Source organism: Microbacterium sp. Cr-K20 (genome assembly GCF_000708325.1).
Taxonomy (GTDB): domain Bacteria; phylum Actinomycetota; class Actinomycetes; order Actinomycetales; family Microbacteriaceae; genus Microbacterium.
This window is the reverse complement of sequence record NZ_JARE01000075.1, coordinates 1-86,458: the sequence shown is the minus strand read 5'-3', so window position 1 is coordinate 86,458 and position 86,458 is coordinate 1. Positions and strand designations below refer to the sequence as shown.

At 69.2% G+C, this 86,458-nt stretch carries 75 protein-coding genes; 40 read left to right on the top strand and 35 right to left on the bottom strand.

Annotated elements, in window-relative coordinates:
• A partial coding sequence (locus GZ67_RS0118025; RefSeq protein ID WP_231481864.1) for a MarR family winged helix-turn-helix transcriptional regulator occupies positions 1–428 on the top strand: 428 nt, incomplete at its 5' end.
• Positions 429–440: 12 nt separating this feature from the next.
• On the opposite strand, the gene GZ67_RS0118020 is transcribed toward GZ67_RS0118025, so the two are convergent.
• From GZ67_RS0118020 to GZ67_RS0118010, 3 genes are all read right to left on the bottom strand, one after another.
• On the bottom strand, positions 441–1,358 hold the full coding sequence (locus GZ67_RS0118020) for a cation diffusion facilitator family transporter (protein ID WP_029261318.1): 918 nt from the start codon (positions 1,356–1,358) through the stop codon (positions 441–443).
• Positions 1,359–1,393: 35 nt separating this feature from the next.
• Positions 1,394–2,800, bottom strand: a complete 1,407-nt coding sequence (locus GZ67_RS0118015) for an MFS transporter (protein WP_029261319.1) — start codon at positions 2,798–2,800, stop codon at positions 1,394–1,396.
• 80 nt (positions 2,801–2,880) lie between these two features.
• Positions 2,881–3,777 carry an Lrp/AsnC family transcriptional regulator gene (locus GZ67_RS0118010; protein WP_029261320.1) on the bottom strand — a complete coding sequence of 299 codons (897 nt, stop codon included), beginning with the start codon at positions 3,775–3,777 and terminating at the stop codon, positions 2,881–2,883.
• 221 nt (positions 3,778–3,998) lie between these two features.
• Between GZ67_RS0118010 and GZ67_RS0118005 the strand changes: the two genes are divergently transcribed.
• From GZ67_RS0118005 to speB, 4 genes are read left to right on the top strand one after another with little or no spacing between them, the layout of a single operon-like run.
• Positions 3,999–5,336, top strand: coding sequence for an MFS transporter (locus GZ67_RS0118005; RefSeq protein WP_029261321.1), 1,338 nt, complete (start codon positions 3,999–4,001; stop codon positions 5,334–5,336).
• Positions 5,333–7,000 carry an amidohydrolase gene (locus GZ67_RS0118000; protein WP_029261322.1) on the top strand — a complete coding sequence of 556 codons (1,668 nt, stop codon included), beginning with the start codon at positions 5,333–5,335 and terminating at the stop codon, positions 6,998–7,000. Before GZ67_RS0118005 ends, GZ67_RS0118000 begins: the two co-directional genes overlap by 4 nt.
• 10 nt (positions 7,001–7,010) lie before the next feature.
• A complete protein-coding gene (locus GZ67_RS0117995) occupies positions 7,011–8,627 on the top strand; it encodes a thiamine pyrophosphate-binding protein (RefSeq protein WP_029261323.1) in 1,617 nt (538 codons plus the stop codon).
• Positions 8,628–8,676: 49 nt separating this feature from the next.
• Positions 8,677–9,624 carry an agmatinase gene (speB, locus tag GZ67_RS0117990; RefSeq protein ID WP_029261324.1) on the top strand — a complete coding sequence of 316 codons (948 nt, stop codon included), beginning with the start codon at positions 8,677–8,679 and terminating at the stop codon, positions 9,622–9,624.
• A 50-nt stretch (positions 9,625–9,674) separates the two neighbouring features.
• Here speB and GZ67_RS0117985 read toward each other — a convergent pair whose 3' ends face one another.
• Positions 9,675–10,763, bottom strand: a complete 1,089-nt coding sequence (locus tag GZ67_RS0117985; protein ID WP_029261325.1) for a hypothetical protein — start codon at positions 10,761–10,763, stop codon at positions 9,675–9,677.
• Positions 10,764–10,880: 117 nt separating this feature from the next.
• Here GZ67_RS0117985 and GZ67_RS0117980 point away from each other — a divergent pair, with 117 nt between their 5' ends.
• Positions 10,881–12,077, top strand: a complete 1,197-nt coding sequence (locus GZ67_RS0117980) for an MFS transporter (protein ID WP_029261326.1) — start codon at positions 10,881–10,883, stop codon at positions 12,075–12,077.
• 12 nt (positions 12,078–12,089) lie between these two features.
• On the opposite strand, the gene GZ67_RS20490 is transcribed toward GZ67_RS0117980, so the two are convergent.
• Positions 12,090–13,007: a helix-turn-helix domain-containing protein gene (locus GZ67_RS20490; RefSeq protein WP_029261327.1), complete on the bottom strand. Its 918-nt coding sequence runs from the start codon at positions 13,005–13,007 to the stop codon at positions 12,090–12,092.
• Between the two features lie 169 nt (positions 13,008–13,176).
• On the opposite strand from GZ67_RS20490, the gene GZ67_RS0117970 reads away from it, so the two are divergent.
• Positions 13,177–13,638, top strand: a complete 462-nt coding sequence (locus tag GZ67_RS0117970) for a DUF3817 domain-containing protein (RefSeq protein WP_029261328.1) — start codon at positions 13,177–13,179, stop codon at positions 13,636–13,638.
• Between the two features lie 33 nt (positions 13,639–13,671).
• Here the strand turns inward: GZ67_RS0117970 and GZ67_RS20285 are convergent, their stop codons facing one another.
• The gene (locus GZ67_RS20285; protein ID WP_029261329.1) at positions 13,672–14,343 is read right to left on the bottom strand and encodes a hypothetical protein; all 672 of its coding nucleotides are present in this window, start codon (positions 14,341–14,343) and stop codon (positions 13,672–13,674) included.
• Positions 14,344–14,362: 19 nt separating this feature from the next.
• Positions 14,363–15,163 carry a MerR family transcriptional regulator gene (locus GZ67_RS0117960; RefSeq protein WP_029261330.1) on the bottom strand — a complete coding sequence of 267 codons (801 nt, stop codon included), beginning with the start codon at positions 15,161–15,163 and terminating at the stop codon, positions 14,363–14,365.
• Between the two features lie 167 nt (positions 15,164–15,330).
• Here GZ67_RS0117960 and GZ67_RS0117955 point away from each other — a divergent pair, with 167 nt between their 5' ends.
• The 5 genes from GZ67_RS0117955 (at position 15,331) to GZ67_RS0117935 (ending at position 20,829) form a co-directional block, all read left to right on the top strand.
• Positions 15,331–16,629, top strand: a complete 1,299-nt coding sequence (locus tag GZ67_RS0117955) for an HNH endonuclease signature motif containing protein (protein ID WP_029261331.1) — start codon at positions 15,331–15,333, stop codon at positions 16,627–16,629.
• 215 nt (positions 16,630–16,844) lie between these two features.
• Positions 16,845–18,710 carry a molecular chaperone DnaK gene (gene dnaK / locus GZ67_RS0117950; RefSeq protein WP_029261332.1) on the top strand — a complete coding sequence of 622 codons (1,866 nt, stop codon included), beginning with the start codon at positions 16,845–16,847 and terminating at the stop codon, positions 18,708–18,710.
• Positions 18,711–18,712: 2 nt separating this feature from the next.
• Positions 18,713–19,384 (top strand): nucleotide exchange factor GrpE, encoded by a 672-nt coding sequence (locus GZ67_RS0117945; RefSeq protein WP_029261333.1) that lies wholly within the window; start codon positions 18,713–18,715, stop codon positions 19,382–19,384.
• Between the two features lie 7 nt (positions 19,385–19,391).
• A complete protein-coding gene (locus tag GZ67_RS0117940) occupies positions 19,392–20,375 on the top strand; it encodes a DnaJ C-terminal domain-containing protein (protein ID WP_029261334.1) in 984 nt (327 codons plus the stop codon).
• 40 nt (positions 20,376–20,415) lie between these two features.
• A complete protein-coding gene (locus GZ67_RS0117935) occupies positions 20,416–20,829 on the top strand; it encodes a heat shock protein transcriptional repressor HspR (protein WP_029261335.1) in 414 nt (137 codons plus the stop codon).
• A gap of 39 nt (positions 20,830–20,868) precedes the next feature.
• Here GZ67_RS0117935 and GZ67_RS0117930 read toward each other — a convergent pair whose 3' ends face one another.
• From GZ67_RS0117930 to GZ67_RS0117915, 4 genes are read right to left on the bottom strand one after another with little or no spacing between them, the layout of a single operon-like run.
• The gene (locus GZ67_RS0117930; protein WP_168380819.1) at positions 20,869–21,264 is read right to left on the bottom strand and encodes an ATP-binding protein; all 396 of its coding nucleotides are present in this window, start codon (positions 21,262–21,264) and stop codon (positions 20,869–20,871) included.
• 13 nt (positions 21,265–21,277) lie between these two features.
• Positions 21,278–21,610 (bottom strand): STAS domain-containing protein, encoded by a 333-nt coding sequence (locus tag GZ67_RS0117925; protein ID WP_029261337.1) that lies wholly within the window; start codon positions 21,608–21,610, stop codon positions 21,278–21,280.
• Positions 21,594–23,558, bottom strand: a complete 1,965-nt coding sequence (locus GZ67_RS0117920; RefSeq protein ID WP_029261338.1) for a glycosyltransferase family 2 protein — start codon at positions 23,556–23,558, stop codon at positions 21,594–21,596. The genes GZ67_RS0117925 and GZ67_RS0117920 overlap by 17 nt, the downstream gene beginning before the upstream one ends.
• Entirely contained in the window at positions 23,555–24,715 is a 1,161-nt protein-coding gene (locus tag GZ67_RS0117915; protein ID WP_029261339.1) for a PP2C family protein-serine/threonine phosphatase, read from the bottom strand. The genes GZ67_RS0117920 and GZ67_RS0117915 overlap by 4 nt, the downstream gene beginning before the upstream one ends.
• A 103-nt stretch (positions 24,716–24,818) precedes the next feature.
• Here GZ67_RS0117915 and GZ67_RS0117910 point away from each other — a divergent pair, with 103 nt between their 5' ends.
• From GZ67_RS0117910 to GZ67_RS0117845, 14 genes are all read left to right on the top strand, one after another.
• Entirely contained in the window at positions 24,819–25,481 is a 663-nt protein-coding gene (locus GZ67_RS0117910; RefSeq protein WP_029261340.1) for a GntR family transcriptional regulator, read from the top strand.
• Between the two features lie 109 nt (positions 25,482–25,590).
• Positions 25,591–26,559: a tripartite tricarboxylate transporter substrate binding protein gene (locus GZ67_RS0117905; protein ID WP_029261341.1), complete on the top strand. Its 969-nt coding sequence runs from the start codon at positions 25,591–25,593 to the stop codon at positions 26,557–26,559.
• A gap of 76 nt (positions 26,560–26,635) precedes the next feature.
• Positions 26,636–27,154: a tripartite tricarboxylate transporter TctB family protein gene (locus tag GZ67_RS0117900; protein WP_029261342.1), complete on the top strand. Its 519-nt coding sequence runs from the start codon at positions 26,636–26,638 to the stop codon at positions 27,152–27,154.
• Positions 27,151–28,806, top strand: coding sequence for a tripartite tricarboxylate transporter permease (locus GZ67_RS0117895; protein WP_029261343.1), 1,656 nt, complete (start codon positions 27,151–27,153; stop codon positions 28,804–28,806). The genes GZ67_RS0117900 and GZ67_RS0117895 overlap by 4 nt, the downstream gene beginning before the upstream one ends.
• Positions 28,803–29,672: a dihydrodipicolinate synthase family protein gene (locus GZ67_RS0117890; protein WP_029261344.1), complete on the top strand. Its 870-nt coding sequence runs from the start codon at positions 28,803–28,805 to the stop codon at positions 29,670–29,672. The genes GZ67_RS0117895 and GZ67_RS0117890 overlap by 4 nt, the downstream gene beginning before the upstream one ends.
• A gap of 123 nt (positions 29,673–29,795) precedes the next feature.
• Positions 29,796–30,236 (top strand): DoxX family protein, encoded by a 441-nt coding sequence (locus tag GZ67_RS0117885; RefSeq protein ID WP_029261345.1) that lies wholly within the window; start codon positions 29,796–29,798, stop codon positions 30,234–30,236.
• A 227-nt stretch (positions 30,237–30,463) separates the two neighbouring features.
• Positions 30,464–31,756, top strand: coding sequence for an ABC transporter substrate-binding protein (locus tag GZ67_RS0117880; RefSeq protein WP_029261346.1), 1,293 nt, complete (start codon positions 30,464–30,466; stop codon positions 31,754–31,756).
• Positions 31,757–31,832: 76 nt separating this feature from the next.
• Complete coding sequence (locus GZ67_RS0117875; RefSeq protein WP_051662627.1) at positions 31,833–32,801, top strand: carbohydrate ABC transporter permease; 969 nt, start codon at positions 31,833–31,835, stop codon at positions 32,799–32,801.
• The gene (locus tag GZ67_RS0117870; RefSeq protein ID WP_081860046.1) at positions 32,798–33,670 is read left to right on the top strand and encodes a carbohydrate ABC transporter permease; all 873 of its coding nucleotides are present in this window, start codon (positions 32,798–32,800) and stop codon (positions 33,668–33,670) included. The genes GZ67_RS0117875 and GZ67_RS0117870 overlap by 4 nt, the downstream gene beginning before the upstream one ends.
• Positions 33,671–33,697: 27 nt before the next feature.
• Positions 33,698–34,531 (top strand): SDR family oxidoreductase, encoded by an 834-nt coding sequence (locus tag GZ67_RS0117865; protein ID WP_029261349.1) that lies wholly within the window; start codon positions 33,698–33,700, stop codon positions 34,529–34,531.
• Complete coding sequence (locus GZ67_RS0117860; protein WP_136025580.1) at positions 34,525–35,451, top strand: dihydrodipicolinate synthase family protein; 927 nt, start codon at positions 34,525–34,527, stop codon at positions 35,449–35,451. Before GZ67_RS0117865 ends, GZ67_RS0117860 begins: the two co-directional genes overlap by 7 nt.
• 67 nt (positions 35,452–35,518) lie before the next feature.
• Positions 35,519–36,508 carry a LacI family DNA-binding transcriptional regulator gene (locus GZ67_RS0117855; RefSeq protein ID WP_029261351.1) on the top strand — a complete coding sequence of 330 codons (990 nt, stop codon included), beginning with the start codon at positions 35,519–35,521 and terminating at the stop codon, positions 36,506–36,508.
• Between the two features lie 116 nt (positions 36,509–36,624).
• Positions 36,625–38,154 carry an FGGY-family carbohydrate kinase gene (locus GZ67_RS0117850; RefSeq protein WP_029261352.1) on the top strand — a complete coding sequence of 510 codons (1,530 nt, stop codon included), beginning with the start codon at positions 36,625–36,627 and terminating at the stop codon, positions 38,152–38,154.
• Entirely contained in the window at positions 38,151–39,785 is a 1,635-nt protein-coding gene (locus tag GZ67_RS0117845) for a fucose isomerase (protein WP_029261353.1), read from the top strand. Before GZ67_RS0117850 ends, GZ67_RS0117845 begins: the two co-directional genes overlap by 4 nt.
• Positions 39,786–39,809: 24 nt before the next feature.
• On the opposite strand, the gene GZ67_RS0117840 is transcribed toward GZ67_RS0117845, so the two are convergent.
• From GZ67_RS0117840 to GZ67_RS0117820, 5 genes are all read right to left on the bottom strand, one after another.
• Positions 39,810–40,088, bottom strand: a complete 279-nt coding sequence (locus tag GZ67_RS0117840) for a hypothetical protein (protein WP_029273969.1) — start codon at positions 40,086–40,088, stop codon at positions 39,810–39,812.
• A gap of 128 nt (positions 40,089–40,216) precedes the next feature.
• A complete protein-coding gene (locus tag GZ67_RS0117835) occupies positions 40,217–43,465 on the bottom strand; it encodes a GH92 family glycosyl hydrolase (RefSeq protein WP_029261127.1) in 3,249 nt (1,082 codons plus the stop codon).
• Positions 43,462–44,397 carry a carbohydrate ABC transporter permease gene (locus GZ67_RS0117830; protein ID WP_136025566.1) on the bottom strand — a complete coding sequence of 312 codons (936 nt, stop codon included), beginning with the start codon at positions 44,395–44,397 and terminating at the stop codon, positions 43,462–43,464. The genes GZ67_RS0117835 and GZ67_RS0117830 overlap by 4 nt, the downstream gene beginning before the upstream one ends.
• Positions 44,394–45,320: a carbohydrate ABC transporter permease gene (locus tag GZ67_RS0117825; RefSeq protein ID WP_105711556.1), complete on the bottom strand. Its 927-nt coding sequence runs from the start codon at positions 45,318–45,320 to the stop codon at positions 44,394–44,396. Before GZ67_RS0117825 ends, GZ67_RS0117830 begins: the two co-directional genes overlap by 4 nt.
• A gap of 3 nt (positions 45,321–45,323) precedes the next feature.
• Positions 45,324–46,625 carry an ABC transporter substrate-binding protein gene (locus GZ67_RS0117820; protein ID WP_029261124.1) on the bottom strand — a complete coding sequence of 434 codons (1,302 nt, stop codon included), beginning with the start codon at positions 46,623–46,625 and terminating at the stop codon, positions 45,324–45,326.
• A 216-nt stretch (positions 46,626–46,841) separates the two neighbouring features.
• Between GZ67_RS0117820 and GZ67_RS0117815 the strand changes: the two genes are divergently transcribed.
• Entirely contained in the window at positions 46,842–48,152 is a 1,311-nt protein-coding gene (locus GZ67_RS0117815) for a glycoside hydrolase 5 family protein (protein WP_029261123.1), read from the top strand.
• Positions 48,153–48,184: 32 nt separating this feature from the next.
• Here the strand turns inward: GZ67_RS0117815 and GZ67_RS0117810 are convergent, their stop codons facing one another.
• A complete protein-coding gene (locus tag GZ67_RS0117810; RefSeq protein WP_029261122.1) occupies positions 48,185–49,216 on the bottom strand; it encodes a LacI family DNA-binding transcriptional regulator in 1,032 nt (343 codons plus the stop codon).
• 312 nt (positions 49,217–49,528) lie between these two features.
• Between GZ67_RS0117810 and GZ67_RS0117800 the strand changes: the two genes are divergently transcribed.
• The 3 genes from GZ67_RS0117800 (at position 49,529) to GZ67_RS0117790 (ending at position 54,301) form a co-directional block, all read left to right on the top strand.
• The gene (locus GZ67_RS0117800) at positions 49,529–50,659 is read left to right on the top strand and encodes an MFS transporter (RefSeq protein WP_029261121.1); all 1,131 of its coding nucleotides are present in this window, start codon (positions 49,529–49,531) and stop codon (positions 50,657–50,659) included.
• 156 nt (positions 50,660–50,815) lie between these two features.
• Positions 50,816–53,824, top strand: coding sequence for an alpha-mannosidase (locus GZ67_RS0117795; protein ID WP_029261120.1), 3,009 nt, complete (start codon positions 50,816–50,818; stop codon positions 53,822–53,824).
• 66 nt (positions 53,825–53,890) lie between these two features.
• A complete protein-coding gene (locus GZ67_RS0117790; protein WP_029261119.1) occupies positions 53,891–54,301 on the top strand; it encodes an MmcQ/YjbR family DNA-binding protein in 411 nt (136 codons plus the stop codon).
• Between the two features lie 24 nt (positions 54,302–54,325).
• Here GZ67_RS0117790 and GZ67_RS0117785 read toward each other — a convergent pair whose 3' ends face one another.
• Positions 54,326–54,913, bottom strand: coding sequence for a hypothetical protein (locus GZ67_RS0117785; protein WP_029261118.1), 588 nt, complete (start codon positions 54,911–54,913; stop codon positions 54,326–54,328).
• Positions 54,914–55,038: 125 nt separating this feature from the next.
• Between GZ67_RS0117785 and GZ67_RS0117780 the strand changes: the two genes are divergently transcribed.
• Complete coding sequence (locus tag GZ67_RS0117780) at positions 55,039–56,271, top strand: glycosyltransferase (RefSeq protein ID WP_029261117.1); 1,233 nt, start codon at positions 55,039–55,041, stop codon at positions 56,269–56,271.
• A 73-nt stretch (positions 56,272–56,344) separates the two neighbouring features.
• Positions 56,345–57,574: a glycosyltransferase gene (locus GZ67_RS0117775; protein WP_029261116.1), complete on the top strand. Its 1,230-nt coding sequence runs from the start codon at positions 56,345–56,347 to the stop codon at positions 57,572–57,574.
• 24 nt (positions 57,575–57,598) lie between these two features.
• Here GZ67_RS0117775 and GZ67_RS20280 read toward each other — a convergent pair whose 3' ends face one another.
• From GZ67_RS20280 to GZ67_RS20920, 3 genes are read right to left on the bottom strand one after another with little or no spacing between them, the layout of a single operon-like run.
• Entirely contained in the window at positions 57,599–58,153 is a 555-nt protein-coding gene (locus GZ67_RS20280; protein ID WP_136025671.1) for a hypothetical protein, read from the bottom strand.
• A gap of 47 nt (positions 58,154–58,200) precedes the next feature.
• Positions 58,201–58,833: a LysE family translocator gene (locus GZ67_RS0117765; protein ID WP_029262802.1), complete on the bottom strand. Its 633-nt coding sequence runs from the start codon at positions 58,831–58,833 to the stop codon at positions 58,201–58,203.
• Positions 58,834–58,865: 32 nt separating this feature from the next.
• Positions 58,866–59,027, bottom strand: coding sequence for a hypothetical protein (locus GZ67_RS20920; RefSeq protein WP_168380810.1), 162 nt, complete (start codon positions 59,025–59,027; stop codon positions 58,866–58,868).
• An 85-nt stretch (positions 59,028–59,112) separates the two neighbouring features.
• Here GZ67_RS20920 and GZ67_RS0117755 point away from each other — a divergent pair, with 85 nt between their 5' ends.
• Positions 59,113–60,084: a GlxA family transcriptional regulator gene (locus tag GZ67_RS0117755; RefSeq protein WP_029262803.1), complete on the top strand. Its 972-nt coding sequence runs from the start codon at positions 59,113–59,115 to the stop codon at positions 60,082–60,084.
• Positions 60,085–60,097: 13 nt separating this feature from the next.
• On the opposite strand, the gene GZ67_RS0117750 is transcribed toward GZ67_RS0117755, so the two are convergent.
• A complete protein-coding gene (locus GZ67_RS0117750) occupies positions 60,098–61,105 on the bottom strand; it encodes a LacI family DNA-binding transcriptional regulator (protein ID WP_029262804.1) in 1,008 nt (335 codons plus the stop codon).
• Between the two features lie 119 nt (positions 61,106–61,224).
• Positions 61,225–61,926 carry an NRDE family protein gene (locus GZ67_RS0117745; RefSeq protein WP_029262805.1) on the bottom strand — a complete coding sequence of 234 codons (702 nt, stop codon included), beginning with the start codon at positions 61,924–61,926 and terminating at the stop codon, positions 61,225–61,227.
• Between the two features lie 69 nt (positions 61,927–61,995).
• On the opposite strand from GZ67_RS0117745, the gene coaBC reads away from it, so the two are divergent.
• Both coaBC and GZ67_RS0117735 read left to right on the top strand, forming a co-directional pair.
• Complete coding sequence (coaBC, locus tag GZ67_RS0117740; protein WP_029262806.1) at positions 61,996–63,195, top strand: bifunctional phosphopantothenoylcysteine decarboxylase/phosphopantothenate--cysteine ligase CoaBC; 1,200 nt, start codon at positions 61,996–61,998, stop codon at positions 63,193–63,195.
• A gap of 127 nt (positions 63,196–63,322) precedes the next feature.
• A complete protein-coding gene (locus GZ67_RS0117735; RefSeq protein WP_081860045.1) occupies positions 63,323–65,542 on the top strand; it encodes an ATP-dependent Clp protease ATP-binding subunit in 2,220 nt (739 codons plus the stop codon).
• Positions 65,543–65,645: 103 nt separating this feature from the next.
• On the opposite strand, the gene GZ67_RS0117730 is transcribed toward GZ67_RS0117735, so the two are convergent.
• From GZ67_RS0117730 to GZ67_RS0117715, 4 genes are all read right to left on the bottom strand, one after another.
• On the bottom strand, positions 65,646–66,941 hold the full coding sequence (locus GZ67_RS0117730) for a hypothetical protein (protein WP_029262808.1): 1,296 nt from the start codon (positions 66,939–66,941) through the stop codon (positions 65,646–65,648).
• 273 nt (positions 66,942–67,214) lie between these two features.
• On the bottom strand, positions 67,215–69,485 hold the full coding sequence (locus GZ67_RS0117725; RefSeq protein WP_197021059.1) for an ATP-binding cassette domain-containing protein: 2,271 nt from the start codon (positions 69,483–69,485) through the stop codon (positions 67,215–67,217).
• Between the two features lie 59 nt (positions 69,486–69,544).
• On the bottom strand, positions 69,545–70,132 hold the full coding sequence (locus tag GZ67_RS0117720) for a nitroreductase family protein (protein ID WP_029262810.1): 588 nt from the start codon (positions 70,130–70,132) through the stop codon (positions 69,545–69,547).
• Between the two features lie 108 nt (positions 70,133–70,240).
• Entirely contained in the window at positions 70,241–71,149 is a 909-nt protein-coding gene (locus GZ67_RS0117715) for a LysR substrate-binding domain-containing protein (protein WP_029262811.1), read from the bottom strand.
• Between the two features lie 133 nt (positions 71,150–71,282).
• On the opposite strand from GZ67_RS0117715, the gene GZ67_RS0117710 reads away from it, so the two are divergent.
• Positions 71,283–74,777, top strand: a complete 3,495-nt coding sequence (locus tag GZ67_RS0117710) for a proline dehydrogenase family protein (protein WP_029262812.1) — start codon at positions 71,283–71,285, stop codon at positions 74,775–74,777.
• Between the two features lie 93 nt (positions 74,778–74,870).
• Here GZ67_RS0117710 and GZ67_RS0117705 read toward each other — a convergent pair whose 3' ends face one another.
• The 5 genes from GZ67_RS0117705 to GZ67_RS0117685 all read right to left on the bottom strand — a co-directional run bounded on the left by GZ67_RS0117705 (position 74,871) and on the right by GZ67_RS0117685 (position 80,249).
• On the bottom strand, positions 74,871–75,959 hold the full coding sequence (locus GZ67_RS0117705) for an ABC transporter permease (RefSeq protein ID WP_029262813.1): 1,089 nt from the start codon (positions 75,957–75,959) through the stop codon (positions 74,871–74,873).
• On the bottom strand, positions 75,956–76,840 hold the full coding sequence (locus GZ67_RS0117700; protein WP_029262814.1) for an ABC transporter ATP-binding protein: 885 nt from the start codon (positions 76,838–76,840) through the stop codon (positions 75,956–75,958). Before GZ67_RS0117700 ends, GZ67_RS0117705 begins: the two co-directional genes overlap by 4 nt.
• A 236-nt stretch (positions 76,841–77,076) precedes the next feature.
• Positions 77,077–78,264, bottom strand: a complete 1,188-nt coding sequence (locus GZ67_RS0117695) for a benzoate/H(+) symporter BenE family transporter (protein WP_029262815.1) — start codon at positions 78,262–78,264, stop codon at positions 77,077–77,079.
• 39 nt (positions 78,265–78,303) lie between these two features.
• Positions 78,304–78,990 carry a response regulator gene (locus GZ67_RS0117690; protein ID WP_029262816.1) on the bottom strand — a complete coding sequence of 229 codons (687 nt, stop codon included), beginning with the start codon at positions 78,988–78,990 and terminating at the stop codon, positions 78,304–78,306.
• Positions 78,987–80,249: a sensor histidine kinase gene (locus GZ67_RS0117685; protein ID WP_029262817.1), complete on the bottom strand. Its 1,263-nt coding sequence runs from the start codon at positions 80,247–80,249 to the stop codon at positions 78,987–78,989. The genes GZ67_RS0117690 and GZ67_RS0117685 overlap by 4 nt, the downstream gene beginning before the upstream one ends.
• 98 nt (positions 80,250–80,347) lie before the next feature.
• On the opposite strand from GZ67_RS0117685, the gene GZ67_RS0117680 reads away from it, so the two are divergent.
• Together GZ67_RS0117680 and GZ67_RS0117675 are read left to right on the top strand one after the other, a co-directional pair.
• Positions 80,348–80,995, top strand: a complete 648-nt coding sequence (locus GZ67_RS0117680) for a dihydrofolate reductase family protein (protein ID WP_029262818.1) — start codon at positions 80,348–80,350, stop codon at positions 80,993–80,995.
• A gap of 306 nt (positions 80,996–81,301) precedes the next feature.
• A complete protein-coding gene (locus GZ67_RS0117675; protein ID WP_136025570.1) occupies positions 81,302–83,071 on the top strand; it encodes a carboxypeptidase regulatory-like domain-containing protein in 1,770 nt (589 codons plus the stop codon).
• A gap of 2 nt (positions 83,072–83,073) precedes the next feature.
• Here the strand turns inward: GZ67_RS0117675 and GZ67_RS0117670 are convergent, their stop codons facing one another.
• Together GZ67_RS0117670 and GZ67_RS0117665 are read right to left on the bottom strand one after the other, a co-directional pair.
• Complete coding sequence (locus tag GZ67_RS0117670) at positions 83,074–83,883, bottom strand: Cof-type HAD-IIB family hydrolase (RefSeq protein ID WP_029262820.1); 810 nt, start codon at positions 83,881–83,883, stop codon at positions 83,074–83,076.
• Positions 83,884–83,894: 11 nt separating this feature from the next.
• Positions 83,895–84,740, bottom strand: coding sequence for an exodeoxyribonuclease III (locus tag GZ67_RS0117665; protein ID WP_029262821.1), 846 nt, complete (start codon positions 84,738–84,740; stop codon positions 83,895–83,897).
• 37 nt (positions 84,741–84,777) lie between these two features.
• On the opposite strand from GZ67_RS0117665, the gene pyrE reads away from it, so the two are divergent.
• Together pyrE and GZ67_RS0117655 are read left to right on the top strand one after the other, a co-directional pair.
• A complete protein-coding gene (gene pyrE / locus GZ67_RS0117660; protein ID WP_029262822.1) occupies positions 84,778–85,338 on the top strand; it encodes an orotate phosphoribosyltransferase in 561 nt (186 codons plus the stop codon).
• Positions 85,335–86,237, top strand: a complete 903-nt coding sequence (locus GZ67_RS0117655) for an ROK family protein (protein WP_029262823.1) — start codon at positions 85,335–85,337, stop codon at positions 86,235–86,237. Before pyrE ends, GZ67_RS0117655 begins: the two co-directional genes overlap by 4 nt.
• An 18-nt stretch (positions 86,238–86,255) precedes the next feature.
• Here the strand turns inward: GZ67_RS0117655 and GZ67_RS20915 are convergent.
• A partial coding sequence (locus GZ67_RS20915) for a hypothetical protein (protein ID WP_029273966.1) occupies positions 86,256–86,458 on the bottom strand: 203 nt, incomplete at its 5' end.

The following is an 86,458-nucleotide window of genomic DNA, read 5'->3' as shown; positions in this document are numbered from 1 at the left end:
GTCCGCATGACGACGACGCCCGCGACCACTTCGACCACCACCGCGGACACCCCGGCATGCCGCCCTGGATGGCCGACCCGTCGGGACGTCTCGGCGGACCCGCTCGCATGCGCCTGCTCGAGGCGCTGGCGGCGGCATCCGCTCCACTCAGCGTGAGCGATCTCGGCATCGCGATCGGCGTCGATCAGCCGCGCGCCTCACGGCTCGTGCAACAGGCCGTCGATCACGGCTTCGTGCGCCGTGAGGCCGACCCCGACGACGCGCGACGCACCCGTATCGCTCTCACCGACGAGGGTCGCAGGCTCGCCCGCGGCATGCGCGGGGAGCGTCGCGAGATGCTCACGACCGCGCTCGCTTCCTTCACCGACGACGAGCGGGTCGAGCTCGCCCGGCTGCTGAACAAGCTCGCCGACAACTGGCAGCGCTGAACCGGCTGCGCCCTAGCCGCGCGCGAACTCGAGCGACGGCTCGTCGTCGACCGAGAGCGACAGCACGACGGTCTCGACGGCTTCGTGCGCCTCGATCCGCCGTTCGACGTCGCGCAGCCGGCGGGCCACATCGTGCTCGCGGGCATCGCCGGCCAGATCGATCTCGGCCACGATGAACAGCCGGTTCGGGCCCACATACTCGATGTGCAGGTAGGTGACGCGCTCGATGTCGTCCAGCCCCAGCAGGGCGGTGCCGACGCGGGCCCGCAGCTTCGGCGCCGCCGTGGCCCCGACCAGGAAGGCGATGTTCCGCCGGATCAGGATGATCGCGACCACGCCGAGCAGCACTCCGACCAGGATCGAGCCGATCGCGTCCCAGGCCGCGACGCCGGTGATCTGATGCATCGCGATGGCGCCGGCCGCGATCGCCAGGCCGATGAGCGCAGCGGAGTCCTCGAAGAACACGGCCCGCAGCGTCGTGTCGCTCGTCTCCAGCACGAAGTCCCAGGTCGACGATCCGCGCTCCTTGGCCAGGCGCCGCGACTTCACCATCGCCTGCGTGAACGACGCACCTTCCAGCACGAACGAGACCCCCAGCACGATGTAGGCCACCATCGGGCTCTCCACAGGGCCGGTGTCAGACAGCTCCTGGATGCCGTGCATGATCGACACGATGGATCCGGCCGTGAAGATCCCGAACGCGGCGATGAGCGACCACACGAAGGCGTTGCGTCCGTAGCCGAGGGGGTGCCGCGCATCCTTGGTCTTCGCGCCGCGGCGGTCGGCGATGAGGAGGAACACCTCGTTGCCGGCATCCGCCCACGAGTGCGCCGCCTCGGCGACCATCGATGCCGAGGAGGTGATGATCGCGGCGATCGTCTTCGCCACCGCGACGAGGATGTTGGCGAGGAAGGCGAGGATCACGGTCACGCGGTCAGGCTACTCCCGCCGCGGGTGTGCAGGAGTCAGCGCGGCGCCTTCACCGGAAGCAGCAGCAGGAAGCCGGCGATCAGGACGACCACGATGCCCAGGATGCCGTAGGCGGTCTGACTCGTCAGCACGATCAGGAGCGTCCAGGCGCCGGAGGCCATCCAGCTCGCGGCGCGACCGGTCGTGGCGTAGAGACCGAAGATCTCGCCCTCGCGGTCGGCGGGGGTGACCCGGGCGAGGAACGAGCGTGCCGCCGCCTGCGCCGGTCCGACGAACGCGCACAGGACGAGGCCGCCGATCCAGAAGACCATCGACCCGGCGTCCCGCAGGAAGAAGACCGCGAGACCGGCGACGATCATCGAGCCGATCGAGGCGAGGATGATCCGCTTCGGGCCGAGGCGGTCGTCGAGCCGGCCGGCGGCGATCGTGGAGACGCCGGCGATCAGGTTCGCGACGATGCCGAAGATGATGATGTCCTGCGCCTCGAAGTGGAACACGGCCGTGCCGATGATCGCTCCGAAGGCGAACACGCCGCCCAGCCCGTCGCGGAAGACGGCGCTCGCCAGCAGGTACCAGAAGGTGGGCCGGGTCTCCTCGTTGCGGTACAGCCCGGCGACGTCCTTCACCAGCAGCGGGTAGGAGGCGAAGAAACCGACCTTGCGCTCCGGGCGGCCGAGCGACGGCTCCGGCACGTTGAGGAAGATCGGGATGCTGAAGATGATCGCCCATACGGCGCATCCCACGGCGATCAGTCGATAGGCGAGGCCGTTGTCGGTCGACATGCCGAACCAGTCGAAGGTGTCGAGCACGACCACGATCACGAGGGCGATGATGCCGCCGAGGTAGCCGAAGCCCCACCCGAGGCCCGAGATGCGTCCGACGTTCTTCGGGTTCGCGATGCCGATGAGCATCGCGTTGGAGTTCACCGCGGCGATCTCCTGGAACACGGTCGCGGCCGAGATCAAGGCGACGCCCAGCCAGAACAGGCTCGGCGTCGGTTCGACGAACCACAGGCCCAGCATGCACAGGATCAGGGCTCCGGTGCCGATCCCGAGCCAGAGCTTCTGACGCCCGGCGGCATCCGCCCGCTGGCCGAGCACCGGAGCGAGCAGCAGGATGCCGAAGGCGGCGATGGTCGAGCCCAGCCCCAGCCCGGAGGCGAGGTCCGCCTCGGCGGCCAGTCGCACCTGGTCGTCCTTGTCGAGGGCTGCGACGTCCGCGGGGAGGAATCCCTCCCCGACGAGGTACAGCGCCGTGAACACGAACGTGAGGATGACGGTGTTGAAGGGCTGCGTCGCCCAGTCCCACAGCGCCCAGGAGTACACCTGCTTCTTGGGGGCCGGCGTCTCGCCGCGCAGGTCGAGTCCGACGACGGCCACGGCGCCGCTGTTGGCGGTCGCCACGGGCTCGGGGACGCCCTGGCGAGATTCGGGTTCGCTCATGGGGGAAGTCTGGCGGCCCCCGGTGAACGCCCGGTGACGGCGCGCCGTACCGATATGTCGGCGGCGCGGGGCGGGGCGGCTCAGTCCGTGCGCAGCGGCCGGAGCGTGCGGGCGTAGTCCTCTTTGAGTACGGCGAGGTGCAGCCAGGCCTCGATGCGGGTCACTCCGGGCAGCGCGCGCAGGCGCTCGAGGCTCGCATACAGCGCGCCGGCCGAGGGCTCGACCAGCGTGGCGACGGCGTCGAACCGACCGAGGGTGCGGGCCGCGAAGTCCACGCCGCGCCCCCGCCGCAGCTCATCGATCACGGCCTCGTCGTCGTCGCCGAGGGTCATGCCGACACCCATCGACAGCTGCCGGTGCGCGAGCCCACGCGCCTCGACCGCGCTGATCTTGATCACTCCGGCGTCGATCAGCCGCTGCACCCTGGTCGCGACGGCCGAGGGGGAGAGGCGCACCTCCTCGCCCAGCGCGCGGAAGCTCTTGCGCCCGTCGGTCTGCAGCTGCTCGATCAGAGCTTCGTCGATCGCGTCGAGAGTGACGCCGCCGTGGTACTCCGAAACGAAGAACCCCTTGATCACGGTCGAGTAGATGATCGTGCTGATGTCGAGCACGCCGTCGATCGCGCGGATCAGGGCGAGCAGGTCGTGCAGCTCCGACATCGAGCCGACACGCACCTCGGTGACCACGTCGTGCGCCCCGCCGACCGCGGACACCAGCACGGTCTCGCTCATGTCGCGCAGGTGCTCGGCGACGAGCTCGACCGAGCCGTCGGTGCGGATGGAGACGTGGGCGAGCACGTGCTGGCCGAGGAACACGGGGTCGACGGCAGCCACGACCCGCACCGTCCTGTCGGCGAGCATCGTGCGCAGCCGTGCCGCGACGGCGGCCCGCGACTGCCCGAGTCGCTGGGCGAGGGAGAGGATGCTGGCGCGGCCGTCTTCCTGCAGCGCACGGATCAGTTCGGCGTCGAAATCCATGGTTCCGCTCGATTCCTCAGTTTCCCGCGATCGCACGCTTCGCCGCGCACATGTTCAGTGTATGAGGGGCTTGAGCCGTCGGGAAGGGGAGAAGTGCACGGATCTGGAATCAGATACCTGGTGAATCGCTGCTATCGCTGGAGTTCTGCCCTTGCCGACGGCCCCCCGCAGCCGTAGCATCCTTCGCTATCCGACATCTTCCGCAAAGGAGCGGGCACCCCATGACCACTACCCCCACGAGCGGCACCCACAGCCGGGCGCGACGCGCCGGCATCGCCGCCTTCGTCGGCACCACCATCGAGTGGTACGACTTCTACGTCTACGCGACCGCCGCGGCGCTCGTCTTCGGTCCGCTGTTCTTCCCGAGCGGCGACCGGCTGGCCGAGACCGCAGCGGCCTTCGCGACCTTCGCGGTCGCCTTCCTCGTCCGTCCGCTGGGTGGCATCATCTTCGGCCACATCGGCGACAAGCTCGGTCGGCGCACGTCGCTGGTCATCACGCTGGTGATGATGGGCGCGGCCACGGTTCTCGTCGGCTGCCTGCCGACCTACGAGAACATCGGCATCCTCGCCCCGATCCTGCTGATCCTGCTCCGTGCGGTGCAGGGGCTCGCGGTCGGCGGCGAGTGGGGCGGCGCGGTGCTCATGAGCGTCGAGCACGCTCCTGAGAAGTCGAAGACCTTCTACGGCGGCTTCACGCAGCTCGGCAACCCGGCCGGCGCCCTGCTGGCCTCCGGCATCTTCGCGATCATGACCCGCATGGGCGACGACTTCATCATCAACGGCGGCTGGCGCATCCCGTTCCTGCTGTCGATCGTGCTGGTCGGTGTCGGCTTCTGGGTCCGCTACCGCGTCGAGGAGACGCCCGTCTTCGAGGCGAAGGTCGAGGGTCGTAAGCAGTCGATGCCGCTGGCCTTCGCGCTGCGCACCAACTGGCGTCCGATCCTGCTCGGCATCGGCATCCTGCCGATCTCGACCGGCGGCTACTACCTGGCCACCACCTTCGCCACGGCCTACGCCACCGGCGACACGGTCGCGATCAGCGAGCAGCTCATCCTCGACGCCATGACGATCGCCTCGTTCGTCGAGTTCGTGGTGACGCTCCCTGTCGCCTGGCTGGGCGACAAGTGGGGCCGCAAGAACGTCATGTACTTCGGCCTGATCACCTCGGTGCTCACGTTCGTGCCGTTCCTGCTGATACTGCCGGGACGTGTCGAACCGCTCATCTTCCTGTTCGCCTCGCTGGTGCGCATCGCGATGAGTGCGACGTATGCCCCGATCGCCGCGCTGCTCTCGCAGATGTTCCGCCCGCAGGCCCGCTACACCTCGATCGCCCTGTCCTACGGCGTGGGTGCGGCTGTCTGGGCCGGGTTCTCGCCCTGGTTCGCGACGCAGCTCATCGCCTGGACCGGCAGCATCTGGTCGGTCATCGCGATGTTCATCGGCATGGCGGTCATCGCCGGTATCTGCACGCGTCTCGCACCGCAGCACTCCGACGAGGCCCCCGTCACCGCGTCCTTCACCGCCCGCACCGACACGACCGCGAACAGGCTGCCATGAGAAAGCTCACCCCCTTCGACCGCTCGGCCCAGACGGCACCCGTCCTGCTGACCGCGCACGCGATCCACACGGCGGATGCCGCGGCCACCACGGCCACGGCGATGCTGACCGATCGTGGGCGGATCCTCGCGATCGGCACCCTCGCCGACTGCGAGGCGGCGGCCGAACGGGGTGGGATCTCTCCGGAGCGCATCGACCTCGGCGACGCGGTCATCGTCCCCGGCTTCGTCGACGCCCACGCGCATCCGCTCATGTTCGGGCAGATGATGAGCTGGGTCGACTGCGGGCCGGAGAAGGCCGGCAGCATCCCCGAGATCGTGGCGCTGCTGAAGGCCGCGGCCGCCGAGCTGCCCGAGGGGCGGCCGGTGCGCGGATACGGCTACGAGCAGCGCAACCTCGCCGAGAAGCGGCATCCCACCCGCTTCGAGCTCGACGAGGTCGTGGCCGACCGCGAGGTGTATCTCATGAACGCCTCGGGTCATGGCGGCGTCGTGAACTCGCACACCCTCACCGTCAACGGCGTCGACCGCGACACCCCGAACCCCGAGGGTGGTGAGTTCTTCCGCGACGCCGACGGCGAGCTGACCGGTGAGCTGTCGGATGCCGCGTGCAACATCCTCACCGGCGTGCACGGCGTGAAGATCGGCCATCACGGTCCGAACTTCCACCTGGCCGACGAGCCCGAGGAGCACCTGCGCCAGCTGGACGCCGCGACCCAGCGGTTCCTCGCCGGCGGGGTCACCTCGATCGGCGACGCCCAGGTCACACGGCGCGAGTTCGACATGTACCTGCGCCTGGCCGAGGCCGGACGCCTCGAGCTGCGCGTATCGATGTACCTGCTCTCGCACCTGCTCGACGAGGCGCTCGAGATGGGCCTCGTCGGACAGTTCGGCAACGCGCACCTGAGCTTCGCCGGCATCAAGTTCTACGCCGACGGTACGCTCGGCGGCTGGACCGCGTACTTCCCCGACGGCTACGTCGGCGACCCCTGCCGCACCGGTCAGCTCTACCACGAGCCCGCCGAGTACGTAGGGCTCATCCGCAAGGCGCACGCCGCCGGCCTCCAGACGGCCACGCACGCCCAGTCGCCCACCGCGATCGAGATGGTCGTGTCGGCGATCGAGGCGGCGCTCGCCGAGCATCCGGATGCCGACGCCCGCCACCGCATCGAGCACTGCGGACTGCCGACGCCCGAGCAGATCGAGCGGATGGCCGTCTCCGGCATCCGTCCGGTCAACCAGACCCAGCACTACTTCAACTGGGGCGAGGGCGTGGAGGAGGCCATCGGCACCCCAGGCGAGCGCTTCAATCCGCTGGGCGAGTTCGAGCGAGCGGGCGTCCCGTTCACGATCTCGTCGGATGCTCCGGTCGCCGAGCCCATCCCGCTCGAGGCCATCCAGACCGCCGTCACCCGCGTCACCCGCCGCGGCCACAAGCTCGGCCCCGACGACCTGCGGGTCTCGGCGCTCGCCGCCCTGCGCGCGCACACGATCGAGGGCGCTGTGTCGATCGGCCGCGAAGACGACCTGGGCTCGCTCGAGGTCGGCAAGTACGCCGACTTCGCGGTGCTCTCCGGCGACCCGCTGGCTGTTCCCGCCGAGGAGATCTCGGCGATCACCGTGCGCGAGACCTGGGTCGACGGTGTTCGTCGTCACCGGGTGTGAGGATGATCCGATGAGCACCGACACCACGCCGGCCGAGCAGTACGCAGACACCGCCGGACGCGCGGTGCTGGAGACGATCCGCGCCTACGGCGTGACCGCGATCTTCGGCATCCCCGGCACCCACAATCTGGAGCTGTACCGGCCTCTCGCCGACCTCGGCATCCGTGCGGTGACGAACCGTCACGAGCAGGGCTCCGGCTACGGGGCCGACGGTTGGGCGCAGCAGACCGGGCTCCCGGGCGTCGTCATCACGACCTCGGGCCCCGGGCTGCAGAACGCCATGAGTGCGATCGGCACGGCGTTCTGCGAGTCGCGGCCGCTCCTCGTGCTCTCTCCCGGAGTGCCGCTCGGGGCGGAGTTCGCCGACGTCGGCACCCTGCACGAGACGAAGGATGCCACGGCCATGGTCGGCGCGATCGCCGAGTGGTCGCGCCGGGTGACCAGCGCGGCCGAGGCGGTCGAGGCCGTGCACGATGCGTTCGAGTTCTTCCGCACCGGGCGCCCGCGTCCGGTGCACATCGAGATCCCGCTCGACGTGCTGGAGGCGGCGGCCGACGTCCCCGCCGAAGCGCGGCAGCCGCGCCCGGTCCCAGTGCGCGTCTCCGGCGAGCCGGCGGCGCTCGCCGAGGCCGCACGCCTGCTGGCCGCCGCGAAGACCCCGGTGATCGTCGCGGGTGGCGGAGCGGTGGATGCCGCCCACGAGGTCACCACTCTCGCCGAGCGCCTCGGCGCCCCGGTGCTGACGACCCTGAACGGCAAGGGCGTGGTGGATGAGCGGCATCCGCTCGCCCTCGGCTCGAACCTGCGCCTGGCCGCGGCGCGCGCGGTCGCGGAGGACGCGGACGTGCTGCTCGTGGTCGGCTCGAAGCTCGGTGAGGCCGAGCTCTGGGCACCGCGACTCGAGGCGCGAGGATCCGTGATCCGCATCGACATCTCGCCGGCGCAGCGCGACAAGAACCTCGCAGCGACAGTCGGGATCACCGGCGACGCGGCCGCAGTTCTGGAAGCGCTGCTCGCGGTCCTCCCCGCCGAGACCCGCCTACCGCGTGAGCTGACCGCCGAACGCACCGCGATCGCCGCCGAGGCGCGCGAGACCGCACCCGAGACGGTCGCCCTGGCCGAGATCATCGCGGATGCTCTGCCCGACGACGCGATCGTCGCGGGCGACTCCTCCCAGATCGTCTACATGGCGCTGGGCAGTGTGCTGCAGTCGCCGCATCCGCACTCCCTGCTGTACACGCCCACCTACGCGACCCTCGGCTACGGCCTCCCCGCCGCGATCGGCGCCCGGGTCGCGCAGACCGAGCACCCGGTCGTGACCGTGATCGGCGACGGCGCCCTGATGTTCTGCGTGAACGAGCTGGTGACCGCGGTCGAGCAGCGCCTCGACGTCACGGTCGTGTGCGTCGACAACGGCGGCTACGCCGAGATCCGGCAGAACGAGGTCGACCGCGGCATGACCCCGGTCGGCGTCGATCTGGTGCAGCCCGACTGGGCCGCGCTCGCCACGGCGTTCGGTGCGACCGGGCGTCGCGTCGAACGGCGTGACGACATCGCGTCGAGCATCCGCGCGGCGATCGCCGAGGGCGGCGTGCAGCTGGTGCACATCCCGCAGCACGCGCTCTGAGAACCCCCCCCGCATCCGACGAATCCGCCCCGACGAACAGGAACGAGCAATGACCGAGAACGTGGGCCCCATCGACGCGTCCGTGAACCCCCGCTACTCCGGCATCGCGACCTTCGCGCGGCTGCCGCGGATCGAAGACGTGCCGCGCGCCGACATCGCCGTGGTCGGCATCCCTTTCGACTCGGGCGTGAGCTACCGGCCGGGCACGCGCTTCGGTCCGTCGCACGTGCGCGAGTCGTCGCGACTGCTGCGGCCGTACAACCCCGCGCAGGACGTGTCGCCGTTCGCGATCGCGCAGGTGGTGGATGCCGGTGACATCCCGGTCAACCCGTTCGACCTGACCGAGGCCGTGACCGAGGTGGAGCGGGCGGCGCTGGCCCTCGGCGAGCAGGTGCAGCGCATCGTCACGATCGGCGGCGACCACACGGTCGCCCTGCCCCTGCTGCGGGCGGTCGCCGCGAAGCATGGTCCCGTCGCGGTGCTGCACTTCGACGCGCACCTCGACACGTGGGACACCTACTTCGGGGCACCCATCACGCACGGCACCCCCTTCCGGCGCGCGAGCGAGGAGGGGCTGATCGACCTCACCGCCAGCTGCCACGTCGGCACCCGCGGACCCCTGTACTCGAAGCAGGACCTCGAGGACGACGAGCGCCTGGGCTTCTCCATCGTGTCGAGCGAGTACATCGAGGAGCACGGGGTCGAAGCCGGCATCGCCCGCATCCTGCAGCGCATCGGCGACAAGCCGCTGTACGTCTCGATCGACATCGACGTGCTCGACCCCGCCCACGCGCCCGGAACGGGAACTCCCGAAGCCGGCGGGCTGACGAGCCGCGAGCTGCTGCGCATCCTGCGGGCACTGAAGGAGCAGAACATCGTCGGCGCGGATGTGGTCGAGGTGTCGCCCGCCTACGACCACGCGCAGATGACCGGCATCGCCGCGAGCCACGTCGTCTACGAGCTCGTGACGCTGCTGGCCGCCCGTCTCGCCGCCTGATCCACCCGGCGTCCGAGGGAGCCGAGTAGTCAGGAGCGGGTGACCTGCGCTCAGCCGAAGGACTTCGGCGGCGTGACCCGCACGAGGACGCCGTCGGCTTCGCCTCCGGCTGCGACGATCCACGTCGAGCCGGTCCAGATCGCGTCGTTCGCGCCGCACAGGAACGGCAGCGGATACTCCGTACCGTCGACGCTCGCGCGCAGCGCGTCGGAGCGGGTGAGGCCGCTGCACGAGGAACGGCTCTCGATCGCCTCTCGCGCGTCGGCGGATCCGCCGACGATGGCGGAGCTGGCGCTCGTCCGCGCGGCGTCTCCGCCCCACCACAGGGCGGTCCCGTCGGGGCGCACGGCCACCTGGGGGAAGTTCGCGGTCTGCGGCGTGCGCGTGCGCTCCGTGCCGTCGGGGTTCAGCACGACGCGCGCCGTCGGCGCGGCGAGATGGATGGCGCCCTCCGCATCGATATCGAGGCGGACGGGTGGTACGTCGGGGAAGGACTTCGGGGCTTCGTCGAGCGCGATGGGCTCCGTGTGCAGGACCTCCCGCTGCCCGTCCTCCAGGTCGATGCGCAGGATCTCCAGCGTCAGATAGCCGACTCGTTCGGGGCGGACGTGCGCGACGATCGCGTCGCCGTCCCGGGTGGCGACGTCGACGAACTGGAACAGCGACGACTCCCCGCCGCCCGCCGCGGTGCCCGGCACATCGCGCATGGTCAACGTGGTGGTGTCGAGCACGGCGATCGCCGGTGCCGTGCCCGCGCGGGCGACGACCAGCTCGTCCGGGGTCGATGACGCCATCGCGATGACCTGCGAGAGCTGCTCGTCGTGGAAACGGGCGAGCGTCTCCCCATCGGCGCCGACGTGCAGGAACGAGCCGGCCGACTTCGCCCAGAACCCACCGGTGCCGTCAGGGGCGAGCTGGGACATGCTGAACGAGACGTCGACCAGGTCGCCCGCGCCCTCTCGGGGGGCGTCGGCTGCCGGCGAGCCCGGTCGCCACTCGACCCGCGTGTCGATCGCGATGGGTTCGAGTGTCCAGTCATCCGGTCCCGGTGGCACGGGTGCCGGTGTGCACCCGGCGAGGAGAGCGACCGCAGCGGCCAGCGCGAGAAGGGAGGCCTCGGCTCGGCGGGTGAGACGCATCACCCCAGCCTGGTCGAGCCGGCTGGGAGATCGGTGTGCCGATGTCGTCGGACGATCGGTCGGTTGCGGCGGACGCCTGATCGGGCGATGGCCTCCGGATGCTGCGAGCGTGGAACCATGACCATCACAGCGCCCGTCCCCACCGTGCCGGCCTCGGCCGTCACCCGCATCCGCTACGGCGGACTGATCGTGCTGATGCTGATGGGCTTCCTGCTGGTCACGGCGGAGTTCCTCCCCAACGGCGTGCTGACCGAGATGGCCGACGGTCTCGGTGTCACTCCCGGTCAGGCCGGGCAGACCGTGACGGTCACGGCACTCGTCGGCCTCGTCGTCGCGCCGACGATCGGGCTCATCTTCCCGCGCCTCGACCGGCGGTCGCTGCTGGTGTGGATGGCGCTCGCCGCGGCCGTCTCGAACCTCATCGTGGCGATCTCGCCGAATCTGATCATCGTGCTGCTGGCGCGCTTCCTTCTGGGCGCCGCGATCAGCGCGTTCTGGGCGATGTCGATCACGGTCGCCGCCCGCCTCGCGGGGCCTGCGAACCTCGGTCGCGGCGTCATGTTCACCTCCGCCGGTGTCTCGCTGGCGACCGTGGCCGGCGTGCCGCTGGGCGTGATGCTGAGTGAGCTCGTCGACTGGCGGATGGTCTTCGCCATCGCCGGAGGGCTGATGGTGGTGCTCGCGGTCGTCCTGCGATTCACACTGCCGTCGGTTCCGGCCGAGCGCGCGTCGAGCCTGCGCCTGCTCGTCGACACGCTGCGCCGGCCGGGCATCGGACTCGGCATGGTCGGGCACGTGCTCGTGGTTCTCGGGCACTTCCTCGCCTACACGTACGTGCGTCTCGCGCTGGAGCGCATCCCCGACGTCGACGCCTCGACGATCGTGGTGCTGCTCGCGCTGTTCGGCGTCGGCGGCCTCCTCGGCAACATCACGATCGGGCTCGTCATCGACCGCACGTTCGCCTTCTTCGCGGTGTTCGCGCCGCTGGTGATCGCCGTGTCCGTGATCTCGATGATCCTGTTCTCCGGGTCGATCCTGGGTGTGGGCATCGTGGTGGTGGTGTGGGGCTTCTTCTTCTCTTCCTGGCTGATCGTCGCGAACACCTGGGTCGGACACCGGATGCCGGATCGGCTCGAAGCCGGCGGCAGCCTCGTGGTCGTGGGCTTCCAGGGGGCGATCACCCTCGCGGCCGGCGTCGGCGGGCTGCTCGTCGACACCCTGAACGTCGAGCTGGTCTACGTGCTCGGTGCGGCCGCGCTGCTCGCCGGTGCCGTGCTCTTCGGGGTGTCGAACCGGGTCAGCAGCCGCGCCTGACGTGGCGCGGCGTCAGGCGGAGACGGGGATCCGGTTGGCCATCCGCCACGACGTGGGGGTCAGTCCGGTGCGGCGCCGGAACGCCCGGCTGAACCCCTCGTCCGAGGCGTAGCCCAGCTCGCGGGAGATCTCCGAGGCACTGCGTCCGGCCTCGAGCATCCGCTTGGCCGCGTCCACGCGCACCTCGGTGACGTAGTCCGCGGGGGAGCGGCCGACCGCGTTGCGGAACCGCTCGGCGAAGGTCGAGCGTGACATGGCGCCGATGCTCGCGAGGCGTTCGACCGTCCAGTCGCGGCCGGGCTCCTCATGGATGGCGTCGACGACGCGGTCGAGGAACGGGTCGTTCGACACCGACGGCCAGCCCGCCGGTGCGCAGCCGTTCGCCGCCCAGGCGCGGATGACCGACAGCAGCACCGTCGTCGCCATCATGCGGCAGATGACCGGGTCGCCCTGACGGGCCGGCAGCACGGTGTGATCGACGAGGCCCATGTTCAGGGCGAGGGCCGCGGCGGCCGGCTCGATGTCGTCGAAACCGGTGACGGTGAGGAAGGGCGGAAGCAGGGCGGGCAGCGGCGAAGCCGCATCCGCGAGCACGATCTCGGCGATCATGAGGCTCGTGTCGCCCTGGGCCTCGAGCGCGAACGGGGTGCGGCCGAGTGTGAGGAAGGCGTCGCCCGCGACGAGCGCGTCGCGGCGGCTGCTCGGGTCGACCATGAGGCGGTGCGAGTCCCGGTCGACGTCGAGGCGGCAGCCGTCGCCGAGCGGCGGATGCCCGTGCACGCCGCCTTCGACGATGTACACGAGGGTGATGGCGCCGGTCGGGATCGGCAGCAGTGTGCCGGAGGCGAGCGACATCCGACGGCCGACGCCGACGCGGAGGTCGACGGCGCCGAGCACCTGCGAGATCGCGTCTGCGTCCACTGTCACCATGCCTTCGGCAACGCCTCCGTCGCGTCCGCTATTCCGCATCCGACTCCTTCGCATCCGACTCCTTCGAGGCGCGAAACAGGTCGCATCGCTCCGGCGTTCTCAACCATTCGGTTGATTCGACGGCGATGACGGCCGGATACGGTGGGAGGACCCCCACCCGAGGAGTTCCGTGTTCCGCACCCCCGACCGCCTGTTCCGAGTTCTCGCGATCGCGGAGGCGATCACCTGGACGATCCTGATCGCCGCGATCATCGCCCGTGCCGTCGGCGCGCCCGGGGTCGTGGTGACGGTGGGTGGCGGCATCCACGGATTCGTGTTCCTCGCCTATGCGGCGACGGCGATCCTGGTCGCGCTGAACCAGCGCTGGCACCCCGGCGTCGGTGTGCTCGCGGTGGTCAGCGCCGTGATCCCGTACGCGACGATCCCGATGGAGATCTGGTTGCACCGCACCGGTCGCCTCGACGGTGCCTGGCGCCTCGAGGCCACGGACGACTCGCGGGATCGTCGCTGGTACGACCGCCTGATGCGGTGGTTCCTGCGGCGGCCGTGGGTGCTGGCGCTGCTGCTGGCCGTCGGCATCGTGGCGCTGTACGTCATCCTGCTGCTGGTCGGCCCTCCCGGCGGCAAGTGAGCCGCCCCGGAGTGAGCCCGGTCGGCGTGGCGATCAGGGCGTGACGACGACCGCGTTCGCGTCGGTGACGGCGTCCATGATCTTCTCCGCGTCGTTGGCCATGCAGTCCACGATCGTGTAGAGACCGACTCCGGTCTGCGTGAACGCGCGGGCGGCCATGAGCCACGACCGAGAACCCTCCACCGCGCTGACCTGACGCATCTCGACGCCGCCGTTGCCGCCCGCCATGTAGCTGAACTCGCCGGTGGTGGCGACGGGGGTGATGTCGGCCGTCGGGGTCTCCAGCAGCACGCCGAGGATCGCATCGGACGACGCGCTGTCATCGCCGTCGACGACGGGCACATCGGTCATGTGGCCCTGCCAGAAGCGCACCGTGCAGGTGCCGTCTGCCGTGCCGTACGTCCAGCCGCCGTTGCCGTCGTCGGGCGAGATCGTCTCCCACTGCTCGTCGGCGATGAATCCGTCGCCCCACTCGATGTAGGTGTCGGGATCGAGGTCGAGGCCCTCCTCGAAGGTCAGCGTCGTGCCGGGGGTGCCGCCTTCCGGGGCGTCCGTCCCGTCGGTCTCCGTGCCGGGCGACGGCGCCGCAGAGGGATCTGCTGCGGGGATCTGCGCGTACAGGCATCCGCTCAGGGGCAGGATCGCGAGCGTCACGATGGCGGCGGCGGTGCCGAGGCGGCGGGTGGCGGAGGCGGTCCACATCATGCCCGTCAGCCTAGCCACTTTAGGCGCGTCGGACGGGCTGCTGCAGCTCGGTGACCCAGTCCGACTGGTCGTCCGACACGGCGCGGACGTAGAGCTCTCGGCACGGCCCGTCGTGCACCAGACCGCGGGCGAAGATCTCGGTGTGGATGCCGTGCCAGCTCTCGGCGATGCGGTCCATCGACCCGAGGTGGATGCCGCACACCGCTTCGTTCGCGGCCGGGAGTTCGATGATCTCGAACCCGTCGCGGGCGGGGCCGGAGTACGTGTACCCGACGATGACCTGCAGGCCGTCGTCGAGCGTCTCGTACTGGGCGATCGGAGTGGAGAGCGAGTGCTCGTCGCCGATGATCGCCGCCACGGCGTCGAACGACGGGCCCACGACGGCGGCGACGGACGACTGATCGGCGACGACGGTGCGGATGGCGGCGAGGCGGACGGCCGGGAGGGGCTTGTCGACGATCTCGATCGGGGACATGTGGTTCTCTTTCTCGATGAGGTGGAGGCGCCGCTCCACGTCGACGAGTCTCTCTGCGGCGACCCGGTGCTCCAGCTCGACCTCCGCGCGGCGGATCCGCAGCAGGGAGGCGATGCGGTCGGCGTCGACACCTCGGTCGAGGATCGACGAGATGTCATCGAGCCCGAAGCCCAGCTGACGCAGGGCGACGATCCGATGCAGACGATCCAGTTGCGAGGGGTCGTAGGAGCGGTAGCCGCTGAACTCGTCCACGTGGGCGGGGACGAGCAGGCCGGCCGTGTCCCAATGCCGCAGCATGCGGTGGGTCACCTGGCCGATCTGCGCGAACGCTCCGATGGACAACATGTCTCTGTTCTCCCGTCTGCCACAGTGTCAGGGTCAAGTATCGCGTCCGGGATGTGTCGATCGATTTCGCGGCGGTGTGCGGGACCCCCGTGACCGCATATCGGTATTTCGTTTTGTGGGCCTGATCTGGCACTTTGAATGTCGGTGGCCCCTGATTGACTCGAGATATGGCAGCACTGGTGGATGCGACGGTCGAGCAGATGGCGACGCTCGCCGAGCTCACCGACATGCTCGTCGGGTTGGAGTGCACGATCAGCAGTCTGCAGGCCGCGCGTGATGGCGTGCTCGCGGTCGGTTCCCGGCTGGCGCTGCAGGTGGCTGACGAGGCGGAGCATCCGGATTTCGGCGATCTGACCACCCGCACGGTCGCGGCAGAGATGGCGGCGGCGCTCCGGGTGAGCGACCGCACGGTGCAGGCGCGGATGTCGGAGGCGGTGTGGCGGGTGGAGCGCTTCCCGCTGGTGTGGGCGGCTCAGGGGGCCGGGCGCATCAGTGCCGCACATGCGCGGGCGATCTGCGATGCGGCAGAGCATCTGGAAGACGCGGCCGATCGCGACGCATACTCCGCCGAGATGGTGCCGTTCGCCGAATCGGAATCGCCGAACCGGGTGTCGCGGCATGGGCGGCGAGTCGCGGAGCGGTTCCAGTCCCGGTCGGTCGACGAGCGGCACAAGGATGCGCGAGAGAAGAGGTCGGTGTGGGTGAAAGACGTCGGCGACGGCATGTCCCGGCTCGGGCTGCTCGGCCCCGCCGCGCTCGTGCACGGCGCATTCGAGCGACTGACGCAGATGGCGCAGGGCGTGCAGGAGTCGGAATCTCCGGAGCAGCGGCCTGCGTCTTCGGAGCGGGAGGACGTCGATCAGCGCACCATCGCGCAACTCCGCGCCGATCTCGCACTCGACCTGCTGCTCACCGGCGCTCCGGCGGGGCACGACACCCCCGATGGCCTCCTTGCCGCGATCCGCGGTTCGGTCTCGGTCACCGTTCCGGTCACGACCCTGATGGGGCACGGTACGACTCCGGCCGAACTCGACGGGCGTACCCCGATCGACACCGGCACGGCGAAAGCTCTTGCGGGTGCCGCGTCCGGGTGGGATCGGATCCTCACCCACCCGATCACGGGGGCGCTCCTCGCCGTCGATCGCTATCGGCCCGGCTCCGAACTGAAACGGCTTCTGCGCGCACGGGATCAACGTTGCCGATTCCCCACCTGCGGGTATGCGGCTCGCGACTGCGACATCGACCATCATCACGATGCCGCCCGCGGCGGGCCGACCGCCGTGAGAAATCTGGGCCACCTCTGCCGCCGCCATCACGTGCTCAAACACCATTCGCCGTGGGTCGTCGAAGTGCTCGGCGACGGCGCCTATGCCTGGACGAGTCCGACGGGCAGGGTCTACGTCGATCGGGAGCAGCCTCAGAACACGGTCACCTTCGTGGAGGAGCACGCCCCGGCGCCCTTCTGATCGCAGGCCCCGAAGCGTCGACTCGAGGCGGTGCGCAGCGGGCTCCCCGACGCGTGTTCCGTAAAGTTGAGTCGACTCGTATCAAGTTGATTTGACACGGTCGATGCTCGAGCGTACAGTTGAGCCATCGCGACTCAGGTTTCCCTGATCGCCGCAGATTTCCGCACCACAACGAACATCCAGTTCAACGAAACTTCCAACAAAGGAGAGAACACATGGCACGTGCTGTCGGTATCGACCTCGGAACCACCAACTCCGTCGTCAGCGTCCTCGAGGGTGGCGAGCCCAAGGTCATCGCCAACGCCGAGGGCTTCCGCACGACCCCCTCGGTCGTGGCCTTCACCAAAGACGGGGAGGTGCTCGTCGGTGAGACCGCGAAGCGCCAGGCCGTCACCAACGTCGACCGGACGATCGCTTCCGTCAAGCGCCACATGGGCACCGACTGGAGCTTCGACGTCGACGGCAAGAAGTGGACGCCGCAGGAGATCTCCGCGCGCATCCTCATGAAGCTCAAGCGCGACGCCGAGTCGTACCTGGGTGACACGGTGACCGACGCGGTCATCACGGTCCCCGCGTACTTCAACGACGCCGAGCGTCAGGCCACCAAGGAGGCCGGCGAGATCTCGGGCCTCAACGTCCTGCGCATCATCAACGAGCCGACCGCGGCCGCTCTGGCCTACGGCCTCGACAAGGGCAAGGAAGACGAACTCATCCTGGTCTTCGACCTGGGTGGCGGAACCTTCGACGTGTCGCTGCTCGAGGTGGGCAAGGACGACGACTTCTCCACGATCCAGGTGCGCTCGACCGCCGGTGACAATCGTCTCGGTGGAGACGACTGGGACCAGCGTCTCGTCGACTACCTGATCAAGCAGTTCAAGGAGACCACGGGCGTCGACGTCTCGGGTGACAAGATCGCCCTGCAGCGTCTCAAGGAAGCTGCCGAGCAGGCGAAGAAGGAGCTCTCCTCCTCGACCTCGACCAGCATCAACCTGCCGTACCTGTCGCTGACGGAGTCCGGCCCGGTGTCGCTTTCCGAGACCATCACCCGCGCGAAGTTCGAGGACCTCACGAAGGACCTGCTCGACCGCACCAAGAAGCCGTTCGAGGATGTCATCCGCGAAGCCGGCATCAAGGTCTCCGAGATCGACCACATCGTGCTCGTCGGTGGATCGACGCGTATGCCCGCGGTCGCCGAGCTCGTCAAGCGCGAGACCGGCAAGGACGCGAACAAGGGTGTCAACCCGGATGAGGTCGTCGCCGTCGGAGCCGCGCTCCAGGCCGGTGTCCTCAAGGGCGAGCGCAAGGACGTCCTCCTCATCGACGTCACGCCCCTGAGCCTCGGTATCGAGACCAAGGGCGGCATGATGACCAAGCTCATCGAGCGCAACACGGCCATCCCGACCAAGCGCAGCGAGACCTTCACGACGGCAGACGACAACCAGCCGTCCGTCGCGATCCAGGTCTTCCAGGGTGAGCGTGACTTCACGCGCGACAACAAGCCGCTCGGCACGTTCGAGCTGACGGGTATCGCTCCGGCTCCCCGTGGCATCCCGCAGATCGAGGTCACCTTCGACATCGACGCCAACGGCATCGTGCACGTGTCCGCCAAGGACAAGGGCACCGGCACCGAGAAGTCGATCGTCATCTCCGGCGGCTCCTCGCTGTCGAAGGAAGACATCGAGCGCATGGTGCGCGAGGCCGAGGAGCACGCGGCCGAGGACAAGGCGCGCCGCGAGGCCGCCGAGGTCCGCAACCAGGCCGAGACGCTCGCGTACTCGATCGACAAGCTGATCACCGAGAACGACGACAAGCTGCCCGAAGACGTGAAGACCGAGGTCAAGGCCGACGTCGACGCGCTCAAGACGGCGCTGGCCGGCGAAGACGACGAGGCCGTGAAGACCGCGTTCGACACGCTGAACCAGTCCCAGTCCAAGCTCGGCGAGGCCATCTACGCCTCCTCGCAGGCGGATGCCGCAGCCGGCGCTTCGGCTGAGGGCGAGGCCCCGGCCGGTGACGCTCCCTCCTCCGAGGAAGACGTCATCGACGCCGAGGTCGTCGACGACGAGGACGAGAAGAAGTAATCATGACGGACAAGAACTTCGACGAGAACCAGAATCCTGAGTCCGCCGAAGGTCGCAGCGAGGGGTCGGACGCTCAGGCGTCCGGCCCCGCGCCGCACCACCCGGACTCCCGCGAGGCGGCAGCCGCCGAGGGGTCGGACGAGACCCCGCTCGACGGCGCCGTGAACCCCGAGACCGCCGACGACCTCACGGTCGACGACATCCTCGGAGCGACCCAGACCGGCGAGGCCGCGGCGGAAGACGCCGTGCTCGCCGACCTCGAATCGACCCTGCTGAACGACCTCAAGCGCCTGCAGGCCGAATACGCCAACTACCGCCGCCGCACCGAAGAGCAGCGTCAGGTCGAGATCGAGCGCGCGAAGGGCGAGGCCGCCAAGGGTCTGGTCCCCGTGCTCGATGATCTCGATCGCGCCGCTCAGCACGGCGACCTCATCGACGGCACCCCGTTCGCCGTGATCGCCGACAAGGTGCGCACGGTCGTGGAGCGTCTCGGAGTGGTCGCGTACGGCGAGAAGGGCGAGGAATTCGACCCGCAGCGCCACGAGGCCATCTTCCAGCAGCCGACTCCCGGCGTGGAGAAGACCACGATCCTCGAGGTCGTCGAGGTGGGCTACCGCCTCGGAGACGTCGAACTGCGCCCCGCGAAGGTCGTCGTCGCTGTCCCTGCGGAGTAGGTGATCGATGGCCAGCCAGGATTGGTTCGACAAGGACTTCTACAAGACCCTCGGGGTCTCCAAGGACGTCAGTGATGCGGATCTGAAGAAGACGTATCGCAAGCTCGCGCGGAAGTACCACCCGGACTCCAATCAGGGTGATGCCAAAGCAGAGGCGAAGTTCAAGGAGATCAGCGAGGCCTACTCGGTGCTCTCCGACGCCGAACAGCGCAAGGAATACGACGAGATCCGCGCCATGGGCTCGGGCGCTCGCTTCACCGCGAGCGGTCAGGGCGCCGGCGGCTTCGAAGACGTGTTCAGCCGGTTCGGTCAGCAGGGCCGAGGGCAGACCGCCGACTTCGAGGACATCTTCGCGATGTTCAACCAGGGTCAGGGCGCGAGCTTCGGCAACGGGCGCTTCGGGCAGCCGAGCGGCGGCTACCGCGGTTACGGCGGCCCGCAGCGCGGCGCCGACGTCACCGCGCGCACCACGCTCGACTTCGTCACCGCCGTACAGGGGGAGACCATCTCCCTGCAGGGCGAAGACGGCAAGCCGTTCAAGGTGAAGATCCCCGCGGGCGTCGCCGACGGGCAGAAGATCCGTCTGCGCGGCCGTGGCCGACCCTCGCCTGACGGTGGGGAGAACGGCGACATCGTGGTGCAGATCGCGGTGCGTCCGCACCCGGTCTTCACCCGCGACGGGCTCAACCTGCGCGTCGTGGTCCCCGTGACGTTCACCGAGGCGACCCTCGGGGCGACGATCGAGGTTCCGACGCTCGGCGGCGATGTGGTCAAGCTCCGGGTCGCACCCGGCACCCCCTCCGGGCGGGTGCTGCGCGTGAAGGGCCGCGGAGTCGCGACATCGAAGGGGACGGGCGACCTGCTCGCCGAGCTCCAGGTCGCGGTGCCCACGCACCTCGACGACGCCGCACGTGAGGCGCTGCAGAAGTTCCAGGAGCTCGAGCCCGAGGAGAACCCGCGGGCCGAGCTGATGGCCAAGGCGCGGCGATGACCGATCGTCGAAGCGGGCACCGGGGGCGGAGGCGTTCATGATGAATGCTGACACCCCGGTGTTCGCGATCGCGGCCGCCGCGGAGCTCTCCGGCCTCCACCCGCAGACGCTGCGGCAGTACGACCGCATCGGGCTCGTGGTCCCCGGGCGCACCACGGGCGGCTCCCGCCGCTATTCCCCCCGCAACATCGAGCAGCTGCGCGAGGTCGCCCAGCTCTCCTCCGAAGGCGTGAGCCTTCCCGCGATCGCGCGCCTGCTGGATCTCGAAGACGAGAACCGGATGCTGCGCGATCGCATCGCCGTGCTCGAGGGCGCCCTGCGCACCGAGCGCGAGAATCGTCCCGGCGTGCGCGTGTTCGCCGCCGGCTCCGCGGGGGTCGTCCCGATGCCGACCGGGCGCCGCATCCGTCGCTCGACCGAGGTCGTGCTCTGGGACCCGCGCGGGAGCGCGTAGTCCACATACCGCGCGTCGGCGCGCCCGCTTGCCCGCGACTCAGCGGCTGATGCCGACGCGGCGCACCAGCACCCAGGTGTTGCCGCGGTCATCGTAGGTGTGGACGAACCCATCGAGCACTTCGCGCGCCAGAGCCAGCCCGCGGCCGCTCTCGCTGTCCACGTCGGGCATCGCGACACCGTGCCAGTCGATCGAGGCGGGCGGAGCCGTGTCCACCAGTGTGGCGCGCAGCTCGTCGGAGGAGAGGCTGAGGTCCACGGAGAGCGTCACTGCGGCAGTGACCTCTCCGTGCTGCACCATGTTGGTCGCGATCTCGCTGACCGCGAGGGCGAACACCGTGCGGTCCTCGGCCGGTACGCCCGGCGCATCCGACCACAACCGTTCGAGAGTGTCGAGGATCTCGTCGACCGTCGCCAGCCCGGCGGGTCCGCTCACGCGGGCGCGGGCTTCACCGGGCATCGAACGCCGATTCGGGCGTCGGGTAGTCACGAAGCACACGATCCAGGTTCGTCAGCCGCAGGACCGTTCGCACCGCCTCGGGCACGGCGGCGATGCGCAAGTCCCCGCCGGCGACCCTCGCGCTCTTCAAACCGCCGACCAGAGCGCCGAGGCCGGAAGAATCGACGAAGGCCAGCTCCGCCATGTCGATCACGATGTGCGGCTCGCCGGCCGTCACCAGGTCGCCGACCGCGTTGCGGAGCAGGGGTGCACCGGATGCGGTGAGGCGCCCGGAGAGCACGATCACGGCGTACCCGTCGCGAGTGTCAGTGGACAGTTCCATGGGACTCCTTCTCGAGCAGGACGGCGGCCGGGCCGCGGTAGCGAGCCGCCTGGATGATGACGCTGAGGACCACGAGGTCGTACACGACCCAGATCGTGTTCACGAGGGTGCCGACGCCGTCGGCCGTTCCCAGGATGACTCGCGTCGCACCGATCACCAGCGCGACGCTCAGGACGGCGATGGCGGTCAGCTGCGGCCAGATCTCGCGCCAGGGCACGCCCCGAGGATCGCGACCATCTTTGCGGGTGACGGCAAACGCGAGCGGGCGATGGAAGACGACGTTGGCGAAAGCTGTCACGCACGCGCGTATCCATACCGGGAACAAGGCGAGCGAGTATTGCTGGCCCCGCCAGGTGCGGACCCCCTTGGCAACTACCAGGAACAGCAGCTGGTTCACGAGGAAGTACGGCAGGAACCGCGCGAAGAAGTCGACCGACCACGCCGTCACAGGCAGAACGCCGAACACCAGGTAGATCACGGGCGCGGCGAGGTACGCGAGCGCGGCGAACCCCGACAGGTAGCTCCACATCGTGGCGAAGTACATCAGTCGCTGACCGAACGAAAGGCCCCGTTTGACGAGCGGATTGTCGCGCAGCATCACCTGCAGCGTGCCCTGCGCCCACCGCAGACGCTGCGTGAGCATGGTGCGGAGGTCCTCCGGAGCGAGGCCCTTGGCGAGGATTTCGTGGTGGTACACACTGCGCCATCCGAGGGCGTGCAGCTGCATCGCCGTCGCCATGTCCTCTGTCACAGAGATGGTCGCCAGCGGCAGGATCGGCAGAGCCTCCTCGCCCCGATCGAGACGGAGCGCATCGAGCAGCCCCCGTACGGCATCCAGAGCGGTGATCGGAGAGAGGTCGGACTCGGCGAGGGCGGCGAGTCCGGCTTCGTCGACGATCACGGCATCGAGCTCCGCATCCTGGGCGATGGGCGGCGCGCCCAGTGCCTCCAGGTCGGCTCGGATACCGGCCAGATCCTGCGCCACCAGGATGCGCGAGGCGCGGTCGACAGCGGCACCGACCTCGTCCGCCACATCGGCGACGGGCACGCCGGCTGCGAGATCACGGATTCCTCGACGGATGGCGATCTGGAGGACGGAGAGCTCACGCGACAGTTCGGCGCTCGCCGACTCCCGCATCTCCTTGTCGATCATGATCTCGGCCGTCCGCAGCGCCCTGCCCGCGGAATCGGTGACCTCTCGGACGTACCCGATGATGCCGAGCTGCATCAGCGCCTCACGACGGAGAACCGCATTCGAGCCGCAGAAGAACGCGGCGTTCCACCCGTCCTTGCCCTGCTGGATCGGGCCGTAGAACAGGGGCGCCTGGCTGCCGAGCGGATCCGCTTCGTCGACGTTCACGAACCACTGCGGTGTCTGGACGACGGCGACCTTCTCGTCGTCGGCGAAGTAGCCGAGGGTGCGGTGGAGGATCAGCGGATCGGGGATCTGATCGGCGTCCAGGATCAGCAGGAACTCCCCGTCCGTCTCGAAGAGCGCGTTGTTGAGGTTGCCGGCCTTCGCGTGCCGTGGCTTGCCGGCCCAGTCCGCGGAGCGCGTCAGATATCCGACTCCCGCTTCCCGCGCTGCGACCTCGAGCTCGGGACGGGAGCCGTCGTCGAGTACCCAAGTCGTGTGCGGATACGCGATCCGCGCGGCTGCGCGGGCCGTGGTCATCACCAATTCGATCGGTTCGTCGTAGGTGGCGATGAAGACGTCGACCGTGCCCTCAGGCGGCGACGTCGGCGTCGGCCGCGTCCGGGCCTTCCACATCGTCGAGGAGAAGAGGATGGTGTCGATCAGGCTGTACGTCTCAGCCAGAACTAGCGGGACCGCAATCCACCAGGCGGACCAGTTCACCGACTCGAGCCAGCGCCAGGCGACGTAGTTCACGCCGAGCACCACCGACAGCACCGCGAGGATGCGGATCGTTGCGAAGCGCACGGTCATCGGTCACGCCTCACCACGACCACGGTGATGTCGTCGGTGGCGCGATCGTCGTCGGCCAGCCGCAGAGCCTCGCGAATGGCGCCATCGGGTCCTAGCGTCGTCAGCACGCGGTAGACGTGCGCGAACGGGTCGTCGGCGTCGAGCACGTCGAGCAGTCCGTCGCTGCAGCACACGAACGCATCGCCGGGGTCGAGGTGGGCGAACCGCGGTTCGCGGATCTCGGGCGGCTGCAGCCCCATCCCCATTCCCAGCGGCAGGCTCGTCGAGCGCAGGTGCTCCCATGAGCCGTCCGCGCGCAGGATGAAGGCGAGACTGTGGCCGGCGTCGATCAGCTCGAGGTCTCCGGTCTCCGGTCGGAGTTCCGCGTGCACCGCTGTGACGAACATCGCCGTGTCGGCAAGATCCTCCTCGAGCAGACGGTCGGCGTCGGCGATCGCCGCCGCCAGTGAGCGTCCGGGAGCCGTGCGCAGAGAAGCGCGGACACTCGCTGCGATGAGGGCCGGCCCTGTGCCCTTGCCCATCGCGTCGGCGAGGGTCACGCGCAGCGCGCCGTCATGCATGCCGAGGTCGTAAAAGTCGCCAGCAAGCCGGCCGCGTGACGCCGCACCTCCGGCGATGGTGTACCCGGGAACGACCGGATGCGAATGCGGACGCAGCGCACTCTGGATCACGGCCGCGTGGTCGAGCTCGGCATCGTTCGCGAGCTCCGTCTGCACCCAGAACGCCAGGTCTCGCAGCAGACCCTGCTGGGCGTCGGACAGCGTGTGCGGTTCGGTGTCGAGCACGCACAGAGTTCCGATGGGCTCGCCGCCGGGCGCATGCAGCGGGTGCCCGGCATAGAAGCGGAGGTGCGGATCGCCCACCACGAATGGGTTGTCGGCGAAGACCTCGGTCGTGAGCGCATCCTCGACGATCACGGTCCGATCCTGCCGGACGGTGTAGTCGCAGAAGGAATCCTGCCGCGGGGCTTCATCGCCGCCGAGTCCGATCTCGGACTTGCGCCACTGGCGGTCGCGGTCCAGGAGCGAGACGCTCACCATGGGGACCCCGAACATCTCCTTGGCCAGTCGTGCCACCCGATCCACGCGCTCATCGCGCGGTGTATCGAGGATCCCCAGTTCCTCGAGCGCTTCCTGACGTCTTCGCTCGTCGAACATCTCCGCCCCTCCCCGGTCGTTGCCTCATCCTGACACGGCGACGAGGGAAAGCCGAGGGGCGCGGCGCGGTGTGTATCCTGTCAACAGTTAACAGGAGGTCACCATGACGCAGTCCGTGAAGCGTGGAGAGTCCCTCGGCGCGCAGGTGGCCCGTGTCCTGCGGCAGCGCATCGTGCGCGGCGAGCTCGCCCCCGGCGCGCGTATCACCGAGGAAGCACTGGCCGAGGAGTTCTCGGTCAGCCGCGGACCGGTGCGCGACGCCCTCACCCAGCTCAGCTTCGAGAAGCTCGTCGAGGTGCAGCGCCCCCGCGGCGTGTACATCGTCGGACTCACCCACGACGATGTCGATCAGCTCTACAGCCTGCGCGGCGCTCTCGAGCAGCTCGCGCTCTCCCGGGCGATGCGCGTCGAAGACGACTCCCGGTGGACCGCGATGGCGGCGGCCGTCGGGCGCATGGGAGAGGCCGCGGACGCCGGTGATCACGCGGCCTTCGTCGCCGCCGACCTCGAATTCCACTCGCAGATCTATGCCCTCGCCGACCACCCCCGTCTGGAGGGCGCCTGGAACCAGTACCTCCCGACCTTCACCGCGCTGCTCGAGGTCACGATCAACCACGACGAAGACCTGCACGAGTCGTCCGGCGACCACGTCAAGCTCATGGACGTGATGCGCAGTGGAAAGCCCGCCCAGGCCGCGAAGGTGCTGTCGGAGCACCTCGACGGTGCCCGCGAGCGCATGCTCGCCGAGATCGCCGCCCGCGCCTGAGGGCGAGCGTCTGCGGATCGACGAGACCGCATGAGTGGTGACTGTTAACAGTCAACACTGGTAGCCTCAGGGGGTCGACAACAAGGTCGACCCACGTAGAGGAGCAAAGATGCCCCGCAAGCGCATCACCCGGGCGGCTGCCGCGATCGCCGCCCTCGCAGCCACCGCTCTCATCGTCTCGGCCTGCACCAAGGTCGAAGAGGGCGAAGAGGCCGGCTCGGCCTTCCCCGAGAACGACATCCGGCTCATCATCCAGGCCAACCCCGGCGGAGGATCCGACCTCTCGTCGCGCGCGCTCGCCACCGAGCTCGAGAAGATCCTCGACGTCAGCGTCATCCCGGAGAACATGCCCGGTGCCGCCGGCGCTCTCGCGATGGAATACGTGGGCGCACAGGATCCCGACGGCTACGTCATCGGATTCGCGCCCGTCGAGATCGCCATGCTGAACACCACGCAGGGCGCCAACGTGATGCCGGACGACTTCGACCTGCTCGGCCAGATCATGCTCGCCCCCGGCGTCGTCACGGTCGGCGCGAACAGCGGCATCGAGACCCTCGAAGACCTCGTCACCCAGGCGAAGGCCGGTGCGGTCACCGTCGCCAACTCGGGCGCCGGCTCCATCTGGGAGGCGGCGACCATCGGACTCGGCAGTGCGACCGACGCCGAGTTCACCCCGGTGCCCTACGACGGCGGAGCGACGGCCGTCGCCGCAGCCGCCTCGGGTGAGACCGTCGCGGCCGTCTCGGGTCTCGGCGAGGCTCTGGCGCAGGGCGACGCGGTGCGCATCCTCGCCGTCATGAACGACGAGCGCCACCCCGACGCGGAAGACGTCGAGACGGTCGAAGAGGCCATCGGCGAAAACGTCGTCTTCGGCGGCTGGGGCGGCATCTACGCCCCCCAGGGCCTGCCCGACGACGTGAAGTCGACCCTCGAGGCCGCGGTCAAGGAGGCCGTCGACTCCGACAGCTACCAGAAGTTCCAGGCCGACGCCGGGAACCTGGTCGTGTACCGCGACTCCGCCGAATGGACCACGTTCGTCGACGAGCAGTTCGATCTGTTCAAGGACCTCCTGGGCTGAGAAGGCCCGACTGAGAGGACTGCGGGGCCGGCGCAGGCCGGCCCCGCAGCCGTTCCTCTTCGACGAAAGAAGGAGCATGATGTCCACCCCCGACACCGAATACCAGGGCGCACCCGCCTCCCGCCCCCTCGAGGTCGTCTTCGCGGTCGTCGCCCTGGCGTTCACCTCCGGCTACCTCTTCCTCTCGACGCAGATCCCGCTGCGCCGCGAAGCCGCTCCCGGGCAGATCGACGCCCGCTTCTGGCCGCTCGTCATCGGAGTCACCGGGGTGGTCGTCGCCATCGCGCTGCTCGCCGTCGCGGTCACCCGCCCGGCCCCGACCCGCGAAGACCTCGAGCGCATCCAGCGCGGCGGCTACCTGCGCGTCATCGCCACCCTCGTGATCACCGGTGCCTTCATCGCACTGTGGTCGCTGGGCTCGGTCATCCTCTTCGGCTACCGCGTCGAGGTCTTCCCCGTCGCCGCCGCCCTCTTGATGGCCGCCCTCATGCTCCTCTACGGCCACCGCCGCTGGCTGAGCCTCATCATCTACTCCGCCTCGGTCACGGCGTTCGTCTACGTCGTGTTCGGGATGCTCCTGAGGATTCCCCTGTGAACGCGCTCATGGAGGGGCTGAACTCGCTCCTCGACATCTCGATCCTGCTCTACATGCTCGTCGGCCTCCTGCTCGGCTTCATGGTCGGAGCCTTCCCCGGCATCACCGCGACCATGGCCGTCGCACTCGCCGCCGGATTCACGATGACCCTCGAGCCCGTGCAGGGCCTCGCGGTGCTGCTGACCATCTACGTCGCCGCGAACTTCGGCGACCGGGTGCCGTCGATCCTCATCAACACCCCCGGCACTCCGGCATCCATCGCCACCACCCTCGACGGATATCCGATGGCCAAGCAGGGGAGGGCAGGACTCGCCCTGACCATCTCCGCGATCGTCTCGGCGGTCGGCATCCTCGCCTCCCTCGTGCTCTTCGCCGTCGCCGCCGTGCCGATCGCCAGCTTCGCCCGCGACTACTTCAAGTCGCCCGAGCTGTTCGCCCTGGTGGTCTTCGGCATCGCGATCATGATCGGCATCTCGTCGAAGTCGATGCTCAAGGGCATCCTCGCCGGACTCTTCGGCCTCATGCTCGGCAGTGTCGGCACCTACGCCGCGACCGCCGACCAGCGCTTCACCTTCGGGGTCCTCGAACTCGTCGAGGGCGTGAACTTCATCGCCGTCATCATCGGACTGTTCGGCATCGCCGAACTGTTCGACCAGCTGCTCACGCATCGCAAGTCCGCCGTGCGTCCGATCTCGAGCCTCGGCCGCTGGTGGCCGAACCGCGCCGAGCTGAGGCAGAGCGGGCGGGCGACCGCGGTCGGCGGCGCCGTCGGACTCGGCGTCGGTCTCATCCCCGCGGCGGGTGGCGACATCGCCGGACTCATCGGCTGGGAGCGTGCACGCAAGGTGTCGAAGCATCCCGAGATGTTCGGCAAGGGATCCATCGAGGGCGTCGCCGCGAGTGACACCGCATCCAGCGCCACGCTCGGCGGCTCGCTCACCACGACCATGGCGCTCGGCATCCCCGGCGACTCGGTCATGGCCGTGATGATCGGATCGATGATCATCTGGGGCATCACCCCCGGGCCGACGCTGTTCACCAACCGCCCCGACCTCGTGGTCTCCATCGTCGGCATCATGCTGATCGCGACGATCCTGTCGCTGGTGCTGAGCCTCATCCGCATGAAGGGCATGGTGAAGCTCCTCGATGTGCCGCAGCCGTACCTGTGGAGCGGCATCCTCATCTTCTGCATCATCGGCACCTACGCCACCTCGAACAGCCTCTCGACGGTCGTCACCATGCTCGTTTTCGGCGTGATCGGCGTGCTGCTCAAGCGCATGCAGGTTCCCGCCGGTCCCATCGTGCTCGGTCTCCTCCTCGGGCCGCTCGCCGAGGAGAACCTCGCCCGCACGCTGGCGATCCTTCCCACGCGCCCGTTCTTCGAGGTCGTCAGCCCCATCGCGATCGTGCTGCTCGCGCTGGCCGTGCTCTCGATCGTGATGCCGGCGATCCGTGCGGCACGCAGACCTCGCGCCGAGCGCGCGGCGCTCGCGGACTCGATCCTGCACGACGACAGCATCCAGCAGATCGAGAAGGCGCACGACGAGCTCGCCGCGCAGCCGGATCTGCTCACCTCCACCGTCCGCAACGTCGACGCCCCCGCGCGCCGCCCCCGCAAGTCCCGCAAGAACTCCGAGGAGAACGAGAAGTGACCCGCTACGACATCCTGACCGCCGTTCCGACCGCGTTCCGCCGCGACGGCAGCCTCGACCTCGAGGGATCGCGCGCGATCTTCCGCTTCGTCGGCGACTCGGGCAACGAGGGGGCTTTCATCCTCGGCACGACCGGGGAGTTCCCCGCCGTCGACGTCGCCGAGTTCACGGCCCTCGTCGCCGCCGCCGTCGAGGAGCTGCAGGACCGGATGCGCGTCATCGTGCACGTCGGCCAGCCGAGCACCTTCGAGGCGGTGCGGCTCGTCGAGATCGCCAAGGGTCTCGACGTGACCGAGTTCGCCGCCCTCACGCCGTACTACCTGAAGTCGACCGAGGATGCGATCTTCGACTACTTCCAGGCGGTGTCGGATGCCGTCGGCGACGGGCGCTTGTACGTGTACATCTACCCGGCGCGCAGCGGCAACACCGTCTCGCCCGAACTGCTGGTGCGCCTCGCTGCGCTGCCGAACATCGTGGGGGCGAAGCTCAGCGAGCTGTCCCTCGACGAGATCGCTGCGTATCGCGCCGTCGTCCCCGCCGACTTCGAGCTGTACACCGGCGCCGACCGCGACCTCATCGCCGCGGTCGACGCCGGTGCGCAGGGCGTCGTGTCCGGGGTCTCGTCCGTCACCCCCAAGCCGTTCCGCGCCCTGGCCGACGCCGGACGATCGGGCGACGCCGAGGCGATCGCTCGTGCGCAGGCCGCCGTCGACGATGTCGTCTCCCTGATCGGCGGAGACATGGCGCGCATGAAAGAGGCGTACCGCGTGCTCGACGTCGTCGACGCCTACTGCCGGATGGCGATCGCCGAGCCGAGCGCAGCCGAGCGCACCGCCGTCGCCGAAGTCGTCGCCGCGCACCGCTGACCGGGCCCCTCGCCGGGGGCTGATCACAGGAGATGGAAAAGTGCGCTTCCTAGCGTGGAAGCAGGGAACGACCCTGCTCCGCGCCTGGCGCGCGGGTGTCCTGCCACGAAGGAAGAACTCCTCATGACGAACACCAAAGCCTCCTCCGCCGCCCCGTCGCTGGGACTCCTCGTCCTGCGCGTGGTCGTCGGTGCGATCTTCGCCGCGCACGGCGCGCAGAAGATCTTCGAGTTCACGCTCCCCGGAACGATCGGCAGCTTCGCGGGCATGGGGATCCCCCTCCCCGAGATCGCGGCGCCGGTCGTCGCATTCGTCGAACTCATCGGCGGACTGCTGCTGATGCTCGGGCTCTTCACGCGCCCGGTCGGCATCCTGCTGGCGGTCGACATGATCGTCGCGCTCGTCGCCGTGCACCTGCCTGCCGGGCTCTGGGTCGGAGAGGGCGGATACGAGTTCGTCGCCGTCCTCGGCGCCGCGGCGCTGGCGCTCGCGTTCACCGGTGCCGGGCGGTTCTCGGTCGACGGTGCATTCCTGCGCGGTCGAGCCCCGGCCTGGCTCGCCTGACCGGAGAGCAGTGACACGGATGCCGCGGGGTGGACCCCCGCGGCATCCGTCGTATCCGGGGGATACGTGCGTTCTCCGGGGTGAGAAGACACGATAAGGTTGCGTAACCATTTCATTCTTGACACCGCTGTGAATGCGGAGTTATGGTGATGAAACCGATTTCACGCAGACCCGGCGAGAACTCGGATGCACCGTCGCATAGAACTTGCTGCCCAAAGGAGTGAACAGTGAAGTCGAACCACGCACACCCGTCCCGCCGCGCACGCGCGCTGCGGATCACCGGCCTCGTCGCCGCCGCGACCATCGCCCTGGCCGGATGCGCCGCCGGCGACGACTCGTCGGATGCCGGAAGCGCCGGGGGAGAGCTCACGTTCTCCAACTGGCAGTTCCTCGAAGACGGCAAGGGCCCGATCATCTGGGACGCCGTCAAGGGCTACACCGGCCCCGACGACAACATCGAGCTGACCAAGGTCGAGATCCCGTTCGCGAACTACGCCGACAAGCTCAGCACCGAGCTGGGTGCCGGCGGCGGCCCCGACGTGATGGTCCTCCAGGACAGCCAGTTCGCCTCGCTCGTCGACGCCGGCGTGCTCGAGCCGCTCGATGACATCGCCGATGAGCTCGGCGACACGCTCAACAACACGAACGAGGCCGGAGTCTTCGACGGCGGGCAGTACGGCTTCAACTGGGAGCGCCCGACCTACAGCACCGTCATCTACAACAAGGACATCTTCGCCGAACTGGGGCTCGAGGTCCCGACGACGTTCGATGAGTTCCTCACCACGGCGAAGACGATCAAGGACGAGCTGGGGATCTCCGGCTGGGCCGGTCGTCACCAGACCGCCGAGATCGACGGCTGGACGCTGGAGATGGCGAACTGGATCTACGGATTCGGCGGCGAGCTCAGCGATGGGAAAAAGCTGACGATCGACAAGGCCGAGAACGTCGAGGCCGTCGAGGCGTTCCTCGAGACGTTCGCCTCGGGCGTCGCCCCCATCGGCGACGACGCGTCGACCTTCCGGGCGAAGTTCGGCCAGGGCCAGGTCGGGATGCTGTTCGAGAACTCCGGTGTCGCGACGACCATCACGAGCAACCCGGACAACGCCGTGAACGGACAGAACATGGGCGCGGCTCCGCTGCCGCTCGCGAACCCCGGCTCGAACTCGCAGCTGATCATCGCCGTCAACGCGAACAGCGACAACAAGGAGGCCGCCAAGGACTTCGTGCGCTGGGTGCTCGGCGAGGAAGGCCAGACCGCCATCCGTGCCGGCCTCGGCGCCTCGGCCATGGCCACCGACGTCGAGCCGGACGCTGCCTTCCTCGAGGCCAACCCGTGGGCGACGCAGTTCCTCGAGGCCGCCAAGACCTCGAAGTCGACCCTCGTCGAGGGCTTCGAGACCGAGAGCAAGGTCGTCTGGCGCGAGGTCCTCACCGCGGTCGAAGACCTGCGGGTCAACGGCGGCGACGTGAAGGCGAAGCTGGCCGAGGTTCAGGAGAGCCTCGAAGCCGAACTCGGCTGAGCACCCCGAGGGGCGGGCGTGACCCCCGCCGCCCGCCCCTCGGCCATCCCCGCGACACGCGAAAGGACACCCGGCCATGGCCACCCCCACGCTCGAGGCGCGACCCACGACGCCCTCAGCTTCGCCGCCCCGGCGACGACGCCGCGACACCGGCGCGATCGGACGCTTCATCGAGCGCAACGGCGCCTACCTCTTCCTCTTCCCGGCGATCGCGTACCTGGCGGTCTTCACGGTCTTCCCCCTGATCCGCGGCGTGCTGCTGTCGTTCACGGCGACCAAGCTGGTCAACCCCGCCGGGGGACGGCCGGTCGGCATGGAGAACTACGAGTACCTGCTGTCGAGCGACAAGTTCTGGTCGTCCGTCATCACGACCCTCCTCTACACGCTCTTCACGGTGGTCTTCTCGGTCGGCATCGGAACCGCCGGAGCGCTGCTGCTCAACACCGCCTTCAAGGGGCGCGGTATCGTCCGTGCCATCGCGACGATCCCGTGGGCGGTGCCGACAGTGGCCGCCGCCCTCATCTTCGTCTGGATCTACAACAACGAGCAGGGCATCCTCAACCGCACCACCGCAGCTCTCGGCCTCGGTGAGCACGGCTGGCTCGTCGATCCGAAGTACGGGCTGTTCGCGGTGACGCTCGCGACGGTCTGGAAGCTCACGCCGCTCGTGATGCTGGTCATGCTCAGCGCCCTGCAGAGCGTGCCGCACGAGCTCCGCGAAGCGACCTGGGTCGACGGCGCCACGCGCTTCCAGTCCTTCCGCGCGGTCACCCTGCCCCACATCATGCCGACCGTGCGCGTCATCACGCTGCTCATGACGATCTGGTCGATCCGACGCTTCGAGATCATCTTCCTGATCACCGGTGGGGGACCCCTCGACGTCACCAACACGCTCGTCGTGAACGTCTACCGCACGGCGTTCCAGGATCAGAACCTCGGACGCGCCGCGGCCATCGGTGCCCTCGGCCTGGTGCTGTCGCTGCTGGTCACCGTCGTCTACTTCATCGTCGAGCAGATCCAAGAACGTCAGGAGAGCCAGCGATGACCACCGTGCGCATCCCCACCGATCTTCCGCGTCGCCGCGGGATCGGCGCCAAGTTCGGCAGCCTCGGCAAGGCCGTTCTCATCACGCTGCTCGTCGTCTTCGCCGGATTCCCGGTGTACTGGATGCTCGCGACCTCGCTCGGCACCGAAGCTTCGCTCTACGGTGGCAGCCAGCCGCTGCTCCCCGAGGTGCAGAACATCGGCCAGTGGGGCGGCTTCCTCTCCGACATCCCGATCCTGCGCTGGCTCGGCAACTCGTTCGTGATCGCCGCCGGCACCACGATCCTCAGCCTCGTGCTGGCGACCATGGCCGCCTATGCGCTCAGCCGGTACAAGTTCCACGGCCGCGGCGTCGCCGGCTTCATCTTCTTCAGCACGCAGATGCTGCCGGAGGCGCTGATCATCGTCCCGCTGTACGCGATCTTCGCCGGCGCCGGGCTGCTCAACAGCCACTGGGGGCTCGTCCTCGCCGACACCGCGTTCGTGATGCCGGTGAGCATGTTCATCATCAAGAGCGGCATCGACAAGATCCCGTACGAGATCGAGGAGTCGGCCCGCATCGACGGCTGCTCGCGCCTGCGCATCCTCACCACGATCGTCCTGCCGCTGATCATGCCGAGCATCGCGGCCGCGGCCGTCATCGCGTTCTTCGACGGCTGGAACGAGTTCATGTTCGCGAACACCTTCATCTCGTCGTCCGACCTGTGGCCGGCGTCCGTCGGGCTGTCGTCGTTCCTCGGGCAGTTCTACACACCGATGAACATCGTCATGCTGTGCGCGCTGCTGTTCGCGCTGCCCGCGATCATCTTCTTCCTGTGGGCGCAGCGCGGCATCGTGTCCGGGCTCACCGCGGGATCCGTCAAGGGCTGACCGCCCTGCAATCTGGAGTATCGATACATGTCTGAAGGACTCGACCCGCTCTTCTCGGTGCGGGACAAGGTGATCGTCGTCACCGGCGGCTTCGGCCAGATCGGCGCGGAGTTCGTCCGCTCGCTGCACCAGCGGGGCGCGCGCGTCGCCGTGACCTCTCGCAGCGAGGTGGCCGACCCCGCCGCGCGTCTCGGCATCGACGACCCGGATGGGCGCCTGCTCGCCGTGGCGATGGACATCACCGACCAGGCCAGCGTGGACGCAGGGCTCGACCAGGTCGCGGCGACCTGGGGCGTGCCGACCGTCGTCGTCAACAACGCCGGACTCGACACGCAGCCCAGCGCGCCGCCGGAGGTCTCCGGGCCGTTCGAGGAGTTCCCGGTCGACGTGTTCCGCGAGGTCGTCGACACCAACCTCGTCGGCACGTTCCTCGTGACGCAGGCGGCGGGTCGGCGGATGCGCGATGCCGGCGTCGGCGGCTCGATCGTCAATGTGGGATCCATCTACGGGATGGTGTCGCCCGTGCAGGACATCTACGCCTACAAGGCCGAGGACACCGGCATCCCCTTCATCAAGCCGGTCGCGTACTCGGCGGCGAAGTCGGGGCTCTACAACCTCACCCGCTACTGCGCCACGTACTGGGGGCGCGCGGGCATCCGCGTCAACACGCTCACGCCCTCGGGCGTCCGCCGGGACACGCAGGATGCGAAGTTCCAGGCGAACTACATCGCCCGGATGCCGATCGGTCGCATGGCCGAGGCCGACGAGTACAACGGCGCGCTGGTCTTCCTCGCGTCCGACGCGTCGACATACATGACCGGCTCCAACCTCGTGGTCGACGGCGGGTGGACCGCATGGTGAGTGATCTTCTCGGCACGCGCCTGTTCACAGCGGCGGTCACCCCGATGCGCCGCGACGAGAGCGTCGATCACGGCGCGCTCGCGACCATGCTCGACACCGATATCCGGCGCGGCGTCGAGGGCCTCTACATCTGTGGGTCGTCCGGCGAGGGCGTGCTGCTCTCCGAGGCCGAGCGCATCGCGGTGGCCGAGACCGCGGTGACGGCTGCCGCGGGGCGCGTGCCCGTGGTCTCCCACGTCGGCGCGATGTCGACGGGGGAGGCGGTGCGCATCGCCGCCGCAGCGAAAGACGCGGGTGTCGCAGCGATCTCCATGATCCCGCCGCTGTACTACGGCTATTCGACGGCGGATGTGGTGCGGCACCTCCGCACCGTGATCGACGCGGTCGAGCTTCCCTTCATCCTCTACAACATCCCGCAGTTCACTGGGCGCGACATCTCCGAGGGCGGCTTCGACGAGCTGCTCGCGCTGCCCCAGGTGATCGGCGTCAAGCACACCTCGCGCAACCTGTACGGGGCCGAGCGGATCCTCCGCCGCTACCCGCACCTGACCCTGATCAACGGCTTCGACGAGTTCTATCTGCCGGCGCTGTCGATCGGCGCACGTGGGGCGATCGGCACCACCGTGAGCCTGCAGTTAGAGCTCTTCCTGTCGCTGCGTCGACGGTTCGACGCCGGCGACCTCGCCGGAGCGCGTGCCGTGCAGGTGCGCATCAACGACACGGTCGAGGGCATGGTCGAGGTCGGCGTGTTCGGCGCGGCCAAGTACCTCGGCGGCAAGCTGTCGGTCCCGCTCGGCGACTGCCGCTCGCCGCTCCCGGCGCTCGACGACGACGGTCGTGCGCGCCTGGATGCGGTCTTCGCGCGCCTACAGGAGAACATCGCGGTCACCGCCGAGGAGGATGCCCGCGACGTCTCGTGATGGGGGATCGCGAGCGTCGTCCGGAGAGGCCGGTAGGGTGAAGCATCCGGGCAGCAGAGGGCGGGAAATGACCACGATCTACGACGTCGCGAGGCGCGCAGGCGTCTCGCCGGCGACGGTCTCGCGGGTGTTCAACGGCACCAGGGTCTCACCCGAGAAGATCGAAGCCGTGCGCGCCGCGGCGGAAGAGCTGAACTTCACGCCGAACCGCGCCGCCCGCACGCTGCGCACCCAGACGTCCGAGGTCATCGCCCTCGTCATCCCCGACATCGAGAACCCCTACTTCACGGAGATGGCCCGTGGCGTCGAGGATGTGGCCTCCGAGGCCGGGTACTCGGTGGTGCTCTGCAACTCCGACTCGCAGACCGAGAAGGAGGCGACGTACCTGCAGATCGCGATCGCCGAGCACATGTCCGGCGTCATCATCGCGGCGGCGTCGAAGGCGACGGATCTCGACAGCATCCTCTCCACCGGCCGACCGGTGGTGGCGGTCGACCGCGCCACCCGTCACGAGCTCGATCTCGTCGTGATGGCGAACCGAGAGGCGGGCGTCGCGGCGACCGAGTCCCTGATCGCCGCCGGCCACCGGCGAATCGCGTACATCGGCGGTCCGGAGGATATCGACACCGCTGCCGAACGCGCCGCGGGTTGGCGAGAGGCGCTCGCAGCGGCGGGACGCGATGCCGACATCGACGAGCTGCAACGGTTCGCGACGTTCCGTGTCGACGGCGCGCGAGCGGCGATGGAGGAATTGCTCGCCCTTCCCGACCCGCCGGACGCCGTCGTCGCCGGAAACAACCTCATCGGCGTCGGAGCGATCCAGGTGCTCACCGAACACGGACTCACCCCACCGGCAGTCGGGGTCGCGGTCGTCGGGTCGCTGCCCTTCACGACGCTCTCGCCGACCGCCGTCACGATGGTGCAGCTGCCCGCGCGCCACATGGGTGTGACGGCGGCGCGCATGCTCCTCGAGCGCATCGCCGGCGACACCCACCCTGCGCGCACGGTCGTGTTGCGGGGCGAGACCCGGCAGGCGATCGCGCGGCGTTCCGCGTAGGGCTTCGCCCCGCATCGCCTCGGTGATGGACGGTGCATGCGTAACCACGATCTCCTGCTTGCATCGTGAAATCGATTTCAGCTACGCTTTCCTCAGGCGTGATCAAGGAGGACACCATGCGATGCACCCTCGGGGTGGATGTCGGTACATCGAGCACCAAAGGCGTGCTCGTGGGGCCCGACGGAACCATCATCGCCACCACCACCCGCGAGCACGACGTCTCCCGGCCGCACACCGGCTGGGTGGAGTTGGATGCCTCGATCTGGTGGGACGAGTTCGTCGACATCGCCCGCGAACTGCTCGCCGCGCACCCCGATGCCGAGGTCGTCGCCGTCGGCGTCAGCGGGATGGGTCCCTGCATCCTGCTCGCCGACGAGAACGACCAGCCGGTCCGACCCGCGATCCTCTACGGCGTCGACACCCGCGCTTCCGCCCAGATCGAGAGGATCACCGCCGAGCTCGGCGTGGACGAGATCACCCGCATCGGAGGCTCGGTGCTCACGTCGCAGGCCGGCGGGCCGAAGATCGCCTGGATCGCGGAGGAGGAGCCGGCGGCCTGGGCGCGCGCCAGACGGCTGTTCATGCCCGCATCCTGGCTCGTCCGTCGGCTCACCGGCGCGTACGTCTTCGACCATCAGTCCGCGAGCCAGGTCTCTCCCCTCTACGACATCGAGAGCGAGCGGTGGCACGCCCCGTTCTGGGGTCGCTACGCCACCACGATCGTGCAGCCGCGCCTCGCGTGGGCCGGCGACATCGCCGGCACCGTCACCCTGCAGGCAGCCGAATCGACCGGAATCCCGGCAGGGACGCCCGTCATCACGGGCACGATCGACGCCTGGACCGAGGCCGTCAGCGTGGGCGCGCATGAGACCGCCGACCTGATGCTGATGTACGGGACGACGATGTTCATGGTCTTCACCAGCGCGGTGACGCCGGGGGAGCCCGCGCTGCGCACGCCGTCGATGTGGACCACGGCCGGCGCCTTCCCCGGTACCCGGAACCTCGCCGGAGGCCTCTCGACCTCCGGCGCGCTGACCGCGTGGCTCAAGGAGCTGACCGGTGCCGACTACCCGCAGCTCCTCGCCGAGGCGGAGGCATCGGGGGTCGGCGCCCGGGGTGTGCTGATGCTCCCGTACTTCGCAGGAGAGCGCACCCCCATCCAGGACCCGGACGCGCGAGGCGTGATCGCCGGGCTGACGCTCGAGCACACCAGGGGAGACCTGTACCGGGCGGCGCTCGAGGCCACCGCGTTGGGCGTGCGGCACAACGTCGAGACCATGCGGGCCGCCGGCGCCGACATCCGCCGGATCGTCGCGGTCGGCGGCGGTACGCAGGGGAGACTGTGGCTGCAGATCGTCTCCGACGTCACCGGTCTCGTGCAGGAGGTGCCGGAGACCACGATCGGTGCGAGCTACGGGGCCGCCTTCCTGGCCGCCGTCGCCGTGGCAGCCGACGGTGAGGCGCCGCTCATCACCGACTGGAACCCCATCACGGAGCGCATCACCCCGAACGCCGAGCTGCGCACCGCCTACGACACCCTGTTCGACCGCTACGTGCGTCTGTACGACGGAACGAAGGGCGTCGTCCACGAACTCGCCGCTGAGCAGCGCGGCACGTCATCCCACTCAACCCCGGAGGAATCATGACCACCTACGCACTTCCCGCCCCCGTGTCCCGCCCGGCATCCGCGCCGAAGACCGCCTACCTGATCGCGTCGGGCGACCTGCGCGAGGCCGCCAACACCGGCGGCTGGCCGGTGCAGGTCGAGCTCGAAGCCGGCGTCACCGGCGTCTTCGAAGACCTCGGGTGGACCGTCATCCGCGCCAACGACGTCGATCCCGAGACGGGCCACGGCTTCATCTCGAGCCAGCGCATGGGCCTCGAGGTCTTCAAGAACATCCCGACCGACGCCCCGCTCATCGTCGCCGAAGCCGTCTGGCAGTACTCCCACCACGTGCTCGCCGGCCTCCGCACGCACCAGGGCCCGATCCTCACGGTCGCGAACTTCGCCGGTGACTGGCCCGGCCTCGTCGGACTGCTCGGCCTGAACGCCGGTCTGACGAAGATGGACAAGCCCTACGCCACGATCTGGTCGGTCGACTTCTCGGACGACTGGTTCAAGGCCGGCATCAAGGAGTGGACGGAGACGGGTGCCATCACCCATGACGCTTCGCACGTGCGCGCGCTGCCCGCGCTGCCCGACAGCCCCGAGAAGCAGCTGGGCGAGGCGCTCGCCGCGGAGCTCCTGGCGGAGAAGGCCATCATCGGCGTCTTCGACGAGGGCTGCATGGGCATGTACAACGCGATCTTCGACGACGAGCTGCTCAACCAGACCGGCATCTACAAGGAGCGCCTGTCGCAGTCGGCCCTCTACGCCGAGATGCTCGAGGTCACCGAGGCCGAGGCGGACGCCGCGTATGACTGGCTGATCGACGCGGGCATGACCTTCCGGTACGGCGAGAATGCCACCACCGAGCTCACCCGGGAGCAGGTGCAGTGGCAGCTGAAGATGTACATCGCCGCGCTCCGCATCGCCGACGACTTCGGACTCGACGCGGTCGGCATCCAGTACCAGCAGGGGCTGAAGGACCTGGTTCCGGCCTCCGATCTCGCCGAGGGCATCCTGAACTCGACTCAGCGTCCGCCGGTGACCTCACGCGACGGTTCACGGGTGCTGCACGACGGCCGCGCGTTCCCGCACTTCAACGAGGCCGACGAGGGGGTCGCCGTGGACGCTCTGGTCACCGATCGCGTCTGGCGTGCGATGGGCCTCGTGCCCGACAACACCCTGCACGACGTGCGCTGGGGCGAGGAGTACGACGGGCAGTTCGTCTGGGTCTACGAGATCTCGGGCTCGGTTCCGGCGTCGCACCTGGGCGGATGGCAGAACGCCGAGGGCTGGCGGCAGGGGCACGTGTTCTTCCCCGCGGGCGGAGCCACGATCAACGGCGTCTCGAAGCCCGGCGAGATCGTGCTGTCGCGTGTGTTCATCGCCGACGGGATCCTGCAGGCCGACATCTTCCGCGCGTCGGTCGTCGAGCTCCCGGCCGAGGAGACCCAGCGCCGCAAGGACGCTACGAACCCGGAGTGGCCGATCGCGCACGTCGTGCTGCACGGCGTCTCCCGCGACCAGTTCATGGCCCGCCACAAGGCCAACCACGCACAGCTCGTCTACGCTCCGGATGCCGAGACGGCGGACAAGGCTCTGATCGCCAAGGCCGCGATGTTCGACGGAATGGGCATCAAGGTCAACCTGGTGGGAGACGTGGCGGTCTGACCCGGCGCTCGTCTGCCTGGAGGGCTACTGAGACCGCCAGAACCGCATCACCAGGTTCGTCAACTCCTTGTCGAGATCGTCGACCTTGGACTCGATCCGCCCGAGGCGCGCGTCGAGGCCGTCGATACGTGCCGAGAGAGCGGTGTCGAGGCCGTCGATACGTGCCGAGAGGGTGGCGTCGATGCGATCGACCTCGACGCGGATCACGCGGCTGAGCTGCGTCGTCATGAGCGTCATGCCGCCGAGCATCACAGCCGCGAAGATACCGAGCAGCGTCCATACCTGAGGGTCGTTCAAGCGCATGCCTCCAGTCTGAGTTCGGAGGCCCACGTTGTCACGGTATTCCGGTCTCGCTGCGCCACGAGCCCAGTCGTCGTGGGTACCTCGCCGAGACGAGGTGCCCGTGTAGAAGGAGTGGCCGACCGGAGGGATCAGCCCAGGTCGAAGATCTCGAGTTGACGGAGCGTGACCTCGGCCACCGCGCGCACGCGGAGCGCCGAGGTCACGGTCCGGGCTGTCAGGGTGAACGGCGTCGTGCGGTCGGCCGGCAGCTCGGCCCGGTGTGTCATCGTGACGGGGATCCACAGGCCGTCCGTCCCCTCGGCCTCCCATCGGAGGGCCGACGACGATGCCGTCGCCGCCACGGTCACGCTGACGTCGGTCACGCCGCGAGGCTCCTCGAACCGCCATCCCACCCACTCCCCGCGACGCAGCGCGACACCGGCATCCCCCGACGGCACACCGTCGTCGAAGACGCGGTCCGGACGGATGGTGTCGGTGGAGGCGACGACCTCACCGGCGCCGGAGGTCAGGTCAGGGCACCAGATCGCGAGGTCGTCGAGGGAGGAGCCCGCTTCGAGCGCCGCGACCGGGTCGACGCCGAACTCCAGTTCCAACACCGCGTCGCCGGAGAGCGCGTCGATCGGCAGGTCGGCCGAGGGTAGGGGCACCCCGTCGAGTCGCGCCTCCTGCAGGATGTGGGCCGAGGGGGTGGCTCGACGCGACCGGATGCGCAGGGAGGAACCGCTTCCGCGATCCACGCGGATGTCGTGGAAGAGCGGCGACCCGATCCGCAGCCGCCCCGACGCGAGCTCCAGCGGGTAGAGGCCGAGCGCGGCCCACAGCCACCAGGCGCTCATCTCGCCGTTGTCCTCGTCGCCGGGGAAGCCCTGGCCGATGTGCGCTCCGGCGAACAGGCGCGCGGCGAGGTCGTGCACGAGCGGCGCCGACTGCCACGGTCGGTCGCTGAACGCGTACATGAACGGGATGTGGTGCGCCGGCTGGTTCGAGATCGCGCACATCCCGGAACGCAGCGCCCTCGCCTCGCGCTGCTCATGGATGACGGTGCCGTACGCGCCGCCGAAGCGTTCATCGGCGGTCTCGGGTTCGGCGAACAGGGCGTCGAGGTGGCGTCCGAGACCGGCGGGACCGCCGTAGAGGTCGGCGAGGCCCGCACCGTCGTGCACGGCGCCGACCGACATGCCCCAGGCGTTCGTCTCGACGTTGTCTCCGCCCCAGGATCGCGGATCGAACCCGGATGCGGAGAACGCCTCTTGATCGTCCCGGCCGCGGAAGAACCCGGTGTCTTCGTCGAACAGCGTGCGATACGCCCGGGCGCGATTCGCGAAGTATCGGGCGAAGGATCGATAGCGCGCGGCAGCGGATTCGGTCTCGGATGCGGTCTCGGATGCGGAATCGGATGCGACCTCTCGGGCGAGCTGCGCCGCGAGCCTCCCGAGCGCGGCATCGCTCACCGCGTTCTCGATGCTCCAGCTCATGCCCTCGGGAACATTCGAGGAGATGTATCCGGTGAACCGGCCCCTCGCGATGCCCTTGCGGCCGCGGCGCGCATCCGGCCCCGGCTCGCACGCGTTCCGCCATCCGCTCTCGAACGCGGTGACGCGGTCGAAGTCCACGCCCCAGCGTGCGGCATCGGCGAAGATCTGGTCGCTCGAGGTGCCGACCATGCTGTCGACGTATCCGGGTGCGCTCCATCGCGCCATCCAGCCTCCGCGGCGATACTGCTCGAGCTGCCCGTCGAGGAGCCGCCCAGCGAGGGAGGGATCGAGCAGGGCGAGAGCCGGCCACTCGGTGCGGTACGTGTCCCAGTATCCGTTGTTCACGACGAGTTCGCCGTCGACGGCCGGTGCGACTCCGCTCTCGTCGTGTGACTCGCGCGCGGCGAACACGTCGGCGAATCGCCAGACCGGCGCCTCCGCCGTCCCGACGTTCTCGGCGGCACTGTTGGGATACAGGTGCATCCGGTGGAGCGCGGCCGCGATCCGGGACCGATGCTCCTCGTCGGCGAGCCCACGATAAGGGGCCTCCGCGTCCGGCAGCGGTGGGATCGACACCCGCCCCAGCAGTCGGTTCCAGGAGGCGGCGGCCGCATCGCGCAGCTCTCCGTAGGCGCTCGACCGCGGAGCCTCCGTCTCCAGAGCGTGCCGGGCCTGCTCCACCGACAGGAAGGAGATGCCGATCCGCACCTCGAGCGATCCACGTCCGCCCACGTATCCCGCGACCCGCCCGCGGCCGTCGTCATCGAGGGGCCCGCGATCGAGTGTCCGCTCATCGTCGCGGGGGTGCCGGACCGTCCCGGCGAAGAAGCAACGGGGAGCGTTGCCCCAGTCCTCGGGCCCCTCCGGGATCCACCCCTCGAATCCGCCGGCATCCGTCCAGAAGAGACGCCCCGCGTCGGTGAGCTGGTCGATGACGAAGCCGACCGGGGCGGCGGCATCCGCGCTGTGCACTCGGAACGCCGCTGCGTGCGCCGTCGCCGTCATCTCGACCTGCAGGCCGTCGCCGAGATCAGCCGAGTATTCGTGCGGACGCGCCCGTTCGGAGCCGGGGGTGATCCAACGCCGCCGTCCGGCGCGGCGCGAGGTCGGCGCGCCCAGGAACGGCATCAACTGCAGCACCGAGCGATCGCCGATCCACGGGCTCGGCTGATGGGAGAACTGCAGCGCTTCGAGCCGTCGCCCCTGCCGGTCGTCATGCACGAACGGCCGGTACGGCCAGCGGGCGTCTTCCGCATCGGTCGCCGGCGTGACGAAGGTGAACCCGTGCGGCACGGCCACCGCCGGGATGGTGTTGCCGCGAGAGAACCGTGGACCCGAATGCGAGCCGCGCCGGGTGTCGACCCGTTCGACGGGCGAGAGGTCACGGGCGGGGGCCCGCTCCTCGATCACGACCTGCACGAACCCGGTGCACCGCGCGGGGAGGTCGGCGGTGCCGGGGAGGGATGCGGCGCCGAGCACGACCTCGACCGTGCAGCTGCGGCGTGCGAAGGGGGCGAGGGAGACGGTGTCGGCGTTCCACTGCTCGGGCATGCTCCAGCGGGCGGCGAACTGCGCCTGCGCGGTGATCGGGAAGTCGTAGCGATCGCGCACGGCCGACGTGTCGCTCAGTCGTGCGCCGTCGGCGAAGCGCACATCGACCGTCACAGCGAGGGCTGCGTGCGGAGACAGTGTCGCGGCGGCGCCGTCGGCGTAGAACGCCCAGTGCAGCACGGTGTCGGGGGAGATCTCGAGGTCGGTGAGCCCGGGCACGTCGACCCGCTGCTCGCCGGCAGAGGGATCGAAAGCGAAGGCGAACACCGGGCCGGGCAGCACGCCCGCTCGGGGACGGGACGACGGAGGATCGGCCGGCCCGTCCGCCGGCGTGAGATGCGCGGCGCTCACCCCTTGATCGCGCCCTCCTGCACGCCCTTGAAGAAGAAGCGCTGCGTGAAGGAGAACATGATGACGATGGGCACGAGAGCGATCATGGTGCCGGCCGCGATCAAGCGCGGGTCGACCGAGAAGCTGCTGTTCAGATACGCCATGCCGACGGTCAGCGTGTACTTCGACGGGTCGGACAGCACGATGAGCGGCCACAGGTAGTCGTCCCAGGCCCCGATGAATGCGAAGATCGCGACCACCGAGACCATGCCGCGGATGTTCGGCCACACGATGTGGCGGATGCGCTGCCAGGTGGTCGCACCGTCGACCGTCGCGGCATCCAGCACGTCCTTCGGGATCATGCGGCAGGCGGTGGCGATCAGGAGCACGTTCATCGCGCTGATCGCGCCGGGGAGGAAGACGCCCCAGAGGGTGTCGGCCAGCCCGAGGGCGCGGATCGTGAGGAAGTTGCTCGTCACCGTCACCTCGCCGGGGAAGAGCAGCGTGGAGAGCAGGATCGCCATCACGATCCACTTGCCGCGGAACCTCATGCAGCCCAGCGCGTAGCCCGCGAACGTGGCCAGGACGACGTTGCTGACGACCGTGCCGACCGAGACGAGCAGCGAGTGCCAGGCGTAGAGGTACACCGGGACGATGTCGGCGACCCTGATGTAGTTCTGCAGCGTCGGCTCGCGCGGGATGAGCTCGGGCGGGAAGGAGTAGATGTTCTCCTGCGGCCCCTTGAACGAGGTCGACAGCTGCCAGATGAACGGCCCGATGACGAGCACCAGGACGAAGAGGAGGAGGGCGTATCGACCGATCAGACCGCCGAGGGTCGGCTTGCTGAAATCGCCGGAGCCGCGACGGCGGAACATGCGCTCGCGGGTCGGCGCCGACACCTCTTCGGAGGGTCGGGCGTCGTCGGTCGAGCGGGGCGGCGTGAGCGTGCTCATGCGGAGACCTTCGCCTTCTTCTCGCGATTCATGACGGCGATCGCGACGAGCGGGATGAGGGTGAGCAGGAACAGCGCCACGCTGATGGCGGACGCGTATCCGATGTTCCCGTTGAGGCCGGAGCCGACCTGGCGGATGAGCATCACGAGCGACATGTCGTAGCCACCGGGGCCGCCCGTGCTCTTGGACAGCACGTCGAGCTCGGCGAACACCCTCATGGCGGATACGGCGATGAGCACCGAGATGAGGAGCATCGCGCCGCGGACCGAGGGGATCGTCACGGACAGGAACCGGCGGAAGGACCCGGCGCCGTCGAGCATCGCCGCCTCGTGCAGCTCCTTGCCGACGTTCCCGAGTGCCGCGAGGTACACGACCATGTAGTAGCCCAGGCCCTTCCAGACCGTGAGCAGGATGGCGCAGCCGAGCAGCAGCCAGCGGTCGACGAGGAACGCCATCGGCTTGTCGACCAGCCCGAGGAACTCGAGCGTCTGGTTGATGATGCCGCGGCTGTCGAACAACCAGGTCCAGATGAGGGCGACCACGACCACCGAGGCGATCACGGGGAAATAGAACGTGGTGCGGAAGAACGAGATGCCGGGGAGCTTCTTCTGCACGAGCAGCGCCAGCAGCAGCGGCAGGATCGTGAGCAGCGGCACGCACACGACCACGTAGATGAGGCACGTCGTCAGGGCGTTCCAGAACATCTCGTCGCCGAACATGCGCTCGTAGTTCGCCCCGCCGACGAACTCGGGCGTCCGCAGGGGCTTGGCGTCGGTGAAGCTGAGGAAGACCGTGTTCAGGAACGGCCAGAGCGCGAACACCAGCACCCAGGCGACGGCGGGCCCGAGGAGCAGCCAGGGCGTGAACCACCGGTGGGATCTCATCGTCTTCCTGCCGGCCGTGATGCCGGTGTCCGCGCGCATGGCTTACTTGTCCACGCGGTTGGCGTTGGCGTACTCGACGATCTTGTCGAGCTGGGCCTTCGCGTCCGCCTCGCCGTTGACCGCGAGGGCGATCTGCTGGGTCATGTACGTGGCCATGTCGGAGGTCCACTGGAACGGCAGCGCCTTGGCGTCCTTCATCGCGCCGAAGACGGTGTCGATCGCCGACAGCTGCTTCTCGTCGGTGACGGTCGCGGCGATGTTGTCGACGACCTGGTCTCCGCCCTCGGCCGTTCCGGGAGCGGTGCCGACGGCCAGAGACGAGAACGCCACCTGGTTCTCCTGGTTCGTCGCGAACTCCGCGAAGGCGAGCGCGGCTTCCTTGTTGTCGGAGTCGGCGGAGACGTTGAGCCCCTGCACGTACAGCGGTGCGACACCGAGTCGCGGCGTCGCCACCGTGTTCTCCAGCAGCGCCGGCGCGTCCTTCTGCAGGTCGGTCGTGAAGCCGGTGCCGCCGGTGGTGAAGGCGACCTTCTCCTGGATGTACGCCTCCGCGTTTCCGCCGTAGTCACCGGTCAGTGCCTCGGCCGGCATAGCACCCGCAGCGTACGCGTCGGCGTACTTCTCGATGATCGCGGCGGCCTCGTCGGTGTTGAAGTCGAACTCGCCCTCGTCGTTGATGACCTCCATGCCGGCTGCGGTGAACGTGTCGAGCGCCGGGATCGAGGAGAGGAGCTGCACCTTGCCGCCGGACTCCGTCGCCACGTCCTTCGCAAGCGTGAGGAGCTCGTCGACCGTGGTCGGAAGGTTCTCCTCGGTGACGCCGAAGGGGGCGAGCTGCGCGAGGTTCCACCAGGAGGCGTCGCTGGAGAGGTACCAGGGCAGGCCGTACGTGCCCTCCATGCCCGGGTACTGGCTGTACGCCTCCCAGGCGCCCGTGTTGTAGGCGGTCTTCAGGTCGGGGTCGGCGGTTTCCAGGTCGATCAGCTTGCCCGCGGCGACCAGCGGGTACGCGATGTCGGGCGGCAGGTTCAGCACGTCGGGGAGGGTGTCGGCGTTCGCCTGGCTCAGGATCTTCTCCTGGTAGCCGTCGCCCGGCTGGTCGAGCCACTCGACCGTCACGTCGGGGTGCTCCTTCTCGAACGCGTCGATGAGGTCCTCGAAATACGGGGTGAACTTCTCGTTCTTGAGTGACCACGTCTGGAACTGGATGGTGCCGCTCAGCTCGCCCGATGTGTCGATGGGGCCCGAGGCGCCGGAGGTGCCGCCGCCTCCTGTGCAACTCGTCAGCGCCAGAACGCCGATGCTGAATGCTGCCAGAGCGACAATGCGTGTGCGAACTTTCATCGTGCTTCTTCCTCGAGGCGGGCGAATCCGCGCGAAGTCCACAGAAAGAGGACTACAGCGCTTTAGCAGATGAAACCATCCGATTTCCTCCCTGTCAAGGCACTCGTCCGGCGACGTATTGCCTGCAAGTGCAGGAGTGCGCACCGTTCGTTGCTCAAGCGTTATAGTGGTGCGAACTCCGCCCTCCTCGAAGGGCACGTCCGAAAGGTCTGACACATGACGCAGCGCGGCGCCCTCGATGCTCCTCTGAGGTTCGGGGCGAACTACACGCCGTCGAAGAACTGGATGCACTCCTGGCTCGACTTCACCCCCGACGACGTGCGCCGGGACTTCGCGGCTCTCGCGGAGCTCGGGCTCGATCACGTCAGGGTCTTCCCACTGTGGACCGTGCTGCAGCCGAACCGCACGCTCATCCGGGAGAAGGCCATCGACGACGTCCGTGCCGTCGTCGACATCGCCGGCGAGTTCGGCATGGATGCGGGCATCGATGTGGTCCAGGGGCACCTCTCGAGCTTCGACTTCGTCCCCTCGTGGCTGTACACGTGGCACGACAAGAACATGTTCACCGATCCACGGGCGCTCGAGGGTCAGGTCGCGCTCGTCGACCGACTCGGTCGGGCGTTGAGCGACGCACCGAACTTCCTCGGCCTGACGCTCGGCAACGAGACGAACCAGTTCTCCGCGCACACGCACCCGTCGCCATGGCCGGTCACGCAGGACGAAGCCGGCGGCTGGATCTCGACCCTGCTGGCGGCGGCGGAGGCCGCGGCGCCGGGGATCCCGCATGTCCACAGCGAGTACGACGCCGTCTGGTACATGGACGGCCACGGCTTCACGCCGGCCCACGCCTCTCGACTGGGCGCGATGACCACGATCCACTCCTGGATCTTCAACGGCACCGCCCAGCGCTACGGCGGTCGCTCCGTCGCCTCCGATCGTCACGCCGAGTACCTGATCGAGCTCTCCCGCGCCTTCGCGACGGATCCCGACCGGGTGGTGTGGCTGCAGGAGGTGGGTGCTCCGTCGAACTGCCTCACCGACGACGAGATGCCGGGCTTCCTGGAGGCGACCGTGCGCTCCGCGGCCCGCACCGAGAACCTCTGGGGCGTCACCTGGTGGTGTTCGCATGACGTCAGCCGCGACCTCGGTGACTTCCCCGAGCTGGAATACACCCTCGGACTCATCGGTCAGGACGGTGCGGCGAAGCCCATCGGCCGGCGTCTCGCCGAACTCATCCCCGAACTGCGACAGCGCGTCGCGCCGCCTGTGAGGGACACGGCGATCGTGGTGGACGTGGACGAGCGCGAGGTTCCCGTGAGTCGGGCGGCGCTGAGCCCGGGCGGGGCGGTGTTCCAGGCCTGGGTCGATGCCTGCGCCGCGGGCCTCGATCCCGCACTGGTCACATCGCGCGACGCGCTCGACCCCGTAGCGCTCGACGCGCGAGGAATCCGTCGTCTCATCCGTCCCGACCTCTCGGCCGACGTGGTCGACCCCTACGGATCGGTCAACACCGTCGTCCAGAGCTGACCGCGATCGCGGTTCGGGCCGGACGAGGTCGTTCAGGCGAGGCGCGCGGGCGGAGCGGTGCTCTCGCGTGCCGTGAGCACCGGCGTCGGACCCTCGACGCTGGGCAGGTTCACTCCCGCCTCGATCTGCTGCAGCAGCAGGGTCGCTGCGCGCTCGCCGAGTTCGAAGGTGTCTCGGGTCATCGCCGTGATCGACGGGTTGATCAGTCCGGCGATGACGGAGTCGTCGAACGAGGCGAGGGAGACGTCGCGCGGCACGGCACGGCCCATCTCCTGGGCGACGCGGAGACCTGCGACCGCCATCACGTCGTTGTCGTAGACGATCGCGGTCGGCTGCTGCCGACCGGAGAGCAGCGAGCGCGTGACCGCCGATGCGCGTGCGGGCGAGAAGTCCGTGATGATGACCACGCCCTCGACGCCGTCGGTCCTCATGCGCCCGAGCACCTCGGCACGCAGGCGCGTGTGCTCGAGTTCGGCCGGGCCGGCGACGTAGGCGATGCGGGTGTGCCCGAGGGCGGCCAGGTAGGAGAAGAGCGTCTCGGCCACCGTGTCGTCGCCGATCCAGACGCTCGGCACGGAGCCCTCCGGCGAGGGCTCGGAACCGATCATCACGGCCCGGGCGTCGAGGGCTTCGATGCGCCCGACGCGGGGATCGTCCTCGCGGGGGTCGATGAAGATGAAACCGTCGACCTGGTTGGAGGAGCGCCACTGTCGGTGCACTTCCATCTCCTCGGCGATGTCGCTGACGAGGCGGAGCTGCAGGCTGACCTTGCTCTCCGACAGCCGTGACTCGATGCCCGCGATGAGGTCGGTGAAGAACGCCTCGGATCCCAGCGACCGTGCCGGGCGGGCGAGGGCGAAGCCGACGGTGTTGGCGCGCGCTCCGACCAGCGCTCGAGCCGCCGAGCTCGGCTGCCAGCCGTTCTCTTCGACGACGCTGAGGATGCGCTGCCTGGTCTCGTCGCTCACGCCGGGGCGGCCGTTCAGCGCGAAGGAGACGGCACCGGGAGAGACCCCTGCCATGCGCGCGATGTCGGCGATGGTGACGCGTTTCGCCGGGGTCATAGTCCCTCACCATACTTGATCGATTTAGTCTCGCGGAAGAAGTGACGATGCGTTTAAAGCGGTCGGTCGCGCGGGCACGATCCTGGGGTTCGGCGGCAAACGCGAACCGGATCTCTCATATCGGAATGCCGATGCTCTACCCTTGCCCCTCCGCAGGCGGCGCGATAACCCTGGCTCTGGCCCCCGCTTTGCAAGGAGATACATGAGCGCCCCACACGAGCCTGCGCAGGCCGAGTTCCCCCCATGTGGTCAGCTGTCGCACGGCGGCGTGGCCGCCCGGCGAGTCACCTACACCGGCCCTCTCTTCATGTGATGGTCAGGAAGACGGGTCTTGGAATCTGGGTATTCCTCGCGATCAGCGGGATCGGGGTCGGATGCTTCAGTGCTTTCGACAACTTCTATTTCCACGATCGCGGATACGCCGTCGTCGCAATCGGTGCCCTGACAGCGACTTTCAATATCAGCGTCGCCGTGGCAGAGCTTCCATCGGCCATGATCTTCGATCGCAGATCGCACTGGGCCGCCATTCAGATGGGCAACGGTCTCCGTTTCGTTGGTCTCGTTCTCTTCTTCCTAGCCTTCGGGGCTTGGTCTGATTTCGCTGCCGAAGCCATCGCCGGAATCGGCGCGGCGGCCATGAGCGGGACCTCGATCGCATTCATCTTGAACAGGATCGGCGATGTGGGTGCCCATGATCGTCGCAAGATCATCGGTCTCGTTGCGGTTCTCGGATCGGCGGCCTCGCTCCTCGGCGGTGGGATCGGGCTCCTCGGCTTTCTCAGGGAGCCGCGACTCATCTGGGGCTTGGGGGCCCTGTTCATGGGTATCGCGGGACTCTGCTTCTTCCTCTGGCGGCCGAAGGATCGAACGTCAAGTCGGCGACACCTGGAGCCGCTGAGGTCCTATCTGATCGGGCTGGGCGCAATCGCCAGGCATCCACGCGCGTGGCTGTCGATTGCAGCGGATGCTGCACTCGTCGCGCCCTTCCTTCTCTGGCAACTTCGCCTGGGGAGCACCGGTATCTTCGCGGTTCTTGCGGGGTTCGCGGTGATGAAGATCGCTGGTGTCCTGGGCGGGCAACTGGTCGGGAACCGTCGGATCGATCGCAAGTTCTTCTACGTGCTCGTCGCGGCGAACATTGCCGCCATCTTCGGTTTCGCCGGTTTCGCTCCTGTCGTGCTCATCGTTCTCTGCTTCGGGATTCATGTCCTCCTTCACATCGCGATCAGCGTGTATTGCCAGGCCGAATTCCAGGCGGTCGTGTCCGACGACCAGCGCGCGGGCGCCACCTCGGTCGTTTCGCTTCTCAGCTCCTTCACCGCCGGCGCCGCGGCGATTCTCGTCGGCGTCCTGGCGGACTCAGCGAACCCGATCGTCGCCGTCCTCCCGAGCGTGGTCCTCTACGTGATCGTCGCGCTCGTCACTATGACGGAACGGTCCTGAGGGGCCGCCGAGGACGGAACCGATCTCCATCTCGCGGAAGAAGTGACGATGTGTTTAGACTTGGTTACTAGATCGTTTTAGTAAATCCGATAGCATCAACACGGCGTCGCCTGTCGCGCCGCGGACCAGCACTCACCGTCGAGCCCGGAGATTCCCATGCATGACGACACCTCGCTCACCGTCGGCCGCGTCAAGCGGGTCCTCGAGGAGCGCATCCGCCCGGCCATCCACTCGGCGTCCGTGCCGCTGGACGTCGCGATCCACGAACTGCCCGGCGAGCCGATCGCGCCCGCCGAGGGGCTCGCCCTCGCCTTCGAGCCCGGCGTCGTCGGAGCCCCCTGGGGTCCCGCCTGGGGCACCACCTGGTTCAAGCTCACCGGGCGCGTGCCCGCCGAATGGGCCGGACGCCGCGTCGAGGCGCTCATCGACCTCGGATTCGACGTGAACATGACGGGCTTCCAGTGCGAGGCGCTCGCGTACCGTCGCAGCGCCGCAGGGTCCGACCCGATCCCGGTGAAGAGCATCAACCCGCGCAACCAGTGGGTGCCCATCACCGAGACCGCCGCGGGTGACGAACCCGTGGAGCTGTACCTCGAGGCGGCATCCAACCCGGTGCTGCTGGACTATCACCCCTTCCTGCCGACGCAGGAGGGTGACATCCTCACCTCCTCGAAGGAGCCGCTGTACCGCGCGCGTCGGATGGACCTCGCGGTGTTCGAGCCGGAGGTCTTCGACCTGTCGCTCGACCTCGAGGTGCTCTTCGAGCTGCAGGCCGAGCTGCCGGCGACCTCGCCGCGGCGGATGCGCATCCTGCAGGCCATGGACGACGCGCTCGACGTGCTCGACCTGCAGCACATCGTCGCGACGGCCTCCGACGCCCGCGCCCGCCTCGCCGACGTGCTCGCCGCGCCCGCCGAGGCCAGTGCGCACCGCATCTCGGCCGTCGGCCACGCGCACATCGATTCCGCGTGGCTCTGGCCCGTGCGCGAGACGATCCGCAAGGTCGCACGCACCACCTCCTCGATGACGACGCTCATCGAGGAGCAGCCCGAGTTCCAGTACGGCATGTCCAGTGCGCAGCAGTACGCCTGGATCAAGGAGCACCGCCCCGAGGTGTGGGAGCGGGTCAAGGCCGCGGTCGCCGCCGGACGCTTCCTGCCGCTGGGCGGCATGTGGGTCGAGTCCGACACCGTGATGCCGACGGGCGAGTCGCTGGTGCGGCAGTTCTCGCACGGGCAGCGGTTCTTCGAGCGCGAGTTCGGCATCCGGTCGAAGGGCGTCTGGTTGCCGGACAGCTTCGGGTACTCGCCCGCCCTGCCGCAGCTGATGCGCCGTGCCGGGTTCGAGTGGTTCTTCACGCAGAAGATCTCGTGGAACCAGCAGAACGTCTTCCCGCATCACTCGTTCCTCTGGGAGGGCATCGACGGCTCGCAGGTGTTCACGCACTTCCCGTCGATGGACACCTACAACTCGCAGCTGAGCGGCATGGAGGTCGCGAAGGCCTCGCGCCAGTTCAAGGAGAACCGACTCAGCTCGCGGTCGATCGCCCCGGTCGGCTGGGGCGACGGCGGCGGCGGCACGACCCGCGAGATGACGGGCAAGGCCGAGCGCCTGCGCGACCTCGAGGGCAGTGCACAGGTCGTGTGGGAGCACCCGGACGTCTTCTTCGACGCCGCCAAGGCCGAGCTGCCGCATCCAGCGGTCTGGGTCGGTGAGCTGTATCTCGAGCTGCACCGCGGAACGCTCACCAGCCAGCACGCCACGAAGGCGCTGCACCGCTGGGCCGAGCACGCGCTGATCGAGGCCGAGCTGTGGGCCGCGACGGATGCGGTGCGCACCGGCGCCGCGTATCCGCAGGCCGAATTCGACCGGCTGTGGCAGGCCGTGCTGCTGCATGAGTTCCACGACATCCTGCCCGGCACCTCGATCGCGTGGGTGCATCGGGAGGCGGTCTCCGTGCTGAGCGACGTGCTGTCGGATGCCGAGGACATCTCCCTCGCCGCTCGCCGTTCGCTCGCCGGCGAGGGCGACCGCGAGCTGCAGTTCGAGCCGACATCGGTCGGGCGCGGACGTGCGCTCGGGGCGGCGTTCGTCGCCGAACCGACCGCGGCGCCGGTCTCACTCACCGAGGAGAACGGCGGGTGGCGACTCGAGAACGAGCTCGTCTCCGTGCTGGTGTCGGCCGAGGGCCTGATCGTGTCCGCCATCGACAAGGCCAGCGGTCGGGAGGCGGTGGCCGAGGGCAAGTCCGCGAACCTGTTCCAGCTGCACCAGGACTTCCCGAACATGTGGGACGCGTGGGACATCGACCGGTACTACCGCAACAGCGTCGACGACCTCACCGCGGTCACGTCGATCGAGGCGTCGATGATCGGCAGGGCCGCGCGGATCGTGGTCGTGCGTCCGTTCTCGGAGTCCACGATCGAGCAGACGATCATCCTCCACCCCGAGTCGCGCACCGTGCTGCTGCGCAACGAGATCGACTGGCACGAGACCGAGAAGCTGCTCAAGCTCGCGTTCCCGCTCGACATCCAGGCCGCGCACACCGACGCCGAGACCCAGTTCGGCTATCAGTCGCGGGTCACGCACACGAACACCAGCTGGGAGGCGGCGAAGTTCGAGACGTCGATGCACCGCTTCGTGCTCGTGCGCGAGCAGGACTTCGGCGTCGCCCTCGTCAACGACTCGATCTACGGGTACGACACTTCGCGGGAGGTGTCCGACGACGCGGTGACGACGACGGTGCGGCTGTCGCTGCTGCGGGCCCCGCGCTTCCCCGACCCCGACACCGACCACGGCCACCACGAGATCGAGGTCGGTTTCGTGATCGGAGCGGATGCCGCGGTCGCGACAGCCGAGGGCATCAGGATCAACGCGCTTCCGAGCGTCGTGCGTGGTGCGCGTGAGGTCGAACCGCTCGTGTCGGTGCAGGGAGACGGCATCGTGGTGTCGGCGGTCAAGCTCGCCGACGACGGTTCCGGCGACGTGATCGTGCGGGTGTACGAGGCGCTCGGGCGCCGTGCGGTCGGCGAGCTGGCGGTCGGCTTCGAGCACCGAGAGGTGCGCGAGGTGAGCCTGATCGAGGACGACATCGATGACGCGCGGGTCGGCGGCGAGCTGCGACTGCGGCCGTTCGAGGTGCGCACGCTGCGCATCGTGCGCTGAGGCTCGGTTCCCGTCGAGGTCGCCGGGCCCGTTGTGGTCGCCGGGCGGGTGCGCGACGATGGCGGGATGGCGAGCATCGACGACGTGCGGGCGATCGCCCTTGCGCTCCCCGGAGTTGAAGAGGTGGTGAGCGGCCACACCGGCGAGGCCGCGTGGCGCGTCAAGAGCGGGCAGTTCGCCTGGCTCCGCGGCCCGAGCGCGACCGACCTGCGGCAGCTCTCCGACCTCGGGCGTGAGTGGCCAGCGGGAGAGGTGCTCGCCGTGCGCGTCGCCGACCTCGAGGAGAAGGAGGCCCTGCTCGCCGCCGAACCCGACGTGCTCTTCACGATCCCGCACTTCGACGGCTACCCCGGGCTGCTCGTTCGCCTCGACGCCGTCGACCGCGATCGCCTGGACGAGATCGTCACCGATGCCTGGCTGGTGCGGGCACCCGCCGGGGTGGCGAAGGAGTGGCTCGCGGAGCGCGGGCTCGGCTGAGCGGCGTGCCGCCTCGAGGGCTGCTCAGGCGGGATCGAGTCGCAGCCCGTCGGGGGACTCTCCGCCGGCGAGGTCGTCGGCGATACGGATGCTGCGCGCCAGCTCATCGAGCGCGCCGACCAGCGTGCCGAACCGCTCCTTGTCGCTGCACACCGCGGTCAGCGTCACCAGATGCGTACCCGTGTCCCAGGTGTAGGTCGCGAAGGGCGGCGACGCCGGCGAGGGCGGCATCGGCACGAGCAGCTTCTCGCCCACACCGAGCCGGGTGGGGAAGGACTCCGTGTCGTCGTAGTCCATCGGCATCGAGGCTCGGGCGATCCGCACGTCAGGCGTCAGGACCTGCGCGGTCGCCATCGCCACGATCAGCTCCGGTTCGGCCTTCCAGGTCCACACCAGCACGCGGCCGTCCGCCCGCTTCATCAGCATCGGCGCCGCCTGACTCATCGCCCACGCGCCGAACCGCGATCCGGGGCGCTCGGTCGCGCCGACGGCCGCATTGACCTGGCCCAGCAGCATCCGGATCGCCGCCTTGCGGTGCCGGCGGCCCCTCCATCCGAGCGAGTCCGTCACGGGAATCCACAGCTGGGGATCGGCGTCGGCAGTCAGTCGCATGGCTCCACGCTAACGGCTGAGGCTGAGGGATGCCCGGTACGCCTCGGCCGTCCGCGCAGGGCGCTCGGGTAGAGTGGCCAGCGCCCGACCAGGGCTTTCCCTTGGCCGCCACATCGTAAGGCTGCATGTCTGTGACTCCCTCCGACGATCCGATCGATCCGTCGAGCGGCCCCGCCGCCGAACCCGCGCCCCGCCCGTTGAAGATCGTGATCGGCTGCGACACGTTCGCCCCCGACATCAACGGCGCCGCACGCTTCGCCGAGCGCCTCGCCGCCGGTCTCGTGCAGCGCGGACACGACGTGCACGTCGTCGCCCCGAACCAGGCCTACCGTCGCGCGCAGCCGCGCACCGAGGTCATCGAGGGTGAGCCGATGACCCTGCACCGGCTGCCGTCGGTGCGCTGGGCTCCCCACGACTGGCTGCGGTTCGTGTGGCCCTGGCGCTCGAAGCACTACGCCCGCCAGGTCATCGACCGGGTGCAGCCGGACATCGTGCACATCCAGTCGCACATCGTGATCGGCCGCGGCCTCGCCTACGTCGCCCATGAGCGCGGCATCCCGGTCGTCGCCACCAACCACGTCATGGCCGAGAACATCCTCGATCACACGACCATGCCGAAGTTCATCGATGACCTGGTCCTGAAGTTCGCCTGGGCCGATGCCAAGCGCACGTTCGACCTGACTCGTGCGATCACGACCCCGACGCGTCGCGCCGCCGACTTCCTCGAGAAGACCGTCGAGGTCCAAGGCGTGATCCCGGTGAGCTGCGGCATCGACCGCACGCAGTACACGCCGGTGATCGCCTCGCGCGACAAGAACCGCATCGTCTTCGTCGGCCGACTCACCGCCGAGAAGCAGGTCGAGGTCATCCTCAAGGCGATGACGAAGCTCGACCCGGCGCTCGAGACCACGTTCGACATCGTCGGCGGCGGCGACCAGCGCAAGCAGCTGGAGCACCTGGCCGCGCAGCTCGGTCTCGCCGACCGGGTCACGTTCCACGGGCGCACCACCGACGAGGAGCTCCGGGCGCTGCTGTCCCGGGCGAGTCTTTTCGTGATCGCGTCGATCGCCGAGCTGCAGTCCATCGCGACCATGGAGGCCATGGCGTCGGCGCTGCCGATCGTCGCGGCGGATGCCGTCGCCCTCCCGCACCTCGTGCACGACGGCGAGAACGGCTACCTGTTCGAGCCGGGCAACGTCGATGAGCTCGCCGCCCGCCTGACCGATGTGCTCACCGCGGAACCTGCGGAGTACGAGCGGATGCAGCGCGCATCGCTCGACGGTGTCGCGATCCACGACATCAACCGCACCCTCGACACCTTCGAGGCGCTGTACCGCGACGAGCCGCTGCCCGAGTAGCGAGTAGCCCGCTATGCACAGTGTCCCCCTCGGATCACGGCGCCGCGACGCGTCAGCGGCGGAGTAGCCCGCCATGCACATCGTCTTCTTCGGCGATCAGCACCTCGACTCCCTCGGCGGAGCGCAGGTGTCGATGCGGCTCCAGCGGGAGTTCCTCGAACGCGCCGGGCACACCGTCACGGTCGTCGCGCCGAAGATGCACGGCTCGCGCTCGTCGACGGGCACCCACGGCGGGGCGTACGTCGACCTGCCCTCGATGCCGATCACGCTCGACCGCGAGTACTCGATGACGTGGCCGGGGCGCGCGACCGACCGCTTCCTCGACAAGGCCATGACCCGCCGCCCGCCGGTGGACCTGGTGCACGTGCAGGCCGACTTCTGGGGCGCGTTCATCGGGCACCGCTACGCCCAGCGTCACGGCGTCCCGGTCGTGCACACCATGCACAACCGCGTCGATGTCGGGATCGCGGCCGTCACTCCGCTGCACCGCCACGTGCTCGCCGTGTTGAACGCCTGGCGCGGCGGCGCGATGCGCGGGATCGGCGAACCCGTGCGGGGTGCCGACGGCTGGGCGTTCCTGCGCGGCCTCGCCGCCGGAGCATCCGCCGTGACCGCGCCGTCGACGCATTTCGCGCGACGCCTCGAGCAGCACGATGTCTTCCCGCGGGTCGACGTGATCTGGAACGGCATCGACGATGACCTGCGCGCACAGACGCTCGCTGCGCGACCGGCGGCCCGGGAGCCCGGACGCCCCCGCTTCCTCTGGCTCGGACGGATGAGCCCCGAGAAGCGCCTGCTGCCGTTCCTCGACGCGTTCGTCGCCGCCGGCATCGACGCGGAACTCGAGATCATCGGCGGCGGAGGGCAGCGCGCCGCGGCCGAGAAGATCGTGCGCGGCCACGACGGCGTGCGCTTCGCCGGACGACTGACCTACCCGCAGACCCTGGAGCGGATCGCCGCCGCCGACGCGCTCGTGCAGACGTCGATCGGCTTCGAGACCCAGGGGATGACGCCGTTCGAGGCGGCCACGCTCGGCACGCCCTCCGTGATCTGTGACCCCGACATCGCGGCGGAGCTCGGCGGGGGGCTGTGGGCGGTTCCGGATGCCGGCGCCACCGCATCGGGCCGGGAGCTCGAGGCCCGACGACTCGCTGCGCTCACGGAGACCCTGCGGTTGGCCGCATCCGACATCGCCGCAGGCACCGCACCGACGCCGGTTCCCGAGGTCGCCGAGGCATTCCGCCAGTCATCGCGCACGGCCGCCATGGTCGAGGTCTACGAGCGGGTGCTCGCCCGGCGCTGATGCGGGGAGGTGGGGCGCCCGCGATCAGACGAATCGCAGGAACGCGATGCCGACCCAGCTGAAGATCATCCCGAGGGCACCGGCGCCCGCGATGCCGATCGCGACGCCGGCGAGAAGGCGCGGACCCGGGCGACGCGCGGCGATGATGCCCAGCACGAGCGCCACGAGGTAGGCGAAGAAGGAGATCACGCCGATCGCCTCATCGATCGCGTAGGCGGATCCGTATCCGAAGTTCGACGTGTAGATCAGGAGTCGCACGATCGAGGAGATGAGATTGACCGCGAGTGTGATGACGGCGATCACGAAGGCGGTCCGCCCGAGCGCGCTGCCGGCCGGGGCGGCGGGAGCTGCCGCCGCGGCCGGCCACGACGCGGGCTGGCCCGAAGCCCCGGCCGGGTAGGCCGCAGCAGCGGTCGGGTAGGCCGTCGGATGCGCGGGGGTGGCGGTCGGATGCGTGGGAGCAGCGGGAGCAGCGGGGGTCGATGGCGGCGCACTGGACGCGTGGGTCGGGAACGTATGCGTGCCGGGGTATTGCGGATCGGCGGGCAGGTGCGCGGGAGGCTGCTGGGGCTCGCTCATGACGACGAGCGTAGCCGTGGCGCCCGCGATTCGCACGGGGAGGGGATTCAGCTCTTCGCGCCGGTCAGGGCCAGCGTGCCGCCGAGCCCGATCATCATCACGCCGCCGGTGCCGGAGAGCGTCGACATGCGACGCGGCGAGCGGGCGAACCAGGCGCGCGCGGTTCCGGCGGCGAGGGCCCACACGCTGTCGCAGACCAGTGCGAGCGTCTGGAAGGTGAGACCGAGCAGAAGAAGCTGGGCCCAGACCGGGCCGGCCGCCGGGACGACGAACTGCGGGAGCACGGCCACGAAGAACGCGATCGTCTTCGGGTTGGTCAGACCGACGATGAAGCCCTGGCGCAGCAGCTTCGCGGCGGAGGCCGGCGCTCGATCCGCATCAGGGACGTGGTCGTGACGGTGGCGGATCGCCTGTACGCCGAGCCAGACCAGGTAGGCGGCGCCGACGATCTTGATGAGGGTGAACGCCACCACGGAAGACGCGACGATGGCGCCGACCCCGAAGGCCACGGCGAGAACGGCCGGTACGGTGCCGAGGGCGTTGCCGACGACGCTGAGCACGCCGGCACGGCGACCGAGCGAGAGAGAGCGGCCGATCACGAACAGCACGCTCGGACCGGGGATGGCGATGATCACGACGGAGGCGACGGCGAAGGCGACGAGGCTGTCGAGCGGGATCATGAGCCGACCATACACCGGGGGTCGAGCGCGGTTCAGCGGTAGCCGTGTCCGGACTCGGCCCTCTGGTGGACGTCGCGGCCGCCGACGCGATTCCAGTCCGTCGGCGTGCGGTGGTAGCCGTCGCGACGGAGTTCGATGACGGTGGCGATAGTCGCCCATGCGACCAGGGCGATGAGTGCGATGACGAGTATCATGGCAGAAACGCTACGTTCGATGCCGAACTGTCACGAGTGGCAGAATCGACTACCATCGTATGAAAACTGCCAATCGGGAGTGTGCATGAAGACAGTGGCCTGCGTCATCCAAGATGGCTTCGCGCCGTTCGAGTTCGGCGTCGCCTGCGAGGCGTTCGGACTCGATCGATCCAGCGACGGCGTGCCGAACTTCGACTTCCGCATCGTCGCCCCGCGCGCGGGTGTCGTGCAGTCGAAGATCGGCTTCTCCGTCAACGTCGAGCACGACCTGGCCTTCGCGTACGAAGCCGACCTCGTGGTGTTCTGCCCGCTCCCTCGCGAGCGCTGGGGCGACATCGATCCGCTCCTGCTCGACGTCGCCCGGCACGCCGTCGACCGCGGCGCCTGGGTGATGAGCGTCTGCAGCGGGTCGTTCATTCTCGCCGCCGCCGGCGTGCTCGACGGACGTCGGGCGACGACGCACTGGATGTACGCGCACGTCATGGCCGACATGTACCCGCAGATCGACATCGACCCCGACGTGCTCTTCGTGCAGGACGGGAAGATCATCACCAGCGCCGGCACCGCCGCCGGGATCGACGCCTGCCTGCACCTGCTCCGGCAGGAGGTGGGTGCCGAGCTCACGAACCGCATCGCGCGCCGCATGGTGGTGCCGCCGCAGCGTGACGGCGGCCAGGCGCAGTTCATCGACCGTCCGATCCCCGTGGTCGCCACCGACTCGCTCGCCGCGGTCGCCGACTGGGCCGTCGAGCACCTCCGCGACGACCTCGGTGTCGATCAGCTCGCGGCCAGGGCACTGATGTCACCGCGAACCTTCGCCCGGCGCTTCAAGGCCGAGTACGGGGCGACGCCCGCCGCGTGGCTCGCGCGCCAGCGCATCATCCACGCGCAGCGGATGCTGGAGCGCACCGACCTTCCGCTCGACCACATCGCCGACGAATGCGGCTTCGGCTCGGCGGCGGTGCTCCGACAGAACTTCGCACGGGTCCTCGGACTCACCCCCACGGCCTACCGCGCGCGGTTCTCCTGCGCGTCGGACGAGTCTTCGGCGGCGTGAGCGGGCGCTCCGGTCAGAGCGCCCTGGTGGTCGAACGCTCGACCAGTGAGCAGGGCAGCAGCACGTGCGCGGCGTCCTGTTCGGGCGCGGCGAGACGCGCGAGCAGCAGCTCGACGGCGCCGTGCGCCATGTCGAGGATCGGCTGGCGCACCGTCGTCAGATCGAAGGCCTGCCACGACGACATCGCGACATCGTCGAACCCGAGCACCGACACCTCGTCGGGCACGCCGATTCCGAGCGCCTTCGCGGCGTTCAGGGCGCCGAAGGCCACGAGGTCGTTGTGGCAGAAGAGCGCGGTGGGGGGCTCCGGCAGCTGCAGCAGGCGAGTCGCCGCCTCGAACGCCCTCGTGTAGTCGAGGTCGGCGACGTCGAGCAGCGACGGGTCGAACACGACCCCGGCGGCATCGAGCTCCGAGAGGAACCCCTCGTGTCGGTCGCGGACGGAGGTCGTGCCGAGCGGGCCGGCGATCACTCCGATTCGTCGATGCCCGAGGGATGCCAGATGACGGCCCGCGATGCGACCCCCGTCGACGTTGTCGGGCGAGATCGAGTCGTTGTCGGGCACGGCGCCGGGGCCCATCGTCACCGCGGGGACGCCGAGCGACACGATGCGACCCTCGTCATCGGGGGAGAGCAGCGTCGTCGTGAGGATGACGCCGTCGACGTTCGTCTCCCGCAAGGTCCGCGCGAGGTCTTCGGTGGTGTCGGCGCGACCGCTGAGGATGAGCGCCCGGTATCCGGCGCGATTGAGATCATCGCTGATCGTGTGCAGCAGTTCGGCGTAGTAGCTGTTGCGCGGGTCGCCGAGCACGACGCCGATCGTCTGCGTGCGGCTGGTGACGAGGCTTCGGGCGCTGAGGTTGGGGCGGTAGTCGAGCTGCTGGATCGCCGCCTCGACCTTGGCGCGCACCCGCTCGGACACGCCCTCATGGCCGTTGACGATGCGTGACACCGTCGTCTGCGACACACCGGCCGCTCGGGCGACGTCGACGCTGGTCACACCGCGGGACTTCGGCGGCATGGGCCCTCCTCTTCCGTGCCGGGCTTCCCATGCTAGACCGCGCGGAGGCCAAGAATGACTACGCAGTCCTCGGTGTGGCGCGTGCGTTGCCCGCACCGCAGGATGCGCGGAACGTGCGCTCAGGCGCTCCAGTGCGCCGGAGACGGGAGCGCGTGATCGCGCACCTCGAGCCCTGTGGGGGTGGCGGATGCCGTCGCATAGAGGAGCGACTGCGTGGGGTACCCGTGCGGGCGGTTGTCGCGGATGATCGCGCGGTCGTCTTCGGGGGGCAGTTCGGTCGAGGACGCCAGCAGCGCGGTCCATTCGGCCGTCCAGTCCGGGCTGTCGGCCGTCGGACCCAGAGCACGGAACTCCGGCAGCCAGGCCTCGATCCGCGGAGTCGTCTCGTCGTCGAGGTCGTCGTGCGCGATCATGTGCGTGCCGGGGCAGATGGGCGTCTCGCGCAGCTCGACGCCGTCCCATGACAGCACGCGCGCACCTTCGGGACCGACCTCCAGCAGGTTGAAGCCGTGCATGGGGAGCGGGGCGACGGGGGAGCGGCCCATGACCGATTCCAGTGCGAGGGATCCGCGGGAGACGGCGTGCGCATCGGGGAGGTCGCGCACGTCGGCGCGGTTCAGCAGCACGGCCAGCCGCCGTTCCGCGGGGTTGGCGGCGAGCCAGGCCCCGCCCGCGCGACGATCCCGGATGCCGACAACGCCCGGATACCGCTCCGGCCACCAGGGGCCGAGGGCGTCCCATTCCCGCTGCGGGTCTTCGTCACGCACCGCCAAGAGCCTCGCGACACCGGCATTCTCGACATCGATCACGACCGTGCACACGGGTCCAAGTCTAGGTCGAGGGCGACGACGTCGGCCCCACGGCGGCGGATGCTGCGGCAGAATCGAGATGTGAACATCGTCGTCGGAGTCACGGGCGGCATCGCCGCGTACAAGACGGTGCACCTCGTGCGCCTGCTCACGAAGGGCGGGCACGACGTGACCGTGGTGCCCACCGAGGATGCGCTGCGCTTCGTCGGGCCGCCGACGTGGGAGGCGATCAGTCGCCACCCGGTCACCACGAGCGTGCACGACGACGTGGCCAAGGTGCGGCACGTCGCACTCGGCCAGGCCGCCGAGCTCGTGATCGTGGCGCCGGCGACCGCGAACTCGATCGCCAAGATCACCGCCGGTCTCGCCGACGACCTCCTGGGCACGACCCTGCTCGCCACCGAGGCTCCGGTGCTGATCGCGCCGGCCATGCACGCCGAGATGTGGCGGAACAGGGCCACGCAGGCGAACATCGCGACGCTGCGGGAGCGCGGCGTGCACATCGTCGGCCCGGCCGACGGCGAGCTCGCGGGCGGCGACAGCGGACCAGGGCGGATGTCGGAGCCCGAGGAGATCTTCGCGGCAGCCCAAGCGCTGCTGGACCCCGGCGACCTCGCCGGGGTGCGGGTCGTCGTCTCGGCCGGGGGCACGCGCGAGCCCATCGACCCCGTACGCTTCCTCGGCAACCGGTCCAGCGGCAGGCAGGGGGCGGCCCTCGCCGCCGAGGCCGCCGCACGTGGCGCCGAGGTGACCCTGGTCGCGGCGAACATCGCGGGTGACGTGATCGCCGAGGCGCGGCATCCGTCCATCCGCGTCGTCTCCGTCGGTGCGGCCGCCGAGCTCGCCGAAGCGATGAAGCGCGAGGCCGCAGCGGCCGATGTGGTCGTGATGGCGGCGGCCGTGGCCGACTATCGGCCGGTGGAGGTCTCGGACCGCAAGCTCTCCAAGGAGGCGGGGGGAGTGCCGACCATCGAGCTGGTCGAGAACGAGGACATCGTCGCCGCACTCGCGGCGGCGCGGAAGCCCGGGCAGCTCGTCATCGCCTTCGCCGCGGAGACCCCGGAAGATGAGGCGGAACTCCTCGCCCGCGCTCGCCGCAAGCAGCAGCGCAAGGGTGTCGACCTGCTCGTGGTGAACGAGGTCGGCTGGGAGCGCGGGTTCGAGAGGGCCGAGAACACCGTGCACATCCTCGGGCCGGGCGGGAGGGAAGCGGGCATGGCCTCCGGGTCGAAACGTGCGGTCGCGGCCGCGATCTGGGACGCCGTCGCGCAGGAGCGCTGACGGGAGGCGGGGGCTGGAACAGAATCTCGGCGAGTGCTAAACTTGAGTCAACAAGACTCAACTTTTACCTCGTCTCCCGATCCGGAAGGCGGGAGACGACCAGAAGGAGCATCTCCAGGAGGAGCGCATGACCACCCCGCAGACCGGCAACCAGAACCAAGACCAGCAGTCCGCCCTCGAGCAGTTCGGCATCAACCTGACCGACCGCGCCCGCGAGGGCAAGCTCGACCCCGTGATCGGACGCGACAGCGAGATCCGTCGCGTGAGCCAGGTGCTCACCCGCCGCACCAAGAACAACCCGGTGCTGATCGGCGAGCCCGGCGTCGGCAAGACCGCCGTCGTCGAGGGTCTCGCCCAGCGCATCGTCGCGGGCGACGTGGCCGAGTCGCTCAAGGACAAGGAGCTGGTCACGCTCGACATCTCCGCCCTCGTGGCCGGCGCCATGTACCGCGGGCAGTTCGAGGAGCGGCTGAAGCAGGTCCTCAAGGAGATCACCGAGTCCGATGGGCAGGTCATCACGTTCATCGACGAGCTGCACGTGCTGATGGGCGCGGGCGGCGGCGAGGGATCGGTCGCGGCCTCCAACATGCTCAAGCCCATGCTGGCCCGCGGCGAACTGCGGCTGATCGGTGCGACGACGCTCAACGAGTACCGCGAGTTCATCGAGAAGGATGCCGCGCTCGAGCGTCGCTTCCAGCAGGTGTACGTCGGCGAGCCCACGGTCGAGGACACCATCGCGATCCTCCGCGGGCTCAAGGGGCGCTACGAGGCGCACCACGGAGTCACGATCTCGGACAGCGCCCTCGTCGCCGCTGCCGCGCTCTCGAACCGGTACCTTCCTGCGCGTCAGCTCCCCGACAAGGCGATCGACCTGATCGACGAGTCGATGTCTCGGCTCAAGATGGAGATCGACTCCTCGCCGGTCGAGATCGACCAGCTCAAGCGCCAGGTCGACCGGCTGAAGCTGGAGGAGCTGGCCCTCAAGCGTGAGAAGGACGCCGCATCGAAGGAGCGCCTCGGCGCTCTGCGCGAGCAGCTCGTCGGCATGGAGAAGGAGCTCGCGGAGCTGGAGGCCCGGTGGGCGCGTGAGCGTCAGGGTCTGAACCGGGTCGGCGAGCTCAAGAAGCAGCTCGACGACGCGATCACGCAGCGCGACCTCGCCATGCGCAACGCCGACTACACCAAGGCCTCGAAGCTGGAGTACGAGACCATCAAGCGCCTGGAGCGCGACATCGCCGAAGCCGAGCAGGCCGAGGCCGCGACCCCTGCCGAACCGCGCATGGTCAACGAGCAGGTCACCGAAGAGGACATCGCCGCGGTCATCGCCGCGTGGACAGGCATCCCCGTGGGTCGTCTGCTGCAGGGTGAGAGCGAGAAGCTGCTGCACCTCGAGAGTGAGCTCGGCAAGCGCCTGATCGGACAGAAGGATGCGGTCAAGGCGGTGTCGGATGCTGTTCGGCGCTCTCGTGCCGGCATCAGCGACCCCGGGCGTCCGACCGGGTCGTTCCTGTTCCTCGGACCGACCGGTGTCGGTAAGACCGAGCTGGCCAAGGCGCTGGCGGAGTTCCTGTTCGACGACGAGCACTCCATGGTGCGCATCGACATGTCGGAGTACGGCGAGAAGCACTCGGTGTCGCGGCTCGTCGGTGCCCCTCCGGGATACATCGGCTACGAGCAGGGCGGTCAACTGACCGAGGCCGTGCGGCGTCGTCCGTACAGCGTGATCCTGCTCGACGAGGTCGAGAAGGCGCACCCCGAGGTGTTCGACGTGCTGCTGCAGGTGCTCGACGACGGTCGCCTCACCGATGGCCAGGGTCGCACGGTCGACTTCTCGAACGTCATCCTGATCCTCACGTCGAACCTCGGCTCGCCGATCCTGATCGATCCGGTGCTGTCGCCGGAGGCCAAGCGCGAGCAGGTGATGGCGCTCGTGCGCCAGGCGTTCCGTCCGGAGTTCCTGAACCGTCTCGACGACATCGTGATGTTCTCGGCCCTGAGCGAAGACGACCTCGCGCAGATCGTCGAACTCTCGGTCGACCAGCTGCACGACCGCCTGAAGGACCGCCGTCTCACGCTCGCCGTGACGCCGGATGCCCGGTCGTGGCTCGCCGAGCGCGGGTACGACCCGATGTTCGGTGCGCGGCCGCTGCGCCGCCTCATCCAGAGCGAGGTGCAGAACAAGCTGGCGACCGCGCTGCTCTCCGGCGGTGTGCGCGACGGCGACACCGTGCGGGTGGATGTCGGTGCCGACGGTGCGGGCCTCGTGCTCACGTCGACGACGCCCGAGCCCGCGCCCGAGGACGACGATGATGACGACGTGATCGAGGCGGAGCTGCTCGACGACTGAGTTGTTCCCTCTTCACCCGCGCACCCGTCGCACGTCCTGAAGGAGAACTCACGCTACGAAGGAGCGGATGCTGCAGAGCATCCTTCCCGGCGTGAGTTCTCCTTCATTTCGGGTGTGTGGTCGCGCGCTGCTGTGAGCGAAGGAGCGTCCGGAGGGCAGCCAGGTTCGCGACGCTGAAGAGGAGCCTGACGAGAAGCAGAGCGGCCCACAGGCCTACCGCGCTCGGGGCTATGAACCTGCAGATGAGCAGCGCGACAGGCGCGAGAGCCAGATAGGTGAGGATCAGCCCGAGCAGTCCGGCTGTGGCGCCGAAGGTGACCTTCATGTAGGCGAACAGGGATCCGGAGAACGGCTCGAGCAGCAGCTGCAGAGCGATGAGGAGCCCCAGCACCGGATCGCCCACCGGGCTCAGGCCGAACGCGGAGAGCAGGATGAGGGACAGCGCGAGGGGGACGACGAAGATGCCGACGACGCCGTAGGACGCCACCCGGTACCTCGGCTCCCGAGCGCGATCCTGCAGGGTCATCCTTCCGGCGGTCTGACCGATCATCTTCAGCGGGATGATGATGGTGCGGCAGAGCGCGACGCCGGCGGCGACCTGGGCGGCGACCTCGACGGAGATGCTGGCCGCGACCAGCTGCGCGACCATGAAGAGCACCATGAAGACCGCGCCGTCGAGGGAATTGAGGATGCGGTCGCCGATGCGGCGAAGCGCGAAGTCGGGGGTGCGGAGGATGCGAACGTGCACTCCGGCTCGGAGCAGTCGCCGCCGACGTTCCCAGAGCATGGCGATGACCATGAGCGAGGCGAGCGCCGACTGCAGCGCGATGGCGAGGATCGGACTCGGGATGAGCAGGACGACGGCCAGGCCGAGCGCCAGACCGATCAGCGATCGGGTGAGGGTGATCGTCAGGTTGTCCTTCTCGCGGCCGAGGTGCTGGAAAGCGGCAGCGAGAACGCTGGTATGCGACGACAGGATGTTCGCCGGAAGCTGCACGACCAGCGCCACCCACAGTGCGACCGCGAGGACCGAGCCGGAGGGTGAGGCATAGGTGAGTGCGACGCCCGCTGCGGCGCTGATCGCGACGACGATGACAGACACCGCCGAGGCGAGGCGAAGGTTGCCGGCGATGGCATCCGCGATCCGGACGGGATCGGTGCGGGCCTGGCCCAGGTCACGCAGAGTGCCGATCCCCACGCCGACGTTGATGAGCGTGCCGAGCCCGCTGATGGTCGCCGTCGTGCCGATGATGGCGGCGAAGTCGGTTCTTCCTGTCGCGAGAGCCACCGCCAGCAGGATGAACGACGTGCCGAGAGGGATGACCTGCGCCAGCATCATGGGCGTCGCGTGCTTCAGCACGCGGGACAGGTCCTGCGTCCACTCGGGGAATGCGGTCATCTCGTCCTCCGTGCGGAATGCGTCACCGGCGAACGCTGTAGATCCGCGCTTATACGACGATAGAAAGCAGACAGACACCGTCGCGAGCTCTGTCGCACGAGAGTGCCGGTGTATCGGCGGCGGTACTGCTTGTCAGCACCGGCGGATGAGTCGCGAGTCCGGCCTCACGTTCTGAAGGAGAACTCACGCTACGAAGGAGCGGATGCTGCAGAGCATCCTTCCCGGCGTGAGTTCTCCTTCATTTCGGGAGGGTGGTCGCGCGCTGCTGTGCGATCAGGCGCGGGATGCCGTTGCGAGAGCCCTTCCGGTGAGTGAGTCGCCGTCGCGCACGAGCTGCGCCGGGGTGCCGGCGACGACCAGCCGTCCGCCGTCCGATCCGGCGCCGGGGCCGACGTCGATGACATGATCCGCGCGCGCGACCACGCGCAGGTTGTGTTCGACGACCACCAGGGTCGCACCGTCGTCGAGCAGGTCGTCGAAGAGGGTGTTGATCGTGTCGACGTCGGTGGGGTGCAGTCCCGAAGTGGGCTCGTCGAGGATGATCCGGTCGGCGGAGTCGCGCCGCGGATCACTGAGATGCCGGGCGAGGAGCAGCCGCTGCTTCTCACCTCCCGAGAGGGTGTCGAGCGAACGTCCGACCGGGATGTAATGCAGCCCGGTGCGCTGTACCCAGTCCAGGGCCGAGACCACATCGGGATGCGCGGAGAACAGCCTGCTGACCTCGGCGGGCGTGGATGCCAGCACATCGGCGATCGAGGCGCCGTCGACCTGCACCCCGAGAGCGGTCGGGTTGAAACGCAGGCCGCCGCACGCGTCGCAGGGCAGCGAGACGTCGTCGAGGAACGCGAGCTCGGTCGTGATGTGTCCGCGCCCCCGGCAGGTGGGGCAGGCTCCGCGCGAGTTGAAGCTGAACCACGACGGGTCGAGCCCCGACGCGGCGGCGAACACCTCGCGCACCGTGTCGGCGATGCGCAGGATGCTCAGCGTCGTCGACCGCGCTCCGCCACGCAGCGCGTCTTGCCCGACGACCGTGAACTCCGGATGCTGGCGCGGCAGCTCCACGGTGGCGAAGGAGCTCTTGCCCGAACCCGCGACGCCCGTGATCGCGGTGAGCACGCCGAGCGGGACGTCGACGTCGAACCCGCGCAGGTTGTGCGAGCGTGCATCTTTCACGGTGATGCGACCCGAGGGTTGCCGGGTCTTTTCGCGGATCGCCAACGGCTCGGCGAGCACTCGTCCGGTGAGGGTGTCGCTGCCGCGCAGCGCTGCGGGCGTGCCCTCGAACTGCACGCTGCCGCCGGCGGAGCCCGCGCCCGGCCCGAGGTCGACCACATGGTCGGCGACCGCGATCACCTGCGGGTGGTGCTCGACGACGAGGATCGTGTTGCCCGCGTCGCGCAGCCGCTGCAGCAGGGCGACGAGGCGCTGGATGTCGGCGGGGTGCAGCCCGGTGCTCGGCTCGTCGAACACGTAGGTCACGTCGGTCAGGGCGCTGCCGAGGTGGCGCACGATCTTGACGCGCTGCGCCTCGCCGCCGGACAGGGTCGAGGATTCGCGGTCGAGCGTGAGGTAGCCCAGCCCGACGGAGAGCAGGGCATCGAGCACATGACGGACGCCCTCGACCGCCGGCGCCACCCGAGGGTCGTCGAAGGCGTCGAGTAGCGCATGCAGTTCGGCCACCGGCATCCGCATCCAGTCCACGATCGATCGTCCGTCGATGAGGCTCGCGCGCGCCGCTTCGTTCACCCGCGCGCCGTGGCAGTCCGGGCAGGTGTGGTGGGTCACGAGCCGGTCGAGCTCTTCGCGCACCTGCGCCGACATCTTCACCGGGCGCTGCTTCAGGAACACGTCGCGCATGCGGGTGATCACCCCGTCGAACCGGGCGCTCTGCGGGAAACGCGGATCCGGGTCGTCGAGCTTGAGCTTGTCGGCGTAGAGGAACTGATCCATCTCCTCGGCCGTATAGTCCTTCAGCGGCTTCTGGCGGTCGAACAGCCCGCAGTACGCGAACCGCTTCCACCGATACACACCCGGACGGAACAGGCTGAACCGCACCGGCCCTTCATCGATGTTCTTCTCGGGATCGATCAGGGCGTCGATGTCGATGTCGTACACCGTGCCGAGCCCCTCGCAGGTCGGGCACATGCCGGACGGATCGTTGAACGAATAGGCGGGGGAGTACCCGGCCGACGGCTCGCCGACGCGGGAGAACACCAGGCGCACGAGCGAGGCCAGGTCGGTCGCGGTCGCCACGGTCGAGCGCGCATTGCCCGTGAACCGGCGCTGGTCGATCAGCACCGTGAAGGTCAGACCGTCCATGGACTGCACGTCTGGCGCCGGCATCTGCGGCAGCCGCGAACGGATGAAGGTCGAGTACGAGTCGTTGACGAGCCGCTGCGCCTCGGCGGCGATCGTGTCGAGCACCAGCGACGACTTGCCCGATCCGGAGACGCCGGTGAAGACGGTCAGCAGTTTCTTGGGGACGTCGAGCGAGACGTCGCGGAGGTTGTTCGTCCGCGCCCCGGTGATGCGGAGGGAGTCCATCCCGAAACGCTAACGGGGCCCCCGGACAATCCGGAGGCCCCGTTCAGAGAGAGCGCAGGTCAGGCGCTGAGGACGACCGTCTCGTTGATCGGGCGACGCACGCGCGGAGCGACCTCGCGCTCCTGCAGCACCTCGGGAAGCGCCTCGATGTCGCCGAACTCGCCGACGGCGAAGACCGTGGTCGGCACGAAGCGGGCCTCGAGGTCGGCGAACTCGCGGACGACCTCGGGGTCGAAGCCGCTCATCTGGTGCACGACGAGTCCATCGTGGTGGGCCTGCACCGAGAAGTGCGCGACGGCCTGACCGAGGTCGTAGAGGGCGTGGGTGATGGGGGTGCCGTCGGCGGTGGCCGTCTCGGCGATCGCGACCACGAGTACGGCGGCGTTCCCGGCCCATGCCTGGTTGAAGCCCATCAGGGCGTCGACGACCTGTGCGTGCAGGGCGGTGCCGCGGCGGGCGACGATGAAGCGCCACGGCTGCGAGTTGTTGGCGGACGGGCTCCAGCGGGCGGCCTCGAGGGCGGTGGCGAGCTTGGCTTCGTCGATCGAGTTCTGCGCGTCGAAGGCGCGGGGGCTCCAGCGGCCGGCGAGGACGTCGAGGACGGGGTGCTCGGTCGGGGCGGTGCGGTCGATCACGGGAGTGCTCACGGAAGTGCCTTTCGGAAGGAGTGGATCGGACTCCTTCGTCCGGGTACACGGGACAGAACAGATGCATGTGCATGCATATTCCCGAGTGTTGCGGCGTTCTGCGTCGCGCTAGACGGGCAGGTTGTGCGAGGCGGCGTCCGCAAGTGCGCTGCGCACCGCACGGATGGACGGGGCGGCGGCCGAGACCTTCCGTGCCGAGGAGAAGATCTCGCGGCGGGGCTCGTGGGGAAGCGGCGCCAGATCCACGGTCGGGGTGTCGCCGGCCCACACGAGTTCGGGCAGCAGCCCGACCGCGAGCCCGGCGTGGATCAGGCGCACATGCGCCGTGAGGTCGGCGATCTCGAAGCGCACGTCGGGCTCGAACCCTGCGGTGCGGCAGAGCTCCTCGGCCCAGGCGCGGGATGCCGTGCCGGCAGGCTCGAGCACCCAGGGCTCGTCGCGGGTCGACCAGAGCTCCGCGAGGGCATCCGCGTGCCGAGGCGCTCCGGGCTCCCGGGCCAGTGCGATCGCATCGTGGGCGAGCACCACCCGGTCGAGGTCGGCGTGGATCGGGCGCGTGCGCCCCGGATACTGCTCGGCGAGGATCAGGTCGAAGTCGCGGCTGGACACTCCGACCAGCCCGGTCTCCGGGTCGCACTCGGTGACCTCGACGCGCAGCGCCGGATGCCTCTCCTTGAGGGCTTCGAGGGCTCGCGGCAGCAGGGAGTGCGCGGTCGACTGGAACACGGCGATGCGCGCGGTGCCCGTCACCTCGGTGAGCGACTCGGCGACCGCGACCTCGGCGTGCTCGAGCTGATCGAGGATGCCGATGGCCTGCGTGACCAGCACGTTTCCCTGCGGCGTGAACTGCACCCCGCGGCCGACTCGACGCAGCAGCGGCACGCCCACGTCGCGCTCCAGTGCGCTCAACTGCTGCGACACCGAGGCCTTGCTGTACGAGAGGGCGTCGGCCACGGCGGAGAGCGTGCCGCGGCGCGACAGCTCTACGAGCATCCGCAGTCGGTTCACGTCCAGCATGGCCGTTTCCTTCGTTCAGCTTGAGTGAACAGAATCCACGCAAATCGGTTGATAGACGGAGCCTACCGAGCGGCAGGACAATGATCCAGCCGCACACGAAACCCCGGTGTGCGCTCTCTTGGAAGGTCCACCGATGCCTGTCGCCGCCGACACCACCATTCCCCGTACCGAAGACGTCGCCGCCCTCGTGCAGCGCTGGCTCGTCGAGAGCGAGACCCACCCCGTCGAGCCGGCCGCGCAGCGCCTGTCGGAGGTGCTCAAGGACCCGAACGGGCTCGCGTTCACGGTCGGCTTCGTCGACGGCGTGATGCGTCCGGAAGACCTGCGCGTGGCGGGTCGCAAGCTCGCCGAGATCTCGGAGATCACCCCGACTCTCCTGCCCGGATACCTGCGCGCCGCGATCAAGGCCGGCGGCTTCTGGGCGCCGAAGCTCCCCGGCGTGGTCGTGCCGATCTCGCGCCGTGTGCTGCGTGCCATGGTCGGGCACCTCGTGCTCGATGCCACCCCGGCCAAGCTCGGGCCCGCGATCGCGAAGCTGCGCAAGAGCGGAAATCGCCTGAACCTCAACCTGCTCGGGGAGGCCGTGCTCGGCGAGCGCGAAGCCGGGCACCGCCTGCAGGGCACGCGCGACTTCCTCGCCCGCGACGACGTCGACTACGTGTCGATCAAGGTCTCCAGCGTCGTGAGCCAGCTGTCGATGTGGTCGTTCGACGAGGCCGTGGCGGATGTCGTCGAGAAGCTGACCCCGCTCTACGAACTCGCCGCGAAGGCCGAGGCGTCCAGCAGGGCGGCGAAAGGGGCACCGGGCAAGGCCAAGTTCATCAACCTCGACATGGAGGAGTACCGCGACCTCGACCTGACGATCGCGGCCTTCACGAGCATCCTCGACCAGCCGGGGCTGGAGAACCTCGAGGCCGGCATCGTGCTGCAGGCCTACCTGCCCGACGCCCTCGGCGCCATGCAGCACCTGCAGGAGTGGGCCACGGCCCGTCGCGCCAAGGGGGGAGCGCCGATCAAGGTGCGCGTCGTCAAGGGCGCGAACCTCGCGATGGAAGAGGTCGACGCGGCGATCCACGGCTGGCCGCTCGCGACCTACGGCACCAAGCAGGACTCCGACACCAACTACAAGCGGGTGCTCGACTGGGCGATGACCCCCGAGCGACTGGATGCCGTGCGCATCGGCGTCGCGGGGCACAACCTGTTCGACATCGCCTACACCTGGCTGCTCGCGCAGGCTCGCGGGGTCGCAGACCCGGACAGTGCCGACCCGCTCGTCGAATACGAGATGCTGCTGGGCATGGCGACGGGTCAGGCCGAGGCCGTCCGCAAGGACGTCGGCCGCCTGCTGCTCTACACACCGGTCGTCAACCCGGCCGAGTTCGACGTGGCGATCGCGTACCTGGTGCGCCGTCTCGAGGAGAACGCCAGCCCTGAGAACTTCATGTCGGCGGTGTTCGAGCTGGCCTCGAACCCAACGCTCCTCACCCGGGAGCGGGAGCGCTTCGAGCGCTCGCTGGCCGCGCTCGCGACCGACGAGCCGGCGTTCGTCCCGGCACCCCACCGCGTGCAGGACCGTACCGCGGAAGCTCCCGACGGCACGACCGTGGGCTTCGAGAACCAGGCCGACACCGACCCGGCCATCGCCGCGAATCGTGCGTGGGGCCGCGAGATCCTCGGCCGTTCGGTCGGGTCGAGGCTGGGCCTCGACACCATCGCGATCGCCAAGGTCGAGACGGATGCCGAGCTCGACGGCATCTTCGACGCCGCGACCGCGGCCGCTGAGAAGTGGGCCGCCCTGCCCGCCGCCGACCGCGCCGCCGTGCTGCACCGTGCCGGAGACGAGCTCGCCGCGCGCCGGGGACAGCTCATCGAGATCATGGCCCATGAGGCGGGCAAGACCATCGCCGAGTCCGACCCCGAGATCAGCGAGGCCATCGACTTCGCGCACTACTACGCCGAGCGCGCCAAGGATCTCGAGAGGATCTCGGGTGCCGAGTTCGTGCCCTCGAAAGTCACCGTGGTCACGCCGCCGTGGAACTTCCCGGTCGCGATCCCCGCGGGTGGCGTGCTCGCCGGCCTGGCCTCGGGATCTGCCGTGATCATCAAGCCGGCCAAGCTCACCCAGCGCTGCGGTGCCGTGATGGTGGAGGCACTGTGGGCCGCCGGCGTGCCGCGCGACCTGCTCGCGCTCGTCGACCTCGCCTCCCGCGACCTGGGCACGCGCCTGGTCGCCGGTCCCGCGGTGGACCGTGTGATCCTCACGGGTGCGTACGAGACGGCTCAGCTGTTCCGCTCGTTCCGCTCCGACCTGCCGCTGCTCGCCGAGACCAGTGGCAAGAACGCGATCATCGTCACCCCCTCCGCCGACCTCGACCTCGCCGCCGCCGATGTGGCCCGCAGCGCGTTCGGGCACGCCGGGCAGAAGTGCTCCGCCGCATCGCTGGCGATCCTCGTCGGATCGGTCGCCGACTCCAAGCGGTTCGAGCGTCAACTGGTGGATGCCGTGACGTCGATGCGCGTCGGTCTGCCCGACGACCCGGCGACGCAGATGGGCCCGATCATCGAGCCCGCGAACGGCAAGCTCCTCACCGCGCTCACGAAGCTGGAGAAGGGCGAGCGCTGGCTAGTGAAGCCGCGCAAGCTCGACGACGAGGGGAAGCAGTGGACTCCTGGCGTCAAGACCGGCGTGCGTGAGGGCTCCTACTTCCATCTGACCGAGTTCTTCGGCCCGGTGCTCGGCATCATGCACGCCAAGGACCTGGACGAGGCCCTGCGCCTGCAGAACGCGGTCGACTACGGCCTGACCGCCGGCATCCACTCGCTCGATTCCGATGAGGTCGCCACCTGGCTCGACCGGGTCGAGGCCGGCAACCTGTACGTGAACCGCGGCATCACCGGCGCGATCGTGCAGCGGCAGCCGTTCGGCGGCTGGAAGCGCTCGGCCGTCGGCGCCGGAGCCAAGGCCGGTGGACCGAACTACCTCTTCGGCCTCGGCGAGTGGACCCCTGCTGAGCTTCCGGCGGTCGCGCCCGGAGCTGCCGCCGTCCCCGCAGTGGGTGCGCTGCTCGACGCGGCGGGTTCCGAGCTCGACGCCGTCGAGGCGGACTGGCTGCAGCGGGCCGCGGCATCCGACGAGCGCGCCTGGGTCGACGAGTTCGGTGCGGTGAGCGACAAGTCCGGTCTCGGGGTCGAGCGCAACCTCTTCCGCTACCGTCCGGTCGCGGTCGACGTGCGTATCGCCGAGCACGCCCCGCTCGTCGACGGCATCCGTGTGCTCGCCGCCGCCCTGCGCAGTGGCAGCCCGTTCACGGTCTCGGCTCCGGCCCTGCCCTCGCGCATCGAGAAGGCGCTTCGTGCGCACGGCGTCACCGTCAAGCACGAGTCGGATGCGGCGTGGACCAAGCGCTACGCGAAGGCGGCGAACTCGTGGCACCGCGTGCGTCTGGTCGGTGGCGACGCCGCAGCGCTGCACGAGGCGCTCGACGGAAGCCCCGATGTGGCGGTCTGGTCGCACGCCGTGACCGGTGCCGGTCGCGTCGAGATGCTGCCCTTCCTGCACGAGCAGGCCGTGTCGATCACGAACCACCGCTTCGGCAACCCGACCACGCTCGCCGACGGCGTGATCTGACCCGGGGCTGACCCGCAGCACAACAGAGACGCACAACAGAGAAGCCCCCTGCCCCGCGCGTTGCGGAGCAGGGGGCTTCTCTGTTGCGCAGTCTCAGGCGCCCAGTGCGTCCCTGAGCTTGACCCGCGAACCCATGCGCAGCAGCGAGTTCTCGTAGATCTTCGCGCCGATGGCGATCGCGGCCACGCAGCTCGCGAGCAGGATAACCAGGCTCAGCAGCGGCTCCCACCACTGCGCTTCGCCGACGAACAGGCGCATCGGCATGCCGACCGGGGCCGAGAACGGCACGTACGACATGATCGTCAGCACCAGCGGGTTGTCGTTGAACACGATGACCAGGATGTACGGCGCCATGATCAGCATCGTGATCGGCGTGGTCGTCGACCCGATGTCTTCCTGGCGCGACACCATCGAGGCGGCGGCCGCGAACATCGCCGCCAGCAGGATGAAGCCGAACAGGAAGAACACCGCGAACCAGATGATCGGCGCCCCGAGGGTCGTGAGCACCTCGCGTTGACCGGTGACGATCAGGCCGATCGTGGCGACGGCCGCGAGGGCGAGGATCTGCCCCATCGCGAGCACCGTGTTGCCGATGACCTTGCCGGCCAGCAGTGTGCGCGCCGGGATCGCCGACAGCAGCACCTCGACCACGCGGGTCTGCTTCTCTTCCACGACGCTCTGCGCGATCGTCCCGCCGAAAGTCGCGGCGGCCATCATGAACACGAGACCGAACGCGATCGCGATGAAGTACCGCAGCAGCGGGTTCGTCGTGACCGGCTCGAGGATCACGACGTCGGGCGACTGGGACAGCGCCGAGACGAGCGAGCTCGGCGCATCCTGCAGCGCGATGATCGTGTACCCCGAGGGCCCGTCGCCGGGCAGCACCGCGGCGTCGACCTTGTCGTCGCGCACGAGCGCCTCGGCGGCGGCCTGGTCGGCCACCTCGGTGACTTCGAAGCCCGGGATGGCGGAGACGGCGGCGGCGGTCTCCGCGGTCGCGGCGATCGGCGTCGTCTCGGTGTTCTTGCTCGCGAAGCCGCCGAGGATGATGCCGGCGAGGGCGAGCACCAGCAGGATGCCGGTGGAGATCAGGAAGGCCTTGCTGCGCAGCTTCGATCCGATCTCGCGCTCGGCGACGAGCCAGATGCCGTTGGTGCTGCGGACGGGGGCAGGGGTGCTCACTGGATGACCTCCTTGAAGATCTGGGCGAGGGACGGATGCTTCGGCGCGAAGCTGGCGACGTCGCCTCTCTGCACGGCGGACTGCAGCACGCGCTGCGCCGTCTCAGGGCCGTCGGCGTCGAACAGGGCATAGCCGCCCTCGAAGTCGACGACCGTCACACCGGGCTCGGTGCGCAGCCATCCGGCGTCTCCGGCGGAGACGAGCTCGTAGCGGTCACGGGCATGCTCGGCGCGCAGCGCGTCGCGCGAGCCGGAGGCGCGGATCGTGCCGCCGGCGAGGATGACGAGGTCGTCGCACAGGCGCTCGACCACATCGAGCTGGTGGGAGGAGAACAGGATGGAGGCGCCCTTCGCGGCGCTGGACTGCAGGACGCCGGCGACCACGTCGACCGCGAGCGGGTCGAGACCGGAGAACGGCTCGTCGAGGATGAGCACCTCGGGGTCGTGCACGAGCGAGGCAGCGATCTGCGCACGCTGCTGGTTACCGAGCGACAGCGACTCGATCGTGTCGTTCAGCCGTTTGCCGAGGCCGAGCTCGGTGAGGAGCTCCGTCGCCCGCTCGGTCGCATCCTGCTTGCCGAAGCCGTGCAGGCGAGCGAGGTAGACGATCTGCTCGAGCACCTTCATCTTCGGGTAGAGGCCACGCTCCTCGGGCATGTAGCCGAAGCGGCGACGGTCCGCTGCCGTGATCGGCGCGCCATCGAGGTCGACCCTGCCGCCGTCGGAGGACAACAGTCCCAGGACGATGCGCATGGTGGTGGTCTTGCCGGCGCCGTTGCCGCCGACGAAGCCCGTCAGGCGGCCGGGGGCCACCGTGAAGGACACATCGTCGAGCACGCGCCGAGAGCCGTAGCTCTTGGTGATGCCGGAGAGTTCGAGCATTCCTGTCGTCATACCCTCACGCTACGGAGCAGGGCGCCTCCGGGGCATCCCCCCTGTGGCGGACTCGCCTCCGTCCGCCCGGCGGCTGACCCTGCATCTCCCGCCCCCGCGCGCCGCCCCGCTCCTCCGCATCCCCACGCCGAGTGCACCGGATGCTACCGAGTGCACGGCTTATGCGCGTGAAGAAGCCGTGCACTCGACGCGAAGCCGTGCGTTCGGCGGGAGAGGGAGGGGCGTCAGCGACGACCGGTGTGCAGGACCGCGCGGACGAGGAGGCCCGCCACCAGGGCCCAGAATGCGGCGCTGACACCGAGGACGGCGATGCCGGATGCCGCGACCAGGAAGGTGACGACCGCGGGGATCCGTTCGCCCGGATCGTCGATGGCCTGCTGCACGGATGAGCCGAACGCGGCGAACAGCGCGAGGCCGGCGACCGCGGGGATCACGGCGGCGGGCGCGAGCACCACGAGAGCGGCGAAGGCGGCGGAGAACACCGCGAGCACCAGGTACGACGCCCCGGTCGAGACGCCGGCGACCCACCGTCGCTTCGGGTCGGGGTCGGCATCCGGTGAGGCGGCGAGGGCCGCGCTGATCGCCGCGAGGTTGATGGAATGACCGCCCGCCGTCGCCCCGAGCGCGGTGCCGAGGCCGGTGACCAGCATGGCCGGACGCCACGGCACCTCGTAGCCGAAGCTGCGCATGATCGCGATGCCCGGCACGTTCTGCGAGGCCATCGTCACGATGAACAGCGGCAGCGCGAGGCCGACCAACGCGCCCACCGTGAACGTCGGCGCCGTGAACTCGAGCCGCGGCAGCAGCACGGCGGGGTCGAACGGGGCGCCTTCGTCCACCGTGGAAGCGCCGATCAGTGAGACCGCGACCACGACGGCAGCCGTGACGAACGCGAGCGGAACCGCCCACCGCGGCGCGAGCCGGGCGAACACCAGCCAGGTGAGCACGACCGGGATGACGCCCCAGGGGTTCGCGACGATGCCCGTGATCGGCGCCAGGCACAGCGGGAGCAGCACGCCGGCCAGCATCGCCTGCGCGATCGACGGCGGGATGCGGGCGATGAGAGCTCCGAGTGCCGGCCACAGCGCCGTGAGCAGGATCAGTGCGGCGGCCACGAGGAAGGCCCCGACCGCCGCCGGCCAGCCGCCCTCGACGGTGCCCGTCGCCACCAGCAACGCGGCACCGGGTGTGGACCACGCGACCGTGATCGGCATCCGATACCGCCACGCGAGCACGACGCACGCGAGGCCCATCATCAGGCTCACGGCGAGCAGTCCGCTCGCCGCTTGGGCCGCATCCGCCCCGACCGCATCCAGACCCGTCAGCACGACCGCGAACGAGCTGGTGAAGCCGACGAGTGCCGTCACCACCCCCGCCAGGATCGGGCGGGACAGGGGTGCGGTTTCGGGCATGGCTCCGAGGTTATCGCGGAGCGTCGGTGTACCGGGCGCCTACGCGAGCCCCATGCGGTGCGCGAGCACGACGGCCTGCACACGATCGCGGGCACCGAGCTTCTGCAGGATGCGGGAGACGTGCGTCTTGACCGTGGCCTCGCCGATGTACAGCGCGCGCGCGATCTCGGCATTGCTCCGCGCATCGGCGAGCAGTGTCAGCACCTCCGCCTCGCGGTCGGTGAGCGGCTCGATGAGCGTGACCTTCGGGGTCGCGCCGCTGTCGATCGGAACAGCCGTCCGCGTCGGTGCGGGGGCCGCGGCGAACCGCGCGAGGACTCGCCGGGTCACCTCGGGGGCGAGCATCCCGTCGCCGGCAGCCAGAGCGCGGACGGCGGCGATCAGGTCTTCGGCGCCGGCGTTCTTGAGCAGGAACCCGCTGGCTCCGGCATCCAGCGCCTGATACAGGTAGTCGTCCCTGTCGAATGTCGTGACGATCGCGATGGCGGCTTCGACCGCGGGGTCGGCGACGATGCGACGGGTCGCCTCGATGCCGTCCATATCCGGCATCTGCACGTCCATCGTGATCACGTCGGGGCGGAGCGCGGATGCCTGCGCCACGGCGTCTGCTCCCGATGAGGCTTCGCCGACCACCGTGATGTCGGGCTGGGTGTCGAGGATGGTGCGGAAGCCCGCGCGCAGCAGCGCGTGGTCGTCGACCAGCAGCACCCGGATCGGTTCGCTCATCGCACGCTCGATCCGGTCGGTGTCGGGAGTGGCACGCGGGCGCGCACACGCATCCCGCCCAGCGGTCGAGACGTCACCTCGAGCGTGCCTCCGGATGCCGCGGCGCGCTCCCGCATCCCCAGCTGCCCGAGCCCCGGACGGAGGTGGGCGACCGTACGCCCGGTGTTGACGATCTCGACCTCCACGCCGTCGTCGTCGTAGCGCACGCGGACGTCGGCGGTCGCTCCGCTGCCGGCGTGACGGCGGGCGTTCGTGAGCGACTCCTGGGCGATGCGGTACAGGTTCACCGCGACCAGCGACGGCACGGGCACGGGTTCGCCGATCACCGTGTAGTCCGTGGGCAGCCCGGCCTCGGTCGACGCCTCCACGAGCTCGGCGATGTCGTCCAGGGCGAGGGTGGATGCCGCATCCGTCGTCTCGCCGCCCGGTGTGCGCAGAGTCTCCAACAACTGGCGCAGCTCATGGATCGCGTCGCGCGCCGAGCCCTCGACGCCGGAGAGGATGCGGGCGGCTTCCGCGGGATCGCGCTCGAGCACGAGACGCGCGGCGCCGGCTTGTACCCCCATCACCGACACGTGGTGGGCGACGACGTCGTGCAGCTCGCGGGCGATGCGCACCCTGTCGAGGGCGACGGCCTGCGCCGCGGTGACCTCGCGCTCGCGCTCCAGTTCGACGGTGCGCTGCTCGAGCACGGCCAGCTGCGCAGCTGCCGCCCAGGAGCGCTCGCCGAAGTAGTAGGCACCGCCGAAGTAGAGCACATTCAGTAGCAGCTGGATGAGCATGAAGGCGACGTACGGCGACATGGCTCCGGCGGCGACATCGGCCTTGTCGGCCTCGCTGATCGCGTCGCGGTACATCGTGATGATCAGCCACACGAACATACCCACGATGATCCCGACGCGTACGAGCATCGCGCGACGTCGGTCGTTCATCCACGCACCGACCGTGTACAGCGTGAGGAACATCACGATGTTGCCGACGTAGATCTCGGGGACGCGGATGGTGACGGCCGTGAAATAGGCCGCGGCCACGATCACGGCGGCGGTACCCGGCCAGCGGCGGCGGAACGCGAGGGGAGCGGTGGCGACGACGGCGTAGACGAGTGCCCACCACAGGGGTGCCTGCTCGTCGCCGTAGATCTCCGCGATCGAGGAGAGCCCCGCGCTCAGCACCGCGCCGACGAACATGACGGCGGCGAGGATGACATCGGCTCGTCGCTCGCGCGCGGTCGGCGTGCGGGTGAACGCGGGGGCAGGCATCCCTCCACCGTAGAGCGGCGACCGCGCCGGAGCATCCCCCGAGCGGCGGATCGGAGAGGGGCTGGTAGGCGGGATTCGCTTGTTATTGACTGACTGACATGAGCGCTGACAAGACCGAAGACGCATCCGGCCGCATCCTGATCGACCTCTTCATGACCCTCGACGGTGTCGCGCAAGGACCGGGCGGCGTCGGCGAAGACACGTCGGGTGGTTTCCGCTTCAGCGGCTGGCAGGCGGGATACCCGTCACCCGGTATGGGCGCCGAGGTGGACGACGGGATGCGGGGCCTCGATGCGCTGCTGCTCGGTCGCCGGACGTACGACATCTTCGCGTCGTACTGGCCGCAGCACACCGATGGCCCCGAGGGGCACATCGGCAGGCTGTTCGACCGCGTCCCGAAGTATGTGGCGACGAGAGATGCCGATCTCGCGCTCGACTGGCAGGGCAGCACCCGGGTGGGGGATGACCTGGCGGCAGAGGTCGCGGCGCTGCGGGCCGCCCATCGCGAGGTGCATGTGATCGGCAGCATCGACTTCGTGCACACGCTGCTCGCCGAGGGGCTCTTCGACGAGCTGAACCTCTGGGTCTATCCGATCCTGCTCGGCACCGGCAAGAAGGTCTTCGACGACAACGCGCTGCCGTCAGTGCTGCGGCTCTCGCAGCCGCCGATCACCGACGAGGCCGGCGTGATGTTCCTCCGCTACGGCCGGACCGATCGCGTGCCGGAGGTCGGGACCTTCGGGTAAACACGAACGCAGGGTTGATCACGCGAATCGACTATTCCGCTCCGTTGCCCTGAGCCGGTAGATTCAGGGCAGATGCTGCCGAGCGATCGGCGGCTTTTCGAGGTCGAACGCGACGGCACGGTGCCGCGCGCCACCTCGCTTCGGAGGGTGGGGAACATGGCGCGACGTCGCGCATTCATTCAGGCTGTCATCGGTGGGGTCGCGGCTCTCGCCTTGGCCTTCGGCGGTGCCACATCAGCGATGGCTGCCGATTCAGGCGACTCGGTGTCAGAGGCGGTGACGTGGAGCGCCGAAGGAACGGGTGCGGTGGACATCAGCGTGGCCGAGGCGAGTGACCCGGAGGCGAGCGATCCGGTCGCGCCGGAGCTGAGCGAGCCTGCCGCGCCTGAGGGAACCGAGCCTGCCGTGCCCGAGGAAACCGAGCCTGCAGTGCCCGAGGTGAGCGCGCCCGCCGCGCCCGCGGGCGTCTCGACGGGATCGATCAGCGGCGTGGTCACCCAGGAGGACGACGGCACTCCGCTCGCCGGGGTGCTGGTGTCGACCGGTGGTGAGGGGACGCCCTGGGTGGAGGACTACACGGACGAGTCCGGTGCGTACTCCCTGACGGGGCTGGCCCCCGGCTCCTATCTCGTGTCGTTCTTCCCGGTAGGCACCGACCTCCAGCGCGAGTATTGGAAGGACACCGCCATCTGGAGCGACGGCACGTTGGTCGTCATCGGTGAGGGGACGGCAGTCACCGGCATCGATGCGTCGTTGAAGCGCGGCGCGACCATCTCCGGTGTCGTGACGACCGCCAGCGACGGCTCGGCACTCGCCGGCGTGACGGTGAACGCCCTCGACCAGCATGAGATCGTCGGCGCAGCTCAGACGGGAGGCGACGGCTCATACCGCATCGAAGGGCTGAGCGAGGGGGAGTACGTCGTGCAGTTCCTCTCGCCGGACGGGGAACAGCTCGCCACGGAGTACTGGCAGAACGTGTACGGGTACGACGCGGCGACTGCGGTCTCCGTGACGGGCACCGAGACAGCGGCCGGCATCGACGCGGCCCTCGACGCGGTCGGCCACATCGAAGGCACGGTGACGCAGGAGGGCCGGGAGGTCCCCATGGCGACGGTATGGATCAGATCGACGAACGGCGACGGATACATCTCCGGTCACTCCGTCGAAGGCGACGGGACCTATTCGGCAGCGCTCCCGCCGGGAACCTACGTCGTCGAATTCCGCTCTTTCAGCGACGAACACGCGGATGAGTACTGGGAGGACGCGCGCACCATCGAGGAAGCGACTCCGGTCGTGGTGGGTTCGGGTCAGCGTGTCACGGGCATCGATGCCGTGATGGACCGCGCCGGCCTCATCTCCGGGAGCGTATCGATCGACAGCGACGACGTGCGGGGGATCCTCGTCGAAGCGTGGCAGGGCGACCGACTCGTCGGTTCCGCACAGGCCGACTACCTCACGGGCGAGTACACGCTGCGCCTGCTGCCGGGGACGTACATCCTCAAGGCGTCGGCAGAGTTCCTCGACGGCTCCACGCTCACGGCGAAGCCGCAGTACTTCGACGGTGTGACGACCGCTGCACAAGCGACACCCGTCCCCGCAGCAGTCGGCACGCCGGTGAACGGAGTCGACTTCACGCTCGTTCCCGTGGAGGGGCAGCCCCAGCCGAAGCCGAGGCTGGGCCTCTCGGTGGGCTCGATCCAGGCGGGCAAGGACATCACGGTCTCCGGTGCCGGCTTCGCTCCGGGAGCGACCATCGCCTTCGAACTGCGCTCCGACCCGATCGCGCTCGGTACCCTCACCGCCGACGCGGATGGTGTCCTCCGGGGATCCCTGCGGATTCCGGCCAGCGCGCTAGCAGGCACGCACAGTCTCGTCGCGCTGTCGGGCGGCGCCGTGATCGCGAGCGCGACGCTCGTGGTGACAGCGGCGGCTGAGGCCAGCGGTGGCGCTGCGGTGACTCCGGGACCGCGACTGGCGGCCACCGGGGCGGAAACGCCGACCGCGATCATCGCGCTCGGCGTCATGCTCGCCGTCCTGGGTGGACTGCTCGTGCGTCGGCGCCGCGTCGAGAGCTGAACTCAGCCGAGCAGGCGCTCGATCACCCGCGCGACACCGTCGTCGTCGTTCGAGGCGGTGGTCTCGTCGGCCGCGTCCTGAACCACGGGTTCCGCATGGGCCATGGCGACACCGCGCCCGGCCCAGCGCAGCATCTCGACGTCGTTGAGCGCATCGCCGAACGCGACGACGTCGGCGCGGTCGATGCCGAGGTGCTCGCACAGACGGGCGAGGCCGGTGGCCTTCGTGACGCCCTCGGCCATCACCTCGACGAACGGAGCGCCGGACAGGGTCGCCTCGAACCCGGTCAGCCCGAGGCTGCGCAGCGTGTCGAAGAGCGCGGCAGGGGCGAGTTCCGGATGCCGGATGACGAGCTTCAGGCTCGGCGCCGCGAGCACGTGCTCGAGCGGCACGCCACCCATCGTTCGAGGGTCGCGCTTGTGGTCGGAGAGTTGGGCGATCTCGGCGTAGCCGTCCTGCGCCACGAAGGTCTCCCCGCCCTCGCGCACGCTCGCGAACAGCAGGCCCGGGATGCTGGCGCGCAGCGCCTCGACCAGCGTGCGGATCGTGTCGGCGGGAAGCTCTTCGGCGAACAGCATCCGCCCGTCGTCCAGGCGCACGGCATAGGCGCCGTTGCTGCACAGCGCCCAGCCGTCGAAACCCGCATCACCCGCGATCGCCCGCAGCCCGATCGGCTGACGTGCCGTGACGGGGACCACAGGGATGCCGCGGTCGCGAGCCGCGTCGAGCGCCTCGCGCGTGCGCGGCGTGACAGCGGACGAGGAGTCCAGCAGCGTGCCGTCGAGATCTGTGGCGATCAGCCGCACGGTCACAGGGGCGGCCGTCAGGAGAAGATCATCGGCATGTCGTCGTCGTCTTCGGCACCGCCGAAACTGAGGTCGACCACCACGGGAACATGGTCGCTGGGCTGCTCGCCCTTGCGCTCGTTCCGGTGGATCGACGCACCGGTCACGGCCTCGGCCAGAGTGCGCGAGCCCAGGACGAAGTCGATGCGGATGCCCTCGTTGCGCGGGAACTTCAGGCGCTGGTAGTCCCAGTACGTGTATCCCTCGGGCAGCAACGGGCGCACGACGTCGGTGACCCCCGCGTCCTGGAACGCGAAGAACGCGTCGCGCTCCTGCGGGGACACGTGCGTGGACCGGCCGACGACGATGTCGGGATCGCCGTTGTCGTGGTCGAACGGGATGATGTTGAAGTCCCCGACCAGAGCGAGCGGCAGATCGGGGTTCGCCGAGAGCTCGGCCGCCGTCGACTTCTTCAGCTGCTCGAGCCAGTGCAGCTTGTAGAGGTAGTGCGGGTCGTCGAGCGAACGACCGTTCGGCACGTACAGGCTCCACACCCGAACCCCGTCGACCATCACTCCGAGTGCGCGGGCCTCGAGCGGAGCATCCGGACCCTCATGCCCCTTGGCGAAGCCCGGCATCCCGTCGAACGACGTGCGCACATCGGTGATCGGCAGGCGGCTCGCGATCGCGACGCCGTTCCACTGGTTCAGGCCGTGCACCTCGACGTGGTACCCGGCCTCTTCGAACGGTCCGTAGGGGAACTGCTCGGGCTTGCACTTGATCTCCTGCATCGCCAGCACGTCGATGTCTTCACGGACGGCGAACTCGACGGTGCGGGTGACGCGGGTGCGGATGGAGTTGACGTTCCAGGTGGCCAAGCGCATGCATCCAGCCTAGAGCCCACCTCCTACACTGGATGCCGTGACCGCACTCGACGCAGACCGCCAGACCCTCCTCGACCTGATCAAGGACGAGGCGGTGTTCCACGGCGACTTCACCCTCTCCAGCGGCAAGAAGGCGACGTACTACGTCGACATGCGCAAGCTCACCCTGGACCACCGCGCCGCCCCCGCGATCGGCCGGATCATGCTCGACCTGATCGGCGACCTCGACGTCGTGGCCGTCGGAGGCCTCACGCTCGGCGCCGACCCGATCGCGAACTCCGTGCTGCACGCCTCGGTCGCCACCGATCGCCCGCTCGACGCGTTCGTCGTGCGCAAGGAGCCGAAGGACCACGGCCGCGGCCGCCAGATCGAAGGGGCCGACGTCAAGGGCAAGCGGGTCGTCGTGCTCGAAGACACCTCGACCACCGGCCAGTCGGCGCTCAAGGCCGTCGAAGCTCTGCGCAAGGAAGGCGCCGAGATCGTCGCCGTCGCCGTGATCGTCGACCGCAAGACCGGCGCGCAGGCCGCCATCGAAGCCGAGGGGCTCGAATGGCGCGCCGCCTTCGACCTCGACGACCTCGGGCTCGACCCCCAGTGACGCGCTACGCACTGGCCGTCGACGTCGGCGGCACGAAGATGGAGGCCGCGCTCGTCGCGGAGGACGGTGTGCTCGTCACGGGCAGCCGCAGCCGGCAGGCGACCGGGCGTGAAGCCACGGTCGAGTCGTTGAACGCCGCCGTCATCGCGATCGTCGAGCACGCGCTCGCCGCCCTGCCCGCGGATGCCGAGCTCGTCGGCGCGGGCGCGGGGAGCGCCGGCCCCGTCGACCGGACCCTCGGCACGATCATGCCGGTCAACATGCCGCTCGCGCGCGGCTTCGCGCTCGCTGAGGCGGTTCGCGCCGCAGCATCCACGGTCATGGGGCGCGACGTGCGCACCGTCCTCGGCCACGATGGCGGTGCACTCGCGCTCGCCGAATCCTGGCTCGGGGTGACGCAGGGTGCCGGTGCGTCGCTATCGATCGTCGTCTCGACCGGCGTCGGCGGCGGCTTCGTCGCGAACGGTGCGTACATCCCCGGTGCGACAGGCAACGCCGGACACCTCGGACAGGTGCGCCGTGAGGGCGGGCTGACCCTCGAGGAGATCGCCTCCGGGCCGGCGAGTGCGTCCTGGGCGCAGGAGCAGGGCTGGACCGGCACCACGGGCGAAGACCTCGCGCGCGACGCAGCGGCCGGCGACACCGTCGCTCGCTCGGCGATCGAGCGCTCGGCCCGAGCTGTCGGGGAAGCGCTCGCGGACGCCGCGACCCTGGTCGACCTCGACGTGGTCGCCATCGGCGGCGGTTTCTCGCGGGTGTCTGCGGACTACATCGACCTCGTGCAGCAGGCGCTCACCGCCAGTGCGGTGCACGAATACTCCCGGCGCACCCGTGTGGTGCGCTCGGGGCTGGGCGACGAGGGGCCGCTCATCGGTGCCGCCGCTCTCGTGCTGCGGTAGGTCGTACCGGAACGCTGCTCAGCGACTCGCCGTGAGCAGATGCCGTGGCGGTCCTTCGAGGCGGGCGACGGAGATCTTCAGGTCGGTGACGTCGGCGGCGACCGCGTCGATCCGAGAGCTGAGCTTCTCGTCGACGGCATCGATACGGGTGCTGAGTTTCTCGTCGACGGCATCGATACGGGTGCTGAGCTTCTCGTCGACGGCGTCGATGCGGTCGTCGA

Bases quoted from the DNA above. Each gene is read 5' to 3' on its own strand.
- GZ67_RS0117680 (WP_029262818.1), top strand. From the start codon at position 80,348: ATGAGCGCTGACAAGACCGAAGACGCATCCGGCCGCATCCTGATCGAC.
- GZ67_RS0117960 (WP_029261330.1), bottom strand. From the start codon at position 15,163: ATGTTGTCCATCGGAGCGTTCGCGCAGATCGGCCAGGTGACCCACCGC.
- GZ67_RS0117995 (WP_029261323.1), top strand. From the start codon at position 7,011: ATGAGCACCGACACCACGCCGGCCGAGCAGTACGCAGACACCGCCGGA.
- GZ67_RS0117735 (WP_081860045.1), top strand. From the start codon at position 63,323: ATGACCACCCCGCAGACCGGCAACCAGAACCAAGACCAGCAGTCCGCC.
- GZ67_RS20920 (WP_168380810.1), bottom strand. From the start codon at position 59,027: ATGATACTCGTCATCGCACTCATCGCCCTGGTCGCATGGGCGACTATC.
- GZ67_RS0117700 (WP_029262814.1), bottom strand. From the start codon at position 76,840: ATGCTCGAACTCTCCGGCATCACCAAGAGCTACGGCTCTCGGCGCGTG.
- GZ67_RS0117980 (WP_029261326.1), top strand. From the start codon at position 10,881: ATGACCATCACAGCGCCCGTCCCCACCGTGCCGGCCTCGGCCGTCACC.
- GZ67_RS0117845 (WP_029261353.1), top strand. From the start codon at position 38,151: ATGACCACCTACGCACTTCCCGCCCCCGTGTCCCGCCCGGCATCCGCG.
- GZ67_RS0117780 (WP_029261117.1), top strand. From the start codon at position 55,039: ATGTCTGTGACTCCCTCCGACGATCCGATCGATCCGTCGAGCGGCCCC.
- GZ67_RS20280 (WP_136025671.1), bottom strand. From the start codon at position 58,153: ATGAGCGAGCCCCAGCAGCCTCCCGCGCACCTGCCCGCCGATCCGCAA.
- GZ67_RS0117790 (WP_029261119.1), top strand. From the start codon at position 53,891: ATGGCGAGCATCGACGACGTGCGGGCGATCGCCCTTGCGCTCCCCGGA.
- GZ67_RS0118010 (WP_029261320.1), bottom strand. From the start codon at position 3,777: ATGGATTTCGACGCCGAACTGATCCGTGCGCTGCAGGAAGACGGCCGC.
- GZ67_RS20490 (WP_029261327.1), bottom strand. From the start codon at position 13,007: ATGGTGACAGTGGACGCAGACGCGATCTCGCAGGTGCTCGGCGCCGTC.
- GZ67_RS0117750 (WP_029262804.1), bottom strand. From the start codon at position 61,105: ATGCCGCCGAAGTCCCGCGGTGTGACCAGCGTCGACGTCGCCCGAGCG.
- GZ67_RS0117910 (WP_029261340.1), top strand. From the start codon at position 24,819: ATGACGCAGTCCGTGAAGCGTGGAGAGTCCCTCGGCGCGCAGGTGGCC.
- GZ67_RS0117920 (WP_029261338.1), bottom strand. From the start codon at position 23,558: ATGACCGTGCGCTTCGCAACGATCCGCATCCTCGCGGTGCTGTCGGTG.
- GZ67_RS0117905 (WP_029261341.1), top strand. From the start codon at position 25,591: ATGCCCCGCAAGCGCATCACCCGGGCGGCTGCCGCGATCGCCGCCCTC.
- GZ67_RS0117820 (WP_029261124.1), bottom strand. From the start codon at position 46,625: ATGAAAGTTCGCACACGCATTGTCGCTCTGGCAGCATTCAGCATCGGC.
- GZ67_RS0117795 (WP_029261120.1), top strand. From the start codon at position 50,816: ATGCATGACGACACCTCGCTCACCGTCGGCCGCGTCAAGCGGGTCCTC.
- GZ67_RS0117915 (WP_029261339.1), bottom strand. From the start codon at position 24,715: ATGTTCGACGAGCGAAGACGTCAGGAAGCGCTCGAGGAACTGGGGATC.
- GZ67_RS0117885 (WP_029261345.1), top strand. From the start codon at position 29,796: ATGACGAACACCAAAGCCTCCTCCGCCGCCCCGTCGCTGGGACTCCTC.
- GZ67_RS0117985 (WP_029261325.1), bottom strand. From the start codon at position 10,763: ATGCGTCTCACCCGCCGAGCCGAGGCCTCCCTTCTCGCGCTGGCCGCT.
- GZ67_RS0117710 (WP_029262812.1), top strand. From the start codon at position 71,283: ATGCCTGTCGCCGCCGACACCACCATTCCCCGTACCGAAGACGTCGCC.
- GZ67_RS0117855 (WP_029261351.1), top strand. From the start codon at position 35,519: ATGACCACGATCTACGACGTCGCGAGGCGCGCAGGCGTCTCGCCGGCG.
- GZ67_RS0117765 (WP_029262802.1), bottom strand. From the start codon at position 58,833: ATGATCCCGCTCGACAGCCTCGTCGCCTTCGCCGTCGCCTCCGTCGTG.
- GZ67_RS0118005 (WP_029261321.1), top strand. From the start codon at position 3,999: ATGACCACTACCCCCACGAGCGGCACCCACAGCCGGGCGCGACGCGCC.
- GZ67_RS0117695 (WP_029262815.1), bottom strand. From the start codon at position 78,264: ATGCCCGAAACCGCACCCCTGTCCCGCCCGATCCTGGCGGGGGTGGTG.
- GZ67_RS0117730 (WP_029262808.1), bottom strand. From the start codon at position 66,941: ATGACCGCATTCCCCGAGTGGACGCAGGACCTGTCCCGCGTGCTGAAG.
- GZ67_RS0117925 (WP_029261337.1), bottom strand. From the start codon at position 21,610: ATGGAACTGTCCACTGACACTCGCGACGGGTACGCCGTGATCGTGCTC.
- GZ67_RS0117945 (WP_029261333.1), top strand. From the start codon at position 18,713: ATGACGGACAAGAACTTCGACGAGAACCAGAATCCTGAGTCCGCCGAA.
- GZ67_RS0117755 (WP_029262803.1), top strand. From the start codon at position 59,113: ATGAAGACAGTGGCCTGCGTCATCCAAGATGGCTTCGCGCCGTTCGAG.
- GZ67_RS0118000 (WP_029261322.1), top strand. From the start codon at position 5,333: ATGAGAAAGCTCACCCCCTTCGACCGCTCGGCCCAGACGGCACCCGTC.
- GZ67_RS0117775 (WP_029261116.1), top strand. From the start codon at position 56,345: ATGCACATCGTCTTCTTCGGCGATCAGCACCTCGACTCCCTCGGCGGA.
- GZ67_RS0117800 (WP_029261121.1), top strand. From the start codon at position 49,529: ATGGTCAGGAAGACGGGTCTTGGAATCTGGGTATTCCTCGCGATCAGC.
- GZ67_RS20285 (WP_029261329.1), bottom strand. From the start codon at position 14,343: ATGATGTGGACCGCCTCCGCCACCCGCCGCCTCGGCACCGCCGCCGCC.
- GZ67_RS0117685 (WP_029262817.1), bottom strand. From the start codon at position 80,249: ATGCCTGCCCCCGCGTTCACCCGCACGCCGACCGCGCGCGAGCGACGA.
- GZ67_RS0117860 (WP_136025580.1), top strand. From the start codon at position 34,525: ATGGTGAGTGATCTTCTCGGCACGCGCCTGTTCACAGCGGCGGTCACC.
- GZ67_RS0117955 (WP_029261331.1), top strand. From the start codon at position 15,331: ATGGCAGCACTGGTGGATGCGACGGTCGAGCAGATGGCGACGCTCGCC.
- dnaK (WP_029261332.1), top strand. From the start codon at position 16,845: ATGGCACGTGCTGTCGGTATCGACCTCGGAACCACCAACTCCGTCGTC.
- GZ67_RS0117850 (WP_029261352.1), top strand. From the start codon at position 36,625: ATGCGATGCACCCTCGGGGTGGATGTCGGTACATCGAGCACCAAAGGC.
- speB (WP_029261324.1), top strand. From the start codon at position 8,677: ATGACCGAGAACGTGGGCCCCATCGACGCGTCCGTGAACCCCCGCTAC.
- GZ67_RS0117815 (WP_029261123.1), top strand. From the start codon at position 46,842: ATGACGCAGCGCGGCGCCCTCGATGCTCCTCTGAGGTTCGGGGCGAAC.
- GZ67_RS0117940 (WP_029261334.1), top strand. From the start codon at position 19,392: ATGGCCAGCCAGGATTGGTTCGACAAGGACTTCTACAAGACCCTCGGG.
- GZ67_RS0117935 (WP_029261335.1), top strand. From the start codon at position 20,416: ATGAATGCTGACACCCCGGTGTTCGCGATCGCGGCCGCCGCGGAGCTC.
- GZ67_RS0117725 (WP_197021059.1), bottom strand. From the start codon at position 69,485: ATGGACTCCCTCCGCATCACCGGGGCGCGGACGAACAACCTCCGCGAC.
- GZ67_RS0117830 (WP_136025566.1), bottom strand. From the start codon at position 44,397: ATGAGCACGCTCACGCCGCCCCGCTCGACCGACGACGCCCGACCCTCC.
- GZ67_RS0117810 (WP_029261122.1), bottom strand. From the start codon at position 49,216: ATGACCCCGGCGAAACGCGTCACCATCGCCGACATCGCGCGCATGGCA.
- GZ67_RS0117840 (WP_029273969.1), bottom strand. From the start codon at position 40,088: ATGCGCTTGAACGACCCTCAGGTATGGACGCTGCTCGGTATCTTCGCG.
- GZ67_RS0117870 (WP_081860046.1), top strand. From the start codon at position 32,798: ATGACCACCGTGCGCATCCCCACCGATCTTCCGCGTCGCCGCGGGATC.
- GZ67_RS0118015 (WP_029261319.1), bottom strand. From the start codon at position 2,800: ATGAGCGAACCCGAATCTCGCCAGGGCGTCCCCGAGCCCGTGGCGACC.
- GZ67_RS0117785 (WP_029261118.1), bottom strand. From the start codon at position 54,913: ATGCGACTGACTGCCGACGCCGATCCCCAGCTGTGGATTCCCGTGACG.
- GZ67_RS0117875 (WP_051662627.1), top strand. From the start codon at position 31,833: ATGGCCACCCCCACGCTCGAGGCGCGACCCACGACGCCCTCAGCTTCG.
- GZ67_RS0117825 (WP_105711556.1), bottom strand. From the start codon at position 45,320: ATGCGCGCGGACACCGGCATCACGGCCGGCAGGAAGACGATGAGATCC.
- GZ67_RS0117900 (WP_029261342.1), top strand. From the start codon at position 26,636: ATGATGTCCACCCCCGACACCGAATACCAGGGCGCACCCGCCTCCCGC.
- GZ67_RS0117715 (WP_029262811.1), bottom strand. From the start codon at position 71,149: ATGCTGGACGTGAACCGACTGCGGATGCTCGTAGAGCTGTCGCGCCGC.
- GZ67_RS0117690 (WP_029262816.1), bottom strand. From the start codon at position 78,990: ATGAGCGAACCGATCCGGGTGCTGCTGGTCGACGACCACGCGCTGCTG.
- GZ67_RS0117665 (WP_029262821.1), bottom strand. From the start codon at position 84,740: ATGCGCTTGGCCACCTGGAACGTCAACTCCATCCGCACCCGCGTCACC.
- GZ67_RS0117865 (WP_029261349.1), top strand. From the start codon at position 33,698: ATGTCTGAAGGACTCGACCCGCTCTTCTCGGTGCGGGACAAGGTGATC.